Genomic DNA, 115,343 nt, shown 5'->3' on the forward strand with positions numbered 1-115,343 from the left:
GCATCTCCAGAAAATATCCATGCTTTAATGCAAGATGCAACTACTTTTATTGAAAAGGAGCAAGATACCTTTCAAAAGATAATTGAATTAATGCTTTAATTCATTTTCTCAAAAAGTCCTATTGCTTCAATATGGCTAGTATGTGGGAATTGGTCAACCAAACTGATTTTCTTGGTCTGGTAGCCATGTTCTTCCAAGGTTTTAATATCTCTAGCTTGTGTGGATGGATTACATGAAATATATACAATCCTTCGAGCTCCGAGTTCAATCACTTTTAATAAGGTTTTCGGAGCAATACCAGCTCTTGGTGGATCGAGTACGATAGTGTCTATTACTCCAACATATTCTGGGAAGTTTTTTAAGAATTTCCCTACATCAGCAGCAAAGAATTCAACATTATGTATATTATTCTTTAAGGCATTGGTCTTAGCATTTTCAATAGCTTCTTCAACGATATCAACGCCTATGACTTTTGTATTGGATGAACGTTGTGCTAAAAGTTGCCCAATAGTTCCTGTTCCACAAAATAAATCCATGACTACCTTGCCATTAAGTGAATGTTCTCCTTCAAACACATAGTCAAGAGCTTTGTTGTATAGCTGTTCTGCACTTTTAGGATTTGTTTGAAAGAAACTTTCCATGCTGATATCAAAAAAGAGATCATGTAATTTTTCAGTGATGAATTCTTTCCCGAAAATTAGGCGCACACTTCCGTTTTCGATTTTCGCTCTATCAGCTACGTTATCGTTGATGGTATGTTGAAAGCCGGCAATGCGATCACCTAGTTTTTCCTTTAAGAAATCTCCTACTTTCTTAGCATTGAATTTTTCTAGTCCTTCAGAGGAAGTAACCAGATTAATGAGTAATTGATCTTGGTAGAATGATTTCCGAACCACAATATGACGGAAAAATCCTTCCTTTTTAGGTGGGTGCCAAGCAGGTAACTCAAATTTTGATAAGAAAATGCGGAATTCTTTTAGGAAAGTTTCCCATTCTTCATCAAACATACCTGAGGGAGCGTTTAAATTTTCAACTTTCCACCAAGTACCTCTATGTTTAAAACCAAGAGCAAAGGCATCATCAATATCTTCATCTGTTTCCATATCATGCTCAATGCATGAAAAGGAATACTCCATTTTATTTCGGTAGAAATAGTGGTCAGGAGATGAAATAAAGGTGTCAAATAAATCATCAATATTTTGGAGTCCAGCTATTCTTTTATATACCTGAAGTGTGATTTTTTGCTTATATTCTTCTTGAATATTAACAGGCACGTGAATATATGGAGCACCGCTAATTTCCTGATATTGGTTGATGTTTTCTAAAGGAGAACGTTGTAAGATTTTTATTAAACTGCATTCAGCATGAGTTTTTCTTTTTTTTACAATCCTAGCTAAAACCTTTTGTCCGGGAAAAGTATTTTGCACAAAGAGAATGAAGTCTCCTTTATCTGTATGTATCTTAGCGATTCCCATACCACCAAAGGCTAGGTCGCTAATTTCTAATTCGATGGTTTCTCCTCTGTTAACCAATGATTCAGATTTAATAGAATTACATTAATCCACGAATAATTCCCTTATCGCTTTCTTTCACAAAATTAACTACCTGACGTGTGAGTTCTGTATCTGGTAAATCTGTTTCGATTTGTTTTAAAGCGGCAGAAATATTTGTGTTTTGCACAAAAAGAATGCGGTATATATCTTCGATATGTTTAATATCTTCATCTGAAAAATCTCTTCTTCTAAGCCCGACAGCATTAACACCTGCATAACTAATAGGCTCTCTTGCTGCACGTACAAAAGGAGGAACGTTCTTTCTAATCAGAGTAGCTCCAGCAATGAAAGAATGTGCACCAATTCGAATAAATTGTTGTGTACCAGCTTTTCCTTCAATAATTGCGTAATCTTCAATTGTAACATGTCCCGATAATCCAACATAATTAGCTAAGATTACATGATTTCCAATTTCGCAATCATGGGCAACATGTACATACCCCATAATTAAACAATGGTCACCGATAGTCGTTTTCATTCTATCTGTGGTTCCTTTATGTATGGTCACACATTCTCGAATAACAGTGTGGTTACCAATTTCTACAGTAGTTTTCTCTCCTTTATATTTTAAATCTTGCGGATCGGCACCAATAACTGAACCTGGATAGATTTCACAATTATTTCCAATTGTTGTTCCCGAATATATTGTAACGTTTGGGCCAATTTTACATCCATCACCAATTACGACATCATCATAAATGGTGGTGAACGATTCGATAACCACATTTTCTCCAATTTTTGCATGAGGAGATACTACTGCAAGATTACTTATCATTGTTCTACTTTATCTTTTATCACCTGAGCTAACATCTCAGCTTCTACTACTAAATTTCCATTCACATATCCTTTTCCTGCCATGTTTACCAAACCACGTCGAATTGGGGAGATGAGTGTCAATTCAAAAACAATGGTATCTCCTGGAATAACTTTTTGCTTAAACTTCACATTATCAATTTTCATGAAGTAAGTGGAATAAAGATGAGGTTCATCCACATTGTGCAAAGCAAAAATACCTCCACATTGAGCCATTGCTTCTACTTGCAATACTCCAGGGAAAATGGGATTATTTGGAAAATGCCCTGTGAATTGAGGCTCATTCATAGTGATGTTTTTGTATCCTACAATAGAGTCTTCTGTGATTTCAATGATTCTATCTACCAATAAGAAAGGGTAGCGGTGTGGCAACATATTTTCTATCTGATTGATATCGTAGATAGGCGTTTTCTCTAAGTCAAAATAGCGAGGTCCATTCTTTTGCTTCTTGATTTGCTCTTTTAAAACCTTTGCAAATCCAACGTTTCCTCTATGACCAGGTCGAGCAGCTAGAATATGTGCCTTAATAGGCTTGCCTACTAATGCTAAATCTCCAATGATATCAAGTAATTTGTGACGAGCAGGTTCATTCTGGAATTTCATTTGGTAATTATTTAGCGTACCAATTCCATTTAATTCCACTTTAAGTCCTTCTTTTCCAAGAATTTTAGCCAATTCGTCTAATTCTTCTTGTTTGATATCTTCTCTTTCCACCAAAATAATGGCATTGTCAATGTCGCCTCCTTTGATGAGTCCCATTTTAGCTAATTGCTCTAACTCTCTTAAGAACACAAAAGTTTTACACGTAGATATCTCTTCTTTAAATTCGTTAATCTGATAAATAGTAGCATGTTGCGTACCTAAAGCAGGGGAACGATAATCAACCATTACAGTTAATCGGTAACATGGATCTGGAACAGCTAGAAATTCTACACCGATTTCCGTATCTTCCCATTTAATGTTTTCAGTGAGTTCAAAATACTCTCTTTCAGCAGTTTGATCTTGGTATCCTACAGATTCAATAGCCTTAACAAACGGATACGAACTACCATCCATAATTGGAATCTCTTGTCCAGTTAGTTTAATTAATGCGTTATCTACCTGCATTCCATATAATGCTGCTAGTAGATGCTCAGTAGTATAAACGCGAGCGCCATTTTGCTCTAAAGTTGTTCCCCTATCAGTTGCTACAACTAAATTAGCATCTGCATCAATGATAGGTTGACCTTCAACATCAATTCGTTGGAATTTGTATCCATGATTTTCAGGTGCAGGGCAAATTTCTACTTCAACTTTTTCTCCTGTATGGAGTCCAACTCCAATTAATTTTACAGATTCTTTAAGTGTTCTTTGATATTCAATCATAATGATATAATCGATGTACTATTTATTATCTTTTAATTTATTTTCTATTTCTTGTAAACGCTGCATAATTTGTGGTAGCCTACGGAAACCAACGTAAGATTTCTTGAAATCATCAATAGGAATACCCGGAGAGCCCATTAATGTTTCACCAGAGCGTTTTACAGAGTTTGGAATTCCTGATTGAGCAACGACCATAGTGTTATCAGCAATCTTAATATGTCCACTGATACCTGCTTGACCTCCAACCAGTACGTGTTTTCCAACTTTTGCAGAACCAGCAACTCCAGCTTGTGCAGCGAAGGCTGAATTTTGACCTACTTCAACGTTATGTGCAATTTGTACGAGATTATCAATTTTAACTCCTCGTCTAAGAATGGTTGAACCTAGTGTAGCTCTGTCAATAGTTGCGTTCGCACCCACGTCAACATGGTCTTCCAAAACGACATTTCCAATTTGTGGTACTTTCTGGAATTCTCCTTTTTCATCGGGAGCAAAGCCAAAACCATCTGCACCAATTACGGCACCAGCATGAATTAAACAATGATTTCCAACCACACAACCATGATAAATAGATACATTCGGATGAATTGTGGTATGCTCTCCAATCGTTACATTTTCTCCAATAAAAGTATTCGGATAAATAACAGCATTGTCGCCTATCACGCAATTCTCACTGATATATGTATGCGCACCGATATACACATCTTTCCCTACTTTTGCGCTTTCTGCAATGTAGCAGTTGGGTTCGATTTTCGGTTGTTTCTTATGCATCTGATTGTAAAACTCCAATAATTTAGCAAAGCAGCTATATGGATCTTGGACCTTAATCAAGGTTAGTGTATCAGGTAATGCTTTTTCAGGTGTAAATTCGTTGGAGACAATAGCTATCGAAGCGTTCGTTGTATAAATATGAGGTTCATATTTCATATTTGCCAAGAAAGTAAGTGTTCTTGGTTGTCCTTCTTCGATTTTAGATAAACCAGAAACAGTTTCTTGGGCGTTCCCTACTATTTCTCCTCCTAAAATACCTGCTATTTGTTCTGCCGAAAATTCCATTTTTCAAAAATATAAAAAGACTGCGTTTAAATCGTGTTGTTTTGGTTTATTTTTCCACAATTCTTGTTTAATTAGTGTTTTTATGTGTTGGATAGCATAAATAATACTTCTTCACCGGCTCCGAGAGTGCATGAATATTCAGGTTGTCAGCAGCTTGACTCACATCTTTTATACTTCCATCTTTCATCAATAAATTGATATTTTCTTCCTCTTCATTGTATGCGTTGTTTCTCAAGGTGTCCGTATGCACAAAATAGCAAGCATCTTCTTTACTTATGCTTAAAGTTTTGCTAGCTTGTTCTTTTTCATAAGCAATGCGTTCGTCTGAAAAAGCTTGGGTATCAATCTCAATTTTTAAAAGCTTTCGTTGTATTAATGCCTTAGCCAGAGTGGCTAATACTTTGTCTTCATGCGATTGCCAAACTTTGATAGCACCTACAACATCCGTATCGTCTAACAAAGCAAATTGATTTAATAAATTGGAATCATTCTCAAAGTCCTCGATTCCAAAGTCATTTTCAAGAAATAATAAGAAGGAGGGACTTGCAAAAAGTTGAGCTCCAGCCTTACATAATTCTTTTGCTCTTTGTAAGATAGAAATAAGCAGAACTTCTGACGACACAACAGTTTTGTGCATATACACTTGCCAATACATTAGTCGTCTTGCTACTAAGAATTTCTCAATTGAGTAGATACCCTTTTGCTCAACTACAAGTTGATTACCTCGAACGTCCAGCATAGCAATGATACGATCACTGCCAATTATTCCTTCCGAAACACCTGTGTAGAAACTATCGCGATTGAGATAATCCATTCTATCCATGTCCAACTGACTTGAAACCAATTGATGCAAAAAGGGTTTAGGATACTTGTCTTCAAAAATTTGAATAGCCATATCAAGCTGACCTCCAAATTCTTTAGAAAGCCTTTTCATGAATAATAAAGAAATATCTTCATGGTTAATATTTTTGACAATATCATGCTCAAGCGTGTGACTAAAAGGTCCGTGACCAATATCATGTAGTAAAATAGCAATCAATACAGAAGTCTCTTCTTCATCTGTAATTTCAACACCTTTATATCGCAGAGTTTGAATAGCTTTCATCATCAGATGTGTGGCTCCAATAGCGTGATGAAAGCGTGTATGTAGAGCGCCAGGGTAAACAACATGAGACATCCCTAATTGCTTAATTCTTCGTAAACGTTGAAAATAAGGATGTTCAATTAAATCAAAAATAATATCTTTCGGCAGGGAAATAAAACCATAGACAGGATCGTTTATGATTTTCTTTTTGTTATTTATGTTGAGATTTGGTCGCAATTCGTTATCTTTATGAATTGTGTAAAAGTATAAAAAAATAGATTAATGCAAGCAAAAATTCTTTGGGCAGACGACGAAATTGACTTATTAAAACCACATATTCTTTTTTTGAATGAAAAAGGGTATGATGTGGAGATAGTTGTAAGCGGTAGTGAGGCAATTGAGAAATGTGAGGAAAACTCCTATGATGTGGTATTTTTAGACGAAAATATGCCTGGTATTTCGGGATTGGATGCCTTGGAAAAAATCAAAGAAATTTCTCCTTTAACTCCGATTGTGATGATTACAAAAAGTGAAGAAGAGAGTATCATGGAGGAAGCAATTGGTGGAAAAATTGCGGACTATTTAATAAAACCGGTAAATCCCAATCAAATTTTGTTGAGTTTAAAGAAAATTCTCGAGCAAAGTAAATTGATTTCGGATAAGGTCACTTCACGCTATCAGATGGAATTTTCTAAGATAGGGATGGAACTGAATGGACGCTTAGATGCTGAAGAATGGGCTTCTCTCTACAAACGATTGGTTAATTGGGACATTGAATTCTCTAAAGCGGAAGAGCAGGGGATGAGGGAGGTGTTCAATATGCAATTAAAAGATGCAAATAATTTATTTTCTCGCTTTATAACAGATAATTATAGCGATTGGTTAGATGGAGATGATAGCAGACCTCAAATGTTACACACTTTGTTTAAGGATAGGGTTTTCCCTCATTTAAAAGAGCAAGTATATTTATTGGTAATTGATAATTTACGTTTTGATCAATATCAAATGTTAAAACCCTTATTGGCTAAGTATTTTGTGACTGAACAAGAAGATGTGGTTTATTCCATTTTGCCTACTGCTACTCAATATGCTCGAAATGCTTTTTTCGCTGGACTGATGCCTAGTGAAATTCAAAAAAAATATCCCAATTTATGGGTTGGAGAGCTAGATGAAGAAGGAAAGAATAATTTTGAACCTGATTTATTAGAGCATCAATTAAAGCGTTTGGGTAAGAATATTAAAATGGCTTATCGCAAAATCACGAATTTAGAAGCAGGTAAGCGCTTGTTGGCTAATCTTAGTCAGCTGAAAAATAATGATTTGAATGTAATAGTATATAATTTTGTAGATATGCTATCGCATGCTCGTACAGATATGAAGATGATTCGTGAATTAGCAGATGATGAAGCGGCTTATCGTTCTTTGACTGTGAGTTGGTACGAACATTCGCCCTTACAAGATATTCTTAAAGAAATTGCACAATCTGGTGCTAAACTGATTATTACAACTGACCATGGAACGGTTAAGGTAAATAATACCGTTAAGATAGTTGGTCCCAAGGAAACAAATACTAATTTACGCTATAAAGTGGGTAAGAACCTGAATTATGATGCGAAAAGTGTCTTTGAGGTACGCAAGCCAGAAGATATATTCTTACCAAAGGATAGCGGTGCAGATTGTTTTGTATTCTGTAAAAACAACGATTTCTTTGTATATCCGAATAACCTAAACCATTATTCTAAATATTATATGGATACGTTCCAACACGGTGGAATTTCTCTGGAAGAGATGTTGATTCCTTATGTGGAGCTTAGAGGGAAGAAGTGATTTAATCATTTAACCGCAAAAGTCGCTAAGTATAGAGACTACATCCCTTTTCATTGCTTGATAATTTTATAATTATACAGTTGGTTGTTTAGAGTAAAAGAAATAAAATAAACACCAGGATTACAATTAATTAGATTAATTGAGTTTCCTTTTTGTTCAAATTCAATTTTGCTTCCTTTTATATCTCTAATTTGTATTTTAGAGGGGGAAATATCTTCTGGTAAATTAAAAGAATTTTGAAAAGGGTTGGGATAAATGACAATCTCTTTTAACTTTTTTTCATTTTCTGTTGATAATGTTAATGCCGTACTGTCTGCAAAATTAAACCACATTGTATAGATTGTATCGTTGTTATTCGTTATATAATAATCAACAAGCGTGTTATTTAGATTATAAACAAACAACTCATTATATAGAAGCATCTTGTTTTGTTTCCAAAAATAAATAGGTTGCATTCCTTCATCCCACCACCATAGTCCATATTGCCATGCTGTCATCCAAGTTCCAGCAAATTGTAGTGTGTCACCTAGCCCATGAAAAAGCGTTGAATCCCAACTTATTGTTACGGGCCAATTTTTTGCTTTTATATCAAAAGTAATGTAGTTATTTCCTACTTCCTCCTTATTAACAATCTGTTTTTTTGATTGCACGATTGCAGTGTCTGCAAAAGGGTATCCTTCCCAATATACGTTAGAGGCGCGCACTTCAAAAATACTGTCCCACGGTTTGTTGATAATATTAATTTCGCCAAAATCACTATCAATAAGATTTGTTGCAAGAGGAGAATGCCCAAGTGTCACAGTATCCTTATTCCCTGCCGCATCTTCAAAATACAGCTGAAATTCAAATTCAGGGATTTGAGAGAAACCATTTGCTCCTACCAACATAAACAATAAAAAATATACGTGTTTCATAACAGTCATTTTTAAGGTTATCTCTTGTAAATTTACTACAATATATCCAAATAAAGGAATATATTTCTGGGTCTTGGGTATAAATTGGCTAATATTTAACGGCATATAACACAAAACTATGCGACCTTTGCGTTAACCTTCGCGGCCTTTGCGGTTATTATATAAATTAACATCATTTATCTGATATTGAAAATAAGTATCAATTTTTTTCCTTATCTTTCCTTTCCGATTTAATTGGACTAAAAAAATCGTATGACATTTACAGCTTATTCAGAAAAAGATCTCAAAGCAATTAGTGTAGAGTTGTTAGAATATATTCAACCTCACAAGATTTTGGCATTTTATGGAGAAATGGGAGTTGGAAAGACTACTTTCATTTCATATCTTGCTAAAACAATGGGAGTGGAAGAACAAGTGAGCTCGCCAACTTATGGTTATGTAAATGAATATGTCAGTAAAGACTTTGGAAAAATCTATCATTTTGATTTGTATAGAATTAATAGTGAAGAAGAAGCCTATAATATAGGTATCGAAGAGTATATCTACGATGAGAATTACGTATTTTTAGAATGGGCGGAAAATATTGAAAACCTTTTACCTGAAGATTACGTAAGAGTTGAAATTAGTAAGAATCAAAATGGAGACAGAATTATAGAGGTAACACTATGAAAACAGACCCAGAAATTATAAAGAGCCTACTGAAAGAAGGAAAGTTAATTCCACAAGAGGAAATGTTGGAACTTTCTCGTAGAAAGAATAGCCTTAAAATTGGAATACCAAAGGAAACTTCATTTCAAGAACGAAGAGTAGCACTCGTTCCAGAAGCTGTTTCTATGCTAGTTGCTAATGGTCATGAAATTATTGTAGAAACGAAAGCAGGTGAGGATGCTAATTTCTCTGATAGAGAATATTCAGAAGCTGGAGCTCAGATTGTCTATAATAAAAAGGATGTCTTTCAATGCGACATTGTTTTTAAAGTCTCTCCTCCAGTTGAAGAGGAAGTGGAGATGATGGGAACGGGTCAAACATTAATTTCTGCGCTTCAGATTAATATGCAACCCAAAAAAGTTTTACAGCGACTTATGCAAAAGAAGGTTACTGCTATAGCTTGGGACTATATGCGGGACAGTGAAGGGCATTTTCCTGTTGTTCGCGCCATGGGTGAAATTGCAGGAAATACATCCATTCTGATTGCGGCCGAATTATTAAATTCCTTTAAAAATGGTAAAGGAGTTATGTTGGGAGGAATTGCTGGAGTACAACCTACCGAAGTAGTCATCTTAGGAGCAGGAACAGTTGCTGAATATGCTACTCGTTCCTCCATTGCTTTAGGCTGTTCGGTGAAAGTGTTTGATAACTCTCTAAGCAAGTTGCGTAGGCTACAAAATTCTGTAGGACAACGTGTGTACACTTCAATTATCCAGCCTAAAGTATTGAGTAAAGCTCTGATGCGAGCAGATGTTGTTATCGGAGCTATTCGTTCATCTTATGGTAGAACCCCCACAGTAGTTACTGAAGAAATGGTAAATAATATGAAAAAAGGAGCTATTGTTATTGATGTGAGCATAGATCAAGGAGGATGTTTTGAGACTTCCGAAACGACCAATCATAATAATCCAACATTTGAAAAATATGGGGTAATACATTATTGTGTACCTAATATAGCATCACGTGTTTCACATACAGCTTCTTTTGCTATTTCTAATGTATTTGCTCCTGTTCTTCGTAAAATGGGAGAACGAGGTGGAGATATTGCACTCATTAAAGGAGATTACGGGTTTAGAAGCGGAGTATATATGTATAAAGGAACACTTACAAGTGAGGTCTTAGGTAAAATATTTAAATTGGATTATAAAGAAATTGAATTACTCATTATGGGTATGTGATGTAGCCCTGTTGTGTTTACATCTTGAAAAGCCAGCTACTCATAAAGATAACATTAACAGTCATATTCATATATATACCGTTTTAGACAAAGTACAGAAAAGCGTTGGTTAACGCTGTGTCAGGGAAAAAAATTGATAGAACTTATGATAACTGGTTTACTCAGAATGTAGAAATAGATGCAAGCAAACATTATGAGTTTGGTACTGGTGTTCATTCTTTTGATTACGAACATCCAGAGTTGATAGACGAACAAACCAAGGGGGTATGAAAAAAAAGACAACGTAAATTTTCACAATAAAGCTTTAAAAAATAAAGGGCCTGTAGAGAGAACAGGAGGAGATCATGATAATTAAGAATATAATCCATTTATTAATTTGTACTGTCGTCTTTTTCGTATTTGTTTTTAAGGCAAACGCACAGGATAAAATTATTCTTACTGATGTCAAATCTAAACGTTGTTATATATATTTTTCTTTACAAAATATTGGCTGTAATAATTTTGAATTTGATCCAGTTTTTTCCTATATAAAAGATAAATTTTCCCCTCATTACTACTTTTATATAAAAGACACTTTAATAATTAATTTAGAGAATAGAAAAAACGAAATACAATCTGATAGTAATGTTAACGCTAAGATTATTATTGATGGAGAAAGGAGAAATACAAATTTCATTCTAAAGCCTTATGAAAAGCTATATTTTAAAGTACAGAAAAACAAAAACAATAAAATCAAATTTATTAAAATATTATTGTCCAATTCTGAGACTTTGTATTTCCTAATAGATCGTAAGGAGCACCGCTACTTCCGAGACCCAAGCGAATAAAATTTTATCACCATTCCCCAATCTCCCTCATGAAAAGCCAACCCAAAGCGCGTCGGCCAGACAAAAAAGCGGGAAGCAGCGCGCGTGAATGGCAAATGCCCGTAGGGTCGTACGGTAAATACCCGTAGATACGTACGGTCGTACGTATCTACGGGTATTTGCCAGAGCGGGGAGGCAGCATTTTTTTGTCTTGTCTTTTTGCCTACTTTTTTGACAAGAAAAAAGTAAGGTGATAAATTAAAATTTTTGTATCTTTCGATTATGAAACGCACACTTCAAAACCACATACTCGATACTTTTTCTCCGATAGGAAAGCCCTATCAAAAAGAGTTTTTGGTGCGAAATATCTATGGAAGTTCCAGAATTGGAGCAACGAAAGAGGCGGTAAATATGCAAAACCCTAGTTTATTACCAAGCTACGGTATTTTAGGTAATAGAAACTATGAACTTTCAGACCACAGAGGGAACGTGCAAACGGTGATTAATGACATAAAATATCCAATTGAAAGCAATGGAAGCATTACAAGCTACGAAGTTGGGATAAGTAGTATTTCTGATTATAGCCCATTTGGCGTGGAGCTAGACGGCAGAACGATAGAAAATATTTTCCATTATCCAAATAGTTCAGTTGATACGTTATTTGTTTCAGATACCTTGTTTATCATAAACAACGACTTTGAAAATCCTACAATAACCACTAACGGCGTATCTACCTTTATTGATGGCTGGAAAGACTTCTCACAATCTACGATTTCCATTGAAAACACAGGGGGGAACAACCAATTAAAAGTTGTTTCCACTAATGGCACACACGGTATTCATCAAACATTTGCCATAGAAAACGGTGAAACTTATACGTTTGAAGTAGATTTAACAAAGGTTTCCGTACCCTCTGGTGTGGTAAATGTTGTCATCTACCAAGGGCCTAGCCCGGGTGTTCCATACAGCGTGCATGTGCTATCTTCCAATGGCACAAACACTTTTTCCTATACCGCAAATAGCTCCGATATTTACGTGCAAATACGCCAAAAAGGAACGTATTTATTAGATAATATCAGGTTGTATAGAGAGTATGAAGATACCGTGATTGTTGGAGGTTATGCAGCGAGTGGAGGATACCGCTATTCTTTCCAAAATCAAGAAAAACACGATGAAATCCGTGGAAAAGGGAAATATATTAATTATAAGTACCGTGGATATGACCCGAGGGTGGGGAGATTGGATTGGATGGTGGATCCGTTGGCGGATAGTTATCCGTGGAATAGCCCGTATGCGTTCAGTGAGAATAGGGTATTGGATGGTGTTGAGTTGGAGGGATTGGAGTTTGTGCCTTCTAATGATATGAAAAGAATAGATGTTTATATTATAGTATCCAATCATACAGATATAGAAAATGACTTTGAAAATATTTTAAATGAAGTTCAAGGTGGAGCATCTAGTTTTTTTTCAGATGAAAACACGGCATACAATTTTAAATTTATTAGAATTGAAGAATTAGCTACAAGAGGGGCTGAACTTCCGCTTGAAGGGGCAATGATTATGATGGACTTAAAAAATGTAAAAACTACAGATGATAATTATAATGGAACAACAAGTTATAAGGGAGGAGAAGCGCCCGTTGGTCAAACTATAAATGCAAATTTTAATTTAACTGTTTCAACTAATGGGAATATGCTTGATATAAAAGATATTATTAATGCCTTTATTCATGAAATTGGTCATTTAGGAGGTTTAAGGCATCCATGGGAAGAAGAAAACGTGGATGATATTAAACAGCCTGATTTTGAGGATATTAGATACAATATGGAAGAAAAGAATAAATTTAGAAATAACTTTATGAATTCGGGTAAAAACTCTGAGAATAAACTAAAACCTAGTGGAAGTATGACGCCCAAAACCAAAACGGAAGGACAATCAGAAGAAATGAAAAAGACAATCAAGAAAAATTATGATGAATATAAAAATTCTAAATAAAGTTATTATTATTGTTTTATTAGGCTGTATAATTTCATGTAACAATATCAAGAGAGTTACTTATACTTCAGACTATGAATATGCTGAAGAAACTTATGAAGTCTATTATGGACATATAATTAATGAAGCAACACAGAAAGAAAAAGACGAAGCTCTAAAGCATATTGGAAAGAATAACGTTGCCTTCTTTATTATGAGTTATGTAGAAGATTCAATTACCATAACTATTAATGATAAAGAATATTTTTCTGACAATTTAATAGTATTAGATTCATCTACATTCGGATATCAAAGCTTTAAATATTCACTTAAAAAAGGGAAAAATCCTGTTGTAAAGATTTACTCTCGCAAAACTAAAACAAAAATAGAATTTGTTTTGGATACACGCTATCCATCCATTCTATGTATGAATACTAAATACGGTAATAATTGGAGCTTTAGTTATAATTATAAATGGATTTACTTATATTAAAAGAAATCCGCAGAACTTTTGATAGCGAAAAGAAAAACATTATATTTGAGTATGACGCATTTGGCAATCAAATTGCGAAACACGTTTATAATTCAAATACCTTAATGCTTGAACGCAGTACATATTATTTGTTAGATGCCCAAGGCAATCAGTTGTCAATTTATGAGCATAGCGTAGATACGGCGACAAATGCTACCTATTATTATCTTACCGAGCGAAATATCTATGGAAGTTCCAGACTTGGAGCAACGAAAGAGGCAGTAAATATGCAAAACCCTAGTTTATTACCAAGCTACGGTATTTTAGGTAATAGAAACTACGAACTTTCAGACCACAGAGGAAACGTGCAAACGGTGATTAATGACATCAAATATCCGCTTGAAAGCAATGGAAACATTACGAGTTACGAAGTTGGTATTTCTCAAATTACCGATTACAGCCCATTTGGTGCGCCACTCGATGGTAGAACCATTGAAAATATTTTCCATTATCCAAATAGTTCAGTAGATACGTTATTTGTTTCAGATACTTTATTTGTGATTAACAACGATTTTGAAAACCCAGTAATAACCACTAACGGCGTATCTACCTTTATTGATGGCTGGAAAGACTTCTCACAATCTACGATTTCTATTGAAAACACAGGGGGGAACAACCAATTAAAAGTTGTTTCCACTAATGGCACACACGGTATTCATCAAACATTCGCCATAGAAAACGGTGAAACTTATACGTTTGAAGTAGATTTAACAAAGGTTTCCGTACCCTTCTGGTGTGGTAAATGTTGTCATCTATCAAGGACCTAGCCCGGGTGTTCCATACAGCGTGCATGTGCTATCTTCCAATGGCACAAACACTTTTTCCTATACCGCAAATAGCTCCGATATTTACGTACAAATTCGCCAATCCGGAACGTATTTATTAGATAATATCAGGTTGTATAGAGAGTATGAAGATACCGTGATTGTTGGAGGTTATGTGGCGAGTGGAGGATATCACTATTCTTTCCAAAATCAAGAAAAACACGATGAAATCCGTGGAAAAGGGAAATATATTAACTATAAGTACCGTGGATATGACCCGAGGGTGGGGAGATTGGATTGGATGGTGGATCCGCTGGCGGCTAAATATCCATATTATTCTCCGTATGCTTTTTCAGGGAATAGAGTTATTGATATGGTCGAATTAGAAGGTTTAGAGCCTGCAAACAGAGGAAACGCAGGAGTTTACTTTGGGTTAAGGGCAGGAGGTTCAAACCATGAAGATGCGCAGAAAGTAATAGACAAAATGACTAATGCTGAACGAAATGCTGTTGCACCTCTTACTATAGGAGCGGCAGTTGGAGTAGCTGTTGTAGTGGATATATTCGTTACTAAAGGTTGGATGTCAAGAACTATGGCCTGGTACATGTTAGGCAACGAGATAAATGCTACCGACCGATACAATGAGGCAAAAGCGAATGGAAACAAAGAAAGCGAAGCCAAGTACAAGGAACAAATGGAAACATATGGACCAGGTGCTACTATGAGTGCGTTTACCGAAGTAGCACCAGTTGTAGCTTCATCGATTATGAAAGGTGCCCGAAAAAGTTTGGCTATGAAGTGGATGGGTTCAGAAAGTAAAACAAAATATATTAATTTTAATAAACAAGTATATACAAAAACCTATACTGAGGGTTCTGTATTATATCAATATAGAGTCCCAGGAAAAAGTGAAGGGAGTTTTTTTGTAACCTCTTTAAGTGTCACTCCAGAAGAAGTTGGTTTGCTTTCTAGCAAATATACAGAAGTTTATAAAGTTACAACAACTGCTAAAAAGGTCAATGCACTAGTATCTACACATATAAAAGATGCAAAATACTTTGCAGATGGAGTTACTCCTGTAAAAGGAGGCGGCAAACAAATATTTTCCAAAGAGATTAATTCAAGCACAGCAAAATTTGAAAAAATAAACCCATAGATTATGAAACAACAACTTATTGGCTTAACACAAAATCTGAGAAACAGAGTTGAAGAATATAAAAAAACAAATCAATTCACAGACTATATCTTAAATCGTCAAGATATTCGATGTATTGAAATCATGATAAATCTAACTGAACTTGCATTGGAAAATGATTTAAAAATAAAAGAATGTGATTACCATTGGTTTCAGGGATCATATATAATTGACTATAATTTCAATGGAGAATGGGAAGATATTTCTGATTTGTATTCACAGATAATAGATATTCTTGAAAAAGAAAAGATGATTGTTATTTAAGAAAATCTATTGCAAGAATCCATAAAATCCATCGAGTTATAAAAAAGAATACTTAAACGCCTTTACCTATGATGCGATGGGGAATATAGAAAAGCAGATTCGGCACAACCGAGCGGGTGATATATTTGACAACTTAGAGTACCATTACCAAAAAGAGAATGGTAAGCTTGTAAGAAACCGTCTGTATAGTGTAAGCGATTACGCTCCAGCAAACGTAATGGATGATGATATTAAAGATATGATTGCATTTAATAGCGACCCTATGTTTATTGAAACCGCTAACAACTACGCCTACGATGCCGAAGGTCGTTTAGTGCGCGATGATCAAGAAGAAATCGACACCATTATCTGGACAGCCACTGGAAAAGTAAAAGAAATCCGCAGAACTTTGGCGAGTTCAAAAAAGAATCTTATTTTTGATTATACTTGTCCTGAGCTCGTCGAAGGAATAGTTTTGGCCAAAGAATTGCTAAGCACGTGTACAACAACCAAACAGATATGCTCGAAAAAAGTACATATTACATTTTAGATGCCCAAGGCAATCAATTGAGTATGTATGATTATTTGGTAGATACAGCTGAAAACACCGCCAAATACTATTTATCCGAACGGAATATTTATGGAAGTTCTCGTTTAGGAACCTTAAAAGATCCTCTAGAGGTATTTTCAGGCGTTCCCCTTCCAAGTTACGGAACAGTCGGCAACAGAAACTATGAGCTCAATAATCATTTAGGGAATGTGCTTGCTGTAATTAATGACATCAAATATCCGCTTTCTTCGGATAACACGAGTATTGATGCATATGATGTTGGTATCTCCAATGTATTTGATTATTCCCCATTTGGTGCGCCACTCGATGGTAGAACGATAGAAAACATCTTCCATCAAGGAACAAATTCTGATGTGCAAACGCTCCCAGATACGGTAGAGATTTACAAAAACAACTTTGACAATCCACCTGCAACAGGAAGTCCGTATTACAGCACGGAGGTAACCCTCAACAACAATCTTTCGAATACTGTTTGGTCAAGTTCAACGGGAGAATTCACCAACTTTAATGGAAAAACAGGAAAGGCAATTGCGATAAGTTCGGCAAGTGCAGATACTTCCTATATTACGCTTTCTTTTGATGTGGCAAACGGTTATGCGCTTGACATTGCGAGTTACAGTTTTTACCACAGAAGCAGTAATACGGGTTATGCAAACTATATTTTAACTGTAAATAACATGGAGGCAGGCAGTGGCTCAATTTGGGTCACGAGTGGCTCATCTCTTCATTTTACAGGAGTTGTGGATGTTTCCAATCCGATATCTGGACAAACTGGAACTGTAAGCGTTGTTTTAAAACTCTATGGGGGAATGCACGGCTATGGCGGCACGTTCCGAATGGATGATTTTACGCTCAATGGCTTTGTGGTGGAAGAGAATAGTGGAGGCGGAGCTTCTAAGTTTATTGTGAGTGGAGGATATAGGTATGGGTTTAACGGTCAGGAGCGTACAGATGAAATAAGTGGGGCTGGAAACCACACCACAGCTGAGTTTTGGGAATACGATAGTAGATTAGGAAGAAGATGGAATATAGACCCAGTTGTAAAACCACACGAAAGCCCTTATGCTACGTTTGCAAACAACCCTATTTGGTTTATTGACCCGAATGGGGCGGATTCGGCTTTAGCAAATGGAAGTAATACATGGATGTGGAATACAGAAGAAGGGGATACTTATTCAAGTATAAGCAAACGTACAGGGGTTGGAATTGATAATTTACGGGAGTGGAACGGATTTGTAGACACAAAGATTCCAACAGGAACATTATTACATATTTCAGACCCAACTGCAAAGGAACCTAGCACCTCTGCTCCAATGCAAACCCCTTTAGGTTCAATTCAATTACATATACTTGAACCGAATAGCGGAGATCGGGGAGCTAGAATGTACGTTGGAATAACGTTTACACCTAATGAAGCCAATAAAGACGAACAATTTGTATGGTTTCAAACAGTAGGGAATAATGACCCAGCGGAAAACTCTAGGCAACCTAACGCAAACGAAAGAACCTTGTTAAATAGTACTTTTTACACGAATGATAAGGATGCAGGAATGAGGGATGCTAGGGAATACGCAGGGAAACAACTTATACCTAGAAGAACTGTATTCAATCCACCAGCAGGAAGTACTGCATTTTTTGACGGACCTAGTAGAGCTCACATTGATAATGGAACAATAAAATGGGGGGCACACTTGCAACTGTATAAAAAAGTCGATGATACATATATAAAAGTGGGAACAATTCGATACGGTTTTACTATGCAAAATAATGTAATAACTCCGACTTTATTCCGATTTAATCCTAATACAAATAATGATGCAGATACTCAATATCACAATCAACAGTTTAAAGAATGGGATACAACACACTAATATATAAGAAAACAGTCATTTTATTATTTTTTATATTCTATTTGACTTCAAAAGGATATGCCCAAACATATTTTTATGTTCAACAAGTAGGAAATTATATTTCAGAAAGTGCTGTTATGCCTATCTTTATTGTACAAGATAGTGATTCAAATACTGTCCATAAGGAAGAAACAGGGGTTGAACTTTCAATTAATTCAAAATGTTTTGATGAGTTGGATAGTTTAATAAATATTTGTGGAGAGAAATTAAAATTCATTACTGATACAGTTTTCAGTAACAACATTTTTACGTGTTGTGATAATACCTTTCCCACAGGAAGTTATCAAATATTAAAATATGTGAATGCTGTACCAATAAGTGGCAAGTTAATACAGGGTGCTGATAATATGAAACTCTTTTTATGTTATTTAGACAATGAAATTGATGTGAATAATAACTGCAAAGGGGTTGTTGCTCATATACGAGGAGATTTAGAACTCAGTTTATATAGAATGATAGAGTATAAGAAATGAAAGTAAGATTAAATAAAGGGTTGCGTGTCAGATTAGCAGATAAAAATTAAAAAAACCAAACAATTATGAACAAATCAGACCGCGAAGCAGCACCGCCGCTACTTCCGAGATAAAAGCGACTAAAAACCTTCGTTACAACGAAGTATGATATATAAAGGGTTGTTTATTAGTTATTTATAAAATAAGAGTTGTAATTATTTTAAAGTTTAATTTTGGAACTACAACGCAGACTGGTAAAAGATAAGCAAGAAGAAATCGACACCATTATCTGGACAGCCACAGGAAAAGTAAAAGAAATCCGCAGAACTTTGGCTAGTGAAAAGAAAAACCTTATTTTTGATTATAATAGTTTTGGACAAAGAATTGCAAAGCACGTGTACAACAACCAAACAGATATGCTCGAAAAAAGTACATATTACATTTTAGATGCTCAAGGCAATCAGTTGAGTATGTATGATTATTTGGTAGATACGGCAGAAAATACCGCCAAATACTATTTATCCGAACGGAATATTTATGGTTCGTCTAGGTTGGGTACAACCAAAGATGTAGTTAATATGTTTAATCCTACAACTTTACCAAGTTACGGAACAGTCGGCAACAGAAACTATGAGCTCACCAACCACTTAGGAAATGTGCTAACTGTAATAAACGACATCAAATACCCATTAGCGGACAATGGAACGATAACGGGTTATCAAACTGGTATTTCCCATGTATTTGATTACTCACCTTTTGGTGCGCCACTCGATGGAAGAACGATAGAACAAACCCTTTACCAAGAAGTAACCACTTCAACAACTACGTACACCACGGAGTATGCTTTAGAAGAGCACTTTGATTCCTCTCCGAATTGGACCCCTTTAACGGCATTAAGTCAGGTGAGTTATCCGAGTCAGGTAATGCGGGTAAAAAACACCCAAACCACCAAGAAAACAATTGGAGCAACAGAAAGCTTTACCACAGGAGATGGCGTGCATAGTTTAAGTTTTAAAAGCATAGTTATTCCAAAAGATTTATGTCAAGCTATAATTATTAAGAATTCTTTAGCTACTCCTCAATTTAATCAAAACTTATATTTACAGGTTATTATACGCAACCAAAATGGCGTTGTTGTAGCCACGGACAGCATAAATGTTACGGGTAATTACCCTGATTTTCTTAATTTTACAGCAACTTCAGGTTACACATATTCTGTAGAGTTCGTTATGCGAAGTGTTTGCCGCTCAAATGCAGTCAATAATTACTTTGAGGTGGATGATGTGTTGATTACCTATGAGGAAGCAACAACCGAGGAGCATACGGAGTTTGTAGCGAGTGGGGCTTATCTATGGGGATTTAATACACAACAACGTGTAGATGAAATTAGCGGAAAAGGCAACCATTACACCGCAGAGTTTTGGGAATACTCGCCAAGGCTTGGGAAGAGGTGGAATTTGGATCCAGTTGTGAAACATCATTTAAGTGGCTATTCTGTTCTGTCTAATAATCCAATAATTATGATTGACCCGAATGGGGATACAGACTACTATAATTTGAGAGGTAAAAAAGTGGGAAGCGATGGCAAAGATAATGGATTAATAGGTGTTGTACATAGCAATAAGATTTCAAGACAAATTAAAAGGGCTAAATTCAAATTAGTTGAAACACCTGCAAATGGTGATAAATTTACTGGTGGTTTTATTATTCATAAAGATATTTTTTCAAAGACTGTTGAAATGGCAGGTTTAGCTAAATCTGATAGAGAATTATCTACAACTTTAGATAAAAATTTGGACGGTGGATATTCTTCGAGTCCAATATTAGAAGGAGATATAGTAGATTTAAATAAACCAAATCAAAGTGCAAGTGTTCCAGTGGCTAAAGGTGAAATAAGCATACATACCCATCCATTAGGTAGCGGAGGAATTGGAGGCACTTCATTTGATAACGAACCATCATTATTTTCTAATAACAATAAATATAAAAATGATGAACAGATGTTCAAAGAACATGAGATGAATATAATTATTGGTAATAGTCAATTCGCTAAACAGGTTGACAAATATTCTCCTAAAATGTCACAAGGTAGTTTGCAAATAAAAATATTTGGAAATGATATTGACAAAAAAATAGGAGTTATTGATGTCAAAGCAGCTAAAAAAATCAATAAGAAAATCAAATAAATTATTCAATATGAAGACGATTGTACTTAGCCTTTTGATTTTAATATTTAATAATTTATTCACTTTTAGTCAAGATACATTATACCTTAAAAACGCTCCAAATAAAAGCGACTTAAATTTTAAGTATTTATGTGCTGATTCAATGTTTACGATTATGAATGGGAAGGTAATAAATTTAGAATATATCGAAGATTCTGTTTTATTAGACTTTAATAATGAAATTTACTCCAAAGTAAAAAAATTTTATTTCATTATAAATAAGAGTAAGATTATTGATAGCTGTTCATATTATTTTTGGATAAAGTACGAACGAGATTTTATACCCTTTTTTGTGTTAGGTTATCTTATCAACGAATCAATGAATGGTATAAAATTTAATTTATACACCTATAAAAGAAGATTTTTTTCTTTAAAAAAAGAAAGAATAGGATTTGTTGTTAGTTTAAATTATGGGTATTCTAGTTTAACAGGTAAAGTTAAAAATGTGGGTGATTACTCACCAGAATGTGTGCATGAATGGGGTAGGGATCCTTGTGAATTGGTCGGGGGTCTCGTATCAGATTAGCAGAAGAAACTGAGTCGTTACTCCCAAGACAACAATGAACAAAAACCCTCAATCCAATGAAATGAATAACATAACATGTATTTCTCTGCCAAAATATCATCCGAAGCGCAATCTCTGCCCCGGCGTAGGGTGATAGCTTGCGAACGTGGCTGGCGAGATGTTTGTGGCAATTGGGCGAGTAAATTTACCAGTTCAATGCCAACAAACACCGCCAGCCAAGGAGCAACTAAAGCCCGAAGACGGAATTGGCAGCCAAAGAGAAAAGAGATTTCCTCCAACCTCCACGCCCTTGAAATCACCCCCACCAATCGAATGTACATCGCAGGGGAAAATGGGGCGTTTTTATACTCTCCGCAAGGAACAGGGCAGGGAGCTTCACCGCTGGTGGTTCAAAACCATGGCACGCAAAATTATTACTCCATAACGGGCGGCTACTACTCGCTGGCCGATTTACAGTATTAGGCTTAAACACGAAGATAAGATTTTTCTTAGCATAGATGCTAAAACGAAGCAGTTATTTCGGCTTGCGAGTAATAGCATGTTATGCGTTCGTTATTATTTTTTATTCTGCTCAATTAATAATTTTAATTCTTCTTTTGTTGGTAAAACTGTTTTATATCTACTTGCAAAAATATTTTCATTGCTTTCTGGTAAAGTAAATTCTACTACAGCATCGCTTTTATTCTGACAAAGGACTATTCCAATTGTTTTGTTCTCTTCTTTCATTTTAATTTCTCTATCGTAGTAATTTACATACATCTGCATTTGTCCGAGGTCTTGATGTTTTAGCTCTCCAACTTTTAAATCTATTAGTACAAAACATTGGAGAATTCTATTGTAAAAAACAAGATCAATTCTGAAGTGCTTATCATCAAATGAAATTCGCTTTTGACGAGCAACAAAAGAAAAACCATTTCCAAGTTCTAAAAGGAAAGTACCTATTTTACTAATCAATTGCTCTTCTAATTGACTTTCAGAATATTCAGGTTTCTCGGGTAATCCTAAAAATTCCAAAATATAAGGATCTTTTACAGCGTCTTTTGGTTTGTTTAAGATTAAACCTTTTTCAGACAGTTCTTTTACTTTAGCTTTATCTTTACTCAAAACTAAGCGTGTATATAAGGCTGAGTTGTATTGTCTTTTTAATTCACGGATACTCCAATTATTTTTGCTAGCTTCAATTTCGTAGAATTTCCTTTCACTTGGATTATCCATTCTCATAAGTGTCAAATAATGTGACCAACTTAGGGAAAAATCAGGTTTACTTTCATTTTTTGATGATTTCGCAGACGGTGTTTGCGATTTGTTTTCTAATTCTGCAGACAGTGTTTGCGTTTTTGAATAAACCAAGAAAAACTGCCTCATTTGCTCTAAGTTTCGTGCTGAAAATCCCTTACCAAATTCTTTAGAAAGCACGAAAGATAAATTTTTAATTACCTCTTTTCCATATTCAGCTCTTTCTTTTCCATCTTGCTCATTAACAACAATTCTCCTTCCTATTTCATAATAGGTTTCGACCATTGTTTTATTAATAGTATGCAGTACTCTTTTTCTTGCTTTTTGTAGCAAGTCAATTATTTGCTGATAAAAATCATTATTTGACAATTCATTTTTCATACTCCAAATATATGAAATTAAGATATTAGATGAGATTTAATTTATCGAATTTGAAATGGAGGAGTGCTGTACGTCAATGACGCATAACTCCCACCTTGAACGCTGGAAAGGATGTGTTTATAGCAGGGTCAAAGGGTAGAATACAAACCCAAAACCAGACAATGAAGTTTGTGAATACGCAGATTTATCTTCCAAAAATTCGGGATGTGAACTGTAGAAGCAATGCAGAAATCTCGTTTGTGGCAGACCATTTTGTAGCGCGGGCAACCAGTAATGGAGGAGGGGATTGGACGATTATACGTCCTGCTGCGAACCAAAACTCTAATGAGATTTATCGTAAGGTTTGGCGACTAGATAATGGAAGGACTTTATTACTTCGCAGTGGAAATGGAAATGCACTTGTATCAAGCCCTGATGGAACTACACAAACTGCTTTTGCTACTTCTAACCTGACGGCGATAGCCCAAGGGAAAACAGCAAACGAACTTTATTTTGCTGATGGCGCCGACATAAAACGAGTGGGATACAACAACTTAAATACGGCGACACTTGTTAAAAATCTTAGTACCACCGACACCATTTTCGATTTGCATGTCTTTGACAATGGTGACTTTGTAGCGGTAGGGAAAAACGAGCTTTTTAAGCATTATAAAGCAGCAAACGGCAATTTCTACACCTCTCCCACTTTCTCGAGTAACGAGAATTTCAGGGCTATTACCTTTACTGACCGTGTATCTGGAGTATTAGTCGGGGATATAAACGGCATTGGATTTTATTATAAATTAAACGCGGAGAACATTTCTACGGAGGGCTATTCCACAGAGTTTTTAGCGGAAGACAAATTCATCTTCTCCGCAGACCCTGAAGGCGTAAGCCAAGCAGATATCCGCACCGTTTCGGCAGCCTCTTCCACAGATTTTGTGATTGGTGGAAAACTCGGACAGATGGGTACTATGTATCCGTACGTAAGGCGAGTGTATGATGCAGGAAATCGGTACAGCAAGCGTTTTTATTACGACCGTTTGGGAAGAATCGTTGTGAGTCAGAATGCCAGACAACAGGCGGAAAACAAATTTGCTTATACCCTTTATGATGCCTTAGGTAGAACGGTGGAAGCAGGGGAGAAAACGGAAAACCCTGTAAATCAAACACAATTTGACCAAATTTTTGGTGCGCAGGTCAGCGGATACCTGAACCCAAGTACTATTGATGATGAGAAGTTACTCGCTTGGATTGCAAGTAGCGGGGCGCGTACCGAAGTAATGCATTCCTATTACGACTCTACGCTCTTGGATGTAGGAACTTATGCCCCTGATTTTGCGGTGAATTCCTCTACCCAGCGCTTGCGCATCATCCACACTACCTACGAAGACGTGTATGATGGGGATTCAACGACTTACGACCATGCTACGCATTATTCTTATGACATACATGGAAACGTAAAAACGCTCCTCCAAGACAACAAGCGTATGGCGGAAGACTTTCCTTCCATTGCCTCACAACGCTTTAAACGCATGGATTATACCTACGATTTGATTTCAGGAAACGTGCAGCGGATGAGCGTTCAAAATGGAAAAGCCGACCAGTGGCACCACGGCTATGTCTATGATGCTGACAACCGAATTACGGATGTGTTTACCAATACAGCAAGTCCATTAACCGCAAGCCCTTTTACCAATGACCTTGCCAATGAGCTTGCTCATAACCTGGATTGGCAACACGATGCGAAGTATTACTACTACGACCACGGGCCGCTGGCAAGGGTAGAAATTGGAGAGAATGCCCTGCAAGGGGTGGATTACTATTACACGCTTCAAGGCTGGCTAAAAGGGGTGAACTCCTCGGTCTTAAAGAACGAGAATGATCCCGGAGAGGACGGAGTTTCTGGCTCTGTGAATGCCCTTTTTGGAAAGGATGTGTTCGGGTTTAGTTTGGATTATTTTAAAAATGATTACGCAGCCATTGGTGGGGGTACACCACTTGCAAGTGTGAATGCAGGTAGTCATCCAGATAACAACTCTCACGACCTGTATAATGGAAACATCCGTTATATGCAAACGGCTCTTACCAATCCACTGGATAAAACAAAAATGCCGATGCTGAATGCGTATAAATACGATCAATTGAATAGGCTCAAAGAAAGCAGAAGTTATGAAAATGGGCTATCGGGTAATGCATGGAATCCAGCAAACTACGGAGACGAATATTACAATGCTTTTACCTATGATGGAATGGGGAATATAGAAACTCAAAAGAGGCATTTGCGTAACGGAACACAAATCGAAGACTTGACTTATCGTTATAGATATGATACTAACAATAAACTTTTGCGTAATCGACTGTACCATATCAACGACAATATTGCTTCAAATGTTGATGACACGGATTTAGACGACCAAGGGCCTTTCAATAGCGACCCAATGTTTATTGAAACAGCCAACAATTATGTACGAGATAAGAGCGGTAGATTAATCAAAGACCGACAGGAGCACATTGATACTATCATTTGGACAGCAAATAATAAAGTAAAAAGTATCATCAAAACGCCTGCGGATACCTTAAAAAATGTTACCTTTGAGTATGACGCGTTTGGTAATCAAATTGCAAAACACGTTTATAATTCAAATACCTTAATGCTTGAACGCAGTACATATTATTTGTTAGATGCCCAAGGCAATCAGTTGTCAATTTATGAGCATAGCGTAGATACTGCGACAAATGCTACCTATTATTATCTTACCGAGCGAAATATCTATGGAAGTTCCAGACTTGGAGCAACGAAAGAGGCAGTAAATATGCAAAACCCTAGTTTATTACCAAGCTACGGTATTTTAGGTAATAGAAACTACGAACTTTCAGACCACAGAGGAAACGTGCAAACGGTGATTAATGACATCAAATATCCGCTTGAAAGCAATGGAAACATTACGAGTTACGAAGTTGGTATTTCTCAAATTACCGATTACAGCCCATTTGGTGCGCCACTCGATGGTAGAACCATTGAAAATATTTTCCATTATCCAAATAGTTCAGTAGATACGTTATTTGTTTCAGATACTTTATTTGTGATTAACAACGATTTTGAAAACCCAGTAATAACCACTAACGGCGTATCTACCTTTATTGATGGCTGGAAAGACTTCTCACAATCTACGATTTCTATTGAAAACACAGGGGGGAACAACCAATTAAAAGTTGTTTCCACTAATGGCACACACGGTATTCATCAAACATTCGCCATAGAAAACGGTGAAACTTATACGTTTGAAGTAGATTTAACAAAGGTTTCCGTACCCTCTGGTGTGGTAAATGTTGTTATCTACCAAGGGCCTAGCCCGGGTGTTCCATACAGCGTGCATGTGCTATCTTCCAATGGCACAAACACTTTTTCCTATACCGCAAATAGCTCCGATATTTACGTACAAATTCGCCAATCTGGAACTTATTTATTAGATAATATCAGGTTGTATAGAGAGTATGAAGATACTGTGATTGTTGGAGGTTATGCAGCGAGTGGAGGATACCGCTATTCTTTCCAAAATCAAGAAAAACACGATGAAATCCGTGGAAAAGGGAAATATATTAATTATAAATACAGAGGATATGACCCGAGGGTGGGGAGATTGGATTGGATGATGGATCCGCTGGCGGATAGTTATCCATGGAATAGCCCGTATGCGTTTAGTGAGAATCGGGTTATTGATGCTGTGGAATTGGAGGGATTAGAAAAGAAATCTGTTCATAGAAGAAAGAACCCTAAAACTGGTGGAAATTTTAGTGGTACTACTTGGTTAGGAAATTCATTGGGTATTGCAGCAAAAGGAAAGTACACAAGAAATATAGTTTGGAGAGGGTCTAATAATAGGACGATGGAATCAAGAGGAAAAGAACCTACTCCACCAGTTTGTGAATTAACAACCTATGTAGACGTTATTAGAAGAATTACTATAGATTCTTATACTAGAAGAGTCAAAGATTCGGGGCCTTTGGAGGTTAGAGAACGAACCTACGGAGGGGAGAACAGTGTTACGATAAACTTTGATTTTTTGTCAATTCCAGATTTTCTTCAAATAACAGATATTGAAACAGGTGAGGTTTTTCATAATAAAGAAGTAGAGGGAAGGTTTACTTTTAAAACACTTCCTGGTCAGAAGGTCAAAGTAAGAGTTGAAGCTAATACTGCTTTTGAAATGAAGGCAACAGAAGATGTAGAGATAAAAAAGGTAATAGAGGTAATACGAGAAGTAAAAGGGAACTTTAAGAAGCCTATATCAAGAAGTATAACTGAAACGACTCCAGAGCCGAATGAACCGACAGGAAGAAGGAAAGAGTCTGTTGAACCATGTGAGTGTTCCCAATCGGATGACACTGAATAGATAAGAAGTTAATTATGCGTAAATGGGGTTTCTTATTGATACTTTTTCTTTTACCTTTCTATTTGCTTGGACAAGACTATGAACGTATTGACTCTATTGCCAAATCTTTTCAAAGTAAAAAATATAACGATATAGAGTCTTTGGTTGGAGACCTAGTCAAAGAAGCTAGGACGGACGAAGAAAAATACAGAGCTTTCTACACCTATATGGTAAATACTTTTTCATATTCTTATTCAAATTATAGCAATAAAAGTTCATTCAAAATGAAAAAAGGGGCTTGTAGCACCCTTTCAAGTATTTATAAAGAAATGTGTGATCTAGCAGGCTTAGAATGTCATAATGTAGTAGGGTTTATAAAATCAGATTATTTACCTTTGTCTTTTTTTGATTTCATTTTTAATAGGGTCAACCACGAATGGAATATTATTAAGATTAATAATGAATATGCGTATGTTGATGTAACTTGGGGATTAAAAGATGTCTATTTCGTTAATAAAAAAAGAATGGAAAAGGAAGAAGAACCAATTTATTATTTTTTTGCTCCATCTCTACATAATTTTAATCTTTCTCATTTTACAAAAAAAAAGAAATGGGGATTAGAAAATAACTCTTTTTTTAGGTTTAATAAATATCCTGTGATTTTGGGCGACTTTTACCGTATTTGTGACTCAATTATAGAAATACCTGAAAAGTATAAACATAAGGGAAATGAATTTAAAATAGTTGTAGATACTCAGTTAGTATTAAAAAACTTCTTAATTATTGGAGGAAAAGGAAAAATAAGGATTTCACCTGATAAAATAATACTAGACGAAACTTTAGGATACGCAGAACTAATTTTTAATATTTCAAAACTTTCCAGAAATGAAAGTTTTGGGTTAAGTTATTTATTTGATGATGGCTCTAATTATGTTTTGAAATACATTAAGAAATGATTTTATTGGAGAGGCTATTTTCAAACGCCGCGACGCTACTTCCGAGACAAAAGCGAATAAAAACCTTCGTTACAACGAAGTGTGAGATATAAGGAGGTGTTTATTAGTTATTTATAAAATAAGGGTTATAATTTTATTAAAGTTCCCCAATCTCCTCCTGAAAAGCCAACCCAAAGTGTGTCGGCCAGACAAAAAAGCGGGAAGCAGCGCGCGTGAATGGCAAATGCCCGTAGAGACGTACGATCGTACGTCCTTACGAACATTTGCCAGAGCGGGGAGGCAGCATTTTTTTGTCTTGTCTTTTTGCCTACTTTTTTGACAAGAAAAAAGTAAGACATAAACTGTAGCCATTAAATGAATTAGTAGTACTTCTATAAAACAAAAAAGCCTTGATTAGTCAAGGCTTTTTGTACTCGGGGCGGGACTTGAACCCGCACGAACGCAATGCTCATTGGATTTTAAGTCCAACGTGTCTACCAATTCCACCACCCGAGCAGCATATTTTGAGTGGCTGAGCGAGAAACGGGATTCGAACCCGCGACCCCAACCTTGGCAAGGTTGTGCTCTACCAACTGAGCTATTCTCGCTTGTTTTCAATTACTCAAAGTATCGTTATACTTTAGCGGGGACAAATATAGTATATTTTTTATCTAATCAATGATGAAACCTAGAAATATTTAAAAAAAATATTTTTCTTTTATAGCAACTTTGTATTTTTGTTATACGTTATATGATATATACGTTAATATTCACATGGCTACTATGAGAAATATAAAATTTTTATTTTTAGTGATTATTTTATTTGCAAGTTCAAATATATCTACATCATATTCACAATCAACAAAAGGAAAGGATTTCTGGTTTGGATTTATGTATAATCTAATTGTAGTCCAGCCTCAAGTATATATATCCTCTGACGCTCCTGCAAGTGGAACTATTACAGTACCTGGTATAGGATTTACCCAAAATTTCAATTTACCTGGAGGGACAACACAAAAATTTACACTTCCTTTATCTGCTGTAACTCCTTATACTGAAGGAACTCATAACTTAGCAGTACATGTTCAGTCTTGTGAAGAAATAACCGTTTATGCTGTGAATCCTGGAAATGCTTCTGCGGATGCAACTATTGTAATACCAACTAGTGCTCTTGGTTCACAATATTATGCTTTAAACATGTCAGGTAGTCCTGGAGATTGGGGGGATGCGGCTCTTATAGTTGCAACAGAAAATAATACCAGTATCGAAATTATTCCAAGTGTAAATACTGATGGCGGAAAACCTGCAGGTGTTCCGTTTACTATTACTTTAAATCAAGGAGAGAGTTATCAACTGACACATCTTTCTGGTACAGCAGATTTAACAGGAACGTCAATAAAAGCATCTAATAATGGTGGTTCATGTAAACCATTTGCAGTCTTTTCCGGAAGTCAATGTATTAATATAGGAGGTTGTGTGGCATGTGACCATTTGTATGAACAGTTGCTACCTAATAATAGTTTAGGTAAAACCTATGCGGCAATTCCGCATGCACAAAGAAATAGAACTCATTATCGTGTTTTGGCTATTCAAAATAATACAAAAGTATATCTAAATGGTACATTGGTAACCACATTGAATGCTGGACAATTTTATCAATATGGTGATAATAACTTTACATTGATTACGGCTGACAATCCAGTTATGGTTATGCAGTATGCAGAAGGAACATCTTGTGGTGGACCTGGAGATCCATTTGAAGTGCTTCTATATCCGGTTGAGCAATCATTGGAAAATATTACTTTCAATGCCTTTCAAACGCCGTTGGTAACTAATTATTGGATTAATGTTCTCGTCAAAACAGTGAATGTCCCCACTGTAGTGTTGGATGGAGCGAATGTGTCGGGAAGTTTTAGTCCCTTTCCAGCAGACCCAACCTATAGCTATGCACGAATTAGTGTAACACAAGGCGATCACACTTTGTCTTCACCAGGAGGCGCGACAACTACCGTATATGGATGGGGAAATGCAGAATCTTTTGGATATTGTGCCGGTGCAGCCATAAAAGACCTGACAAATGACTTTGATATTGTTACTACTCCAAATTGTCCAAATAGTAATATTAATTTCTCGGCGACCACTTCTCCATTAGTAACTAGTTATACATGGGATTTTGGTGACGGCTCTGCTAATGTTGCTGATACGATAGCTACACATTCTTACCCTCAAGCAGGTTCATATAATGTAACTCTTACTATGACAAAGACCAATGCTTGTGCAGTTGTTGTTAAAAAACCTGTAGATATATTTGATTTGCCCATTCGAATTAATCAAAACGACACGGCTGTATGTTCTGGAATGACATTTAATCTATCTGTTAATTTAAGCGACTCCTTTCAAGTGGTACAAGTAACGGGATGTAATGATACGATCCTAAAAAATGTATATATGCAGTATGATAATGTATATTGGAGCACAGGGCAAACTGGAACAAGTATTCAGATAACACCTACATCAGATACTATGATATATGTGTATGGTGAACAAACTGGTTCAGATTGTACTGCGATAGATTCAGTCTTTATTCAGGTTCAAAATTTAGATGTTGATTTTGATTTAACGAATGTTTGTCAAGGAAATCAAGTCTGTCTCACAAACCAAAGCACAACGAATCAACCCATAGTCAATAGTAGGTATAATTTGGATGGCACGCTACTGACAAGTAATAATCTGGATTATTGCTTTACAGGAACAAATTCGGGCACTTTTAATGTTAAGCTTTATATTGAAACAAGTATTGGATGTAGAGATTCTATAACAAAACAACTAACTATTTTCCCCAAACCTACTGCAGACTTTACTTTCACTAATGTTTGTAAAGGAAACCAAATGAATTTGAATAATACTACATCTGTTACAGGAAATGGCACTATGACATATACTTGGGATGTTGATAATAATGGAACAACAGATTACACTACTCAAAATATACAGCATCAATATCCTAATAGCGGTGTTTATACTGTTAATTTGATAGCAACTACAGCTGATGGGTGTAAAGATACAGTAGATCATCAGGTTACCGTGTATGCACTTCCAATCGCAAACTTTACGGCAACTTCTGTTTGTGAAGATGATGTAACCAATCTCACAGATGGTTCTACGATTACTCCAGTTGATAATGATGTAATTTCTACTTACGCTTGGAATTTTGGAAATGGAAGTACCTCCAATCAGCAAAATCCTACTGTGTCCTATGGGCAGGAAAATGTATACAATGTATCCTTAGTAGTTACAACTAACTACGGATGTAAAGATACTGTTACACTTCCTGTAACTGTATATCCATTGCCTCATGTAAACTTCTCCCCAACAGATGTATGTTTGAACTTTGCTACACAATTTTCAGATAATTCAACCATTAGCAATGCACATACTTCCAATTCAAATGTACAATGGGCATGGGATTTTGCCGATGGAACAACTTCTACACAACAGAACCCTTCCCATACTTATGCATCAGATGGTAGTTATAATGCTACATTGACTGTAACTTCAAATCATAATTGTGTAAATGACACTACTATAAAAGTAACTGTATATCCATTGCCTGTGGCTAGTTTTGTTGGACAAAATTTAGAAGGTTGCGCTCCGCTGTGTCCTACAATAACATCTACTTCAACTGTAAATTCCCCATCTATATTGTCAAAATATGAGTGGACGCTTTCCAATGGGAAATCATACTCAGGTAATTCATTTACTGATTGTTTTGATAATATAACAGGAATGGATGTGAGCTATGATGTTAATCTAAAGGTTACCTCTGATAAAGGATGTGTTAGCCAAACAAGCACTCCTAATTATATTAAAGTATATCACAATCCTATTGCAGATTTTTACTTTACCCCTAGTAATCCTGATGTTATCAATCCGGATGTAGATTTCCATAATACTTCTTTATATGCAAATTCTTATTATTGGGTAATTGGTGATAATATTTCTTCGGAATTTGAACCAGATGTGGAATTCCCTTATGAACCAAAAATATATGATGTTTTGTTAATTGCCTCTACAGATAAAGGATGTACAGATACAGCTCGTAGTGTTGTAGATGTGAAAGATAAGGTGATTTTCTATATTCCAAATACATTCACTCCGGACCATGATGAATATAATGAAATGTTTAAACCTATTTTTGCAAGTGGCTATGATCCGCAAACATATACTTTATTGATCTTTGACCGTTGGGGAGAAATTATATTTGAATCTCATGATGTGAATGTAGGCTGGAAAGGTACTTATGGCGTAGATTCTAATACAATAGTTAAAGATGGAACCTACCTCTGGAAAATAGATTTTAAAGAAACAATGTCAGACAAACACCATACTTATACAGGACATGTTAATGTGTTAAAGTAGTTAGTTATTTTCTTCGAACCATTTCCATAAAGGTTCGTTAGGTACTTTAGCAGTAATTGAGATTATTTCCTTTTTAATTGGATGTTCAAAAACAACCTTACGCGCATGTAATGAGATCCCTCCGTCTTTATTGGCTCGTTTAGCACCGTACTTTAAATCACCCTTAATGTGACAACCTATGTGTGCTAATTGAGCTCTGATTTGATGATGTCTTCCAGTATGTAAGGCAATTTCTAGGAGATAATAATTATCGCTCTCGGCAATTAATCTATAATCAAGAATGGCTTCTTTGGCATCTTTTTTAGAAGCATCTGTAACGTAACTCTTATTTTGTTTCTCATTCTTTACAAGATAGTTGCGAAGAGTTCCACTTTTATTAGGTGGTTTTTCTTCTACAATTGCCCAATATGTTTTTTGAACGCCGTTGGTTTTAAATAGTGCATTCATACGAGAAAGAGCCTTACTTGTCTTAGAAAATATCACAATACCAGAGGTAGGTCTATCTAAACGATGAATAACTCCACAAAAGACATTTCCAGGTTTGTTATACTTTTCAGCAAGCCAACTCTTAATTTCTTCGGGTAGCGGAGTGTCTCCTGTTTTATCACCTTGAACGATATCACCAACCGCTTTATTGACAGCAATCAAGTGATTATCTTCATAGATGACATCTAGCATATTACTTAATATTGCTCGTTCTCATTTGGGAAATCAGTAGTGCGCACATCTTTAATATAATTTTGGAGTGCATCCGTCATGATTTCATATAAATTAGCATATTTACGTAAGAATCGAGGGCTAAATTCATTGTTAATTCCTAGCATGTCATGTACCACCAATACTTGTCCGTCTATGCCATTTCCAGCGCCAATACCAATAATAGGAATTCTTACTTCTTTGGCCACTCTCTCAGCTAATTTAGCAGGAATCTTCTCTAATACAATAGCAAAACAACCTACGGCTTCTAATGCTTTAGCATCTTCTAATAAACGCTCAGCTTCTTCATCTTCTTTTGCTCTAACAGCGTATGTTCCAAACTTATAAATAGATTGTGGTGTTAGTCCCAAGTGACCCATTACAGGAATACCAGCAGTTAGGATGCGTGAAATAGATTCTAGAATTTCTTGACCACCTTCCATCTTTACGGCATGCCCTCCAGATTCTTTCATGATTCTAATAGCAGAGTTTAACGCCTCTTTTGAGTTTCCTTGATAGGATCCAAATGGTAAGTCAACTACAACTAAAGCCCTATTTACAGCCCTTACAACAGATGCTGCATGATAAATCATTTGATCTAAAGTGATAGGAAGTGTAGTTTCATGTCCCGCCATCACATTTGAAGCAGAATCTCCCACTAGAATGACATCCATTCCCGCACCGTCAACAATTTTTGCCATAGAGAAATCATAGCTAGTTAGCATAGCAATTTTCTCATTGTTATCTTTCATTTCTTGTAGGACGTGAGTAGTGACTTTTTTTACTTCTTTATGTACGGACATGATTTTAAAATTTCCTGCAAAGTTATAAGAAGAAATGAATTAATAAAATGGAAAAAGGGAAATTAGAAACTTCCTATTGAAATGTTTTAACTATTTAACCTTTTTGTTCACGCTATGCCTATTGATTATAGTAAACAGGACGATACAGGGTATTTCAAAACTTTTGTGAATGTGTTTAATTATACTTTTAAACTAACGATAATTTATTACATCTTTATAAATTTCTTCACTGTTTTTTGATCTTGTGATTGAATCGAGAATAGATAAATTCCGTTAGTTAAATCCTCCACGTTAATAATCTCTCCATTCTGGTAGTTTGAGATAGATTTTATTAGAGTTCCATTAAGTCCATATATCTCTACACTTCCTGGAGTTGTTAATCCATTGATTTTTACAGTTTCCGTAGATGGGTTTGGATAAATAAAAATGTTTTCTTCGAATGGATATTCATCTATTGACAAGTCAGTATAGATATTATGTCCAAAATCAAAACCACAAGGTCCTTCATTCACTAGAAAGGCATTTCGAATTTTCCATCCTTTATCAAACAAAAGATTAACTGGATCCATAAAGGATTGAGTTTCTGTTGTGTCTCTTACAAATACATAAGCATAATCTAAAGAAATGATTTCATTCTGCGCCAATTCACCATAACCAAAACTGCTAATCATTCGCATATCCATAGGATGAGCAGAGGTTCCATTACCATCTGTATCCAGCTGTGTCCAAGGAGCAAATGGTGGTACTATTCCATAAAGCGCATAATTATAAGTGTCCTCATCACCAAAATAAGCATACCTTGTGGGGTAGATACCAGAAAAAGGGTAATCTGCACCAAAACGAAGTGTATCCCCATTTTTATTAAGTCCTTTTAAGTTGTTTAGTATATCACTCGGATACAGCGGTTCAGTATAAACTTCCGAAGTATCAAAATCCTGTCTATAAATAATCATGGATGATTCCAATCCTTTATGTTCATTATCAGTTATACCATCACCATAACCAAAACCATTAGGAGATTGATTCGTTCCACTTCCCAATACATTATCCATTCCATCAGCATCTTGTTTAAATCCTTTTAAAACCATCGTTCCAATAGCAGGAAGTTTATCACCAAATCCATAGCTTCCTGGGGGATCACCAGTGTCATAAGCCCCATTATAAAAATAAGTCATTCCTAAATCTACGTTAGTGCCGATATAATCATCTTCTGGAGAACCAATATCGCCATCATGATAAAATCCAAAATACAAGCTATCATAGGTTACGCCCCTAGAAATAATATTCACTTTTCGAAAAATCACGTCGTCGAATATGTCCGAAGTATCACAAGTAAATGTGTATGTATATGTTTGAAATTCTTCAAGTCGTGTTCCAGAATAATTATGAGTTACATTAAACAAACAATCATCGCCATAAATAGCAGGATAATCTCCTTCCATAGGTTCATAAATCCCATTGTTATTTACATCCACAAAAGGTGCTACTTGTTCTGTCTGTCCTTTGGAAACATCACCATTTCCCGGCCACTCACGAATGCCGTGTGGGGGGATATAACTTGCGGAACCGTATAATAAAGAATCAATATGGTCATAAATCATTTTTTGGGTAACATGATACGAACGGTTGTACTTAGACTCTATTATTTCATTGTAGAAAATAGACGGAGTCGAGGGGCCTGGTAAAACGTTCACTTGGGAATAGATAGAGTTTCCTTCCAAATTACTTCTTAGAGTCTCATTCATATCTTTACCTGCAAAAAACTCTTGTAAAGCATAGGAAACCCATGTACCATCATAAGTTGCACCAGCACCATTGTTATTATTCATTTTTATAAAATGAAGGCCAAGTCCTGCATTAAGTTCAAGAAGAGAGTTATTGGGAGAATAACGAGTCTGATATTCCTCCGCTTCTATCTTCGGGTTATCTGTGAACAATTCAACATAAGGAATTGAAGGGGCTACTATATCACCCTGCCAATCATCTATATCTACAGCTAAATTGGGCGCGACATTAAAATTATTGGCAACTCCTAAAAGATAAAGTTTATCCTCATTTTTTAAACATGAATTCAGGGATTTCAATCCTAACTCTATCTTGCGTTGTGAGATAAGATTAAAATTCTCGTCAAATGTAATAAGAGAAGAACCTAGGTTTTGTATAGAACCAATTAAATAATAGTGGTTCTTATTGTAAAAGACTGTTCTTACATCAGAACTCCCACCCGTAAATCCAATATTAAATGCTTCATCTTTTACCAAAGTGCCTTGAGTATTATAAATTTCAATTTTTGAAGTATTGGCAATAGCAAACTCATTTTCATTAATTTCAAATACATAACTAGATGTGCCTAAATTAACTGAATGAGGAAAGGAAGAGTAAGTTGAGAAAGATTCCCGAATAAAAACCTTGTCTTCTCCAACAATTGTAAACAATTCTTTATTGTTTAATAATGTGATAAATCCTCCTTTTTTTCCATTTTTAATAAAATTTGAATTTAATATAGATTCACTTGGATTTGTTGCAATTGAATTGGAAACAAACTCTATTGATGGATTGCCAAAATCATCTAAATTCATTGCCAAGCGATAAAGGTCTTTTTCCTCGTTTACTATATACGTTACAAAGTCATCTCCAATACGTTTACCTTCCACATAGTTGGATAAAAAAGGACCTTCCGAACGATATTCTGCTTGAAGATTACCTGAAGCGGCACTTGTTTTAAGCCAGATTAATTCATAATGTTTACTGTTAGGTATTAAAAAATTTTGTAAAAGATAGTATCTGCTACCGTCTAGGTCACATACTCCAGCAATAGACAATGGTCGAATCGGATCGTTTGAAACAGAAGTGGTTTCATAAGAAACTTTTCGAATAGAGAGTAGATCACCCAATTCATTCAACTCTTGGGTAATAATCAACAAGTTATCGTCTTTAACATTTAAACTAGAAAGTATCGTTTTTCCTTGTCCATCGGTATGAAGATAATGAGCGAAACTGTTATCTAAAGATGGAGTAAGATTCAAATATGAACGGTTAAACTGAGCAAATACTATGTTAGTTGCTAGTACGATAAGGAGTGTTGCAAATATTCTCATCACTTATATTTGTTAATAGTCATAAACAAATATAAGTGGTTTTGGTGACCTGTACAAATATTTAGTTGTTTTTAATGAGGCGGATTCCAGTGTCAAAAGGTATAGTGCTAAAAAGCAGAAAAACCACCACCAGAAGAAGATTTATGGACAAAAAGATAACTTAAAGCATTTTAGTTATTTGACTTTTCTGCTCATACAATGACCATTGATTATTGTAAAAGGGTAATATAGGGTGTTTTATGTCAAGTTTTTAAAAAAAACTGGATGAATGAGACCTTTTCTAATGAATCATGCAATGATGATTTCTTTTCCTAAAAATTTAGGTTGAGTTTTAAACCAAACATCCAAAATAGCTCGGATTCTGGCTAAGTATTCCCTAATCATTGTTTTAAAACCATAGCTTTTGGTAACATCTTTGGCATTAAATCCAATTGTTTTCATGTCGTTATGTTCAGCCAAGTATATGGCTCTTTCATTGTGAAATTTTTGAGAAATCACAGTTATTGAATGCTGCCCAAATACCTTGTAGGCACGAATCATAGAGTCGAGTGTTCGAAAACCAGCATAATCTAAAAATATTTTTTCTTTTGGAATACCTCGCTTAATCAACTCCTCCATGAATTGCTTTGGCTCGTTATATGACGGTGTGGAGTTGTCACCACTCACTAAAATAAAATCAATCTTTCCATGATTAAATAATTCTACAGCCGCATCAATTCGATATTTAAAATAGAGATTGATTCCTCCTGAGACTCTATATTTAGACGTTCCTAGAACCAACCCGACCTTATTATATGGAATGTCATCTACTTGATTAAAATTCTTTCCTTTAGAGAAATCAGAAACCTTATAATCAGCCCATAATCCCAAAACCCCAAGTAGAATGAGGATACTAAGGGGAACAAAAATCAGCAAACGAATAATTTTCATGAATTATATGGAAAAGCTATTTAGCCCACCAAATTACAATAAAGATTGAAAATATAGAGTATAAATTAAATAAAATTAGTTATTTAATCCGTTGTGTATTGATAAAAGACTAACAAATCCAATGATTACCCTTGTATTTTCAAATATACCCCGAGCACCAAGGTTCTCGAGGTGACAATTGTATCGAGGGCTGACACCATAATCTACATTTTATACTAAATGCACAACAAGTTATAGTTATAAATTATTTACAAAATCTAATTTTCAATGACTACCTTCTGATAAAGAACACCTTTGGATGTATTCACTCTCAGAATATATGTTCCTGGAGATATACCCATTACATTCATATTTGACTCTATAGATTCCATGACTTGTTTTCCATCTAAAGAATATAAGTTAGCTTGTATAAAATCTGCATATTTCAATGCAACATGCAAGGTTGTAGAAGTTGGATTCGGATATATGATTAATTCAGGTGATATGAAATCTTCTGCTATGGATAATGTAGGAGTTGTGCCATACGTAATGTTCAATACTGGAGCAAAATCTGGATCATCTACATTTGAAAATTCAACTTTAGCACTTGCAGTTATTCCAGATATGATTTTAAATTGAGTATTCTCATTATTGGTGATAAATGGCAATAATTCTATAGGTAAATCTAGTCTCACCCAGTTACCATCTGTATTTGACCCATGAAGGCAAGGGGTTCCACTTTGCGTTCCTGTTGCTGTATAATCAACAGGTTCCACAGCAAAGGAAGCTCCAAAAGCACCATTCTTAACTTCTATTTCAATGCTTTCTTCTACTGGATTCCCTCCTGTTTGTTGAATTCTATGCAAGAAAATACTCGCTTTTTCAACATTATAGGTTAATTGATTCATTGTTTCGAAAGTCAACAAAGTTTTATAATTTATACCTCCTTCCTCTCCCAATAGTAATTGCGAGCTAACCGTTCCATCAGAGCTGACAGAACCATTTGTTTGATTATCAGAAGCTATAATATAAGTATCATCCATTAATGCTTTGTGATAGAATTTCTGAGTAGTATAGCCTACTAAATCTTTGAATCCTTGCTGAGATAAATGAAAACAATCCTTTGTTATACCATAATTTCTCATCGAATTTTTAGGCGAAGGATAATTTACGTAACCATAAGGAAGTGGTGCTGTATATGCAGGATAAGTTCCAGAAGGCGGAACTCCCAATGCAGATGTTTGTCCATACGTATATTGTGTAATACCTGGTGCTTTTACATAAAACACACGAGGGTCATTGGCATACATAGCCTCTACATCATCAGAAAATCGATTTAACAATTCATTGATTTCTTGAAAGCTAGGTTTTTCCATTTTATCCCATGTACTGTAAAATGGATGTTGAGAAGGTATTAAGAAGCTTTTGATTACTTCTTCAAAATTTGGATAAGCATATCCACTCCATACAATAGTAATATCTGGTCTAACACTTTTAATAAAATCTATTACTTGATTTAAACTATCTTCTGTGGCAAGAATCATTTCATCCACTTGTTGTTCTGTAAAACTTTGGGATTTCCAGCTTCCAAGAACATCATTCCCTCCAATACTTAGATGAACAAACTTGATACTTGGTTTAGAGAGCAACTTACTGCTAATTTCATTTTGTTTGCTAGGTTTAAAAAAATCCACCGTTTCTGCTCCATTTTCAGCCAATGTAAGATTTGTATAGAATTTATATTCAGGAAAACCCCAGTCTTCAAAAACATTATTAATAGTGCCATCTACTCCCATAAAGAAAGCCCAACTATCTCCTACTAATAATACTTTGTCTTCTGAATTTTCAGGGCATTGAGCTAATACTTGAATAGAAGGTAAACAAATCGTTAAAACGATAAATAGAAACTGTTTCATAAATTGTAATGTATAATATAACGTCACTAAAATACGATAAATCATAGACTTCCCTAAATAAAGGACTGATTAAATCTACTGAAAACACATAAGTAATTGAATAAGAGTAATAAAACTTTTACTTTATTTTAAAATTCTAATACCAATGAGAAGGAATTTATGCAATGATTCAAGTTTACAATAAAATCTATATATTTGTTTATCTAAAAAAAAGATATGGCAAGAGTAAGCATCATCATGGGAAGTAAATCAGATTTACCTGTAATGCAGGAAGCAGCTGATGTACTAAAAGAATTAGGAGTTGATTATGAAATTGATATTGTATCAGCACATCGAACTCCAGAGAAAATGTTTGATTATGCCAAAAATGCTCACAAAAGAGGATTAAAAGTAATCATTGCTGGAGCAGGAGGTGCGGCTCATTTACCGGGTATGACAGCTTCTATTACTCCTATTCCAGTAATTGGCGTTCCAATTAAATCAAGTAATTCTATTGACGGATGGGACTCTATTCTTTCGATTTTACAAATGCCCGGTGGAATTCCGGTGGCAACAGTTGCTTTAAATGGCGCTAAAAATGCTGGTATCTTAGCAGCTAAGATAGTCGCTGTTAATGATGAACAATTACTTTATAGAATCTTAGACTACATGAATAGCCTTAAAAACAACGTCTTAAAAACAGCAGAAGAACTTAAAAAAAATCACTAATTTACCGCTGCACTTAAACTGTAAAACGTGGGAATTGTCCAACGACAAAGTATAAAAAACTCCATAGTTAACTACGTAGGAATCCTATTAGGTGGATTAAGTACTCTATTTATTTACCCTTTAGATTGGGAATTATATGGAAGTATTCAATTTAGCTTATCTACTGCTTTACTATTAAATGCACTATTTTCTTTGGGAAGTTTTTCCTTGGTCAACAAGTATTTTCCATACTTTAAGAAACGTAGTATTAAAGGTTTCCTATCCCTGGTATTTACCTATAGTATTATAAATATTTTTGCTGTTGCCATTATATTGTACATTTTTAAAACTCCTTTTGAATGGCTTTTAATTAAAGGGGGATTTGATATCAAGGAAATATATCGTAATCTCTTTATCATTCTTCCCATTGCACTGATGTATGTGTTTATCAATATATTACGCTCACAAAGTTTTAACTTTGGAAGAATTGTTTATCCGGATTTAATTTCTAATTTTAGTTTAAAACTCATTGTCCCTCTTATTATTCTACTCAGTTATTTTCTTTCTATTGACTATATTATTTCAGGGTGGATTCTAATTTTATATCATTTGATTATTATACTGCTCTTAGCATGGTATATCCATACATTAGGAGGTATAGATTTTTCTATGTCTATTTTTTCTAAAATTTCTCGTAAGAAACATTTGGAGATGACACAATATATGCTCTATAATGCTCTAAATCACGTGGGAAACATTCTCGTTTACAAAATAGATCTTGTAATGATTGGGTTACTTCTAAGTACTACCAAAGTTGGATACTACAGTATCTTCTTATTTCTTTCTGTAGTAATTGAAATACCTACTAAAGCTGTTTTCCAAATTACAGCTCCTATGGTGTCTCAAGCTTTGGAGCATAAAGAATATTCCAAAATTGAAAAAATGTATAAAGACGCTTCTGCCAATTTATATATTATAGGTGTATTTCTATTCTTTATTATTTGGTTTAATATGGATATTATCTTTCAGATAATGACTAAAGGAGAAGATTTAGTAATGTTCAAAGTTGTATTTCTTATGCTTGGACTTACTAAAATAATTGATATGGCAACTAGTATAAATTTCCATATTATTTCTTACTCAAAATACTATAAAGTAAATACGCTATTCATTTTTATCTTAGCTATTTCTAATATTATTTTAAACTATATACTTATAGGTAAATTTGATATTAATGGGGCAGCAATTTCAACCTTTATTTCCATGCTTGCTTTTAACTTCTTAAAAACAATATTTGTGTATTTAAAATTCAATATGCAGCCTTTTGGGGGGAAATTATTACTTATTACAGTTATTTTACTATTATCCATTGCATTACCTTATATAGCACCTACAATCTTCCAATCATACTATGGTTCTATCCTATTTACATTATTTTTTACAATTTTGTTTATAAGTATAGTATATAAACTGAAAATTACAGCTGAAATAAATGCTATCTTGGACAAATATTTAGTTCACTATTTTAAATAATATGAAAATTCAGAAGATTGTCATCGTAGGAAATTCTGTTGCTATACGCAATAGACCACATGATAATGCTACTAGCAAAAATTACGGACAAATAATTGAAGAGAAACTAAATACAAATTCTGAGCAACTAACTTTAGTTAGAAACTTAGGATTTACACGCGCTACGATGTATGATTTGCATAAGGTTTATCCTGAAATAATCAATAATTTTGGCGATATATACATTCTGAACATAGGAAGTTCTGATGCTGCTACACGCGAAATTCCAAGATGGTATGCAGACTATCTTTTTTCAAATAAACGTAGTTTTACAGTTCGTATTTTAAAAGGATTTCACGAATTAGTCATTAAGCCCATACGTAGATATCTAGTTATTTTAAGAGGAAAAAGAGCATGGACGAGTGCAAGAGTTTTTCGAGAAGAATATATTAAATTGATTAATACCATTCAGAAAAACACCCATGGAAAAATTATTTGTTTATCCATTAATATTCCCAATGAAAGAATTGAAAGAGAGGTGCCTGGTAGCACAAAAAACTATAAGAAATTCAATCAAATCATCAAAGATATCAGCTTAGAAAGAAATTGTATGTTTTTATCTATGGATGATTTAGAAGTAGACACACATTACCCAGATGGCACTCATTTTTCGGAGAGAGGGAATGAAGAAGTTGCGAATAGATTATTAGATATAATCCAACAAATAAAATAAAATGGCTCTTTCTTTTAAGGAAATATTACGTTATTATTTTTTTTGGATAATCAATATCACTTTAAACTTATTACGATTTAAGAAGAGAGATAAAAATCTTTGGATTTTTGGTGCATGGGGAGGCAATAAATTTAATGATAATACAAAATACCTTTTTAAATATGTGCATGAAAATGAACCTAAAATACAAGCTGTATGGATTACAAGCAAAAACACTATAAAAGATGAAATTATAAAGATGGGCTATACCTGTTATTTGTATAACGAAAAAGAAGGGAGAAAAGCGAGATTAAATGCTGGATATATCTTTTATACAAATGGAATTAGTGATGTTGGAAAGATAAATCTTTGCCATGGTGCTAAAATAGTTGCCTTATGGCATGGGATGCCCTTAAAGAGATTATGGTTTGCTACAAACTATTTTAAACATAAGAAATTGCGTACCATCCTTAGGTATTATACACTCAAAATATATTATGATAAACAAAGAGATTATACGATTGCCACTTCTGAAACAACAAAAACATTTCTGCAAGAATGTTTTGAGGTAAATCCTGATAGTATATTAATAACTGGACAACCTAGAAATGATATTTTATTTGATTCAGAGGTGAGTACATTAATAAAGAGTAAATTAAACCATTTAGAAAATGAAAAATTTATTCTTTACATGCCTACGTGGAGAGATATGGATTTAAAAGGAGATTCTTTTTTAGATAATGTACTCAAGGAATTATATGAAGACAGCCAGTTTTTAGAATTGTTAGTTCAGAAAAACATTAAACTATATGTTAAACCTCATCCTAATTTGAAGTTACAAGCTAAGAGTCAAGGAAATGTGGTTGTAATTGATGAAAGTTTAGATATTGATAGTCAAGAATTATTGGTTGTAGCTGATGCTTTCATAACAGATTATTCAAGTGCTTTTATTGATTATGCCTTGTTAAAAAGACCAATTTATTTTTTCACTCCTGATATAGAAGAGTATGAGAAAGGAAGTTTAGGAACCTTTTTGTCATTTAATGAGTTTGCACAACACTGGGAATCAACAATATCAGGATTTAAAGAATTAATTTTAAATGGAAATGAAGAAATAGGTTGTGCTAATACACAATTGATAAATTCAATTTACAATGATCCTACTTTAAAGGAAGGACAATACTCAAGAAATATAGTAGAAGCACTACGAAAGTGAACAAACTACTGCATGAACAGACAGTTCTATGTTAAAAATAGAATTTTTAGTTAAATTATATTTCCTTTCTTAAATATGAGTTAATTTCATTCACCTGCTTTTGTATATTTTTTACAGACTTTACTAAATCATTTTCGGGGATACTCACCTCAGGTAGTTCAGGAGAAATATAATTCACAAATTTCCATATTTCTAAAATGTCATTCACATTAATAAAATATGGTTCATAAAATGGATTGGTAGAAGATAATTGCAGAACATTTTCTTTTCCTTTTACCTTATTTGCGATTTTGAAAACAATTCCCTCTTCTTTTGTCACAACGATATAAGGATGATTATCTTTAATACTCTCCCAATTTTGGATATATTCAGCTACCACATGAGAACCAGGTGATACAGGTGGCATACTATCTCCTTTAATTGGAAAAGAACGATATTTTCTATCTCTACTCAGAAAAGGCAGCTGAAATGTAGGTAATACCTTAATATAATCAGGGTCCGCATATCCCATCGTGTAACCTGCACTTGCCTTTTCTGGAATCATTTCAATAACATCTTCATTTTGTTCATCCACCATAGCTGTTAGAACACGCAATTTTTTTCCTTTTATATCTGTATAAACACCTTTTGCAATAGATTCCCAATCACTTTCGGATAAATCTTCTAAATTTTTAGTGACTAAATCATCTAAGGGAATCTGATAAAACTTACTCAAGCGAACTATATTTTCTATACTTGGTTCGGCTACACCATTTTCGTATCCTGAATAAGAGGATCGAGTCATATCAAGCTTATTAGCAACATCTTCTTGAGACATTTGACGGTACTTCCTAAGTGTTTTTAAATTAGATGACAAATACAATTTCATAACTTTGCTTATATTTTAATCAAAAATAATCAAATTTTTTAAACAAAAAAATAAAAGTTAATTATATCATTGTTATATAGCTCAAATAGTGTCAGACTGAGTGATTCTTTAAAGAAAAATGTTTGTCTCAAATTTAAAGAAGGATGACGAATATAAATATGAGCCTCACAGCACCCTTTTGTCATGAAAAAAAACCGTTATTCAGTTTAAAGTTATATTCTATCTTTTTTTTATCAAAAAGTAGATTGTTTTATTTTTTTGTGTATATTTGGAAAAATTATAAAACTTTAAAAATTATGAGAAAAATTTACTTTTTAGCTGCTAGCCTTGTATTATCAATGGGTTTAACAGCACAAACAAATTTAGGTTTAAATACTACTGAAACCGTTATGTGGAATGGTGTTCCTATTGTTGAAATGACAGGATGGGATTCTTATAATCTATTGAATACTGCTGCTCCTGCAATGGGAGGAACTTCTTCTATACCTGCTAGTACAGTTCTGGGAACAACCAATCCTGCAGAAGGAACAGGTTATGCAAAAATGACTTCATTTGATTTAACAGGATTAAGTGGCTATAATATTCCTGATGGAATTTACCCAGGTTATCTAGACCAAGCATTTCCTTTTACCGATAAAATTCAATCTGTAACTTTTTCTTACAGATCAAATTTAACAACTGGAGACCAAGCAATTGCATTTGTTACTTCAAGTGGTCCTGGTCATGATTTTGGAATGAATGCTATTGGACAAGCTATTGTTGATATCACTACTAATGAATCAAGCTGGAAAACTGCTACTGCTACAATGAACTGGGTTTCACCTGATCCAATCGATTCAATCGAGATTGTTTTCGGTACTTCTGCTGGTGCAGTAATGAATGGTGGATATCCAGCACCTACTGTAAGTGGTTCAGTTTTAGAAGTTGATAATGTATTCTTGACTCTTAGTGATGGAACAACTGCTGGTATTGAAACTATCAAAAATCCAATCGTAGATGTTACTGTTTATCCAAATCCTACAAGTGAAGTGGTAAACTTTGCTTTTAACGAAGGAGAAAATGTTACTGAAATTCGTATCTTCTCTGCTACAGGTCAATTAATGGATGTTGTTAAAGCTGAAACTTTAACTACAGTTAACGTTAAGAACTATGCTGCTGGAACTTACTTCTTTAGAGTGTTAAACAATAATGAAGTTGTTAGATTCGACAAATTTATTGTAAAATAATATAAGTAATTAATTATAAAAGAAGCCGTGTCACTGACACGGCTTCTTTTATTTTATAGATAACTTATAGACGAAATAAGTGAAAGGCACCGTTCCTACCATTACATAAACCATTACCATTAAGGCATTTGTTGCATAGATGGATACTAACATACTCGCTAAAAAAACAAATCCCTACCTGTATAAAATGCTGCATAGCAGCTGCTTTACCAGTTGAATAGAAAATAAACAAACCTAGTTAAGATAAACTAGATATTAAATGCAAAAAGCCGCCATTTCTGACAGCTTTTCAATTCTGGGTGGAAGATCGGGTTCGAACCGACGACCTCCGGAACCACAATCCGGCGCTCTAACCAGCTGAGCTACAACCACCATGTAAATCTAAACTTTGACAATACTCTCAAAGCGAGTGCAAATATAAACATTTTTTACTGATTCAGTTTCTTAGAGTAATATTTTTTTTACACTATGTTTTGTTTTCGGGTTTACATTTATAGATTTTATTAAAGTGAAAGAATCCATACATCTTAAAACAACACTATATTTGCAAAAAATAAAATCTCATGTTAATGACACGCGACGAAATAAGAGAAAGTTATAGAAATAAAAGAAGTGAATTATCTACCGAACAATGCCTATATTTTTCACAAGTAATCACCAATAACTTCCTTAAAAATTGGGATTTTGAAGGAAAAACAATTGATTGTTTTCTTACCATACATCGCATGAAAGAAGTAGATACATCAGCTCTTATAAATCGCCTACAAAAGAAGAATCAGATTTGCGTTCCAGTTTCTAATTTCAATAACAACAGCATGCGTCACGTATTATTAAATGACCACACTGTTTTTCAAGAAACAACCACAGGAATACCCGAACCCGTTGTGGGAGAAGATGTAAATATCAAAGATATTGATGTGGTAATCGTACCGTTATTAGCTGTCGATCAAAATGGAAATCGTTTGGGCTATGGAAAGGGGTTTTATGATCGTTTCCTAGCAGAATGTAAACCCAGTGCTATTTTTATAGGACTTACTATGTTTGATATTCACGATGATTTTACAGATATTGATCCTTATGATATACCTTTACATTATGTGGTTACTCCCAAAGGAATTTTAAAAACAGGAGTTGAATATGAGGGGGAAACTGATAAATAATTAACTTCTTCGGAAATCATCAAAAAAAGAAGGATAAGATTTTGAAACAGCACTTGCGTCTTCAATCACAATGTTATTGGTAGTAAAGAGAGAAAATAAACTCATTGCCATTGCTATTCGGTGATCCTGATGAGATGAAAACCGAACCTCTTCCTTGATGTGCAATGATTTATTCCCTGAAACTTTCATTATATCCCCATCAATAGTGATAAGAACTCCTATTTTAGCACATTCCTGCTGCAAGGCTATAGCTCTATTACTTTCCTTAGAATATAAACGAGTAACTCCTTTAATAACAGATACACCTTCAGAAACAGAAGCTAACACTACTAAAGCTGGAAATAGATCAGGGCAATTTGTTGCATCAAATTCAAACGATTTTAATCTATCTTTCTGAACTGTTAGATTCCCTTCATCCCAAGTAAGATTAGCTCCTACGTTTTCTAAAACAGCTAAAAGAGATTTATCCGCTTGATTTGAATTCATAGATAAACCTTTAAGAGTTACCTTCCCTCCTATTGCACCAGCCACAAGAAAATAAGAGGCTGAGCTCCAATCACCTTCAATTATATATTTTGGGATAGGATGAGCCGTTTGATTTCCTTTAATAATAAACTCTTCCCATCCATTCTGAGAATATGTCAAACCAAATTCACTTAACAGCTGAAGAGTTAATTGTATATAAGGTATGCTTTTTAATTCTCTCACTCGGATTGTTGTCGTAAAAGGTAAAAAAGGGCTAACTAGTAATAGTCCCGTCAAAAATTGCGAGCTAACATTACCATCTATACAGACAGATGAATTATCAATCTTTCCTGAAATTTTCAGAGGTAATTTGTCGACATTACTTTCAACTCGTTTTCCAAATTGTTCCAAGCCCTCCACTACCATTTTCATAGAACGATTTAAGATTGAGCCCTTTCCCGTTACTACAAATTTCTCTTCATTCAATAATGAAAAACAACTAAATAATCGGGTGCTTAATCCAGATTCATTACAATCAATTAATGTAGGGAAAGGATAGTTCTTACCAATTCCCTTTAAATGATAAACATTTTTGTTCTGAGAAATAGTTAACCCAAATTCTTTACATATTTGAATAGCGGCTTTTGTGTCCCTATCATTCCCCAAATTCAACACATCCAATTCGATTCCTGCTAATGTCACTAAAGCCAAAACACGTTGTGACATACTTTTAGATGGAGGAATATTTACTATCCCCTCCACCTTTTCAATAGGATAAAGTGTATGGCTATTCATAGAAGCGAAGATACAGAAGAAAAATGAAACACTTTCTATAATAGAAAAAACAACATAAAAAAATGCGACAACTTTTGTTATCGCATTTTGTAGCGTGGGGGAGAGTTGAACTCCCGACCTCAGGGTTATGAATCCTGCGCTCTAACCAACTGAGCTACCACGCCAGACTCCTTTCGTTGCGGGTGCAAATATAAACAGTTTTTTTAAATATCAAATAGTGTTTTGAAATATTAACCCGAGTTGTATTGAAAAAATGAATAATTCAAAAATATATAAGTTAATTCCCATTCTAATCTTTTATTCTTATTAAATTTATAGCCAGTTTTTAAACAAAGAAGCAATGGAATTACCTTGGGCAGAACCCTTTAAGATTAAAACAGTAGAAGAAATTTATACCTCCACAAGAGAGGAAAGAGAAAGATGGATTGAAGAAGCACAATATAACCTCTTTAATCTATCAAGTCATGATGTATATATTGATTTACTCACAGATAGTGGAACTGGCTCTATGTCTGATAAACAATGGGCTGAAATGCTAAAAGGAGATGAGAGCTATGCTGGCTCAGAATCCTATATGAAATTAAAAGAAGTTGTAAATAACGTATTAGGTATCCCTTATTTCCTACCAACTCACCAAGGGCGTGCTGCAGAAAATGTATTGTTTAGTGTGATAGTTAAAGAAGGTATGGTTGTACCTGGCAACTCTCATTTTGACACTACAAAAGGACACATTGAATTTAGAAGAGCACATGCCGTAGATTGTACTATTGATGCTGCTTTTGATATTAACAACATGGATCCTTTTAAAGGGAACATTGATTTGAATAAATTAGAAGAGGTGTACAAAACTAACCCGAAAGAAAATATACCTCTTTGTATTGTAACCATTACTTGTAACTCTTCAGGTGGACAACCTGTTTCCATGCAAAACATCAAAGCAGTAAAAGCACTTTCTGATAAATACGGTATCCCTGTATTTTTTGATGCTGCACGTTTTGCTGAAAATGCTTATTTCATTAAGGTAAGAGAAGAAGGTTATCAAGATAAATCCATTAAAGAGATTGTAAAAGAGATGTTTACTTATTGTGATGGTTTTACAATGTCTGCTAAGAAAGATGGATTGGTGAATATTGGAGGCTTGTTAGGGATGAGAGATCAGAATCTTTTCCGTGCTTGTGGAAATATGGGAATTATTTATGAAGGATACATTACTTATGGTGGACTAGCTGGTCGTGATTTGGCTGCACTCGCTCAAGGTCTAATGGAATCTACTGAGTTTTCATACCTTAAAGCTAGAATTGATCAAATTGAATATTTAGGAAATAAATTGATAGACTTTGGAATTCCTATTCAAAAACCTATTGGTGGACATGCTATCTTTATAGATGCTCTATCATTCTTACCAAACGTTCCCAGAGAGGAATACCCTGCTCAAACATTAGGTATTGAATTATATAAAGAAGCTGGAGTAAGAGGTGTTGAAATCGGTACGTTACTCGCTGACAGAGATCCTGAGACAAAGTTAAATAGATATCCAAAATTAGAACTATTGCGATTAGCTATACCACGTAGAACTTATTCATATAAACACATGGATTACGTAGCAGTTGCCTTAAAGAATATTTATGACAGACGTAATAGCATCACTTCTGGATTAGAAATAGTTTGGGAATCAGAAATATTGAGACACTTTACTGTTTTATTAAAGAAAAAATAAGAGTATAAAAAAATAGAAAACCTCTGAATAAACAGAGGTTTTCTAAACCTAACCTAAACTAACCTAACCATTATGAAGATTCTTACTTAATCAAAGTGACATTCCCTTTCTTTTCACCTGAATTGCCATCGATTAAAGTATATTTCAAACTATAAACAAACACTCCTTGGTTCAATGGCTTACCATCAAAAGTACCATCCCAACCATCTTCTATATTTGTAGTCATAAAGACTAATTGACCATATCTATTAAAGATTTTAAAATCAATAGATGTTATCCCTATTCCCAATACATGCAATTTATTATTAATAGCACCATTAGGTGTAAAAGCATTTGGAACTGCTACAACATCTCTAAATTTAACATAAACCGTAACAGAGTCCCTTGCAACACAACCATCACTTGTTGTAATTGTTGGATAATATGTAGTTGTTAATAACGGACTAGCAATAACATCTAAACAAGATGGACAATCAATATCATCCGAAGGATTCCAAAAAATAGAGCCTACATCCAAAGTTTCTGCCCAAATATTGGCACTACCACCTAAATCTATGAGAGTGTCACCAAATGCCACAATAGAAGGTGATGCGCTAACAGTAACTGGAATAGTAAATTGATCACTCGTAAAACTACTCGAAACTTTTAATGTTACATTGTATACACCTGCAGAATCATAACAGATTCCAACAGGATGCTGATCAAAGGAAGATGGTGTTTGAGCTCCATCAAAAGTCCATTCCCATGAAATAATTCCTGTTCCTGATGATAAATCAGTAAAATCGATACAACTACCTTCACAAATTTCAAAACTTGATGCTGTAAAATCAGCTACAGGACAATCATGAACAATAATTTGTTTTGTAATAAAATTAGTTCCGTAATTATCAGTAACACTTAATAGAACATTATAAGTCCCAGGATTTGAATATACGATTCCACTCGGATTTTGATCTGTTGAAGAAGAAGGTGTAGCACCTGTAAAGGTCCAATTCCATGAAATAATATTTGTACCCGTTGATTGGTCTGTAAAATTAAGAGTAGTTCCCGCACAAACTTCAAAAGTTGTATTAAAATCTGCATTTGGTAAGCACTCCCCTACTACAATCTGCTTTGTAATTGAGCTTGTACCATAATCATCTGTTACTTGTAGAATAATATCATAAGTACCTGGATTAGCATAGCAAATATTCGTTGGATTCTGCATGGTTGATGTTGGCGTACTACTACCGGGTAAACTCCAAATCCACGTTGAGATATTCGTTCCAGTAGATAAATCTGTTAAATTGATACAATCACCTTTACAAATATTTAAGCTAGATGCAGAAAAATCGGGTGTCGGATCTGGGCAATTTATGACAGTTACTTGTAAGGTTTTCGTGTCAGAACCATTGTTATTAGTGACTGTTAGAGTAACATCATAAACACCCGCAGTTGAATAACAAACATTCGAAGGATTTTGTGAGGAAGAAGAATTCATACTAGCTCCTGTAAACGCCCAATTCCAAGAAGTAATACCATTCCCAACTGACAAATCATTAAAATTAATACAGGAGCCTTCACAAATAGTAAAGTTTGTTGTGGAGAAATTAGCTGTTGGCAAGGAACAATCAGTTACCGTTACCTGCATAGTAGTATCGTGCGAACCATATGGATTCACGACACTCAATTTAACGTTATAAGTACCTGCATTTGGATAACAAATATTGGAAGGGTTTTGAGTTGTTGAAGTTGGAACACTTGCTCCTGAAAAAGTCCAATTCCATGAAGTGATATTTCCTCCTGTAGTCAAGTCCGTAAAACTGATACAATCATTTTCACAAATAGCAAAACTGGTTGTAGAAAAATTTGCTTGAGGCGGTACACAATCTCCTACAGTAATTTGCATGGTTGTATCTTTAGAACCATTATCATCTGTTACTGTTAATTTCACATTATACGTTCCTGAAGTTGGATAACAGATGTTTGTAGGATTTTGACTTGTGGAAGAACTAGGATTAGCACCTGTAAAAGCCCAATTCCAAGAAGAAACATTGGACCCTGTAGATAAATCTGTAAAATCAATGCAATCATTCTTACAAATATTAAAACTCGGAGTTGAGAAGTTTGCAACTAAAGCAGTTGTACATACAGTTCCACTAACTAATTGACTCCTAGAGCTTGTCAAAATACCATGCATTAAATTAATTTGTCCTTGTGTAAACATACAAGTACAATTACTATAGTCCATATAGTTCTCGTATTGAGTTTGAGTACCAGTACACGTTGATTGATTACCAGAACAAGATCCTGGATAATTAAATGAAGGGCCTGCTGTTGCGGGAGTGTCTGCGATACCATCATTCCCATTACCACATCCAGCTCCATCTGTATTTCCCCAAGTATGAGGTAATCCAAGATAATGCCCCACCTCATGTGTTAATACACGATTACCCAATTGTAATCCCATATCATAATCCATCACTACTCCATCCAAATTAGCTGGAGGAATCATTCCTGTTGTCGGAAGATAGGCCCATCCAGCCGTTCCATATCCTAGACCATTAGATATGTTACATATCCATACATTTAAATACTTGGTATGATCCCATGAATCCGTACCTCCATTAGCAGTACTTTTCATGTATTCAGAATTACTACCATTCGGATTAAAATAAGTAACAGATGTAGATACTCTATGAACCCCAGGTTCAGATAGTGGAACCCCATTAGGATCCTTCTCTGCTAAACAGAAATCTATGTTTGCGTTCATGGGGTTAAATCCATAAGAAGTACGAGCGTTAGCAGCATCCGCATTTAACAATTGGAAATCTTCATTCAATTCATTGAAAATATTCATAATAGCAGCATAAGATACATTTTGTGTTGCATTGCTATAAACTACATGAAAAATAATGGGTATAGTATATTGTGCCTTATCGGATATTCCAGAATAATCAATGTTTTGAGTCATCTGTTGATACTCCTGATTATATTGTTGTGTCAGATTATACTCTTCTAAATAAACTTGCATTTTCAAATCAGAAACACATCGTTCAGTAGTTTCATTTAATGCAGGTGTTTGGATTGGTACAATAACTTGTAAATATGCGATTTGTGTAAAAAACAAGACATATCCAACCAAGCTTCCTTGGAAGACCCTTTTCATAGCAGTAAAATTCATAAACCTTTTTTTAGTAAGGCTAACCTAAGAAATAAAATTGAAAAGAAAAAAAATTTAACATTTAATAATTAAAGATATTGTTGGAACCCTAATCAAAAAAAAGGGTCTTGATTATCTCAAGACCCTTTATAACAATAGATTACTAGTCTATTCTATAACTAATTTCTTAACATCAGTTCTTCCGTCTTCCGTTTGGATACGAACTGTATAAATACCAGATTTAAAATCATTTACATCTATAGTATAAGTACTTTCATACGCATTCAAAGTCTGTGTATGAACAACTCTACCTGTCATATCTATAAATTGAACTGTTGAATTCCAAATATTACCAGGAATATCAATTGTTACATTAGATGTTGCCGGATTCGGATAAACAGAAAAAGTAATTTTGTTTGGATTAGACATTAAACTCAGATTTTGAACACACACATTATCATATACAAATGCCATCATAATATCAAAGAAATCTGGACCAAAGTCGCAGTGTCCTCCTGTTTCATAATTTTTATAAGCAGCATAAACTCCTTGGTTTAATGCGCGTTTGTAAATTAAAGAGTCACCATATAAATCAACCTGAACTGTCATTCCTGCTGGTTTTGGCTGACCAAATAAATAGGGTACTGTTTGATCTGGAGCAGTATGAACACCAAAGAAAGGTTGTTGGCCTGCTACTACGATAGTTGTATCCATTAAAGCACCACACATACTTAATGCCATTTGAGGTTCACTACTGTAACCAGGATTTCCTGAATTACCTTCCAATCCACCTTGTGTATTGATATAAGCTATCAAATCAGTTTCATTTGGGATTTTACTCAAATCATTTAGGTAAGTCACGTGGTCAGCTAAAATAGCACCTGCTGATGAACCTCCTGCAATGATAATATTTGAGTTAATTCCGTAAGGATTTCCGTTAGCAGCAGATTTTCGTAAGAAACGAATAGCTGCTTTCATATCGTGCATAGATCTAGCAACCTCCTTTTTAAATTCAAGTGCTAAAGTAGCTGGCTGTGTGAGCCATAAAGGATTGATATTTAATAAGCGATACTGTATAGATACCGCAACATACCCCATTTTAGCCATTTGCTCACAAATTGTTTGCATGTCAGATTTATTTCCTCCAATAAAAGAACCTCCGTGTGCTAATAAAATGACTGGTCTATCGTCATCAGTGTCACCATCTGGAGTATAAATATCCAAGGATAAGTCAACAAGTTGATCTCCTGCTTGGTTATAGTTTGATCCATATTTTACATCAGCTGTTTTAGTTACATTTGTAAAAACAGCTTGTTTGTAACGTGTTCCTGAAGAACAATCTTGTGCATTTACATTACTATTGACAAGTGTAGTAGCAATAATAAGTGTAGAGTAAAGTATTTTTCTCATAAATTAGATTTTTAATTATACCGATAAAGGTAATAGATTTTTTGATTACAATAATTAAAAATAAATAAAAAAATAGATTAAATACCCATTATTATTTATAATTAGTTAGCACTAATGACTAGTGGTTTAAAAGTGAAATCTTCGATAAGCACAGAATAAAAAGTAGAATACAAAAATTATCGGTAAGGAAAATGAATAGTGAGAGATTAAATCTATAAATCTACTCCTTCAGTTCTAAAAGCATTGAAAACAAAAGGGACATTCACTACGCAAGAAAAATCAAAACCAGCTTCTTTCATTTCATCATCGTCTTCAGCATATCTCCATTCAATAGAAACATCATAGCCATTTTCCACCATCTCATTCATTTTATGTAAAAGAAAAAGAATTTGTTTGGAAGAAGCATTATTAAAATATTCCATGTGAAAAATAATGCGCGTCTTTCTAACGGGGGCACAAGAATATGCATAGAACCATTTTACAATTGGCGACCAAAATTCTTCTATATTTTCGGGAATAGCTCTTCCTTTGATCAACATGCGACCTATATTAGGGTTAAAATTCACATAAGGAGTGTTGGGCGTAGCTATTTTTTCTAAAATCTCCATTAACTTTTAAAATGAAAGGACCAATATGTCCATTATTATCGATTTTTAAAAGTTTAAGTTTCAAAAAGACCTATCAATTTCGACAAACAAAATGGTTTTATCGATGAATACCATTTATCTCAAAAAATTCATATACAGCCTGAGCAGCTTCACATTTAATTGAACCAAGTCTATACCCATGATGAGTTAAAGCATTAGATAATTGATTTTCAAAATAATAAGCAACATTTCCAATAAAATGAATTTCTTGAATGGATGTTTTTAATGGTTTTAAAGCAGTTTGACAAAAATCAGAAAACCCCTGTGAGATTAATTCACTCACTTCTGACTCATGTAGAAATTCATGAATAATCTTTGTAAGTCCAGCTACAAATTTTCTTCCATCAGGTTCATAAACCCTATGAATAATGGAATGACCTTGAAAATATTCTTCTATCTTTTTTCTAACTGTTAGTGACAATTCACCTCTTAAATAATACTGAATCAATCTTTTACCTAAATCAAAACCACTACCTTCATCTCCAAGTATGTACCCCCAGCCAGAAGTGATTTGCTTTACATTCTTTCCATCGAAATATGCTACAACAGCTCCTGTTCCAATAATTCCAACTACTCCTTCTCTATTTCCTAGATGAGCTATGCATGCTGCATAAATATCTGTTTCCACTAGTCGTACATTTAGTTGAAAGAGATTTAAAAATTGTATGATTTTAGTTTTTGCTTCTTTACTCTCACATCCTGCTCCAAAGAAATATACTTCTTCTTGCTGAAAATTATTTTCTTGGATAAATTGCAGAAAAATAGTTTTTTTTTGGTCAGTCAATTCCTGTGGATGCAAGCCTACTGTCGCTTTCTGTGTCAATTGACCCGAAGCATCTCTATAAACCCAAGTAGATTTGGTTCCTCCGCTTTCGACTACTATCATAGATTAATACCAATCAAATCGGTAAGCTAGATTCATATTGAAAGATATGGGTGAAATATCATTTCCTAAGATTGCATAGGGATCCATTAACCTAGAAACAATCTCTGCTCCTACATCAAAGGTAATTGCTCCTCTCATAGCAGGCACTTGAAATTTAACTCCTAAACCACCTCCAAAAGAAAATAAAATTGAATACATAGGCTTTAAGGATGTAAGAGGTTGAGGGGGATAATCATTCGTTTCGTAATCATCTACTTTTAAAGAGCCTGGCATACGATATTTTGAACTATATGAACTCAAAATACCTTTCAAATATCCTCCTGCATACATGGCTATTCCTATATCATAATCATTAATGAAATAATATCTTGTACCACCATCTATGGCAAAATAGGTTGTTTTGGCTGTTTCGATAGCTTGAACTTTAGAAGGGACTATTCCATCTTTCCCTGAGACTTCCGTAGTTCTTTCATACTTCTTTGGAAACATATATGCAGCTCGTAATGTAAAGGTATTATTAGGAGTACGCGGAAATTCTCCAAACATATTGAATCCAATACGATGTATAGGAAGATTTAATCCATGAAAAGTGCTTACCCCTCCTCCTAAAGAAAATTGAGCCATACCGCTGTTTGAAAAGACAAACAACATACTACTCATCAAAACAATTATTTTATATCTGCCCATTTTGGTTTCTTTTTTAAAATATCCTTATAAATTTTGCAATCTTTTGTGTGTGCTCCATCCAAATATCCAGTGCTCATTAAAAATTCTTCAACAATTTTTATGCCTGTAAATTTAAAATTATTTTTAAATAACTTAGTCCATTCTTCTAATGATAAACCTAAATTCTTGTCTAACCAATAACTAAATGTACCATTATTTTTTTGAATTTCTAAAATTTTATTTGCATTATAAATTACAGCTTCAATTTTTTTCCTATTCCGAATAATACCAGCATCATTCATTAATTCTATTATCTTCTTTTCCTTAAAGGCAGCCACGACAGAAATGTCATAATTTTCAAACGCTTTCCTAAAGGCTGGCTCTCTTTTAATAATTTGTGACCAACTCAAACCGGCTTGATTAATTTCTAAGATTAATCTACCAAACAACTCATCATCGTCCTTTAGTGGAAAACCATAATTTTCATCATGATATTTCTTATCTGGGTGATTTTGGTCTAAATTCTTTGTAAATTCGCAATAACTCATCTTGGGTTAATTAACGTACAAATAAGGCAAAAAGTTGTAATAGATATAAAATTATGGCAAATATTTTCGAATTTAATGGGTTTAAACCTGTTATACATCCTTCTAGTTTTGTTCACCCCAATGCAACAGTAACTGGGAATGTTATTATTGGAAAAGATGTATATATAGGTCCAGGAGCAGCCATACGTGGTGACTGGGGTAAAATTATTCTAAAAGATGGCTGTAATGTTCAGGAGAATTGTACAATACACATGTTTCCAGGCACAACCGTTATTTTAGAAGAAGCGGCTCATATTGGCCATGGAGCTATTGTTCATGGTGGGCATATAGGCAGGAACTGTATGATTGGTATGAATGCTGTAATTATGGATGATGCTGAAATAGGAGAAGAATCTATTATTGGTGCATTGTGTTTTGTTCCTGCGAAAATGAATATTCCACGTCGAAGTTTGGTCGTTGGGAGCCCTGCTAAAATCATTAAAGAAGTAAGTGACGAAATGATACAATGGAAAACAATGGGAACCACCTTATACCAAAGACTCCCTCAAGAATGTAAGGACACCCTAAAACCTTGTGAGCCTCTTATGGAAGAAGAATCGAATAGACCCTCTCAAGAAAATATGTATAAAACTTGGGAAGAAATTAAAAATCAAAACTAATAATGAAAGTAAGTATATCTCTCATAGCATTAACTCTTCTACTTGGTTCTTGTGCATTTAACAATATGTTTTTACAACCAACAACGTATAATCAAGAGCAAACGCAAACAAAATTAATTATCCAAAACGACACTGTTACAGTTGCCTTTCAAGATGAAAATCATCAACCTTACTACATCAAAAAGGGAAATGACACAGTCTCCTTTAATTATACAATAGAAAGTGTCTTATTTGATAGTGAAAGCGGGAATCAACTAAATGGTTGGTGGTTAATCCCAAAAGATGTAGAGCCAAAAATTACACTCATCCATTTTCATGGAAATGCTGGATCTCTACCTATGCAACATTTTGCAACAACAAAAATGTTAGAATATGGTTTTCAGACATTTGCAATTGATTATAGCGGTTTTGGGTTCTCTACAGGGAAAGCAAAACGTAAATCTGTTATTAAAGATGGAAATTCTGCGATTGATTATGTTTTAAAAGATCCACGCGTAAAAGGAACCAAAGTAGTCATTTATGGGCAGTCATTAGGTGGGAACTTAGCTGGCTCTTTATCATCATTAAGAAACAATGATATTGATGCCGTAGTGATTGAAGGCGGGTTTTCGTCACACAAAGATATTGCGGCGAATGTTGCAGGATTTATTGGTCGGTGGTTTGTCAAAGAACAATATAGTTCTAAATCATCAGTATCCAATTTCCATAAACCAATTCTAGTCATTCATAGTCATGAGGATGATGTAGTTCCTATTTCTCATGGAAAATTAGTTTTTGAACATGCTAATTCCCCTAAAGAGTTTTACGAAATAGATGGTTGTCATATTTGTGGTTCACGCCTGTATGCAAAAGAGATATCTGAGAAAATATTCAATATGCTAGAAAACAAATAAACTTGTTGTGCATTTAGTATAAAATGTAGATTATGGTGTCAGCCCTCGATACAATTGTCACCTCGAGAACCTTGGTGCTCGGGGTATATTTTTAATAAATTCTAATTCTTACATCTTTACAAATCCATTACAATCTATAATATAGTAGAAATTATTGATCTTATTTATCTTTTGTAAATGTACAACGGGTTAACTATAATAAAAAAGAGGCTGTCTTGATCCAAGACAGCCTCTTTTTTATTATAAGTTTATTACTTTGCTTTCTTATCGATAAATTTAACAAAGGCAGCACCACCTTGAGCAAATGCTTCAGCAATACGATTGTTTGTTACTGGAATACCAACAGGGTAAATATCACCTACAGCACCAATACAAGAAATAGTTGTTACAACATTACTTGGATTTGCTGTTTCAACAAATACGAAATTACAGTTTAATTTAGAAGGTTCTTTCATAACCCCACCAAACCAACCTGGATAAATCCATTGTGGTTTAACAATTAAAGTGTATTTTGAATCAGCATCTGCGCTATATTTACGGATTTTGCTATGTTTTCCAGCAGCAGCAAAAAATTTATCTGGGCATCTAACATCTTTAGTCTTTTGCCATTCTTCTTTAATAGTGTTTATATCTTCTGCATCTTTCTTCTCAATTCTACGTTGGATGTATTTCTCCTCAGACATATTTTCTTTGTAATATTTTACTTCAGAAAAATCGAATTCAACTTTGAAATTCTTTTCACTAACAAGTGGTGTCAAGCTTCCTGAGATAACTTTAAATTTTTGTCCAAAGACAAATAAAGGTGCTATAAAAAGCAATGATAATAAGATTTTTTTCATAAAGGTTAAATTTTTAGAATTTATAATAATTGTAAATTTATAATTTTTTTTGAAAGAAGAACGTCTTTCATAAAAAATACGACAGATGACGTATGAAAGAATGATGCCAAAATGTACCGGTAGGAACAAACGAGCAAACTACCTTCTATTTTACAACAATCACAAGATATCTAGAGATTTTCCAAAACTTAGAAGGATCTAAAATGATTAACTTGTTTCCATCCCATTGATAGCTTGATGTTGGATGATCTGTAATGATTTCTGGTTTTTTACCAATAATTGTGAGTTGTTTTACTTTTGTTTTATCTAATTTTTGAAAATATCCTTCATTAAATTCTTCAGCTACGTTTGTTTTTTTACCTATCCCAATGAATCCTTTTTCTCTTACGATGACATTATTCTCAACTAATTCATTCATTGTTCCATATGCATAGAAAACTTCATTCATCTCCTTCATCACATCTAAGGCTAATTCCACTTGTTCTTGATATTCATCAAATAATGCAGCATACTCCATGTTTAAGTCAGCTAATTCAATTTTAAGGTTATTAATTTCCTTATTCTTCTCCTGAATATCTACAGTTAATCTATCAACCATACTCTGTAATTCCTTGATTTTAATGTTTTGAGAAGCTAATTGATTTTTTAATGCTTTAATACTTTTAGCATTTTCATTTCGTAAAAAGTTAATGTTTTGAATTTCCTGTAATATCCAATCTTGATCCTCTTTAGATAACTCAGGGTTAGAGCTTTTTACTCGAATTTCTTCTTCTTTTAGGTTAATGCGAAGGAGGTTTTCTTGAATCTCATTAAAAAAAGAAATAGCTTCATTAATAACTGAATCTTTGTGTTTATTTTCTAATTCTAATTGTGCTACTTTATTCTGTAACTCAATAAATTCTTTGTCGGATGTATTATCCCCCCCGTTATGGTTTTCTGTTTTACAAGCAAAAAGCAAAGTGAATAATGTCAGAGCATATAGATATTTCATAGAATAAATATTGTTATTAATAGATACAAATTTACTATTTTCTTTTTCTTAATTGTATCTTTGGTAAAATTCTATAATAAAAATATGAAATTTCTGGGACTACTATTAACTCTTTGTATTAGCATTTCAATTTATGGACAACAAATTTTTCACGAAATTTCTATGCCCAATCCAGAAACGCATTATTTCCATATTCAAACGACACTAAATAACTTTAAAGAGAAGAAAATCACTTTAGTGATGCCTGTATGGTCCCCAGGATCTTATTTAATTCGTGAATACCCAAAAAATGTAAATCTTGTTCGTGCATTTGATGAAAATAATCATTCTTTGAATGTAAAGAAGGTTTCAAAAAATAAATGGGAAATTGAAAAAGGGAATGCCAAGAAAGTTATTGTAAAATATGAATCTTATGCATTTAATTTAGGCGTACGAACTGCTTTTCTAGATAAAACACATGGTTTTTTTAATGGAACAAATGTATTTACATTCCCTGAAGGGTATAAACATCTTGGAGGTCAAGTAAAGGTCATTCCTCATGCCGATTTTGCAACTATTTCAGCTCCTCTAAAAATAGCAGGCGATGGCGTGTCAACCGATAGTGGTGCAAAAACGTTTTTGTTTTCTGATTTTGATGAATTAGCTGATTCACCTTTTGAAGTTGGAAATCAAGTAGTTTTTCATTTTGATGCTGCTGGTGTAAAACATACGGTTGCCATGTACGGTGAAGGGAATTATGACATCGAAATATTGAAAAAGGATATGGCAAGAGTTGTAGAGGCTGCGACAACTATTTTTGGTCAGAATCCAAATAAAGAATATTTGTTTATTGTACATAATACGGATGATGGTGATGGTGGACTTGAACATATGAATTCTACTACGTTAAACGTTAGTAAATGGATATATAGCAAAGAAAAATATCGTGGTTTTTTATCTTTAGTTGCACATGAATATTTCCATGTTTGGAATGTTAAACGACTACGACCTTGTGCCTTGGTTGACATTGATTATAGCAATGAAAATTATACCGATTTATTATGGGTAATGGAGGGATTTACTTCATATTATAGTGAAATTATCTTGTTGAGAGCAGGTTACCATACACAAGAAAGTTATCTAACTAAACTACAAGGTACTTTAAATTATGTGGAAGGCACTCCAGGAAATAAGGTTCAACCAGTAAGTCATTCTTCATATGATGCGTGGATTAAGTCGTATAGACCTAATGAAAATAGTAGAAATACAGAAGTCTCTTATTACTCAAAAGGTGGCTTGATTGGAGCGGTATTAGATGCTATGATTATTGAAAAATATAATGGAAAAAAGGATTTGTCCGATTTCATGCAACTTCTTTATCAGAAATACTATGCAACAAAGAATGTTGGATTCACACAAACTCAATTTAAGGAGGAATTGAGTAAGTTTTTAGGGAAAAATATGGATGATTTCTTTATAAAATATATAGATGGGGTGGAAACAATACCTTATGAAGATTTCATGAGACCTCTTGGGTTATTCATTGAAAGAATTGATGAGGTTAATCAAAGTATTGGGATAGGATATTCTATAAGAAGTGGAAGAGTAGTGATAACTAGCGTACTAGCAGGAAGTGAAGCAGAAAAAGCAGGATTATCTGTGGATGACGAAATTATTGCTTTCAATGGATACCGTGTGAATGATAGTAACTTATCAGGTTTTCTAGCTGATTTGTCAGTAGGTCAACCTTTTAAATTATGGATAGCTAGGGGAGAGAGAATGATGGAAATAACGAATATAAAAATGGGTACAACTACTAGGTCTCGTTATCACTTTACTTATGAAGGAAATAAATTAGGAGCATTTTGGCTCAGAGAAATGGGGAAGTAGTATCTTACTTATTTTTCTTCGTAAATTTCTTTTAATACACCGATTGCATAATCAATTTCTTCTGTAGTATTGTATCTAGAGAAAGAGAAACGTACATTAGGTTTTGTCATATCGGCTTTGATTCCGGCTAATACATGTGATCCTATATTGCTACCCGATGCACAAGCAGATCCTCCTGAAGCGGCTACTCCTTTCAAATCTAGGGTGAATAACAGCATGGATGCTTTTGATGTTTCAGGTAAACATACATTTAAAACGGTATATAAGCTATTTGCTGGCGTAATATCACCGTGAAAGCCAACTCCTTTGATGTGTAGTTTTAATTGTTCAATCATGTAGGATTTGAGTCCTTGAATATAATTCGCATGTTTTTCTAAGTCTTGATAAGCTAACTCCATAGCTTTTGCTAAGCCGACAATTCCATATAAATTTTCTGTACCAGCACGTAAACCACGCTCTTGAGAACCACCTAAAATTAAAGGAGAGCCTTTTACATGACTGTTTATATACAGAAAACCAACTCCTTTTGGACCATGAAATTTATGAGCTGCACATGTAATAAAGTCAATATACGTTTTTTGTAAATCAAACCGATAATGCGCCATAGATTGCACAGTATCAGAATGAAAATAAGCATGATGTTGCTGACAAAGAAGGCTTACATTTTCTAGAGGGAGCAAATTGCCTATTTCATTATTTCCATGCATTAATGAAACAAGTGTTTTTTTACGCTCATCTTGAAGCAATTCTTCCAAATGAGATAAATCTACATGTCCATTTGGGGTGAGACGAACAAAAACTAATTCTACATGACTTGTATGATGCACATGTTCTGCGGAATGGGTTACCGCGTGGTGTTCAATAGATGAAGTGATAATTCTTTCAACGCCTAATTGATTTACAGCAATATTGAATACCATGTTATCAGCTTCTGATCCACCTGAAGTGAAGATGATTTCAGAAGGCTTGGCTTGTAAGAATCCTGCTACCTTTCTTCGCGCAGTTTCAAGGATTCCTTTTGCTTGTCGACCAAAAGCATGCGTAGAGGATGGATTACCAAATTCATTTTGCAAACAAGGAATCATTTCCTCTAATACTTCAGGGGCAAGGGGAGTAGTTGCAGCATTATCTAAATAAACACTTTTCATAGTCAACTCTTCTATGATTCACATGACTCATGCATTAATTTCTTGATTTCACAGATGATATTTTCAGCTAGAGTATTAGCTTTTACTTCATCTTTACTTTCTGCATAAATTCTAATGATAGGTTCTGTATTACTTTTCCTTAGGTGAACCCATTCTTTTTCAAAATATATTTTTACACCATCTGCTGTATCAATTTCATTTTTCGCATATTTCTTCTGTATATCAGAAAGAATTTTATCTACGTCTGTTTCTGGTGTTAATTCAATCTTATTCTTAGAAATCACATATTTTGGATAAGAATCTCTTAACTGGCTAACTTTCTTACCTGATTTTGCTAAATGGGTTAAAAACAAAGCGATTCCCACCAAAGCATCTCTTCCGTAATGTAATTCAGGGAGAATAACGCCTCCATTTCCTTCCCCGCCAATTACAGCGTTGATTTCTTTCATTTTGGTTACTACATTTACTTCACCAACAGCTGATGCAGCATATTGGTATCCATGTCCTTCTGTGATATCTCGCAAAGCTCTGGTAGAGGAAAGGTTGGAAACAGTTGCCCCACCTTTTTGACTTAAAATATAATCAGCTACAGCAACTAAGGTATATTCTTCCCCAAACATAGAACCATCCTCACACACTAAAGCCAACCGATCTACGTCGGGATCGACAGAAATTCCAAGATTTGCTTTGTTTTCAACGACAGAAGAGGATAATTCAACTAGGTGGTTGGGAAGTGGTTCAGGATTATGCGCAAAGATACCAGTAGGCTCACAATTTAGTCCTATTACTTTCGATAGTCCTAATGCATTTAACAATAAAGGAACGGCAATTCCCCCTGTTGAATTTACAGCGTCCACTACAATGCTGAAATCGGCTTTTTCAATAGCTTCTTTGTCCACATAAGGCAAACTTAAAATAGTTTCAATATGTTTGTGGATATAATCGTGATCTTGTGTGATTTTACCGAGTTTGTCAACATCTATAAAATCAAATTCTTCTTTTTCAGCAATTTCAAGTACGCGTTTTCCGTCTGTATCTGAAATAAATTCACCCAGATTATTTAATAATTTTAGCGCATTCCATTCTTTTGGATTATGACTTGCAGTAATAATAATCCCTCCATGTGTCTTTTCAGTGATTACAGCCATTTCAACTGTAGGAGTGGTAGAAAGACCCAAGTCAAGTACGCTAATTCCTAAGCTTCTTAGGGTTGAGATTACTAAGTTACTTACAATTGACCCAGATAAACGAGCATCTCTTCCGATAACTACTTTTAATTGACGTGCATTATTAATTTCTTGTAGCCATGTTCCGTAGGCAGCGGCAAATTTAACCACGTCCACAGGGGAAAGTCCTTCACCTACCTTCCCACCAATGGTTCCTCGGATACCAGATATAGATTTGATTAGGGTCATTTCTTAAATTTTTATATTGTTTTTTTTAAATGAATCATTTTGATACAAGCCACAGCAGCTTCAGTTCCTTTGTTACCATATTTCCCACCTGATCTGTCGATAGCTTGCTGTAAAGTATTATCAGTTAGGACACAGAAAATAGCAGGTTTATTGAATTTTAGGGCGACATCTTTAATTCCTAAGGCAGTTCCCTGACAAACAAAATCGAAATGTTTGGTTTCACCTTGAATAACAGAACCTATGGCTATTACTCCATCAATTTCTATCTTTTCTAGTAACCATTGAGAGGCTAGAGGTAGTTCATACGCTCCTGGAACGTATTTTACAGTGATATTTTTCGCTTTTACTCCGTTCTCTAAAAGTGTTTCTTGCGCTCCTTTTAGAAGATTAAAAGTAATATTATCGTTCCATTCTGAAACAACAATGCCGACTTTGAAATCGGCACCGTTTGGAATAGTATTTTTATCGTATTGAGATAGATTCTTATTTGCTGTTGCCATTATTCTACGATTGAGTTTTCGGCTCTTGTGATATATTTTTCAATTTGTTTTTGATTCGCAAAAGTCAAATACTTGTTCTTAATAATACGGTAATATTCTGCCGCTTTTTGGTAATCACCTGCTTCTTCGGCATTTAGTCCAGCTTTAAAGTAAAATACAGGAGTAGTTGCATCATTTTCAACTCTTTCAGCTGCTTCAATATACTTTTTAACAGCATTTTTGTAATCTCCTAATTCTGAGTAGCAATCTCCTTGTGTACCAATCGCTAAAGTCATTAAATACGTATCGTCAATTTTAACTTTCTTCAACTCGTTTAATGCTTCTTCATATTTCCCTTGCTCAAAATAAAGGTTTCCCAATGCATAGCTAGAAATTTTTCCACCTGCATAGCCTTTGTATTCTTTTGCAAGATATTCAAACTCATCAATAGCAGCTTGGGTAGAATCTTTTTCCATATACATGATTCCGTCTGCTATTTCAGCTTTAGACGCTTCGTTCTTAGGACCAGAAATAAACTTCTGGTAGGCAAGTACTACTAGCACGATAAGAACAGCTGCTCCTACAGCATAGGTTGAGATTTTTAAAATCTTATTTCCTTTAAATTGTTCTAATAATTCTTCTTTTGTAATGTAATCACTCATAATTAGCAAATTTCAAGTTGCAAAAATAAGTTTTTTTTTAATCTAAAACTAAGATTTTATAAAAAGTAAATTGTTAAGAAGTATTTTTCTTATTTCTTTCTTACATTTTCGTATCTTTACAACGTGGACAAGCATCAATATTTATCAAAATTAAGCTTAGTAAATTTTAAAAATTACAAGCAATTGGATATCATATTATCACCCGATATCAATTGTTTTATTGGTGCTAATGGTGTAGGAAAAACCAATATTTTGGATGCCTTATATTATTTGAGTATGTGTCGTTCTTATCTAAATCCAATTGACTCTCAGAACATTCAATTTGATGAAGGCTTTTTCATGATCCAAGGAACTTGGCAAAATGAAGAGCGTACTGATACTATTTATTGTGGTGTAAAACGAGGCCAGAAAAAAGTTTTTAGCAAGAATAAAGTAGCCTATGAAAAACTGTCAGATCATATTGGTAGTTATCCTTGCGTAATGATTTCTCCGTATGATCGTGATTTAATTACAGAAGGAAGTGAGGAACGTAGAAAATGGCTTGATAGTATTATTTCTCAATTCGATCGTGATTTCTTGAATGATTTAATTAAATATAACAAGGTATTAGAACAACGGAATGCCTTACTTAAAAACATGTTTAATAGAGGCTTTTTTGAACTTGAAGATATAAGTGTTTGGGATGAGCAATTGGTAACAATAGGTTGCCGAATCTATCAGAAACGTGCGCAAATGATGGTTGATTTTATTCCTATCTTTCAAAAATACTATCAATGGCTTTCGAATGATAGAGAAGTGGTAGACTTGAATTATCGTTCTCAATTGTCGGAAGGAGATTTTTCCGATTTGTTAGCTCAAGCTCAGTTTTTAGATCGACAAAGAGGAAATACTTCGGTGGGACCGCATAAAGATGATTTTATTTTCACAATCAACGGTCAGCATATTAAAAAGTTTGGCTCTCAAGGACAGCAGAAATCGTATTTAATTTCTTTACGCTTAGCTCAATATGAGTGGCTCTTAGAAAACCTCAAGAAAAAACCTGTCTTACTATTAGATGATATTTTTGATAAATTAGATAATAGTAGGGTAGAGCGTTTGATGCAAATGGTGCATAATCAACGTTTTGGTCAGGTTCTAATTACAGATACTGATAAAGATAGAATTGCTTCAATCTTTGAGAATAATGGAATACCATATAAAGCTTTTTATGTCAATCAAAACACTATTGTGGAAGAAAATGAAATCGCAGTATGAATGAGAAAGAACGATTCCAAGAGGATACTAATTTAGAAAAAATTATTTCCAAAATGTTTAAAGCATGGGGCTTGGCTCCTAAGATGAAAGAATTGGATGTCGTTGCTGCGTGGCCTGAACTCATGGGGAAAGGAGTGGCACATCGAACTCAGGAAATTTATATTCGAAATAAAATACTTCACCTCAAAATGAATTCATCTGTAATGCGTGATGAATTGGTATATGGAAGAAGTGTGATTATTCAACGGATTAATGAATATGCTGGAGAAGAAGTAATTGTAGATGTCTGGTTTGAGTAGATTATACCACTTCGAGTGGCTGATATTTCCATCTTCTATGTGACCAAAGCCAATATTGAGGTTCTTTTCGAATGACTTCTTCTAAATATTGAGAATGTTTATTTGTTATAAAACCTTCAACTTCGTTTTCAGGATGTTCAGTAATTAGGGAGAATTCTACTTCATAGAAACCTCTCTTTTTCTTATAAATAGTTCCAAAAACAACCGCTTGTTGGTGCTTAGTGGCTAATTTCTCACCTCCAGGCATCCATCCAGTTTGTTGATTGAGAAAAGTATTCCAATGAGCATGCTGCACATCACGTGGTGACTGGTCGTTGATAACTACGCTTAATGTGGGTGGCATAGACTCTTTTTCATTTAGAAAACGAGGAAATTCTCGTATGCTAAGCATTTTTAATCCAAAACGTTGACGAGAGTTTAAAATTTTCTTGTCATAAAAGTCATTTTTTAAAGGTTGATATACAGCTACGGTTTTGTGTTTCATCTGTTGTGCTAATCCTACAGCATAATATTCCCAGTTGTTGTAATGCCCGCATAAAATCATAACATCTCTTCCTTCATCATAATATTTGTTGACCAATTCAGGATTAATGATATTACATCTTTTTCTAATTTCTTTATCGGAAATAGTCAATGACTTTGCACTCTCTACTAAAAAATCTGCAAAGTGCTTATAAAAACCTTCTTCAATCTTTTTTAATCTCTCTTCAGGGAATTCAGGAAAAGAATTTTTTAGGTTTTCACGAACAACTTTTTTTCTGTAACCAACTATGTAATAGGTAAGTATGTAAACAATGTCAGAGATGATATAGAGTGCCCAAAAGGGTAAAAGCGATATTGGCATCGCGATACAGTAATATACAAAGGCACTTAAAAATCTAGTCATCTTTTGAAATAATGTCCAAAAATAGTTTTTAAAATGTAATAATTACGGAATTATCACATTTGTTTTATAGTAATTTTATCACTCTAGTTCATTTTTCTTTTTGTAATAAATCTATAAATATTTAATTGTTAGTTTTCTACCAAGATTAACGCTTGTTTTTTTTAAAACGTATAAAATGTTAAATAAATTATACGTAAGAAGATTTTCTTATTGAAAGTGTTGAGAAAGATTCGAGTTTATTAAGTAAGGTAGGGCTTATCGTTATAGGAGATTCGATAAGTAAGGTGCAGTCTCCTTCAAAATTTTGTTGAAGAATAGCGATATCTGATTCCTTAATTACACTCATGATAAATGGCATTTCTTCATAAGAGAAACTGAGTTCAAATATATCTTTTACTATAGAAGTTATGATTTCTCCTTGTTCGAGTGCCTCTCTAGCAGCTGTACGGTAAGCATTGATAAGTCCACCAACACCTAATTTCACTCCGCCATAATAACGGACAACCCCAATAAGCACGTTGGTTAGCTCAAATGACTGAATCTGACCTAAGATAGGCGGTCCAGCACTATTAGAGGGTTCGCCATCGTCATTGGCACGATAAATCTCCATATTAGCTCCAAATCGATATGCATAGCAAAGATGTCTAGCTTGAAAATGTTCTTTGCGCCATTTTTCTAAAAATTCTTTTGCTTGGATTTCGGTGGAGCATGGAACGGCAATACCTATAAACTTAGAACCTTTTTCTTTATAGATTCCTCCGGATTGTGCTTTTAAAGTTTTGTATGTTGTTGGTAAATTCAGTACTTTTGGTTTTTTACAAATATACGAAAACATTAATTTGAGTTGGATGAAAACTAAAATCCTATTATATGCTTTAATCTCTATAGGTTTACTTTCTTGCAAAAAAGAACAATCTTGTAATGATGGGATTTTTGATTCAAAAAAGGAGGAGAAAACGGATTGTGGAGGTGTGTGTCCGCCTTGTAATTATAAACCAACCGTGATTGAAAATTACGTAAGCGTAAAAATAAAAGGTAAATTGGTTTCTTTTTCTGATATTCAACTGATTAAATCTCCTGAATGGAAATTGCGCTTTAAGAATGATACAATTGATATTCGTTTAAATCTTGGTGCAGGAGATTCTTTAGGAGGAAGACCTATAGATACGCTTGATACGTATGGAGTGGTTAAAAATGCCTCTTATGCAAAATATGTTTCGGGTCTTGTTTTATTTACTGAAATAGATCATACTAAAAATACAATTTCGGGATATTTTCAAGCAACCATGGCTACTACGTATAATACGTGGGATACTTTGTATTTAACTGGAGGAGAGTTTAAAAAAGTAAAGTGGTAACATGGAATTAGATATTAAGCAACTTAAAAAACCCTTTCTGATTGCTGGACCTTGTAGTGTGGAAAGTGAGGAGCAAGTATTTACAATTGCCCAAGAGTTAAAAAGGGAATGTGCACCGGCTTTATTACGAGGTGGTATTTGGAAGCCTAGAACACGTCCTAATTCATTTGAAGGTGTGGGAGCAATAGGTTTACCTTGGTTAGTGAATGCGGGGAAATCGGTTAATATTCCTGTTGCCACGGAAGTAGCAAATGCAAAGCATGTTGAAGAAGCCTTAAAGGCTGGAGTTAATGTTTTATGGATTGGAGCGCGAACCACGGCTAACCCTTTTGCTGTACAAGATATAGCTGATGCGCTAAAAGGAGTGAAGATGACTATTATGGTGAAAAACCCTATTAATCCGGATTTAATGTTGTGGTTAGGGGCTTTCGAACGACTTGAAAATGCAGGAATAACTAGCCTTATAGCTATACACCGTGGTTTTTCTGTATATAATCATCCTCAGTACAGAAACGTCCCAAACTGGGCAATTCCGATTGCTTTAAAGGAAGAGAGATCGGATATTCCTATTATTGGAGACCCAAGTCATATTTCAGGAAAACGCGAAGGCCTATTTTCATTAGCGCAAAAAGCACTTGATTTGAATTATGCTGGTTTAATGCTTGAAGTACACAATACTCCTGAAAAAGCTTGGTCAGATGCTCAACAACAAATTACTCCTGCAGCATATAAAGAACTAATTCAAAACTTGATTCTTCGAAGTGAATTTATTCAACAAAAAGAAGAGAGTAGTATCCAGAATGCACGTAAACGTATTGCAGCAATTGATGACCAATTATTTTCTTTATTAAAGGATAGGATGAAGATTGCAGAAGAAATAGGTGCCTATAAAAAAGATCATCAAATTACAATTTTGCAGACGGAACAGTGGAAAAATATATTGGAAACACGATTGAGTAATGCAAAATCATTAGGTTTGTCCGAAGAGTTTATGAAAGAGATTCTAGATGCTATTCACGAAGAATCTATTCGTCATCAAACGGAAGTGATGAATAGAAAAGAGAGTTGATTTACAAATAAATCTCTATCCCACAATTTAAACCTACAGCCCAAGATTTACGAATATAAGGTCCTTGCTTTACATAGTTATTATTTAATTGTCGGCTGGCCTCTCCCATGATAAATACTCCCGCATTTTTCCCTATTTTAAATTGAACTCCTAGGTCAACTACGGCATCTATTAAGATAAAATTGAATTTATCACGGATAATGAATTTTTCCGTTTGCTCATTCTTATATTTATCAAAAGTGGTTAATTCTCTTTTCATGGATAAGAAAGCCCTTGGTATAATTCCTGCACCCGCATAGAGTTTGATATTTTCCCCATAGGTGTATGCAATTTTTAAAGGAACAGCAATGTGGCGGTATGAGTTTGTGTATTTATAGAGTGAATCACTACTAGCATAAGAAAAACGTTCTTTATTGGATGAATATCCAATGCCGATATCTAATTTAAAGGATTTAGAGAGAGGATTGCGAACGCCTAAAAAATATCCTGTTGTCCAAACTCCTTTTTCATCGGATTTCATGCCAAGAGGTTCTCCAAATAAACCTTCATTTACTTTAAGTGTTCGGTATGTATAAGAAGGGGTAAAGCCGACATATAATTCAATACCAGATTTCTCTCGTTTCACTTTTTCTTTCTTTACTTTAACAGATTTTTCACTTTTTGACGTTTCTTCTTGTACGGGAGATGAATTACCTTCTGTAATGATCTGAGAAAAAGACGAAAATGAAATTAAAAATAGGGTAATTATAGAAATATATTTCATAAAAAATTGAACTCTTTAATGTTTGAATTGTAAAATCAATTAATTTAGCTAAATAACGTATTATTTATTATAAAATTTCAAATCACAAATTTATGACTTCACAGGGAGAAAAAAAGAAAAAATCAATTATTGGTCGAATTTTAAAGTACACTGGTATTTTCTTGGTTGTGTTAATCGGGATTATTATTGCTATTCCATTCTTTTTTAAAGATAAATTAAAGGATTTGGCATTAGCAGAAGCGAATAAAATGCTAAAGGCAGAAGTAGCCGTAGGTGATTTTGATTTAACTATCTTTTCTACTTTCCCAAAATTGAAATTACAATTCGATAATGTCTCCATTATAGGTAAAGATGATTTTGAAGGTATTAAATTAGTAGATTTAAAATCATTAGAAGCTAAATTAGATTTTTGGAGTGTTGTTAAAATGGATGACATTAGTGTACGTTCTATTCGCCTAATTGAACCAAATATAAACGTACAGATTTTACCTTCAGGTGTTGCTAACTACGATATAGTAAAGTCAGATGAAGAATTAAAAGAAGAAGAAGCGACCGAATCTTCTCCATTTAAATTTTCTTTAGAATATTATGAAATCAAAGATGGTAATATCATTTTTAATGATAGAGCTTCTAACTTATACGCTGAGATTAAGAATTTAAATCATTCCGGAAAAGGAGATTTGACAGCAGATGTGATTGACTTTAAAACACTAACATCTATTGATGAACTTACTTTCAAAATGGATAACATGAGTTACTTAAACAAAGTGAAAACGAACCTGGATATGAATCTGTTAATGGAGTTTAAAGATGAAAGTAGTAAATTTACATTGAAAGAAAATACATTGTCTTTAAATGCTTTAAATCTGTCTTTTGATGGATTTTATGAAATGTTAGAAGATTATGACAATATAGATTTAAAATTAAATGCTGATAAAACAAGTTTTAAAGAATTATTGTCTCTAATTCCAACCTTTTATCTAACAGGATATGAAAGTATGGTAGCTAAAGGTAATTTGAGTTTGGATGCCTTTGTTAAAGGGAAAATGGATGAAGATAATTTGCCAGCTTGGGATGTGAATTTGAAAGTAACAGATGCGTCTATAAAATATCCTGATATGCCAGCAAATATCAATAATGTTCAAATTGTAGCTGGGTCAAAATTTCCTGGAGGTACTGATTTAGATAAAATGACTATTGATGTGGATCAGCTAAAAGCAAGTTTTGTAGGTAATACGATAGATGCAAATTTCTATATGAAAAACCCTTTAACAGACCCATTTATGAAGTCTAAAATTGATGCGAAAATTGATTTGACCACCATTAAACAAGTGTATCCTATGGAGGAAACTCAACAGTTAAATGGAAAACTCACATCTAACTTGGCTTTAGAAGGAAGAATGTCTGCTATTGAAAAAGAACAATACGATAAATTTAAGGCAGAAGGAACACTTCAATTAAAAGAATTTAGATATACATCTGCTGATTTACCAGCTCCTGTAGATATTGCAGACATGCTATTTGAGTTCTCACCTCAACAATTAAAACTAGCCAATTTAGATGCTACCATGGGAAAAAGTGATTTTAAGATGAGTGGGAACGTAGAGAATTATATGGCTTACATTTTTAAAGGAGAGGAATTGAAAGGTTTGTTTAATTATCATTCTAATGTACTGGATTTAGATGAAATTCTACCTGCTTCTGAAGAAACTGAAACTACTGAGGAATCGGTAGCCCAAACTACCGGAAGTGATGAGCCAATCAGTATTCCTGATAAAATTGATTTTACGTTGCTAACTACAGTGGATAAAGCTAAATACAACGGGATTGATGTGGATAATGTCAAAGGTAAGGTGATGTTGAAGAATCAAGAAGCAAATCTGGAAAACCTTTCCATGAATGCAATGGGAGGAAGTATTGGTTTGAGTGGTAAATTCAACACGCAAGATGCCCAAAATCCAAATATGGAGTTTAGTTACAGTCTAAAAGAATTAGATATTCAGCAATTAGCTAATAATTTCTTGACTATTGATAAGTTGGCTCCTATTGCTAAATACGTGAAAGGTTCGATCTCTTCTGACTTTACCATGAATACGAAATTGACTCCATCTCTTGATTTAGTGTATAATTCACTCAATGGAAATGGTTCTTTTTTCTCTAGTAAAATTCAAGTTTCTGATTTTAAACCGTTGGATAAATTGGCAGATGCTCTTCAAATGAATAAGTTAAAAAGTCAAACTTTGGAGAATATTAAAGCAACATTTGAATTTACAGATGGAAAAGTATTTGTGAAACCATTTAATGTTAAAATGGGTAAAATTAATACAGTAATAGGAGGTAACACTTCTTTAAATCAAGATATTGATTATGAGATAAAGATGGAAATCCCCAAAAGCGAAATTCCAGGTTCTGTAATGAAGGTGGCCGAACAAGCAATTGCTCAAGCGAAGAAAATTCCATTCTTTGAAATAAAGGAATTACCTGAAAAAATCCCCGTAACAGCGCTGGTAACAAACACCATTACCGACCCAAAGATAAAGACGAATATGAAAGAGAAGTTGATGGAGATGGGTGGAGATATTAAAGATAATATCAAAAACTTAGTAGATGATAAGGTGAAAGAGGTGAAGGACACAGTGAAAGCGATTGTGGATGACAAAATCAATCAAGCGAAGGAAGAACTAGAAAAGCAGAAGCAGAAAATTATGGATGAGGCTCAAAAACAAGCCGATAATGTAAAAGCAGAAGCAAAAAAATTAGCAAATAAAACAAGGGATGAGGCAAACAAAAATGCACAGAAATTGATAACAGAGGCTGGTGCTAATCCTATCAAAAAGGCTGCTGCAGAAGTAACAGCCAAACAACTTAGAGATGAAGGAGAAAAATCAGCCAAAAAGATTGAAAATGAAGCTCAGAAACAAGCTGATGATATTATGAAGAAAGCACAAGAAGAGGCAGATAAACTAAAATAACTTTCTGATTACTCCGTATATTTATGTATCTTATCTAGAGTTTAAGATGGTTTATCTAATTATTTGATATATGGATAAATTGACTTATTATTTACTCATAATAATTTTACATCTTTGAATCGCAAATGCTAAAATGAATGAAACACATAAAAGAAGTTAAATTAAATTTTTCCGAATACCAGGAACTCGCAAAGTTCAATTTTGTGATGCGAATTCTAATTATGTGTTCTGCTATTATTTTCATTCTCTCCATTTTTTCATATATTATTGATTCTCAGTTTTTCGAATTTTATCTCGGAGGATTTTTTGTTCTTTTAATGGCTATGATACTGTTGAGGATATATGGAAGACGAAGAAGAGCTATGTATAAGTATATTCTAGGAGCTTTGTTTATAGCCATAATGGTTCTTTTAACTTTTTCTATTTTTACCGTGAAAGGTACTACGCATTTTATGGAGTCCTTTTGGATGTTGATTATTATTATTGCTTCTTTCTTTATTTTGGGCAATTTCTGGGGCTTCCTTTATGCTATTTCTAGTTTAATTGTATATTCAATATATTACTTATTCTTCTTTAAAGATAATTTAGATATTAACTTGCTTTTGAATATTGATACTATAATTCGAAATGCAATAGAATATTCTACCGCTTTATTAATTGTGGCGTATGTGATGTTCGAGTATGGCAGATTAAATAAATATGCATTAATCTATGCAGAGAAGGCATTAGAAGAATTAAAATCAGAAAAAATTACAGTAGAAAATCAGAATATTGAAAAGACATTTCTGTTACAAGAGATTCACCATCGTGTGAAAAATAACCTCCAGATTATTGTGAGTCTGCTTAGATTGCAGTCAAATGATTTGGAGACAGAAGAAGCTAGAAATAGTTACCAAGACACCATTAATCGCATCATGTCAATGTCGTTGATACATCAAAAACTATATGAAAAAGAATCATTTATTCAGATAGACTTGGTTGATTATATCAATAGCTTAATTGAAACTTTAATTTCAACTTATTCAACAGACAAGAAAGTAACATTTCAAGTAGAATCAGAATTACATAGTGTTCAGTTAAATAGAATACCATCTCTAGGACTCATTATAAATGAGTTGGTGACAAATTCCTTAAAGCATGCATTCACTACTGATGGGCATATATTTATAAAAATTAATAAAGGTAAGGAGCAGGTATTCTATCTAAACTATTCAGATAATGGGACTTGGAAGGAAGCTCCTAGAAACAATTCATTTGGCATAAAATTGATAGATATCTTTACCGAACAGTTAGATGGCGAATATAAAAGAGAATCTAACGAGAATGGTACAATCTATTCGTTTGTTCTGAAGAACTAATTCACGTCATTTCCAAAAGTATATTAACTTTGTCCATTCAAAATATTGATATGGGAAAAATAATTTGTGGTATTCAACAAATGGGAATAGGTGTTCCTAACGTACAAGAAATATGGAAATGGTATCGTAAGTTTTTCGGAGTTGATGTACGAATTTTTGAGGAGGCAGCAGAAGCGCCACTTATGACGAGATATACAGGAGGAGTTGTTCATTCGCGTACCGCTACACTTGCGCTTTCTATGGAAGGTGGAGGCGGTTTTGAAATTTGGCAATTTACAAGTCGCCCTACTAATAAAGCAGATTTTCAAATTCAATTAGGTGATTATGGTTTATATATTTGCCGAATCAAATCAAGAGATGTGAAAGCGTCTTTTGAGTATATGAAGCAAAATGGAGCTAAATTACTAGGAGATTTGAAAACTACTCCACATGGAGAACCTCACTTTTTTGTAGAAGATCCCAATGGCAATATTTTTAATGTTGTTCAAGAATTCACAGTATTTCAGAAAACTAAATTCCCAGGCATGACAGGCGGTGTTGCTGGTGCCATGATAGGAGTGAGTGATATTGAGAAATCGATAAAATTATATGCAGATGTTTTGGGTTATTCTAAAATTGAATACGATGTAACAGATACATTTGATTGCTTTTCAGGATTACCTATGGGTGATAAGAAAGTGAGACGTGTTTTATTGGCACATCCAGAAACACGTAAGGGACCATTTGCACCTTTGTTGGGACCTACAAAAATTGAATTGATTCAAGCTATTGAGCGTACGGATTGTAAGAAAATATTCCAAGATCGTTTCTGGGGAGATTGGGGATTCATTCACCTTTGTTTTGATGTCCGAAATATGGATGCTCTTCAAAAAGAATGTGAAGCAGCTGGTTTTCCATTCACTGTGGATTCAGGTGCCACTTTTGACATGGGAGAAGCTGGAGGTAGATTCTCTTATATTGAAGACCCAGATGGAGCATGGATAGAGTTTGTAGAAACTCATAAAGTTCCTGTCATGAAAAAGCTAGGTTGGTATATTAATCTAAAGAACAGAAAACCCGAGAAGTCTTTACCAATATGGATGCTAAAAGCTATGGGAATGAATAGAGTAAAATAGGTTATTTTATCTCTTTTACTTTAGCAAGCAAGTCTTTTCCTTTATAATATCCTAAGATGGTAGTATTTAAAGTGCCATCACTATTAACAAATAGTAAGCAGGGGTGTGCCCTTACATTAAATCGTCGTGCGATATCTGGTCCATTGGCATCTTTTTCTACTTCCACCTGCATATTGATAAAATGGCTGTTGAAATATTTTGCAACCTCAGCATCTTTATAGGTTGTGCTCTGCATCATTTTACATGGTTGACACCAGTCTGTGTATGCATATAAGAAGATCTTTTTATTTTCTTTCTTAGCTAGTTTAATGGCTTCATCTAAGCTTATCTTGCGAAAGATAATTTCTTGTGTGTTGTCGTTTAATACTTCGTTTTGTGTTGGTTTTAATAAGGTAAATGAGCATAGAATAAAGGTTATTGCTATGAATCCTAAAAAATATTTTTTCATCTTAAAACAATTTGAATTTATTAATAACATGCAAATTAGTTTGTTTGATACAATTTTCAAAGATTCTTTGAAAGAATGTCTGTCATTTTATGACAAACTCAAAATATGTAAAAAAAATAGAATCCATCGTGCATTTAGAATTAAATACAGAGTGTGGTGTCAGTCTTCGATACCCTTCGGCATGCTCAGGACATGCAATTTTCTCCTATCGTCGAAAACCACTCAGTCTGACAATTCATCCGGTTGTCAGTCCGAGTGGTTTTTCGCAGAAAAAATGTATCGAGGGGTGACAATGAATAGATGGGAAAGGCGGTCGGCTTTGCCGACCGAAAGTGGCCCCCTTACAATTGTCACCCCGAGAACCAAAGTTCTCGAGGTCTATTCTTTTAATAAATCCTATTGCTTATATTTTTACAAATTCAATACAATCCATATATAGTTGAAATTATTTATTTTTTATAAATACACAATAGTTAAATAGAAGAAGAACAATCACAATCAAGCGACTAGAATAAAATGGACTCATATTTGCATAATAGGATATGTTATAAAGATGCTAACCATGAAAAAAATAAAAGTATTTATAGCCTGCGTATTCTTGATACATTCATTATGCTTGTTTTCCCAGTCAACAGGTAAAGCACTTGAGGTATATAGTCTAATCAATGAAGCGAGAAGCAATCCCCAAGCCTTTTTGGCTAAATATAAGGAAGAGATCAATACCTACAAACCCCAACTCATTCCTCTTTTGGAAAAATCAAAATCGGTTAAGTTGGTGATATGGGATAAAGACCTAGCTTTAAACTGTAAGCAAACAATTGATGGATCATTAAACCCTATTTATGCAGGAAAAAACAAGATGTGTGGTTTTTCTTCGGGTAATGGAAGTGGATATTATAATTCAACAGCTTTATATTTTGTGTGTGATTCCTACACTCATTTATTGGATGAGGATGATGCCTATTTTGGCTTTTATATTAATTCTAAGGGGTATGCTTTCATATGGGGAAAGTCATGTGAAACAAAAAAATACGAATTTGAATGGAATGTGACGATAGATAGTTCTTTGGTTGATTTTAAATTAATAAATACCGCAGCAAATGAACCCGGACTTAATGCTATGGATAAGGAAATGATTAAGGAATTAAACTTTGTGAGACAATATCCTCAAGTTTATGCTGGCATTGTTGCTCGCTATTTAGTTGATGAATCCAATCGAAATGGTTTATCAAAAGCAACTTATGATGCAGGAAATGAATTAATTGAAGAATTAAAAGTAATGCAACCTGCTTCATTACTTCTACCTAATAGATGTTTGTATGATGCTGCCAAAAAACATGGTGAAGACTGTAAAAGAAGAGGGTTTTCTGATCATACTGGATCTGATGGTAGCAGCCCTTTTACTCGAATTTCTAAATTTTGTGATGGTTTATCAGGAAATGAAAATATTGTAGGAGGAAGAAAAAATGCTAGGGCTTTAGTAATTCAATTATTGATTGATAGCGGAATTAGTAGTAGGGGACATCGTTATAACATGCTTAATCCTGAATGGAGTTATGTAGGTTGTTATGGCTATGAAGGTGGAGGTATGTATAATTATATTCAGAATTTTGCAAGTTCCGGTAAAAAATAATGAATTCCCAAGCGTATCCAAATGTTATTTGTCTTTTTGACATATCATAAAAATGTTAAAAAAGGCCTTAAATAGGATAAAAACAATATTATTTAGTTAGTTTTACGTCTTTAAAGAAAATATATGTTGAAAAAGATATGCTTACTGATTCTTGGAATTGTATGTTTAGTTGGATGTAAAACTAAATTTAGTGTTAATGGTGAATATGTTGAGAAAGCTGTTGTACACTTCTTATTAGATCAAGGAGAAGAATATCATTTTTTAAAGTTAAACCGAACTTTCTTGAAAGAAGGGAATGCAATGGAATTCGCTAAGGAACCTGAATTATCTTACTTTGATAATGTGGTAGCTGTTGTGAAAGAGATTAAAAACGGAGTGGTTTCACGAACATGGACATTGAAAGATACTACAATTACTAATAAGGAAAGTGGAGCCTTCTATGCACCTGAACAAAAACTATATTATTTTAAATCTAATAATCTAGATGATAATGCTATTTATCGTTTAGAGATAGATGTTGATAATGGAAATCATAAAATTACAGGACAAACTAAATTAGTGAAGGGGATTTCTATTAAATATCCACAGCCTAATCAATCATTTAACTTTGCAGATAACAATGTAGAACAAAACGGATATAAAGGAACACCGATTAGCTTCAATAAATCTGCAGATGGAGCTCTGTATAAGATGCAGCTAAAAATTTATTATAAAGAATATAATTTGAGTGGGGATGAGGATAAAACACTTTTATGGGATTTAGGAACTGTAAAAAATGAAGATTTATCGGGTGCAAATCCTACTATCGTAGCAGAAGGGAAAGGTTTTTACGAGTATTTAAGTAAAAAAATACCAAATGATCCTAACGTTTATAGACGTACATTAACAGCCATGGAAATTATTCTAACTGCGGGGGCTCCTGACTTATATACATATATGTTAACAAATGAACCAACTTCTTCTTTGGCTCAAACTAAACCAACTTTCTCTAATGTTGATGGAGCATTAGGTATTTTCTCTTCACGTGTAACTATAAAACAATTCAAGCCTGTGTATATTGCACCACAGACAAGATGTTTAAATATGAACTCTACGAAGGAATTGTGTCAAGGAAGTTATACTCAGAATCTGAATTTCTGTAGTGATATTCCTTTAGACAATTCGTATTCTTTCTTCTGTAACTAAAATTCTTTAGTATATTTTATATTTTCTGGTATAGTCTAAATCTTTATTTAGCCGACTAATATTTGCTATTAGTCTAAAAAAATAGTTTTTTCAAAATAAAAAAAATATACTTACGTTCAAACTATAAATCATAAACCAACATTGTTTTAACGGCACAATTCATGTTAAACCCTTTGTGTGCATGTTAAATCAATAATAAACTCTAAAACCATGAAGGCTATAAACCCTGTGTATCACCATACTGTTCAGATGCTAGATAAAGAGCAAGAGTGGGTGAGATTGGCTAAAGAAAGCCCTAGTAATTTTGCTCCGTTGTATGTAAAGTACTATGCTCAAATTCATCGGTATGTGTTGCAGCAAACGAATAATTCTCAGTTAGCTGGAGATATTACATCTCAAATCTTTATTAAGGCAATTAAAAATATTAGTCGTTACGAATTCAGAGGCTTGCCTTTGGCATCTTGGTTATATCGTATTGCAAAAAGCGAGGTTAATCAAATGTATCGTGAGATTAAGCCAATAAAAATTATTAGCATTGACGATGTACAGGTGTATACTGTTATGCAAGTATTTGAAGAAGAGACCAGTGTGTTGAATAAGAATAAGTTATTTCAGTCTTTAGCTAAATTAAAGGAAAATGATTTAGAGTTAATTAAGTTGAGATTCTTTGAGAACTATTCTTTTAAAGAAATAGGAGAAATATTGAAAATCACAGAGAATAATGCTAAGGTGAAAACATTTCGGGCACTCCATAAATTGAAAGAATTATTTTATGTAGGCTAGCTATCTAGTAGGGATAATCCATTTCATTTTTCCACGGATTGATTGTGAAATTAAATAGTTGAATGGGAGAGAATCATGTTGAAACACGGCCTTTTCCCATGACTTTCTATCAACAATATTGTTGCTTTCTAAAAAATAAATAGATTGGTTGCTTTGAGCTAGTAAAAAGGAATTTTTACTTCCATTTACTCTTTCCAATATGCGTATAGAGCGACAATCAGTATTGAAGCAATCCAACCAGTTAAAGAATGCATTCATGGATTTTGCGCTATCAGTATAATCCCATTGGAGAAAATGAAAAGCAATTGTGTCCAGAGTAAAGTAATATTCTTTCTTATTTGTATATCCCAACCGATTGGGAAGAAAAATAGCTTTATCATCTGTGAGAATATTTCTGTTGTTAAATTGAATATGGGGAAATGTAGTAGTTAATGTTTTTTGAAATTCATCTAAAGAATGGACTTCTTTATGTGTAGTATCTTCTTCATATACGTAATTACTTTGAGATTGAGGGAGTAAACTAGATGAATCAACTACAACGGATTCATTTTTTCCGCAAGAAAATAAGATTAAAAGAAAAAATAATATCAAGAATGTATGTTTCATGTCTTACAAATGCTTGAATTGTTCTAAAGTATAATCTACGGCAACAGGTGATATGTCCAAATGGGTTACTAATCTGATTCTTTGTGCACCAAACTCAGAAATAAGTACTCCTCTTTCTTTTAATGTATGCACTAGTTTTTTTGTTTCAACTGATTTAGTAATGTAGGCTACCACAATATTCGTATCCACGGAAAGTACTTTTTCTACCCAAGGTAAACTGCTTAATCCTTCTCCAAGAATACGCGCATGTTGGTGGTCTTCCTTAAGTCGCGCTATATTATTGTGTAGTGCATAGAGACCTCCAGCAGCAATAATTCCGGCTTGTCTCATTCCTCCTCCCATGACTTTACGTACACGTCTGGCTTTTTGAATAAATTCTGTAGAGCCAAGTAGGAGAGAGCCAACTGGAGCACCCAAGCCTTTAGAAAGACATACAGAGATAGTATCAAATTGACTAGCGTAGGTTGATGGCTCAATTCCGTTTTCAGTGAGTGCATTGAAAATACGTGCGCCATCTAAATGAAGGGGGATATGATGTTTTAAACAAACTTCCCTTATCCTTTTAATTTCTTCAAAATCATATTTAGCCCCGCCTCCACGATTCATGGTGTCTTCAATAGATACTAAAGCTGTCAAGGGGTAATGTGGATTACTACTATCTTTTATGTTTTTTTCTACGTTTGTTGCTGTGATTCTTCCTCTATCTCCTGGTAAAAGACAAACAGATGCGCCAGAGTTTTTAGCTATACCTCCTCCTTCATATAAAAAGATATGTGCTTCTTCCGAACATATCACCTCATCACCTGGCTTGCAATGGACATTGATTGCAATTTGATTTGTTTGTGTGCCTGAGGTGCAATAAAGGGCGGCTTCTTTGCCAAAATAATTTGCACTATATCTTTCTAATTCATTAACTGTAGGGTCTTCTTGAAAAACATCATCACCTACTTCGGCAGCTAACATAAAGGCTCTCATTTCTAGAGAAGGCTTTGTAACAGTATCTGATCGTAAATCTACTAACATGGCTACTTCTTTCGTATTATCATCAATCCATCTCTGATAGGTAGAAGAATATTTTCTACACGCTCATCTTGTTGGACAATTTTATTAAATTCTTTTAATATTTTAGTGTCTGAATCATTTGATTTCACTTCCTCCACAACTTTTCCTGACCATAGTATATTGTCAGCTATAATCACTCCACCAGAAGGTATGATATCAATTGCCAAATTATAATAATGAATATAATTTGCTTTGTCGGCATCGATAAAAACCAAATCAAATTGTTGTGAAAGTGTTGGGATAATCTCTAGGGCATTTCCAATTATAAGTTGAATTTTATCTGTCATCCCTGCTTTCTCAATATATTCTTGTATAAAATCTTCTAATTCGTAATTAACATCAAGGGTTATGAGTTGACCATCTTTCTGTAAACCTTCAGCCAAACAAAGTGCAGAATATCCTGTGTAAGTCCCAATTTCGAGGATGTTTTTTGGATGTATGAATTTACTAATCATACTTAACAAACGACCTTGATAATGTCCAGAAAGCATACGAGGGTTAGCAAGTCTCAGATGGGTTTTTCGATTTAATTCATATAAAACATCTGATTCTTTGGAAATATGTTCTTCGGTGTATTCTTCTATTTTTTCATCTATAAAACTCATGGCATAAAGATAAAATAAAAAAGGCAAACCATAAGCCGGGTTCTGTGTACTATTTTCATAGCAGTTTGTCATTTATCTAGTCCTGATGTCACCATCAGGATCAATCAACCTACCCTCCGAGTTGGACGAGCAGTCCTCAAGCCTCGGTTTACATGGTCTTTCAGCTCGTAAGGTTTACCGTGCCCCCGAATGTCGCCACCGGAGCGGTGAGCTCTTACCTCACCTTTTCACTATGACCTCAACATATACATGACGAGGCTACCTGTTTTCTGTGGCACTATCTGTTCCCGCAAATGCGAGACCTTCCCGTTAGGAAGTACGATGCTCTATGCTGCCCGGACTTTCCTCTCTTCCGTTTACACGGAACAGCGACAAACGGACTTGCCTTTTTGCAAAGATATAATTTATTCTATAACTATACGATGGTGAACAGTTCCCTTTTTTGTAATCACTTGCAATGTATATATTCCAGAGACAAGTTGACTCACATCCAAGGTGATTTCTTTTCCGGAACAGATTTTATCATATACAAACTCTCCTAGAGTATTTACGATAGAAACTTTCTCTAGCTCAGTAGCTGATGAAAGATTGATTATGTCATGAGTGGGATTTGGATATAAGCGAATATCCATGGTTTCATTGTTAACATGTAAATAGTTATTATTTAGATGTGATACTTTACGAGGAATTTCACTTCCAAAAACACCTTCTGTTTCAACTTTTAGGATAGGTCTTTTATAATCTTTACCCCACCATTCATATTCATTGATAACACGGTCGATGGGGAACCACATATCAGTAGAGCTATCTAATTTCAGGTTAACAGAATCTGTTTCAGTAATAGTGTGTTTAATGCGTACTACCTCAAAATTCCCATAGGGGGTAGCAAGAGTTCCGTATCCATCTACAACACTTATTTTTTGTCTATATTGAAGAATTTTAACTTGATCAATTATAGGAGCAAAAGAAAATTTAGTGTAAGCTCTTGACTCCATGGTGTCTCCATAAGTAAATGGCAGGTTGTATCCTAATTCTATTGTATCACTTTTGATACCAACACCTTGTCCAGCAACTTCGAGGCTATAACCAGGATATGTAATCTTGTCATTGGCGACTTTTATAATTCTATTAAATCCTTTTATTTCAAGTCCACCAGGCATGAAATTAGCTAATATCGTTCCAATTTGTTCTATAGGAAGACCGTTGTCATACGGTAAGAAATAACTAGATTTATATTTGGCTGGAGCTAAATTTCCAAAATATAAATTAACTAACACACCTCCTGTAGATATTTTTTTAGGAATTTCTTCTTCATAGCTTTCTTCTGTTAGATCCGTAAAGTCCCATGTCATATTTTCACCTGTAGCATGATAATCTAATGAGGGGAAAATAGAAATAAATACCCCCGCAGAATCTCCAAGAGCTATGAAGTCATCTTTATCGATACTGATTTGAGAATAAGATATATTACCTATAAAGATTATAGAGAGTAAAAGGAGTGTTGTTTTCATTTTTTGCATGTTTAGTGTCGGAAAAGTACAAAAAAAACAACAACTAATGTATTATTAATAAAAAAAATACATAAATGATTCTATAAGAAATGTAAACGGTAAGTTCTTTATTTATGAGCGTGCAAATTGACTAATAAATTGATTCTTAGGTAATGTAATTTGTTCTCCACTAATCATATTTTTATATGTGACCGTATTTTCTTTTAACTCATTCTCACCGATGATAATTGTATATTTTGTATTTCTATCATCGGCATATTTGAATTGCTTTTTTAATTTTGCTTCATCTGGGTATATTTCTACAATTCTTCCTGATTTCCGTAGCTCACGAGCGATGGTTAACGCATAATCTACTTCCTTCTCTCCAAAATTCACAAATAGAAATTCCAATGATGATGAAATATTCTCGGGAAACAAATTCAATTCGGTGAGTACATCGTATATTCTATCTGCTCCAAATGAAATACCGACTCCTGATAAACCTTCTTTTCCAAATAAACCAGTTAAGTTGTCATATCTACCTCCACCACAAATGGAACCTATCTGTACGCCATTTACTTTTACTTCAAAAATGGCTCCTGTATAGTAATTTAATCCGCGGGCAAGTGTTACATCAAAGGATAATTTAGCAGTTTGTAAACCCAGTTCTTTCGTTTTGTTTAATACGAATTCGAGTTCACGTATTCCTTCTAAACCTACTTTGCTATCCTTAAGGAAATCTTTCATGAATGCAATTGTCTGGTCGTTGTCATTTTTTAAACGAAATAAAGGTGCTATTCTCTGAATGGCAATTGCACTCACTCCTTTTTCTTCTAATTCTTTGATAACTCCTTCTTCTCCAATTTTATCTAATTTATCGATAGCAACAGTAATATCAATAATTTTTTCAGCCTCGTTGGTTATTTCAGCAATTCCACTGAGTATTTTTCGGTTATTGATGAGTATAGTGAAGTCGGGGATCTTTAATTTAGAAAGTACCTCATCAAAAATCTGCACAAAATCGACTTCAAATAATAAAGAATCACTCCCGACAACATCTGCATCACACTGATAAAATTCTTGGTATCTTCCTTTTTGTGGACGATCAGCTCTCCATACAGGTTGAATTTGATATCTCTTAAAGGGAAAATTAATTTCATTTTGATGTTGAACAACAAATCTGGCAAAAGGAACAGTTAAATCGTATCGCAATGCTTTTTCTGATATTGAGTTTGCGAATCGAGGTAAATTATCATCCTGAATTGCTTGAAAATCAGCTTTCTTAAGTTTGTCGCCCGAATTTAAAATTCGAAATATAAGTCTATCGCCCTCTTCACCGTATTTTCCTAATAAAGTACTAGAAAGTTCGTATGAAGGTGTTTCAATAGGAGCAAAGCCATATATTTTAAAGATGTTTTTGATAGTATCAAAGATATAATCTCTACGATATACTTGATAAGGAAGAAAATCTCTTGTTCCTTTTGGTATGCTGGGGGATTGTGACATTATGTGTTCTATTTTTCAAAAAAAAACCATACCGAATGTTGGTATGGTTTAAATACAATATTTTGTTGTTTTGTGTGGTGACTTAAACCATCTATCGGAATTACTTTTCTTCCATTACATGATGAGGAACTAAGATCCTTCCACAGTTTTCACAAGCGATAATCTTTTTCTCTTGCTCAATATCGATTTGTTTCTGAGGTGGAATTCTATTGAAACATCCACCGCAAGAATCTCTATCTACTGGAACAACAGCTAAACCATTTTTAGCATTTTTTCTTAGTCTATCATAAGCAATCTGAAGGTGATCATCTAATTTCTTTCTTGCTTTATCAGATTTAACTCTCAATTTTTCTTCTTCAGCTTCTGTTTCAGCAATAATGTTATCTAATTCTGCTTTTTTACTAGCTAAATCAGATTTTCTTCCTTCAATTGCAGCAGCAACTTCAGCGATTTCTTGATTCTTATATTCAATTTGAGCTTTTGCTTCTTTAATTTTCTTATCGTGAACTTGAATTTCTAATTCTTGATATTCAATTTCTTTACTTAAAGATTCAAACTCTCTATTATTTCTAACGTTGTCTTGTTTCTCCTTGTATGCAATAATAGCAGTTTGAGCATCTTTCTGCTCATTCTTTCTATTACTGATTTCAGTTTCAGTTTCTTTCAGTTCTTCGTTTAAACGATTTAGTTTCTTTTCTAAACCTTCTATACTTGCTTCAAGATCTTCGACTTCTAGAGGTAATTCACCTCTTATTGTGATAATTCTATCAATTTCAGAATCTACTCTTTGTAGATTTGCTAATGCTTCAACACGCTCTGAAATGCTAGCTGTTTTTTTTGTTTTTAACTCAGTGGGTTTTACTTCTTTTTCAGCTGCTTTCACCTCCTTTTCAGTTGTCTCACTTGCTTTAGCCTTTGTTTTTGTTGCCATATAATGCTAAAAATAATTAATTGGGTTTGTATTTACCTTACTTAAATAGAACGCAAAGTTAATAAAATTTTTTCTCATTATACTCAAAATTAAATTTGAAGTAAATTGTTCACTTTCATAATGACCGATATCTGCGATAATTATTTGATCTTCTGCATCAAAAAATTCATGATATTTAAAGTCTGAAGTGATGTATATATCAGCGTTCTGTTGTTTTGCGTCTGCTAATAAAAAACTTCCTGAGCCTCCACAAAAAGCTACTTTTTTTATTTTCTTTTTTGTCAATTTTGTATGACGAATACATCCACAGTTGAAATTTTTTTTCAAATTTCCTAGAAAAATTTCCGTTTTCACTTCTTTTTCTAGCTCTCCAATCATTCCAGCTCCCTCATCTTGATTGAAATTTGTTATAGGGTAGAGATCATAGGCAACTTCTTCATAGGGATGTGCTTTTAACATCGCTTGAATTATGGCATTTTCTTTATGGGAAGAGATCAAAATCTCCACACGTTTTTCTGCTACTTTTTCTCTTTTTCCATTTTTTCCAATGCTTGGGTTTGCAGATTCATTCGGTAAAAAATATCCCTCTCCGCTTGTTTCAAAAGAACATTCTGAATAATTACCAATATTACCACCTCCCGCATTAAAAATGGCCTTTGATACTTTCTCAACGTCCTTTACAGGGCAATAAAATACTAGTTTTTTAAGCGTATTTTGTGTTGGTGCTAGGATGCTTGGGTTTTTAATTCCTAAGTGATTAGCTATCTCATAATTCACTCCTAAATGATAATTATCTAGGTTGGTGTGAGCTGCATAAATAGCAATATCATTTTTGATAGCTTTGATAACAGTACGTTCTACATAGTTTTTACCATTTAGTTTTTTTAATCCTTTAAAAACAATAGGGTGGTGGGCTATGATTAAATTGGCTCCTAACTGGATCGCTTCATCAACCACTTCTTCTGTGCAGTCTAAGGTTAATAATGCAGACTTTACTTCTGCTTGTGGATCTCCTACAATAAGTCCTGAGTTGTCGTAGCCTTCCTGACTGCTTAATGGGGCTATTTCTTCGAGAGTTTTAGCTATATCTCTAATATAGACTGTCATAAAATAAATTTTAATTCCCTCCAAAGATAGTTTAAATCTGCTAAAAAAATAAGAGATACTCAAGTACCTCTTATTTATAAAATATTTCGGATGTTGGAAAATTAATGAGCTCCATAAGAATAATGACTTCCAGAAACTTCAAATTTTAAATCTACTTCTACCTCAAGATCATCTTGAAATTCTTTCAAATGTCCTTGAACAGTTCCTTTCATTCCCGTTGTTGTGATGTTTTTGAGTTTAATAGTATTGTTTGTACCAGGTTCATTGTTGGTAACTATATAGGTTCTCAGATTTCCAAAATTTAAATTATCGTATGTCTCTATGGTTGTTTCACCTATTTTATCATTTGTGGCATCCCAAGGAGTTAAATATGTACCAACCAAATCAGGATTAGGTTTATTTAAGGAAGTCATAGAAAATGTAATATTATAATATTTTCCATCAATAAAATTTGTTCCTGAGTTTACATTGATGACATATATTGTGTCCCATCCATTATTCCCATTTTGAATAATATCCATATATGATTCAGAATATACGCTAGTGTCACTAATATTAACTACAATTCCATTGCTGAAATTTAGAGTTCCAACTAAAATATTTCCGATGCTGTCCAACTCGACATCATCATTTGGTGGCACGTAGCCTTTTTCGCAACTAGTTGTTAGTGATATAAGGGCGACAAGTAGTATAAAGATAAATTTTTTCATATTTCTAATTTTTTAATCCATTACAAATATAGAATGAGTATTTTTGATACACAATCCCCAGAATATGGGATGTAAGTTATCTGAGATTTGATTTAAATGGGTTTTTCCAGATTATGTCTATAGCAAAATGATGAATAGAACTTGGTTTATAGTATCCGACTAAATGATGCATATACCCGATGTCTAATTGAATGGATTGTTTGGTAAAAGTATGTGAATAATAGATTGAAAAACGACTATCTTTATATAGAAAAGGAGACCATTTAGTAGAAATAAATTGTTTTGTGCTTGAAAAAAGTTGTTCTGAAATTAGGATAACAGCGTGTTTTTTATCTTTTGTAAGATTAAATTTTAATTTAACTCTTGCTCTTGTTCTTGCACGAAATTGTTCAGTATAGTAGCTGAAATCAGGGTTAAAGTATTGACCAAACTCTTGTTTTAATGAAGGAGTTATTGTTAAAAAATGAATGGGAATATCATAAGCGATTCCACTGGAAGTCTTTATTTCGTGTTTGAAAGGTACAGCTTTTTGATGATATGGATAGGTGGATTCATAGTTATATTTTGTATAATAATTAACCCCTATTGAAATATTTAACTGTGAACCTATACTATATTTGAAATCTTGCCTAATAGTAAATATGGAAGGTCGTTTAAATGAGTTTGTTTTATTTGGGTAACTCATTCTCCCTAAGGCTATAACAGACTCTGAAGTCCATTTGGTTTCTTGCTCTTTTTTATATATCTTTTGATGAATCCCTATTGCGATCCATGCTGCTGATTGAGTGACTCCAACACCAGAAGGTGTGATTTGAGCATATGTATATATTGGAAAAATTAAAATAAGTAATATTAACTGTTTCATTTTTTTATTTCTCCTAGATAACTATAAAGCTGTACTCAAAAAGGTTATATCAAGTGAATAGACGTACAATACAAAGTGAAATGGCAGCGATAATGGCGCTAACGGGAATGGTTAAAATCCATGCCCACAAGAGTTGTAATGACATTCCCCAGCGAACAGCAGAAACTCTCTTAGTAAGTCCTACACCAATAATAGAACCTGTAATAGTATGTGTGGTAGAAACAGGAATTCCAAAATGGTCAGTGATGAAAAGAGTGATGGCTCCAGATGTTTCTGCGCTTACACCTTCTAGAGAATTTATTTTAGTGATTTTTGTTCCCATTGTTTTGATGATTTTCCAGCCACCTGACATGGTTCCTAAAGCAATGAAAAGGAATGAAGCTAAAGGCACCCACATATAATGTTCTGTAAAAAATTGAAAACGCTCTTCTTCTGCAAGATTAATATATAAGGGATCTTGTATAGCAACATGGTGATAGATAACCGCAGCACCAATGATTCCCATTACTTTTTGAGCATCATTTAGCCCATGTCCTAAACTAAAAAGTCCAGAAGAAACTAATTGCAAATGCTTGAATGTTTTTTCTGCTTTTTGAGGTTTTGTATTTTTAAATAAGTTGATGATGATGATATTTATAATAATTGCAATAAGCATCCCAATCAAAGGAGCTAGAAAAATAAATAAGAATATAGGGATAACTTTATCGAATTTTATTATACTCTGTGAAAGAAGTTGTTGAAAAGCACTTGTTGCGTTTTGAAGCCAGTTTTGTTCAGGATGTGCCATGCTAATTTCATTAAAATCTATAAAATAAGCATTCATCAAAGCAGCTCCTAATAAACCACCTATCAGTGTATGGGAAGAAGAAGATGGAATTCCAAACCACCATGTAAGTAAATTCCAAAAAATGGCAGCAATCAGTCCAGCAAATATAACTTCTAAAGTAATAAAATCAGGATATACAGTTTTAGCTATCGTATTCCCAATTTTAAATTCTCCAATAACATAGATGGCCACAAAGAATGCAGCAAAATTCCAAAATGCAGCCCATAAAACGGCTTTAAATGGTGTCAAAACACGTGTGGAAACAATGGTGGCTATGGAATTAGCAGAATCATGAAAACCATTGATAAAATCAAATAGTAATGCGGCAACTATAATTACAATTAATAAGAATGGAAGTTCCATAGATGTTGATTAAGTATATTTAATTAAAATTCCTTGAATAACGTTGGCTACTTCTTCTGCTTTGTCCGTAACCTCTTCCAAATATTGGATGATAGATGATATTTTGATTACGTTGATAGCTTCATGATTTTCAAACAATGCAACCATAGCCTCTGATAAAGCATCATCTGCTTGATTTTCTATAGCGTTAATCTTTATACAAGAATGCTTAATTTTATCGGTTGATTCCAAAGATTTTAATTCATTGATAGCAACCTTTAATTCTGAACAAGATTCTACAATTAAGTGAGTCAATGTTTTATATCCTTCAACATAAGGTGATTTGTAGAGTACAATATGTTTTGTTGCGGCAAACATATAATCTGCAATGTCATCTAATCGAGAGGCAAGTAAATGGATATCTTCTCTATCAAAGGGAGTAATAAAATTTTTGTTTAACTCCACATAAATCTCGTGAGTTAAATCATCGTTAATATGCTCAAACTCTTGCATCTCATCTAAAAATGAATTATCCATTTTTTCAAAGTTCCGTATGCCTTCTGCAAAACGGTTTGACATTTTATTTAAGTTTTCAGTTACTTGATCAAAAAGTGCATAAAAAACTTTACTCTTAGGTTGAAAAGAATGAAAAAATTTGTTTAGTCCCATAATGGCGTATTTTTTAAATTTAAATTAAATAAGGAAGAATAATTTATATAATACTCTGCCTTGTGAAATATGATTGTTAGTTGCTTGCGATTTCTTAACTTGTGATATAATCCAATCTTTCGACATAAACTTTAATCAACTAAATTATTTTTATTTATACTAGAGAATATCAAATCCTCTAAGAATTTTTGTACTTCATCTTCTTTATTTCTTTTACTAAAATCAGTCAAAGAGGATAAATTATGCATAAAGAAATTCTGAAAATGTGCCACTTCAACTATGGTGGACGCTAAAGACTTTGGAAACGGGTAGTTAGCATTACATTCTAAGATGACATTCCCGATTAAATTACATAAATCTTTATAGGGTTGAAAAAAATGTTGTTTATTGTTTTCAGAAACTTGTTTAGTTAAATATGCTTTTGATCCTTCAGCGACTATAAGAGGATGTAATAAACTTTCATCAATATAACTTGTCTTTTCATCGTCTTCGATAGGATTAGTTAGGATAGAAATTACCTTTTTTAACTTAATTTTTGGGTCATTGATATTATTGGTTACAAATTGAATATGAAATTCTAACCAACTAAAATACCAAGCAGTTAGATAAATCAGTAGCTTATGCTTATTTTCAAAATAACGATAAATCCCTGCCTCAGTTGAATTGATCTCCTCAGCCAATTTTTTAAAAGTAAATTCTTCAAATCCTAACTTGTGTATGAGTTGAACACTGCTTCTTAAAATTCTTCTTCCTAAGTCAGTATCTTCTGGATTTCGAAGATACAAAGCTTCATTCATTTTTATTTTAAACGCTATACTCATATTGTTTGAGATATATTTTTATTTGCCTACAAAGATATAAATAGTTTTACAACTTTTTATGATAGTAATACTATTATTCAAAATAGTTTATATATCTTTGCGATTGATGTTAAAATAATATCAAATGGAAGTGCTATTAGAATTATTTCAGAATCTATTAGATCCTAATTGGATAATGAAAAATGGGGGGCTGTATTTAGTGCTGTTAATTTTATTTATAGAAACAGGGGTAATCATTGGGTTTTTCTTGCCTGGCGACCCTTTGTTGTTTATTTCAGGGATGGTAATTGCTTCTGCTAATGAAGTTCATTATCCCTTCGGAAATGAATTCTTCAATTTGACTTTTTGGATACTCTTATTTACTTCTTCTACTATCTTAGGAAACTTCGTGGGTTATTGGTTTGGTAATAAATTCAAGTACATTATAAACAGAAAAGAGGATGCTTGGTTTTTGAAACGTAAACACATCCAAACTGCTCACGAATTCTATGAAGAGAGAGGTGGATTTGCCATTGCCATTGCTCGATTTCTACCGATAGTAAGAACATTTGCTCCTATCATTGCTGGGACAGTAGAAATGAATTTTAAAAAATTTGCATTCTATAATATACTGGGAGCAATTCTCTGGGTAGTTAGTATCACTACCTTAGGTTATGTATTAGGGGAAAACCCTTGGGTGCAAAAGAACTTAGAGTTTATATTGATAGGATTGATTTTACTTGTAACAGCTCCTGTTATTATTAAGCTATTCACGAAGAAGAAATAGAAAAATGAATATGGTTTGAAATCAAAAAAAATAAATATTTAAGAAATCTTATATGACAGTTTGGATAGCTTTTATAGCAGTAGTAGTGTTCGCTTTGGTGTTGGATTTAGGCGTTTTTAATAAAAACCCACACGAAATCAAAACCAAAGAAGCTGCAATATGGACAGCGGTTTGGGTAACTTGTGCTGTCCTCTTTTCAGGAATAATCTATCTCTCTTTCAAGAATGAATGGATAGCCAATCCTACTAATTCAACACCTATCAATGCTGTTTTAAAATATATTACGGGCTACTTGATAGAGCTATCATTAAGTGTTGATAATATTTTCATTATTGCACTTATCTTTTCGTCATTTGCTATACCTAAGAAGTATCAACACGAAGTACTTTTTTATGGCGTATTAGGAGCAATCGTATTTAGGGCATTAATGATTATTTTTGGCGTGGCATTAATTACCAAATTCAATTGGATGATCTATGTTTTCGGTGTGTTCTTAATATTAACTGCGCTAAAAATGCTTTTCAGTCATGGTAAACAGCAAGACCCTCATGAGTTTAAGATTTACAAGTGGCTTTCCAAAATTTATCCGGTTACGACAAAGGTTGAGAATGGCAATTTCTTTGTCAAAATTAATGGGATTAAATATATCACCCCTCTTTTTGTTACCTTAATAATTATTGAACTTACAGATGTGTTTTTTGCCATAGATAGTATTCCTGCTATTTTAGCCATTACTGCTGATCCTTTTATTGTTTTTAGCTCTAATATTCTAGCAATTATGGGCTTGAGGTCTATGTTCTTTCTAATTGTGGGAATGTTAGATAAATTCAGATATATCAGCTATAGTTTAGTAGTTATTTTGGCTTTTGTAGGTGTAAAAATGATCATTTCTCATCAAGTTGAAATACCGGAATGGCTATCGCTTGGAGTTATTATTTTATCGCTAGTAAGTGGTATGCTTGCCTCTAAGTTTATAAGTGAGAAGAGAGAAGTTTAATATTGAAATTAATATTTAAAAAATGAAAATGAAATCAAAAATTATAATTCTCGGAATGGCTTTTTGCCTTTTAAGTTGTGATAAAGAAACTGTTCTTTCATCAACAGAAATACCAACTGAAATTTCAGAATATGTAACATTACATTTTCCGAATAACAAAATTTTGCAAGTTATTAAAGATGTTGATGGATTTAAGAAGTCTTATGATATTACACTTGACGGAGGTATTACTTTAGAGTTTAATAGAAAAAAAGAAATTAGAGAGATTGATGGAACAACTGAACTTCCTGAAAGTGTAATTCCAAGTAAGTTAAAATTATATGTTGATTCAAATTTCCCCAATAATTTCATAACTGATTGGGAATTAGAAGGTAAAAATCAACAAATCGGACTTGATAATGGTTTAGACTTGGAATTCAAGATGAATGGTGACTTCATTAGAATTGATAGCTAACTTATTCAGAAACGTCAATAGATAAAAAAAATACCATTGGGCTGGTAAATTATTTCTATTGAATTTTTTAGAGAAAAAAAGTAGTGATTTTACCCAATATTTGTGGTAAAAGTCATTATCATATATAATTTTATCATTAAGAACGTATTACCTTTACTTTATAATCATTTCCTACCTTAATAATGGAAGAAGGAGTGCTCATATCTTCGTTTAAACGCTCATTTAATATAAAATCGACTTGCTCTTTGATGATGGAATTAATTTCTGAATAATTTCGCGCAGTAGGTTCTTTTGAAATATTTGCACTCGTTGATACGATTGGCTTTCTGAGTTGCTGTATCATTCTTTTACATAAATTATCGTCTGTGACACGTATGGCTATACTTCCATCTTCTGCTAATAAAGATGTTGGTAAACCATTGGGTGTGTCATAAATAATGGTAGTGGGTTTAGTAGCCAAATCAATTAAATCGTAACATACATCAGGAATGTTGTCGACATATCGTTCAAGCATGGCAACACTATCAACCAAGAGTATAAAAGACTTATGAGCGTCTCTTTTTTTGATTTCAATAATGCGTTGGATAGCCTCCTCATTGGTACAATCGCAACCTATTCCCCAAACTGTATCCGTAGGATAAAGTAATGTCTTCCCATCTTTTAAACCTTGAACAGCTTCCTTGATATCAACTAATTGCGACATTATTTTTCTTTTAAAGTTTTTAGATTTAATGTTAGATAATAAAACTCTTTTGTGCTATTTTGTTTCAGCCATTCAAAACCCTCTTTCTCTCCCGAAATAGCTAGTGCTATATTATGAAGAAGTAGAAAATTATTCTTTTGCAACCATTCAGATGCTTCCTCGTTTCCTTCACTTGCGTTAACTAATGCTAATAAATGTGGAAATCCATTTTGCATCAACCAATCAATAGCCTCTGGTTTATGATAATAGGCGTGAATAGTCATGGTTAATTCCTTATATCCGTTGTTAAACAAATAATCCAATAATTCAGAATGACCTTCAGCACCTTTTGCCCATGCTAGGATGATTTTAGGAGGGTACTCCCTCAAGATGATTTTGGGTTTTGCCCCATCCTGATATTTCAAATTGCCTCTTAATCGCTTAAATAAACCTGCCATCTTTTAAAATTAAAGCTTTTCCAAAGTTACTTCTTTTATTAGAATGCATTAACTTTGTTGAAAAAATACTGCAATGATAGATCATAAAGTTCTACAATTATATAAAGCTTCTAATAGATACGGAGATTATTTAGAAATGGACTTGGAAATTCTAGAAGAAGGGAAATGTAAATATGTTATCGAAATCAAGGAAAAACATTTGGCAACTCCTATTGCGGCACATGGGGGAGTTGTAGCCGGAGTGATTGATGGAACCATGGGAGTCGCTGCTTTAACTGTTGCTGGTAGAAGTGGAAATGTAGTTAGTACAGTAGATTTACATATCAATTATTTAAAGCCAGTCAAGTTAGGAGATGTCCTTACAGCTCACGGAGAAGTTGTCTCAGCAGGTAAACGTTTAATTTATGCAGAGGCTTCAGTTGTGAATCAAAATAATGTATTAGTAGCCAAAGCAGGAGGCACATTTAATGCTTATCCTGCTGAAAAGGCTTTTCATAAATTCTAAGTATTGAAAGAAAAAGAAACTTAATATTTTTTTTATTGATATAATTACTATAATTTAGCCTAACCGTTGGTTTAATTATTTTAAGATGAAAAGAGTAACTACTGCTATTATAATACTCTTATTATATTTCGTGTCTTATTCTCAGGAAATATGTAATAATGGTATTGATGATGATGGGGATGGTTTAATTGATTTAAATGATCCCGATTGTGATTGTAACGGATTTGGAAATTCAACAAATATCCCGTCATTAATTCCAAACCCTTCGTTTGAAGATAGAAATTGTTGTCCCACCTCATTTTCTCAATTGAATTGTGCACAAACTTGGATGCAGGCAACTTCTGCTACATCAGATTATTTTGCTTGTGGGTATTCCTTTGGAGCGGCAAACCAAGCAGGAATATCTGCAGCAGATGGTAGTGCTTATATTGGAGCTATCTTTCAAAATGGTTGGAGAGAATATGTAGGTTCCTGCTTATTAAGTCCCCTACTTGCAGGTGAGACCTATGTTTTAGACTTTAATATTGCTTCGTTTCCTATAACTGGTATGGGAGGAGTGTGTAATAATGGTACAATTAACTATGGAGATGTTGACATCTCAATCTTTGGAACAACAGATTGCAGCTATTTACCTGTGAGCACTACAGATTGCCCTTCAAATGCATCTCCTAATTGGAACTTAATAGGGAGTCAAACGTATTCGCCTAGCAATTCTTGGAGTGTCTTAACTATTACATTTACACCAACAGTAGATATTTATGCAATTATGATAGGCGCCCCTTGTAGCTTACCTGCTGCTTATAATGGTTCACCTTGTTATGCATATTTTGTATTTGATAATTTGATACTTCAAGCAGAAGATTATTTTAATTCTTTGTCTATTACTGAAACTGGGAATTATTGCACCAATGATTTAACTTTACATGCAACAGCAGATAGTTTAGGAGGAACATGGCAATGGTATTTTGAAGGTGTTGCAATTGTAGGTCAAACTGGCCCAGATCTTAATTTGGCTATTAATGGAATGGGAGATGGTGTGTATAATGCACTATATACACTTGGTTCTAACTGTGGAGTTGCAAACTATACCGTTAATTCAGTAGTTCAATTACATCCAGACTTCACCTCAACGATTGAGTGTCAGGGTGTTGCCACTTCTTTTGCAAATACATCGACATCTTCTGGTGATCCTATCAGTATGTGGTCTTGGGATTTTGATAATAATGGTGTTATAGATGATAATGGACAGAATGTTTCCTATGTATTTCCGACTAGTGGAACCCATAATGTTAGTCTTCAGATAACTAGCAGTACAGGATGTCAACATGATACTGTAATTCAAGTAGTAGTGAATCCAAATCCCGTGGTTGATTTTACATGGGGTGATGTGTGTATTGGAAATTCAGTTGTTTTTAATAATGGAACCACTATTTCTTCGGGTTCTATAGCTAGTTGGTCCTGGGATTTTGGTGATGGTTCAACCGGTACCTCCCAAAATGAAAGTCATTTATACAGTTCATCAGGTTCTTTTAATGTCACTTTACAAGCAACATCAAATCAAAATTGTGTAGATCAAATTACTAAGACGGTAAATGTTTATCCACAACCTAGTGCAGATTTTAATTTTGTAAATGCTTGTACTAATGAGCCTATTTCTTTGACTAGCACCTCAACTTCAAGCGCGGGTGGATTTAGTCATTATTATTGGGATGTTAATAATGATGGAATAGATGAATTCACTACTCAGAATACTCAATATTCCTATAATCAAGCTGGGCAATATCCGGTTAGACTTATTGTAGAAGATTTTAATGGTTGCAGAGATACTATTATTCAACAAGTGACATCCTATGCTTTGCCACATGCCGATTATACAGCCACCTTTGTTTGTGAAGATGATATCACATCTTTTACGAATACTTCCATGATTAATCCCGTAGATAATGACATGATTTCAACCTATGCTTGGAGTTTCGGAGACGGAAACACATCTAATCAAGAAAATCCAACGCATGGATACGGGGTAGAGAATGTTTATACAGCACAATTAGTTATTACAACAAACTATGGTTGTAAGGATTCTATTTCTAAACCTGTAGAAGTCTATCCATTACCTCATGTTAATTTTTCACCAACAGATGTTTGTTTAAATTTTACAACAAATTTTACAGATCAATCAATCATTAGTAATACACATACTTCCAATTCAAATGTTCAATGGTCTTGGGATTTCGCTGATGGAACAACATCTACTCTACAAAATCCAACTCATGTTTATGGTACTGATGGGACGTATAATGCTACTCTAACAGTGACCTCAAATCATGGTTGTGAGAATAATACAACTTTAGTGGTAACAGTCCATTCTTTACCTATAGTTAGCTTTTCTGGTCAAAATCTAGAAGGTTGTGCACCATTATGTCCGGTAATAACTTCAACTTCAACAATTAACGCTCCATCCACATTAAACCAATTTATTTGGACACTTTCTGATGGTAGAACGTATACAGGAAACTCTTTTTCCGACTGTTATGAAAATACTTCTGGATTTGATATCTCTTACGGTGTAAATTTGGAAGTGATTTCAAATTTTGGTTGCACTCAAAATACTACTGTTAATGATTACATTCAAGTTTATCATAATCCTATAGCAGGTTTTTATTATTTACCAGAAAATCCTGATATTTTAAATTCTGAAGTAGAGTTTCACAATACATCTCTTTATGCAAATTCCTATATATGGACAATTGATAATATTGGAAATATGAATGAATTTGAACCCAAAATAGATTTCCCTTATGAGCCTGTAAAATATGGAGTTATGTTAGTAGCATATACGGATAAAGGGTGTGTTGATACAGCACGAAGCGTTGTTAATATACGAGATAAGGTTATATTCTATGTACCTAATACTTTTACTCCAGATAACGATCATTTTAATGAAACATTTCAACCTGTTTTTTCGAGTGGCTTTGACCCGCAGACTTATACTTTGTTAATTTTTAATCGCTGGGGGGAAATTATATTTGAATCTCATGATGTGAATGTGGGATGGAGAGGTACCTATGGTATAGATTCTAATATCCCCGTAAAAGATGGAACTTATGTATGGAAAATAATGTTTAAAGAGACCATGACGGATAAGCATCATACCTATACGGGGCATGTTAATATATTAAGGTAAACCTTTTCATTTATTATTGAATGTGCTTTAAAAATTTTTCTTGCATTTTATCATTTTCAAAATCCCCGAGATAACATTCTGTAACTGTTTTGCTATTTGTATCGTGTATCCCTCTTGAGGCAACACAAAGATGGTCTGCTTCTATAATAACGGCCACACTTTTAACTTGTAACACTTCTTTTAATCCTTCTGCGATCTGCATGGTTAATCTTTCTTGAACTTGTGGTCGTTTGGCATAATATTGAACCAAACGATTGATTTTGGAAAGACCTATTACTTTTTTGTCAGGAATATAAGCTACATGAACCTTCCCTATAATTGGTACAAAATGATGTTCACAACTTGAATAAAGTGTAATGTCTTTTTCGACTAGCATTTGGTGATAATTATATTTATTTTCAAATACGCTAATGGAAGGTTTGTTTTTAGGATCTAATCCACTAAAATGTTCTTTTACATACATTTTAGCAACTCTTTCAGGAGTGTCTTTTAAGCTATCATCTGTCATGTCGAGACCTAATGTCTCCATGATTTTTTCAAAGTGAAATTTAATTTCTTCAATTTTTTGATCATCACTTAGCATGGAATGAAAGTGTTCATCTTGCTTAATTACTTTTAAACTAGCAGCGGCAGAATTTCTCATAATTTTTCTATTTTATTCATTACGTTATCAACTATTCTATTACAGTATTTTAAATGGAAATCATATATTTCATGTGCGTTTTTGACTTCTCCTACTTTATTCTTAAGTATGGTTTTTGCTCGACAGAGTCTATATCGGACTTTCCATTTACTTATCCCCAATGTTTCTGAGGTTTCGCTTATTGTAAAACCGTTTATCTCAATGAGTGAAAAAACAAGTCTGTATGATTCAGACAGCCCTGATATGGCTTGTTCTATAGTTATGGATTGTATGTTTTTTATGTTTTTCACCTTTTGTATTTATTTGTTGAAACTATTTGTCATTCTTGTTTGTACTTACTTCATTTTTGTTCTTTTAAAATCGATTTCAAATAAATAGAGTAGTTAACAGAAAAAAAGGTTACAAAGAGCAAATAAATTATCTATTTTTGTAGCTCACATTTGTAGTATAAATAGCAATATGAAAATTTCTTATAATTGGTTAAAAAATTACGTTAAGACAAATCACACTCCTGAAAAATTATGTGAAATCCTTACAGACACAGGGTTGGAGGTAGAAGGGATGGAAGAGTTTGAAATGGTAAAAGGAGGCTTAAAAGGGGTTGTTGTAGGACAAGTTATAAGTTGTGTTCAACATGAAAATGCTGATCGATTAAAAGTAACTCGTGTGAACATAGGAAGTGAAGAATTACAAATTGTGTGTGGTGCTCCTAATGTAGCCGAAGGGCAAAAAGTATTGGTTGCTACAGTGGGAACTACTTTATTTCCTAATCCAGAAGAATCATTTAAAATAAAAGAATCAAAAATTCGTGGTGTTGATTCGTATGGAATGATTTGCGCTGAAGATGAGCTAGGATTAGGTGCTAGTCATGACGGCATTATGGTGTTGAAGGATACAGCAAAAATTGGTCAGCCAGCTGCTGAATATTTGAAATTGGCAAGCGATTATCGTATTGAAATTGGTCTAACACCTAATCGAAGTGATGCTATGGGACACTTGGGTGTGGCGCGAGATATTGTGGCTTATAACAAATTAAATAATATTGATAAATCTATTTTACAATTACCAGATATCAGTAAATATAATGTAATTGAAAATGGAGAAAAAATTAAAATTAAGGTAGAAGCACCACAAGATGCTCCTCAATATAGAGGATGTTTAATTGCTGGAATTACAGTTGGGCCTTCTCCAGAATGGTTAAAAAACTATTTGTTTACAATTGGGTTAACCTCTATTAATAATGTAGTGGATGTTACTAATTTTGTGCTGCATGAATTAGGAACTCCTTTACACGCTTTCGATTTATCCAAAGTTGGGAATGAAATTGTAGTTCGTTTAGCCAAAGAAGGAGAGAAATTGGTTACGCTGGATGGAGTGGAAAGAAAATTAAATCCTCAAGATTTAATGATAACCAATGGAAAAACAAATTTGTGTATTGCTGGAGTATTTGGAGGAAAAGAATCAGGAGTAAATGAAAACACTACATCTATTTTCTTAGAAGCTGCTTATTTTAATCCGGTTAGCATTCGTAAAACAGCCAAAAGACATGCATTGAATACGGATGCTTCGTTTCGTTTTGAGCGCGGTGTAGATCCAAATATGGTAGAATTTGCTATGAAAAGGGCAGCAGCATTAATCACAGAAGTTGCTGGAGGTAAAATAGTGTATGAAGCAGATCCTTTCATAGGAAAAAAAATACTACCTGCTGAGGTGATTTTTGATTTTGATAGATGCAACCAATTGATTGGAAAAGAAATTGAGAGAGAGAAAATCATGACAATCTTATTAGCACTTGATTTTAAGATTGTACATAGAAATGACAATATCCTCAAGCTGGAAGTGCCAACTTATCGTGTAGATGTTACCAGAGAAGCTGACGTAATTGAAGAAGTGTTGAGAATATACGGATTTAATAATATTCCCCTCCCACAAAAATGGAATGTAAACCTTTCCAATCAAGATTTGAGAAGTGAAGAAAAACGTCAAAATGCAATTGCCGACCTATTGGCTTCAAAAGGTTACTATGAAATGATGAATAATTCCTTGACTTCTAGTGAATATATAACTCAATTTGGAGGAGAGGCATTTTCTATAGAGAATGCAGTAACTATGCTAAACCCATTGAGTCAGGACTTAGATGTATTAAGGCAATCTTTGATTTTTCAAGGAATAGCATCTTTGGTACACAATATCAATCGCCAAAATTTGAATGTTGGTCTATTTGAATTTGGTAAAATCTATAAACGATTTGGAGAACAGTTTATAGAAAATAAACGCCTTTCTATTTTTATTACAGGAGAAAAAGAGCCGGAGCAGTGGAATGCTCAATCAAAGGATACATCATTTTATACCTTAAAAGGTGTTGTAGAGGCTATTTTGGAACGCTTAGGCTTAGGGAAATTTGTGAGTACCAAAGCTCTAAAAAAATCGATTCTAGAAGATGGAATTCAGTTGTATGTTCAAAAGACAAAAATCGGAGAAATAGGATGGATGCATACCAAATCAGCTAAGAACTTAGGGTTAAAACAAAAAGCATATATTGCAGATTTAGACTGGGATGCTTTATTGAATTTGGGAAACATGAATACTGTAGAATATCACCCACTTCCAAAAGCATTTGCAGTGAGAAGAGACTTTTCATTATTGTTGAATAAGCAGGTATCTTATAGTCAAATAGAAGAAGTAGCAAAAGCGACTTGTGGTAAGATATTAAATGAAGTTAATTTATTTGATGTGTACGAAGGTGATAAGTTACCTGAAGGGAAGAAGTCATACGCCGTAAGTTTCTATTTCCAGGATAGCGAGAAAACCCTGAACGATCAAGTGGTAGATAATTTTATGAGTAAAATCAAAGGACAATTAGAAAATCAATTACAAGCAGAATTAAGACAGTAGCGGAGATAAATTACTTTTAATCTCTTTATTTTATCCAAATAGACAAATTAAAAAATAATAAAATGATGGAATATAAACATACAGTAGCAGAAAGATTTATGAGATATGTTCAGGTATATACTACATCTGACCCAAATGCAACCTCCTTTCCTTCTTCAGAACGTCAAAAAGATTTAGGAAGAATCTTGTTACAAGAATTGAAAGATTTAGGTGTACAGGATGCGGAAATGGATCAGTGGGGATATGTATTTGGTACAGTAAAAGGAAATACAACAAATCAAGTTCCTGTAATTTGTTTCTGTGCTCACATGGATACTGCGCCCGATGTTTCTGGAGAAAACGTAAAACCTATTTTACATAGAAAATATGACGGTAAACCAATTACCTTACCGGATGATACAACACAAGTTATTACAGTTGACCAACACCCTTATTTAAAGGAAAAGATTGGAGACGATTTAATAACTGCGAGTGGTTTGACTCTTTTAGGAGCCGACGATAAAGCAGGTGTTGCCATTATCATGGATTTTGTTCAATACCTGATGGGAAACCCTGGAATTAAACATGGAGATATCCGTATTCTTTTTACTCCAGATGAAGAAGTGGGTAGAGGAGTGGAGCAATTGGATATGAAAAAACTGAATGCAGATTATGGTTATACCATGGATGGGGGTGTATTAGGATCTATTGAAGATGAGAGTTTTTCAGCTGATGCTGTTAAAATTACTGTGCATGGGGTGAGTGCTCATCCAGGCTATGCAAAAGGAATTTTAGTTAATGCATTAAAAGTAGGAGGAGAAATTTTGGCTTCTTTGCCAAAAGATAGTTGGTCACCTGAAACTACAGAAGATAGACAAGGTTTTGTACATCCTACTTCATTTAATGGTATTCAAGAAAAGGCTACAATTAGCTTTATTATTCGAGATCATATTACAGCTAAATTAACTGAATATGAGAATCGTTTGAAAGGAATAGCTGAAGAAATAATTGCTAAGCATCCAGGAGCTAAAATGGATTTTGAAATAATTGAGCAATACAGAAATATGAAAGAAGTAATTAGTACCGTTCCATTCGTTACTGATTATGCTATCCAAGCAATGAAGAATGCAGGGATTGAGCCAAGACCTGTAATTATTCGTGGAGGAACAGATGGATCTCGTTTATCGTTTATGGGACTTCCTTGCCCAAATTTATTTACAGGTGAAATGGGTATTCACTCTCGCCATGAATATGTAAGTGTTCAAGATATGGAAAAAGCTGTTGCAACCATGAATGAATTAGTTCAAATATGGGAGCAACATAAGTAATTAATTCAATTAACAATTGAGGAAGGCGTAGTTTCAGCTACGCCTTTTTTATGCTATAAATTATTATGCATGAATAATTATTTTTCAAAAAACACAACCTTCGAAATTGAGCATACGTTGTATAAATAGAAACGAAATTTAAAAACTTTGCAAAGTAATTATAGTTTCTAAACCATAAGCTCCCAGCATTAGTTATAAATTTTATAACTATAAATACACCCCAAATAGTACTAGTTAGGTATCGATACCGAAAAGAATGAAGTGTTGAATTGTTAAATGTTACTGTTATGAAACGCACTACCTTATTTTTTTCGATGATTTGCTTTACAATAGGTATTTCCTATAGCCAATCAACACAGGGTTCGACAACGGGAGATGTTGAAACTGTTTATGTAAATTCTTATTCTGTAGATCAATTAGAAGATTTTATAATCGAATACTATGATTATAATAAAATTTTAACTGATTTAGGTGTTACGACGAGATATCAAAACAAAAAAGAAATTGCTTTTAGACGTTTTGTATATTTTCAAATTTATGATTTTTATGCTCGTATTTATTCTCATACAGCAGGAGCTAATTCAGATGAAATAGCGAATACTTATGCAGGATTTATAATGGATACAAAGCAATTACTACAAACAACAGTTTTTGATGTAGATAATGAAAATGAAGTATCTTTTTCACTAAGAGCCGGAGCCTCATGTCAAAATATGGATTTTGAAGATGGTAATTTAAATGGCTGGACACTTCGAGATGGAAAGGTGGATGGTTCTGTAGATTATAGTTTTGTGGATAATGGACCAGGAAGTGCCGGACCTAATTTCTTAATTGTAAATGGAGGAACAGATCCAGTAACTGGAATTTCTAGATTAAATCCGAATGGAGGCGCTTATTCTTGCCGTTTAGGTGATGGTACTGGTACCGGAAGTAACGCAGCTAGAATGTATCAAACTTTTAATGTGGATGCTACAAATACAATCTTTAAGTTTAGTTATGCAGTAGTTTTCCAAGACCCAAATCATACGAGTAATCAACAACCTTATTTTACTTTTAGAGTGTATGATGAAGATGGAAATGGTGTTGATTGCGCAGAATACTCTGTAATTGCCGCAGGTACTATCACTGGGTTCCAAACGGCACCAGGAAATGTTCGCTATAAAGATTGGACTACAGTTTTGGTTGATTTGTCTGCCTATATTGGTCAAAATATGACTGTAGAATTTACCTCTGGAGATTGTTCTCAGAGTGGTCACTATGGCTATGCTTATATTGATGCGGGATGTACTTCTCCAGAAATTATTGCTTCAGATGATGATGCTCTGATTTGCCCAGGGGAATATGTAACCCTCTCTGCACTTGGTGGCGAAGATTCTGATATGGAATTTTTATGGAATACGGGAGATACAACCGAATCTATTCATGTTTCAGAATCAGGTACGTATACTGTAACTCTGATACCACCAATTGGCGATCCTGTAAATTGTGCTATTGTTTTGACAAAAGATATTGAAGTGAATCTGATTCAGACTACTCCTTCCTTCCAAGCAGATACGGTTTGTTTAGGAGAAGTGACCCATTTTGCGGATAATTCTTCTGTTTCTCCTTCTGGCGAAGATAATATTATTGCATGGGCGTGGGATTTTGGCGATGGAGCAACGTCAACATTAGTTGATCCTAGTCATACTTATGCAAATGATGGAACGTACAATGTAACTCTGACTGTTACTACATCTCGTGGATGTTCGAATGATACGAGTTTTCAGGTAGTTGTAAATCCACTTCCTACAGCCAATTTTAATTTTACAAATGTGTGTTTACATGATGAAATGATGTTGACCGACAACTCTAGCTCTGCTGCTGGTATTAATAGTTATAATTGGGACATTAATGGAGATGGAGTAGTAGATTATATTTCAGATACAGTTTATCATACATTTTCTCAAGCAAATTCATACAATGTAAGTTTGCAAGTAGAAGACACAAATGGTTGTGTAAATTCTATATCTCATCAGGTGATTGTATATGATTTACCAATAGCTGATTTTAGCGCCACCCAAGTGTGTGAAGATGCTACTAGTGTATTTACAAATGGTTCAACTTTGAGCTCTTCACATGGTGACTTTATTCAATCATCTAATTGGGATTTTGGAAATAGCACCACTTCTTCTCAAATTAATCCAACAGTGAATTATGGCAATGAAGGAATATATACAGTTAAATTACTGGTGACTTCAAGTTTTGGCTGTAAGGATTCTATTACTAAGCAAGTAGAGGTATATCCTTTGCCTCAAGTAAATTTTTCCCCAACTGAAGTATGTTTGCATGATCCAACTAATTTCCAAGACTTATCTACAATAAGCAATGCACATACTCCAAACAACAATGTTCAATGGAATTGGGATTTTGCAGATACCCACACTTCAAACATTCAAAATCCAATACATACTTTTGATGAGGATGGAACGTATAACGTAGCGTTAACTGTAACTAGCAATCATGGATGTGTGAATGACACTATACTCTCAGTGATTGTTTATCCCTTACCTACTGTTAGTTTTGAAGGTGTGAATCTAGAAGGATGTGCTCCTGTTTGTGTAGAGATTAGTTCAACTTCAACAATTAATTCAACCTCATCTTTAGATAAATTTGAATGGTTACTATCAGATGGAAGAACTTATTCAGGTGATTCATTTACGGATTGTTTTGAAAATCTTACTGGAAATGATATCAATTATGGATTAATGCTGAGAGTGACTTCTGATAAGGGATGTGTAAACGACGCGAGTGTAGATAATTATATCTCAGTATATCATAATCCAATTGCTAATTTTTCCTACAGACCAAGTAAAATTAGTGTAGTTGATCCTGTGGTGACTTTCCAAAATACTTCTCAATATGCAGATTATTATAATTGGGATACAGGTTATCAATCTGGAATTACAGATATAAACCCAGTTGTGAAATATCCATTTTCTGCTAAAGAATATATTGCAATACTAGTGGCTTATACAAATCAAGGATGTACAGATACCGCTCGTGCTGTAATCAAAATTAATGATGATTTAATTTTCTATGTTCCGAATACATTTACTCCGGATAATGATGGAAATAATGAGGTTTTTACACCTATTTTTTCAAGCGGAGTCGATCCAGACACATATACATTACATATCTTTAATAGATGGGGAGAAGTATTATTTGAATCCCATGATGTAGAAATAGGATGGAAGGGAACTTATAGTATGGATTCTAACAACGTAGTGCGTGATGGAACGTATATCTGGAAAATAGAATTTAAAGAAACTATGTCAGACCGACACCATTCATACATTGGTCATGTGAATGTGTTGAGGTAAGAAAAACTTAGAAATGAAAAAGCCACGGATGAAAATTCGTGGTTTTTTTAGTTCAATTCCTCAAAGGTAAAAGTAGGTGTACCTTTCTCTCCTGTTTTTGAGTAAAAATCAAGAAATTTGAGTTTGAAATAATTTCCGTGCTGATCTTGTATTACATAAGCTTTATTTGGAAATACCGTATAGTTGGCTGTTCCTCCTTCCATAACTTGTGTTAATCCTACATCTTTCCAATCATAACCAATGGCATTCATATCGTTGGCTAGGGATAATGTTTGAGCATACATAAGGTCAATATCTTCATATTTTATATTTGTAACTAAAATGGCCTTAGTTTGATATCTATTTAGCAGGCAACCAGTTAACAAATAGTCCATAATCGCAGGCTCTGTCAAATGTTGAATATATTGTGTAAATACTAAATCCCAAGTTGCTTTTTTAGGTTCTACATCAACTTTTCCTTTATCTATCATGCTGTAAAACATAAAGTTATATGCATCATCCTTTAGAATTGAATCTTGAGTTACATTGGTTTCTTGTAATTTCGCATATTCGAAATAATAGGCTGTTGGCGTAACGCTTATGATTTTTAGTTTATACCAACCTAATGCTTGCCCTTCAGCAGTATATCCCATGTCTATTAATCGTACAAAACCATCCGTCCAATCACCTATACCAGTAGAATCCATATCTCCTGAGGGTTTGTCATATTGTGGATTAGAGGTATATCCATATTTACTAGTTAAATCAGATAAATTTGTTTTGTCTGTATAATATACAAACATATTTTTAGCGACATTTGATATCACATGCCATCCTGTATTTCCAGTTTCAAAGCCAATATCCCAAATTTCTTTGTTATTACTAGCTATGATTTTGTTTTCTACAAGATTGAAAAAAACTTGCTTCTTATAATTATTGCCTAAAGTAATAGCTACTTCATTTCCTGTATTGTGTTCTTTTTTTGGAATTGGAAATTCTTTTTTAAGACATGAGTTTAAAAATAGGAATGATAGTATAAAGAGTATATATTTTCTCATTTGGAATAGAGTTTAAGTATGATACCAAGATTGTAAGTTCTTCCCATGCCAATAGTTGTTTGTCCACTACCTCCTGAAGAGTGGGCGCTGATAGCACTTCCTTCACTACCTGATACATTTATTACATTGAATATATTTTTAACTCCCACGCTGATAGTCAATCGTTTATTCCAAATGTATTTAGAAATCTTGAAATCAGCAAGGTGATAGTCCTTAATAATCGACAAGGTGTAATTGCCATTCTCATCTCCAAAAATCTGTGGTAATTCACCAATATATCGATAAAATAAAGCAAATTGGAGTCCGATCTTTTCCCAATTATATTGTATTTGACTATTTATGCTTGGTGAGAATAAGAATTGATTGTTTAGAAAAGTTTTATCAGAAACAATTTTATGGTATCTACCTATATAACCGAACCCTAATCCAGCGGATAAACCTTTGTATAAAATAGAGCTTTCAAATTGGAAGCCAGTGGTAGTAAAACGATTGATATTGAAATAGGAATATTCGTTAACAGATTTTTGCGCTAGTGCAATTTGATTGTATATTATGTTGTAGAAAACTGATAGTTTATTTTTTATGACAACATCTGCTATACGTTGATTTTCGTGGAAAGAGAGATTGAAATTATCGGATGATTCTGCTTTTAGATCTTTGTTACCAATAATATTGTGATTTGCATCAACAAAGGTGTAGAATAATTCTTTGATGGAAGGAGCCCTAAAACCTCTTGCGTAGGAGAATCGCAAAGCTAAATCGTGTTTATCTTTGTTAAAGAATGTCCATTTAATATTCATAGAAGGAGTGAGAGGAGCTTTGTATTGAGTGTTATAGCTATATCTTATTCCAGGTCGAAATGTTAAAGAAGGGAGAGGGGAGTATTCTGCCGAAGTATAGAGTGCATAATCACCAATATTTTTATGTTTATGTAGTATTTTTTTACCGAAGGCATATTCTTGAAGTATTTCAAAACCTACTTCATAGTTGAATTTTTTATCATCTTTGGCTTGGATATATCTTCCGCGTAGCATTATACTGTGGTAAGTTGATGTGTCTTGATCGTCGGGATTGCTCGTAATTACATCATCAATAGTAGTTAAATCACGAATTTTTGTATTTTTCTTACGGAAATAGCCACTATAACCAGCGGTTAAAGACAATGTATGATTATGCTTAAAATAATATTGATAATCTAAACTTTGATTGATACGCTGCGTTTGGTAATAATCATCAAATGCTGTTTCGAAGTAAGGAGGACGTGGATATCCACGATTAATAATTTTTTCATCCAGATATTGTCCATTAAATACTAAAGAAGCATGAGTTCCTCTAAATTGATAATTTAAACCTCCAAATAGTTGTGTTTTTGGTTTCCATAGTAAAACTCGTGAACTATCAGCAATAGGGTTTCTATAATCAAATATTTTATGAGAAGGATCCCAACCATCAAAAAAATGTCGCCCACCATTTAGTATAATTTGATGATTTTTAAATTTTCCACCAATTGAAAGTGAGTTATTAAGTTTACCACTGCTTTCTGAGTAGTTATTGCTAGTAATTTCCCATGTGTTTTTTTGATTCTGTTTGGTGATAATATTAATGGTTCCAGCTAGAGCATCTGTTCCATAGTTTACAGAAAGAGGGCCTTCTACGATTTCAATACGTTCAATATTTTCAATTGGAATTTGAGCAAGGTCTATGTTGCCATTTTGCCTCCCAGTGACAGGGATACCGTCTATGAGAATTTTTACATTTTCACCTCCGATTCCTTGTAGTTGTATATTGGCACCAAGTATATTGTCTTCACTTATATGTATATTTAGTTGGTTGTTTATTGCTTCTATAACATTTTGTGCAGCCATTGATTCAATCTGTTTTCGATCTATTACAGCAATATTATGTACTGCATTTTCGATAAGTTGTGCTTTATATTGAGCAGTTACAACAACCTCTTCATATTCGTTTATAGTAGGAGAGAGAGTAAATGTAGTATCTTTTGTAATGCGAATATTTGGGATTGTTATCGTGTTGAAATCTGGGTAACTGATAGTGAGTTTACAATAAAGATTTTGGTAAGCCGAGCCTATCTCAATATTTCCTTGAATGTCACTCAAAAAATTATATACTTTATTTTGGATGGCTATTTCAATTCGTGCATGAGGTAGGGGATGTTTATCGTTAGAAGAAATAACGGTAATAGTTTGACCTAACAGTACAGAATGACTAATTAAAAAAAATAAAGCAATTATGTATGCGTACTTTTTCACGAATTATTACCCTTTTAAAACAACAATCGCTCGGTTGTGCGTTCCGAACGATTGTTTGTACATTATGAAAAACCTGGAGATTAAGGTTACTGAATAATTAATTTCTTAGTAATTCCTTGATCCTTTGTGCGTATGTGAATAAAATATGTACCTGATTTAAAATTCTCAGTAGAAATTGTTTTTAGATTAAGATCTCCTGTGTTTGGAGTATTTTCCTGATAAACAACTTCTCCAAGAATATTGGTAATTGATAAAGACATATCCGTATTTCCAAAATTATTAAGAAGTACAGATACTTGTGAAGTAGCTGGATTTGGATATATCACTGCATTGGCTTGTGGTAGATTGTTTTTGTCCAAAGAAGCTTCTGACATTAATTCTTTCCAAAATATTATGTTTCCATTAGATGCGCCACCATAATTAAAGAAAACAAGTTTCCATACATTACCTGAGTTTGCTTTTACAAAATAAACGCGATCTGTTACATATTCGTACGCAGGAGGCATTGCATTCATATTAAAGTTCTTCCAATCATGTCCAATTGTGTTCATATCAAAAGAATAGTTTGCACCAAACCAATCCATATAGTTTTCTGGATCTACACCATCGACTTGTGCTATTTCTAATCCTGGACTTGCTAAAACTCCTCCAGCTTTAGCCATTTCTAATACTTGTGTAAAAGGATTAGGTGCTAAATCAATGTAATTGGTGAAAAGTAAATCCCATTCATTTACTTTTTTAGGCTCACGGTTATCAATAACAGCGTCTCCACTTACTGAGTAATATATAAAATTATATCCTGTATAATCATTCTTGTTTACTTGTGAGGAAATCTCGTTAGAACCATCTAAATTGGCATAAGTAAATTTATATAATCCAGTATAACCATTTAAAGAATCAATTTTTATCTTTCTATAATCGTTATTACTTAGTTTTAAGATATAAAGAGATTTCCCAATGAGTCCATGGTATGCAGGAACATAATCTCCCCAACCATAATCAAATTGTTCATTGATATCTTTAATAGAATTGAAAGCTCCCGTTTTCCAATCTTTTGGATTGTTGAATAATTCATCCCAATTCATTCCCGTTGTGTCAACCGTTGCCCAATCTTCTATATCTCCTGGATATACAAATAGTTTTCGTCCATTTGCACTATTAACCATAACAGATCCATCAGCTAATCCACCAATTTGAAAGGCTATGTCCCAGTTTGTTGCAGAAGCTGAATTTGTTTCATCTGAATCTATGTTGTACCAAACATCATTGATTCCACCAGCTCCCATACTTACTGTTATTGTATCTTGAGCATTTGCTATAATCGCTCCCATTCCGAATAGCGTAAAAAGTAAATATCTTTTCATATAATTAATTTTGAGTTTTGTAATTGGATGCAAAGATACTTATGAAATTTAAATTTCAAATCTTTTTAAGTGAAAAATAAATACATAACTTACTGTTAATCAGTATTATGTCATAATAATGTCATGTGATTGTCATGTAATTGTCATGTGGTTAAAATGGAAAGAAATTGTAGTTTGAAAATCAAGGATATACTAAAACTTAATTTAATTATTTAGAATCATTCTAAATTAATAGAAATAAACCATTATAACAAAATTCATAAAGTCAATTTCCTTTGTATATTATGAAAAGACACTCGATCTGGCAAGTAAGAAGTACACAATTTAGAATAAGCGAACAATACGTTATAAGAGAGGAATTGATTAAGTCTATATACCCATAGGTATTTTTGTTCCTTTTATTGCATTCATTCCTCCTTCAATTTCAGTGAAATTTCTGATACCTCTTGCTTGAAGAATGCTAGCTGCAATCATGCTACGGTAGCCACCTGCACAGTGAATGAAAAAATGCTTATCATCTTGTAAATCATTCATCCAATTGTTAATATCTGCAAGTGGTTTACAATTAGCATTCTCCACGTGTACATTGCTGTATTCAGTGTTATTACGAATATCTATAACAGTATCAGTTTGACAGTCTACACATGCGGCAAATTCTTCAGGAGAAATGCGATGTACAGTATCCATTTCTTTTCCAGCATTTTTCCAAGCATCTATTCCTCCGTCTAAATAACCAATTACATTATCAAATCCAACTCTACTTAAACGAGTAACTACTTCTTCTTCACGACCAGTATCAGCAACGATTATAAGAGCTTGAGTAACGTCTTTAATTAGAGTGCCCGCCCAAGGTGCAAAACCTCCATCTATTCCTATATTGATAGAACCAGGAATAAATCCTTTGTGAAATTCTGTATTCTTTCGTGTGTCTAGTATCAAGGCATTAATTCCCTCAACTGCTTGGGTTACTTCTTCTGGGGTAAAAGGCTCTAATCCTTCTTCTAATACAGTATTCAAATTTTTATATCCATTCTTATTGAGTTGAACAGCTGCACTGAAATAAGCGGGAGGCGCACTTAATCCATCTAAAACGGCACTCACAAAGGCTTCTTTTGAAGGTTGATTTAATGCATAATTCATTTCCTTTTGGTGACCAAGTGAATCCATTGTTTCCTTCATCATGTTCTTCCCACAAGCAGAACCGGCTCCATGTGCTGGATAAATGATGATGTCATTTGGTAATGGCATCACTTTATTCATTAAAGAATCATACAGCATTCCTGCTAAATCCTCTTGCGTGTATTCTCCAACCTTTTGAGCTAAATCTGGTCTTCCTACATCACCTAAGAATAGTGTGTCTCCGGAGAATAAAGCTTTTTCTTTCCCATTCTCATCAATAAGAAGTATGCAAATACTTTCTAAAGTATGTCCAGGGGTATGTAATATCTTCAACTGTACGTTCCCCAAAGGTAAGATTTGTCCATCTACAGTTGCCATACTCTTGTATGCAGTTGATGCGCCAGGTCCAAATAAAATAGGAGCTCCAGTCGCTACGGATAAATCAATATGTCCGGATACAAAATCAGCATGAAAATGTGTTTCAATAATATATTTTAATTTGACCCCATCACGTTGTAAACGTTCCTGATACTCTTGAGTATCACGCAAAGGATCAATGATAGCAGCTTCACCATTGCTAGTTAT

95 protein-coding genes, 4 tRNA genes and 1 other RNA gene (2 of these 100 cut by a window edge) are annotated in these 115,343 nt (G+C 33.9%); 46 read left to right on the forward strand and 54 right to left on the reverse strand.

The features are described from left to right. On the forward strand, positions 1 to 99 hold the end of the coding sequence (locus M9897_05615; protein ID MCO5268355.1) for a patatin-like phospholipase family protein. The gene continues 771 nt to the left of window position 1, outside the view; 99 of the gene's 870 nt are visible here — the last part of the coding sequence; its start codon lies off the left edge, out of view; it ends in the stop codon at positions 97 to 99. Here M9897_05615 and rlmD read toward each other — a convergent pair. The 5 genes from rlmD to M9897_05640 all read right to left on the reverse strand — a co-directional run bounded on the left by rlmD (position 96) and on the right by M9897_05640 (position 6,108). Continuing rightward, positions 96 to 1,532 carry a 23S rRNA (uracil(1939)-C(5))-methyltransferase RlmD gene (gene rlmD, locus M9897_05620; protein MCO5268356.1) on the reverse strand — a complete coding sequence of 479 codons (1,437 nt, stop codon included), beginning with the start codon at positions 1,530 to 1,532 and terminating at the stop codon, positions 96 to 98. The genes M9897_05615 and rlmD overlap by 4 nt on opposite strands. 19 nt (positions 1,533 to 1,551) lie before the next feature. Further along, positions 1,552 to 2,328, reverse strand: coding sequence for an acyl-ACP--UDP-N-acetylglucosamine O-acyltransferase (gene lpxA / locus M9897_05625; protein MCO5268357.1), 777 nt, complete (start codon positions 2,326 to 2,328; stop codon positions 1,552 to 1,554). Continuing rightward, a complete protein-coding gene (locus M9897_05630) occupies positions 2,325 to 3,731 on the reverse strand; it encodes a bifunctional UDP-3-O-[3-hydroxymyristoyl] N-acetylglucosamine deacetylase/3-hydroxyacyl-ACP dehydratase (protein MCO5268358.1) in 1,407 nt (468 codons plus the stop codon). Before M9897_05630 ends, lpxA begins: the two co-directional genes overlap by 4 nt. Positions 3,732 to 3,749: 18 nt before the next feature. Continuing rightward, complete coding sequence (gene lpxD, locus M9897_05635) at positions 3,750 to 4,787, reverse strand: UDP-3-O-(3-hydroxymyristoyl)glucosamine N-acyltransferase (protein MCO5268359.1); 1,038 nt, start codon at positions 4,785 to 4,787, stop codon at positions 3,750 to 3,752. 67 nt (positions 4,788 to 4,854) lie between these two features. Beyond that, the gene (locus tag M9897_05640; GenBank protein ID MCO5268360.1) at positions 4,855 to 6,108 is read right to left on the reverse strand and encodes an HD domain-containing protein; all 1,254 of its coding nucleotides are present in this window, start codon (positions 6,106 to 6,108) and stop codon (positions 4,855 to 4,857) included. A gap of 45 nt (positions 6,109 to 6,153) precedes the next feature. Here M9897_05640 and M9897_05645 point away from each other — a divergent pair, with 45 nt between their 5' ends. Further along, positions 6,154 to 7,698, forward strand: a complete 1,545-nt coding sequence (locus tag M9897_05645; GenBank protein MCO5268361.1) for a PglZ domain-containing protein — start codon at positions 6,154 to 6,156, stop codon at positions 7,696 to 7,698. Between the two features lie 50 nt (positions 7,699 to 7,748). Here M9897_05645 and M9897_05650 read toward each other — a convergent pair whose 3' ends face one another. Further along, entirely contained in the window at positions 7,749 to 8,612 is an 864-nt protein-coding gene (locus M9897_05650) for a T9SS type A sorting domain-containing protein (GenBank protein MCO5268362.1), read from the reverse strand. 252 nt (positions 8,613 to 8,864) lie between these two features. On the opposite strand from M9897_05650, the gene tsaE reads away from it, so the two are divergent. The 13 genes from tsaE (at position 8,865) to M9897_05715 (ending at position 21,695) form a co-directional block, all read left to right on the forward strand. Continuing rightward, positions 8,865 to 9,281, forward strand: a complete 417-nt coding sequence (tsaE, locus tag M9897_05655; protein ID MCO5268363.1) for a tRNA (adenosine(37)-N6)-threonylcarbamoyltransferase complex ATPase subunit type 1 TsaE — start codon at positions 8,865 to 8,867, stop codon at positions 9,279 to 9,281. After that, complete coding sequence (locus M9897_05660; GenBank protein ID MCO5268364.1) at positions 9,278 to 10,498, forward strand: alanine dehydrogenase; 1,221 nt, start codon at positions 9,278 to 9,280, stop codon at positions 10,496 to 10,498. The genes tsaE and M9897_05660 overlap by 4 nt, the downstream gene beginning before the upstream one ends. Before the next feature lie 116 nt (positions 10,499 to 10,614). Beyond that, positions 10,615 to 10,767: a hypothetical protein gene (locus M9897_05665; GenBank protein ID MCO5268365.1), complete on the forward strand. Its 153-nt coding sequence runs from the start codon at positions 10,615 to 10,617 to the stop codon at positions 10,765 to 10,767. 818 nt (positions 10,768 to 11,585) lie between these two features. Then, the gene (locus M9897_05670) at positions 11,586 to 13,298 is read left to right on the forward strand and encodes a hypothetical protein (GenBank protein MCO5268366.1); all 1,713 of its coding nucleotides are present in this window, start codon (positions 11,586 to 11,588) and stop codon (positions 13,296 to 13,298) included. Further along, complete coding sequence (locus M9897_05675) at positions 13,273 to 13,770, forward strand: hypothetical protein (GenBank protein MCO5268367.1); 498 nt, start codon at positions 13,273 to 13,275, stop codon at positions 13,768 to 13,770. Before M9897_05670 ends, M9897_05675 begins: the two co-directional genes overlap by 26 nt. Beyond that, a complete protein-coding gene (locus tag M9897_05680) occupies positions 13,752 to 14,576 on the forward strand; it encodes a hypothetical protein (GenBank protein ID MCO5268368.1) in 825 nt (274 codons plus the stop codon). The genes M9897_05675 and M9897_05680 overlap by 19 nt, the downstream gene beginning before the upstream one ends. Next, on the forward strand, positions 14,545 to 15,729 hold the full coding sequence (locus tag M9897_05685) for a polymorphic toxin type 46 domain-containing protein (GenBank protein MCO5268369.1): 1,185 nt from the start codon (positions 14,545 to 14,547) through the stop codon (positions 15,727 to 15,729). The genes M9897_05680 and M9897_05685 overlap by 32 nt, the downstream gene beginning before the upstream one ends. A gap of 3 nt (positions 15,730 to 15,732) precedes the next feature. Beyond that, positions 15,733 to 16,032 carry a hypothetical protein gene (locus M9897_05690; GenBank protein ID MCO5268370.1) on the forward strand — a complete coding sequence of 100 codons (300 nt, stop codon included), beginning with the start codon at positions 15,733 to 15,735 and terminating at the stop codon, positions 16,030 to 16,032. 76 nt (positions 16,033 to 16,108) lie between these two features. Further along, entirely contained in the window at positions 16,109 to 16,561 is a 453-nt protein-coding gene (locus tag M9897_05695) for a hypothetical protein (protein MCO5268371.1), read from the forward strand. Beyond that, positions 16,531 to 18,453: a LysM peptidoglycan-binding domain-containing protein gene (locus tag M9897_05700; GenBank protein MCO5268372.1), complete on the forward strand. Its 1,923-nt coding sequence runs from the start codon at positions 16,531 to 16,533 to the stop codon at positions 18,451 to 18,453. Before M9897_05695 ends, M9897_05700 begins: the two co-directional genes overlap by 31 nt. Continuing rightward, positions 18,435 to 18,965, forward strand: a complete 531-nt coding sequence (locus M9897_05705; protein ID MCO5268373.1) for a hypothetical protein — start codon at positions 18,435 to 18,437, stop codon at positions 18,963 to 18,965. The genes M9897_05700 and M9897_05705 overlap by 19 nt, the downstream gene beginning before the upstream one ends. A 212-nt stretch (positions 18,966 to 19,177) precedes the next feature. Then, the gene (locus tag M9897_05710; protein ID MCO5268374.1) at positions 19,178 to 21,130 is read left to right on the forward strand and encodes a hypothetical protein; all 1,953 of its coding nucleotides are present in this window, start codon (positions 19,178 to 19,180) and stop codon (positions 21,128 to 21,130) included. 10 nt (positions 21,131 to 21,140) lie between these two features. Further along, positions 21,141 to 21,695, forward strand: a complete 555-nt coding sequence (locus M9897_05715; protein ID MCO5268375.1) for a hypothetical protein — start codon at positions 21,141 to 21,143, stop codon at positions 21,693 to 21,695. Positions 21,696 to 22,250: 555 nt separating this feature from the next. Here M9897_05715 and M9897_05720 read toward each other — a convergent pair. Next, positions 22,251 to 23,312: a PDDEXK nuclease domain-containing protein gene (locus M9897_05720; GenBank protein MCO5268376.1), complete on the reverse strand. Its 1,062-nt coding sequence runs from the start codon at positions 23,310 to 23,312 to the stop codon at positions 22,251 to 22,253. Positions 23,313 to 23,473: 161 nt separating this feature from the next. Here M9897_05720 and M9897_05725 point away from each other — a divergent pair, with 161 nt between their 5' ends. Both M9897_05725 and M9897_05730 read left to right on the forward strand, forming a co-directional pair. Next, positions 23,474 to 27,688, forward strand: coding sequence for a hypothetical protein (locus M9897_05725; GenBank protein MCO5268377.1), 4,215 nt, complete (start codon positions 23,474 to 23,476; stop codon positions 27,686 to 27,688). Positions 27,689 to 27,702: 14 nt separating this feature from the next. Then, positions 27,703 to 28,623, forward strand: coding sequence for a hypothetical protein (locus tag M9897_05730; GenBank protein MCO5268378.1), 921 nt, complete (start codon positions 27,703 to 27,705; stop codon positions 28,621 to 28,623). A 410-nt stretch (positions 28,624 to 29,033) separates the two neighbouring features. Here M9897_05730 and M9897_05735 read toward each other — a convergent pair. After that, a tRNA-Leu gene (locus M9897_05735) sits at positions 29,034 to 29,118 on the reverse strand. Between the two features lie 19 nt (positions 29,119 to 29,137). Then, positions 29,138 to 29,210: transfer RNA gene (locus tag M9897_05740), tRNA-Gly, on the reverse strand. Between the two features lie 175 nt (positions 29,211 to 29,385). Between M9897_05740 and M9897_05745 the strand changes: the two genes are divergently transcribed. Beyond that, a complete protein-coding gene (locus tag M9897_05745) occupies positions 29,386 to 33,021 on the forward strand; it encodes a PKD domain-containing protein (protein MCO5268379.1) in 3,636 nt (1,211 codons plus the stop codon). Here the strand turns inward: M9897_05745 and M9897_05750 are convergent, their stop codons facing one another. From M9897_05750 to M9897_05770, 5 genes are all read right to left on the reverse strand, one after another. Next, the gene (locus M9897_05750; GenBank protein ID MCO5268380.1) at positions 33,022 to 33,699 is read right to left on the reverse strand and encodes an RluA family pseudouridine synthase; all 678 of its coding nucleotides are present in this window, start codon (positions 33,697 to 33,699) and stop codon (positions 33,022 to 33,024) included. It lies immediately after the preceding gene. A gap of 5 nt (positions 33,700 to 33,704) precedes the next feature. Continuing rightward, positions 33,705 to 34,520 carry a 3-methyl-2-oxobutanoate hydroxymethyltransferase gene (gene panB, locus M9897_05755; protein ID MCO5268381.1) on the reverse strand — a complete coding sequence of 272 codons (816 nt, stop codon included), beginning with the start codon at positions 34,518 to 34,520 and terminating at the stop codon, positions 33,705 to 33,707. Between the two features lie 206 nt (positions 34,521 to 34,726). Next, positions 34,727 to 37,618 carry a T9SS type A sorting domain-containing protein gene (locus M9897_05760; GenBank protein ID MCO5268382.1) on the reverse strand — a complete coding sequence of 964 codons (2,892 nt, stop codon included), beginning with the start codon at positions 37,616 to 37,618 and terminating at the stop codon, positions 34,727 to 34,729. 288 nt (positions 37,619 to 37,906) lie between these two features. Further along, positions 37,907 to 38,548 carry a YdcF family protein gene (locus M9897_05765; GenBank protein MCO5268383.1) on the reverse strand — a complete coding sequence of 214 codons (642 nt, stop codon included), beginning with the start codon at positions 38,546 to 38,548 and terminating at the stop codon, positions 37,907 to 37,909. A 257-nt stretch (positions 38,549 to 38,805) separates the two neighbouring features. Continuing rightward, positions 38,806 to 40,443 carry an SGNH/GDSL hydrolase family protein gene (locus M9897_05770; GenBank protein ID MCO5268384.1) on the reverse strand — a complete coding sequence of 546 codons (1,638 nt, stop codon included), beginning with the start codon at positions 40,441 to 40,443 and terminating at the stop codon, positions 38,806 to 38,808. 216 nt (positions 40,444 to 40,659) lie between these two features. On the opposite strand from M9897_05770, the gene purE reads away from it, so the two are divergent. From purE to M9897_05790, 4 genes are read left to right on the forward strand one after another with little or no spacing between them, the layout of a single operon-like run. Beyond that, positions 40,660 to 41,151 carry a 5-(carboxyamino)imidazole ribonucleotide mutase gene (gene purE / locus M9897_05775; protein MCO5268385.1) on the forward strand — a complete coding sequence of 164 codons (492 nt, stop codon included), beginning with the start codon at positions 40,660 to 40,662 and terminating at the stop codon, positions 41,149 to 41,151. Between the two features lie 27 nt (positions 41,152 to 41,178). Further along, positions 41,179 to 42,663: a polysaccharide biosynthesis C-terminal domain-containing protein gene (locus M9897_05780; protein MCO5268386.1), complete on the forward strand. Its 1,485-nt coding sequence runs from the start codon at positions 41,179 to 41,181 to the stop codon at positions 42,661 to 42,663. Between the two features lies 1 nt (position 42,664). Then, the gene (locus M9897_05785) at positions 42,665 to 43,375 is read left to right on the forward strand and encodes an SGNH/GDSL hydrolase family protein (protein MCO5268387.1); all 711 of its coding nucleotides are present in this window, start codon (positions 42,665 to 42,667) and stop codon (positions 43,373 to 43,375) included. Between the two features lies 1 nt (position 43,376). Further along, positions 43,377 to 44,570 carry a CDP-glycerol glycerophosphotransferase family protein gene (locus M9897_05790; GenBank protein MCO5268388.1) on the forward strand — a complete coding sequence of 398 codons (1,194 nt, stop codon included), beginning with the start codon at positions 43,377 to 43,379 and terminating at the stop codon, positions 44,568 to 44,570. A 55-nt stretch (positions 44,571 to 44,625) separates the two neighbouring features. Here M9897_05790 and M9897_05795 read toward each other — a convergent pair whose 3' ends face one another. Continuing rightward, the gene (locus tag M9897_05795) at positions 44,626 to 45,438 is read right to left on the reverse strand and encodes a helix-turn-helix domain-containing protein (GenBank protein MCO5268389.1); all 813 of its coding nucleotides are present in this window, start codon (positions 45,436 to 45,438) and stop codon (positions 44,626 to 44,628) included. Positions 45,439 to 45,734: 296 nt separating this feature from the next. Here M9897_05795 and M9897_05800 point away from each other — a divergent pair, with 296 nt between their 5' ends. Further along, entirely contained in the window at positions 45,735 to 46,664 is a 930-nt protein-coding gene (locus M9897_05800) for a T9SS type A sorting domain-containing protein (protein ID MCO5268390.1), read from the forward strand. Positions 46,665 to 46,961: 297 nt separating this feature from the next. On the opposite strand, the gene M9897_05805 is transcribed toward M9897_05800, so the two are convergent. After that, positions 46,962 to 47,037, reverse strand: a tRNA-His gene (locus tag M9897_05805). Positions 47,038 to 47,233: 196 nt separating this feature from the next. Here M9897_05805 and M9897_05810 point away from each other — a divergent pair. Then, a complete protein-coding gene (locus tag M9897_05810; GenBank protein MCO5268391.1) occupies positions 47,234 to 47,824 on the forward strand; it encodes a 5-formyltetrahydrofolate cyclo-ligase in 591 nt (196 codons plus the stop codon). On the opposite strand, the gene aroA is transcribed toward M9897_05810, so the two are convergent. Then, a complete protein-coding gene (aroA, locus tag M9897_05815) occupies positions 47,825 to 49,084 on the reverse strand; it encodes a 3-phosphoshikimate 1-carboxyvinyltransferase (GenBank protein MCO5268392.1) in 1,260 nt (419 codons plus the stop codon). It lies immediately after the preceding gene. Positions 49,085 to 49,174: 90 nt separating this feature from the next. After that, positions 49,175 to 49,248, reverse strand: a tRNA-Met gene (locus M9897_05820). Positions 49,249 to 49,424: 176 nt separating this feature from the next. Here M9897_05820 and M9897_05825 point away from each other — a divergent pair. Continuing rightward, positions 49,425 to 50,801, forward strand: a complete 1,377-nt coding sequence (locus M9897_05825; protein ID MCO5268393.1) for a tryptophanase — start codon at positions 49,425 to 49,427, stop codon at positions 50,799 to 50,801. An 82-nt stretch (positions 50,802 to 50,883) separates the two neighbouring features. Here M9897_05825 and M9897_05830 read toward each other — a convergent pair whose 3' ends face one another. The 6 genes from M9897_05830 to M9897_05855 form a co-directional block, all read right to left on the reverse strand. Next, positions 50,884 to 53,949, reverse strand: a complete 3,066-nt coding sequence (locus M9897_05830; GenBank protein MCO5268394.1) for a PKD domain-containing protein — start codon at positions 53,947 to 53,949, stop codon at positions 50,884 to 50,886. 162 nt (positions 53,950 to 54,111) lie between these two features. After that, the gene (locus M9897_05835) at positions 54,112 to 55,353 is read right to left on the reverse strand and encodes a T9SS type A sorting domain-containing protein (protein MCO5268395.1); all 1,242 of its coding nucleotides are present in this window, start codon (positions 55,351 to 55,353) and stop codon (positions 54,112 to 54,114) included. Positions 55,354 to 55,565: 212 nt separating this feature from the next. Further along, positions 55,566 to 55,961, reverse strand: coding sequence for a DUF1987 domain-containing protein (locus M9897_05840; GenBank protein ID MCO5268396.1), 396 nt, complete (start codon positions 55,959 to 55,961; stop codon positions 55,566 to 55,568). A gap of 97 nt (positions 55,962 to 56,058) precedes the next feature. Continuing rightward, positions 56,059 to 56,886, reverse strand: a complete 828-nt coding sequence (locus M9897_05845) for a hypothetical protein (protein MCO5268397.1) — start codon at positions 56,884 to 56,886, stop codon at positions 56,059 to 56,061. A gap of 3 nt (positions 56,887 to 56,889) precedes the next feature. After that, positions 56,890 to 57,573 (reverse strand): hypothetical protein, encoded by a 684-nt coding sequence (locus tag M9897_05850; protein MCO5268398.1) that lies wholly within the window; start codon positions 57,571 to 57,573, stop codon positions 56,890 to 56,892. Next, positions 57,555 to 58,100 carry a DNA-3-methyladenine glycosylase I gene (locus tag M9897_05855; protein MCO5268399.1) on the reverse strand — a complete coding sequence of 182 codons (546 nt, stop codon included), beginning with the start codon at positions 58,098 to 58,100 and terminating at the stop codon, positions 57,555 to 57,557. Before M9897_05855 ends, M9897_05850 begins: the two co-directional genes overlap by 19 nt. A 53-nt stretch (positions 58,101 to 58,153) precedes the next feature. Here M9897_05855 and M9897_05860 point away from each other — a divergent pair, with 53 nt between their 5' ends. Continuing rightward, on the forward strand, positions 58,154 to 58,759 hold the full coding sequence (locus M9897_05860) for a transferase hexapeptide repeat family protein (protein ID MCO5268400.1): 606 nt from the start codon (positions 58,154 to 58,156) through the stop codon (positions 58,757 to 58,759). A gap of 2 nt (positions 58,760 to 58,761) precedes the next feature. Continuing rightward, complete coding sequence (locus M9897_05865; GenBank protein MCO5268401.1) at positions 58,762 to 59,652, forward strand: alpha/beta hydrolase; 891 nt, start codon at positions 58,762 to 58,764, stop codon at positions 59,650 to 59,652. Positions 59,653 to 59,903: 251 nt separating this feature from the next. Here the strand turns inward: M9897_05865 and M9897_05870 are convergent, their stop codons facing one another. Together M9897_05870 and M9897_05875 are read right to left on the reverse strand one after the other, a co-directional pair. Next, positions 59,904 to 60,491: a hypothetical protein gene (locus M9897_05870; GenBank protein ID MCO5268402.1), complete on the reverse strand. Its 588-nt coding sequence runs from the start codon at positions 60,489 to 60,491 to the stop codon at positions 59,904 to 59,906. A gap of 145 nt (positions 60,492 to 60,636) precedes the next feature. Next, positions 60,637 to 61,482 (reverse strand): hypothetical protein, encoded by an 846-nt coding sequence (locus tag M9897_05875; protein ID MCO5268403.1) that lies wholly within the window; start codon positions 61,480 to 61,482, stop codon positions 60,637 to 60,639. Between the two features lie 84 nt (positions 61,483 to 61,566). Between M9897_05875 and M9897_05880 the strand changes: the two genes are divergently transcribed. Next, positions 61,567 to 63,351: a PDZ domain-containing protein gene (locus tag M9897_05880; GenBank protein ID MCO5268404.1), complete on the forward strand. Its 1,785-nt coding sequence runs from the start codon at positions 61,567 to 61,569 to the stop codon at positions 63,349 to 63,351. An 8-nt stretch (positions 63,352 to 63,359) separates the two neighbouring features. Here M9897_05880 and M9897_05885 read toward each other — a convergent pair whose 3' ends face one another. Genes M9897_05885 through M9897_05900 form a run of 4 tightly spaced genes read right to left on the reverse strand, consistent with a single transcriptional unit; the run spans position 63,360 to position 67,055 of the window. Continuing rightward, a complete protein-coding gene (locus tag M9897_05885) occupies positions 63,360 to 64,499 on the reverse strand; it encodes a cysteine desulfurase (protein MCO5268405.1) in 1,140 nt (379 codons plus the stop codon). Positions 64,500 to 64,510: 11 nt separating this feature from the next. Then, entirely contained in the window at positions 64,511 to 65,914 is a 1,404-nt protein-coding gene (glmM, locus tag M9897_05890; GenBank protein ID MCO5268406.1) for a phosphoglucosamine mutase, read from the reverse strand. Between the two features lie 11 nt (positions 65,915 to 65,925). Continuing rightward, positions 65,926 to 66,414: a 6,7-dimethyl-8-ribityllumazine synthase gene (ribH, locus tag M9897_05895; protein ID MCO5268407.1), complete on the reverse strand. Its 489-nt coding sequence runs from the start codon at positions 66,412 to 66,414 to the stop codon at positions 65,926 to 65,928. Further along, on the reverse strand, positions 66,414 to 67,055 hold the full coding sequence (locus M9897_05900; GenBank protein ID MCO5268408.1) for a tetratricopeptide repeat protein: 642 nt from the start codon (positions 67,053 to 67,055) through the stop codon (positions 66,414 to 66,416). Before M9897_05900 ends, ribH begins: the two co-directional genes overlap by 1 nt. A gap of 183 nt (positions 67,056 to 67,238) precedes the next feature. Between M9897_05900 and recF the strand changes: the two genes are divergently transcribed. Together recF and M9897_05910 are read left to right on the forward strand one after the other, a co-directional pair. Continuing rightward, positions 67,239 to 68,309, forward strand: coding sequence for a DNA replication and repair protein RecF (gene recF / locus M9897_05905; GenBank protein MCO5268409.1), 1,071 nt, complete (start codon positions 67,239 to 67,241; stop codon positions 68,307 to 68,309). After that, positions 68,306 to 68,608, forward strand: coding sequence for a DUF721 domain-containing protein (locus M9897_05910; GenBank protein ID MCO5268410.1), 303 nt, complete (start codon positions 68,306 to 68,308; stop codon positions 68,606 to 68,608). The genes recF and M9897_05910 overlap by 4 nt, the downstream gene beginning before the upstream one ends. Position 68,609: 1 nt before the next feature. Here the strand turns inward: M9897_05910 and M9897_05915 are convergent, their stop codons facing one another. Then, a complete protein-coding gene (locus tag M9897_05915) occupies positions 68,610 to 69,494 on the reverse strand; it encodes a hypothetical protein (GenBank protein MCO5268411.1) in 885 nt (294 codons plus the stop codon). A gap of 187 nt (positions 69,495 to 69,681) precedes the next feature. Beyond that, positions 69,682 to 70,329 (reverse strand): YigZ family protein, encoded by a 648-nt coding sequence (locus M9897_05920; protein ID MCO5268412.1) that lies wholly within the window; start codon positions 70,327 to 70,329, stop codon positions 69,682 to 69,684. Between the two features lie 13 nt (positions 70,330 to 70,342). Here M9897_05920 and M9897_05925 point away from each other — a divergent pair, with 13 nt between their 5' ends. Together M9897_05925 and M9897_05930 are read left to right on the forward strand one after the other, a co-directional pair. Next, complete coding sequence (locus M9897_05925) at positions 70,343 to 70,852, forward strand: hypothetical protein (protein ID MCO5268413.1); 510 nt, start codon at positions 70,343 to 70,345, stop codon at positions 70,850 to 70,852. Position 70,853: 1 nt separating this feature from the next. Continuing rightward, complete coding sequence (locus M9897_05930; protein ID MCO5268414.1) at positions 70,854 to 71,921, forward strand: bifunctional 3-deoxy-7-phosphoheptulonate synthase/chorismate mutase type II; 1,068 nt, start codon at positions 70,854 to 70,856, stop codon at positions 71,919 to 71,921. A gap of 1 nt (position 71,922) precedes the next feature. Here the strand turns inward: M9897_05930 and M9897_05935 are convergent, their stop codons facing one another. Beyond that, a complete protein-coding gene (locus M9897_05935; GenBank protein ID MCO5268415.1) occupies positions 71,923 to 72,684 on the reverse strand; it encodes a hypothetical protein in 762 nt (253 codons plus the stop codon). A 92-nt stretch (positions 72,685 to 72,776) separates the two neighbouring features. Here M9897_05935 and M9897_05940 point away from each other — a divergent pair, with 92 nt between their 5' ends. From M9897_05940 to M9897_05950, 3 genes are all read left to right on the forward strand, one after another. After that, positions 72,777 to 75,656 carry a hypothetical protein gene (locus tag M9897_05940; GenBank protein ID MCO5268416.1) on the forward strand — a complete coding sequence of 960 codons (2,880 nt, stop codon included), beginning with the start codon at positions 72,777 to 72,779 and terminating at the stop codon, positions 75,654 to 75,656. Between the two features lie 137 nt (positions 75,657 to 75,793). Then, on the forward strand, positions 75,794 to 77,014 hold the full coding sequence (locus M9897_05945; GenBank protein MCO5268417.1) for a sensor histidine kinase: 1,221 nt from the start codon (positions 75,794 to 75,796) through the stop codon (positions 77,012 to 77,014). Positions 77,015 to 77,064: 50 nt separating this feature from the next. Then, positions 77,065 to 78,129: a VOC family protein gene (locus tag M9897_05950; GenBank protein MCO5268418.1), complete on the forward strand. Its 1,065-nt coding sequence runs from the start codon at positions 77,065 to 77,067 to the stop codon at positions 78,127 to 78,129. Position 78,130: 1 nt separating this feature from the next. Here the strand turns inward: M9897_05950 and M9897_05955 are convergent, their stop codons facing one another. Next, a complete protein-coding gene (locus tag M9897_05955; GenBank protein ID MCO5268419.1) occupies positions 78,131 to 78,577 on the reverse strand; it encodes a DUF255 domain-containing protein in 447 nt (148 codons plus the stop codon). A gap of 562 nt (positions 78,578 to 79,139) precedes the next feature. On the opposite strand from M9897_05955, the gene M9897_05960 reads away from it, so the two are divergent. The 3 genes from M9897_05960 (at position 79,140) to M9897_05970 (ending at position 82,178) form a co-directional block, all read left to right on the forward strand. Beyond that, positions 79,140 to 80,210: a CAP domain-containing protein gene (locus M9897_05960; protein ID MCO5268420.1), complete on the forward strand. Its 1,071-nt coding sequence runs from the start codon at positions 79,140 to 79,142 to the stop codon at positions 80,208 to 80,210. Between the two features lie 123 nt (positions 80,211 to 80,333). Further along, the gene (locus M9897_05965) at positions 80,334 to 81,395 is read left to right on the forward strand and encodes a DUF4249 domain-containing protein (GenBank protein ID MCO5268421.1); all 1,062 of its coding nucleotides are present in this window, start codon (positions 80,334 to 80,336) and stop codon (positions 81,393 to 81,395) included. Between the two features lie 210 nt (positions 81,396 to 81,605). After that, on the forward strand, positions 81,606 to 82,178 hold the full coding sequence (locus M9897_05970) for a sigma-70 family RNA polymerase sigma factor (GenBank protein MCO5268422.1): 573 nt from the start codon (positions 81,606 to 81,608) through the stop codon (positions 82,176 to 82,178). Here the strand turns inward: M9897_05970 and M9897_05975 are convergent, their stop codons facing one another. The 13 genes from M9897_05975 to M9897_06035 form a co-directional block, all read right to left on the reverse strand. Continuing rightward, positions 82,179 to 82,784 (reverse strand): hypothetical protein, encoded by a 606-nt coding sequence (locus M9897_05975; GenBank protein ID MCO5268423.1) that lies wholly within the window; start codon positions 82,782 to 82,784, stop codon positions 82,179 to 82,181. It abuts the gene before it with no gap. A gap of 3 nt (positions 82,785 to 82,787) precedes the next feature. Continuing rightward, positions 82,788 to 83,807, reverse strand: a complete 1,020-nt coding sequence (locus M9897_05980) for an aminotransferase class I/II-fold pyridoxal phosphate-dependent enzyme (protein MCO5268424.1) — start codon at positions 83,805 to 83,807, stop codon at positions 82,788 to 82,790. A 2-nt stretch (positions 83,808 to 83,809) separates the two neighbouring features. Further along, on the reverse strand, positions 83,810 to 84,451 hold the full coding sequence (locus M9897_05985; GenBank protein MCO5268425.1) for a class I SAM-dependent methyltransferase: 642 nt from the start codon (positions 84,449 to 84,451) through the stop codon (positions 83,810 to 83,812). 16 nt (positions 84,452 to 84,467) lie between these two features. Beyond that, positions 84,468 to 84,839, reverse strand: an RNA gene (rnpB, locus tag M9897_05990) — RNase P RNA component class A. A gap of 16 nt (positions 84,840 to 84,855) precedes the next feature. Then, on the reverse strand, positions 84,856 to 85,962 hold the full coding sequence (locus tag M9897_05995) for a T9SS type A sorting domain-containing protein (GenBank protein ID MCO5268426.1): 1,107 nt from the start codon (positions 85,960 to 85,962) through the stop codon (positions 84,856 to 84,858). Positions 85,963 to 86,073: 111 nt separating this feature from the next. Beyond that, complete coding sequence (gene hisS, locus M9897_06000; GenBank protein ID MCO5268427.1) at positions 86,074 to 87,447, reverse strand: histidine--tRNA ligase; 1,374 nt, start codon at positions 87,445 to 87,447, stop codon at positions 86,074 to 86,076. 100 nt (positions 87,448 to 87,547) lie between these two features. After that, positions 87,548 to 88,378, reverse strand: a complete 831-nt coding sequence (locus tag M9897_06005) for a C4-type zinc ribbon domain-containing protein (GenBank protein ID MCO5268428.1) — start codon at positions 88,376 to 88,378, stop codon at positions 87,548 to 87,550. A 6-nt stretch (positions 88,379 to 88,384) separates the two neighbouring features. Beyond that, a complete protein-coding gene (locus M9897_06010) occupies positions 88,385 to 89,485 on the reverse strand; it encodes a Nif3-like dinuclear metal center hexameric protein (GenBank protein MCO5268429.1) in 1,101 nt (366 codons plus the stop codon). A gap of 101 nt (positions 89,486 to 89,586) precedes the next feature. Next, positions 89,587 to 90,195, reverse strand: a complete 609-nt coding sequence (locus M9897_06015) for a hypothetical protein (GenBank protein MCO5268430.1) — start codon at positions 90,193 to 90,195, stop codon at positions 89,587 to 89,589. Between the two features lie 76 nt (positions 90,196 to 90,271). Next, positions 90,272 to 91,060: a DUF2490 domain-containing protein gene (locus M9897_06020; GenBank protein MCO5268431.1), complete on the reverse strand. Its 789-nt coding sequence runs from the start codon at positions 91,058 to 91,060 to the stop codon at positions 90,272 to 90,274. A gap of 49 nt (positions 91,061 to 91,109) precedes the next feature. Beyond that, positions 91,110 to 92,249, reverse strand: coding sequence for an inorganic phosphate transporter (locus tag M9897_06025; protein MCO5268432.1), 1,140 nt, complete (start codon positions 92,247 to 92,249; stop codon positions 91,110 to 91,112). A 9-nt stretch (positions 92,250 to 92,258) separates the two neighbouring features. After that, complete coding sequence (locus M9897_06030) at positions 92,259 to 92,897, reverse strand: DUF47 family protein (GenBank protein ID MCO5268433.1); 639 nt, start codon at positions 92,895 to 92,897, stop codon at positions 92,259 to 92,261. A gap of 131 nt (positions 92,898 to 93,028) precedes the next feature. Beyond that, positions 93,029 to 93,718, reverse strand: coding sequence for a TetR/AcrR family transcriptional regulator (locus M9897_06035; GenBank protein MCO5268434.1), 690 nt, complete (start codon positions 93,716 to 93,718; stop codon positions 93,029 to 93,031). Positions 93,719 to 93,842: 124 nt separating this feature from the next. On the opposite strand from M9897_06035, the gene M9897_06040 reads away from it, so the two are divergent. The 3 genes from M9897_06040 to M9897_06050 are packed head-to-tail and all read left to right on the forward strand — an operon-like array spanning position 93,843 to position 95,935. Next, positions 93,843 to 94,484 (forward strand): VTT domain-containing protein, encoded by a 642-nt coding sequence (locus M9897_06040; protein MCO5268435.1) that lies wholly within the window; start codon positions 93,843 to 93,845, stop codon positions 94,482 to 94,484. 52 nt (positions 94,485 to 94,536) lie between these two features. Further along, the gene (locus M9897_06045; GenBank protein MCO5268436.1) at positions 94,537 to 95,481 is read left to right on the forward strand and encodes a TerC family protein; all 945 of its coding nucleotides are present in this window, start codon (positions 94,537 to 94,539) and stop codon (positions 95,479 to 95,481) included. A gap of 55 nt (positions 95,482 to 95,536) precedes the next feature. Next, positions 95,537 to 95,935 carry a PepSY-like domain-containing protein gene (locus M9897_06050; protein MCO5268437.1) on the forward strand — a complete coding sequence of 133 codons (399 nt, stop codon included), beginning with the start codon at positions 95,537 to 95,539 and terminating at the stop codon, positions 95,933 to 95,935. A 136-nt stretch (positions 95,936 to 96,071) separates the two neighbouring features. Here M9897_06050 and M9897_06055 read toward each other — a convergent pair whose 3' ends face one another. Together M9897_06055 and M9897_06060 are read right to left on the reverse strand one after the other, a co-directional pair. Continuing rightward, entirely contained in the window at positions 96,072 to 96,638 is a 567-nt protein-coding gene (locus M9897_06055; protein MCO5268438.1) for an L-threonylcarbamoyladenylate synthase, read from the reverse strand. Next, positions 96,638 to 97,075 carry a hypothetical protein gene (locus tag M9897_06060; GenBank protein ID MCO5268439.1) on the reverse strand — a complete coding sequence of 146 codons (438 nt, stop codon included), beginning with the start codon at positions 97,073 to 97,075 and terminating at the stop codon, positions 96,638 to 96,640. Before M9897_06060 ends, M9897_06055 begins: the two co-directional genes overlap by 1 nt. Before the next feature lie 73 nt (positions 97,076 to 97,148). Here M9897_06060 and M9897_06065 point away from each other — a divergent pair, with 73 nt between their 5' ends. After that, complete coding sequence (locus M9897_06065; GenBank protein ID MCO5268440.1) at positions 97,149 to 97,580, forward strand: PaaI family thioesterase; 432 nt, start codon at positions 97,149 to 97,151, stop codon at positions 97,578 to 97,580. Between the two features lie 85 nt (positions 97,581 to 97,665). After that, complete coding sequence (locus tag M9897_06070; GenBank protein MCO5268441.1) at positions 97,666 to 100,764, forward strand: PKD domain-containing protein; 3,099 nt, start codon at positions 97,666 to 97,668, stop codon at positions 100,762 to 100,764. Positions 100,765 to 100,777: 13 nt separating this feature from the next. On the opposite strand, the gene folE is transcribed toward M9897_06070, so the two are convergent. Then, positions 100,778 to 101,347 (reverse strand): GTP cyclohydrolase I FolE, encoded by a 570-nt coding sequence (gene folE / locus M9897_06075; protein MCO5268442.1) that lies wholly within the window; start codon positions 101,345 to 101,347, stop codon positions 100,778 to 100,780. 519 nt (positions 101,348 to 101,866) lie between these two features. Here folE and pheT point away from each other — a divergent pair. The 3 genes from pheT to M9897_06090 all read left to right on the forward strand — a co-directional run bounded on the left by pheT (position 101,867) and on the right by M9897_06090 (position 108,968). Then, positions 101,867 to 104,302: a phenylalanine--tRNA ligase subunit beta gene (gene pheT, locus M9897_06080; GenBank protein MCO5268443.1), complete on the forward strand. Its 2,436-nt coding sequence runs from the start codon at positions 101,867 to 101,869 to the stop codon at positions 104,300 to 104,302. Positions 104,303 to 104,364: 62 nt separating this feature from the next. After that, positions 104,365 to 105,609 carry a peptidase T gene (gene pepT / locus M9897_06085; protein MCO5268444.1) on the forward strand — a complete coding sequence of 415 codons (1,245 nt, stop codon included), beginning with the start codon at positions 104,365 to 104,367 and terminating at the stop codon, positions 105,607 to 105,609. Between the two features lie 287 nt (positions 105,610 to 105,896). Then, entirely contained in the window at positions 105,897 to 108,968 is a 3,072-nt protein-coding gene (locus M9897_06090) for a PKD domain-containing protein (GenBank protein MCO5268445.1), read from the forward strand. 47 nt (positions 108,969 to 109,015) lie between these two features. Here M9897_06090 and M9897_06095 read toward each other — a convergent pair whose 3' ends face one another. The 4 genes from M9897_06095 to M9897_06110 all read right to left on the reverse strand — a co-directional run. Beyond that, a complete protein-coding gene (locus tag M9897_06095; protein MCO5268446.1) occupies positions 109,016 to 110,005 on the reverse strand; it encodes an HmuY family protein in 990 nt (329 codons plus the stop codon). Beyond that, positions 110,002 to 112,275, reverse strand: coding sequence for a TonB-dependent receptor (locus tag M9897_06100; GenBank protein MCO5268447.1), 2,274 nt, complete (start codon positions 112,273 to 112,275; stop codon positions 110,002 to 110,004). The genes M9897_06095 and M9897_06100 overlap by 4 nt, the downstream gene beginning before the upstream one ends. Before the next feature lie 86 nt (positions 112,276 to 112,361). Further along, a complete protein-coding gene (locus M9897_06105) occupies positions 112,362 to 113,639 on the reverse strand; it encodes a T9SS type A sorting domain-containing protein (GenBank protein MCO5268448.1) in 1,278 nt (425 codons plus the stop codon). Between the two features lie 369 nt (positions 113,640 to 114,008). After that, positions 114,009 to 115,343: the 3' portion of an MBL fold metallo-hydrolase gene (locus M9897_06110; GenBank protein ID MCO5268449.1), read on the reverse strand. The gene runs 51 nt beyond the window's last position; the window shows 1,335 of its 1,386 coding nt (coding positions 52–1,386); its start codon lies off the right edge, out of view; its stop codon occupies positions 114,009 to 114,011.

Origin of the sequence: Brumimicrobium sp., from assembly GCA_023957385.1 — a bacterium.
GTDB lineage: Bacteria > Bacteroidota > Bacteroidia > Flavobacteriales_D > Crocinitomicaceae > Brumimicrobium.

What these genes read in the sequence shown, in the direction of transcription:
- M9897_05835 (MCO5268395.1), bottom strand. Translation starts at nt 55,353, where the DNA reads ATGAGAAAAATACTTTACTCTACACTTATTATTGCTACTACACTTGTC.
- M9897_05930 (MCO5268414.1), top strand. Translation starts at nt 70,854, where the DNA reads ATGGAATTAGATATTAAGCAACTTAAAAAACCCTTTCTGATTGCTGGA.
- M9897_05875 (MCO5268403.1), bottom strand. Translation starts at nt 61,482, where the DNA reads ATGAAATATCTATATGCTCTGACATTATTCACTTTGCTTTTTGCTTGT.
- M9897_05840 (MCO5268396.1), bottom strand. Translation starts at nt 55,961, where the DNA reads ATGGAGATTTTAGAAAAAATAGCTACGCCCAACACTCCTTATGTGAAT.
- M9897_06060 (MCO5268439.1), bottom strand. Translation starts at nt 97,075, where the DNA reads ATGGCAGGTTTATTTAAGCGATTAAGAGGCAATTTGAAATATCAGGAT.
- M9897_06095 (MCO5268446.1), bottom strand. Translation starts at nt 110,005, where the DNA reads ATGAGAAAATATATACTCTTTATACTATCATTCCTATTTTTAAACTCA.
- M9897_05975 (MCO5268423.1), bottom strand. Translation starts at nt 82,784, where the DNA reads ATGAAACATACATTCTTGATATTATTTTTTCTTTTAATCTTATTTTCT.
- M9897_06025 (MCO5268432.1), bottom strand. Translation starts at nt 92,249, where the DNA reads ATGGAACTTCCATTCTTATTAATTGTAATTATAGTTGCCGCATTACTA.
- M9897_05855 (MCO5268399.1), bottom strand. Translation starts at nt 58,100, where the DNA reads ATGAGTTATTGCGAATTTACAAAGAATTTAGACCAAAATCACCCAGAT.
- M9897_05730 (MCO5268378.1), top strand. Translation starts at nt 27,703, where the DNA reads ATGCGTAAATGGGGTTTCTTATTGATACTTTTTCTTTTACCTTTCTAT.
- M9897_05670 (MCO5268366.1), top strand. Translation starts at nt 11,586, where the DNA reads ATGAAACGCACACTTCAAAACCACATACTCGATACTTTTTCTCCGATA.
- M9897_05705 (MCO5268373.1), top strand. Translation starts at nt 18,435, where the DNA reads ATGGGATACAACACACTAATATATAAGAAAACAGTCATTTTATTATTT.
- folE (MCO5268442.1), bottom strand. Translation starts at nt 101,347, where the DNA reads ATGCTAAGTGATGATCAAAAAATTGAAGAAATTAAATTTCACTTTGAA.
- M9897_05830 (MCO5268394.1), bottom strand. Translation starts at nt 53,949, where the DNA reads ATGAAAAGGGTCTTCCAAGGAAGCTTGGTTGGATATGTCTTGTTTTTT.
- M9897_06005 (MCO5268428.1), bottom strand. Translation starts at nt 88,378, where the DNA reads ATGGCAACAAAAACAAAGGCTAAAGCAAGTGAGACAACTGAAAAGGAG.
- M9897_05915 (MCO5268411.1), bottom strand. Translation starts at nt 69,494, where the DNA reads ATGACTAGATTTTTAAGTGCCTTTGTATATTACTGTATCGCGATGCCA.
- M9897_06105 (MCO5268448.1), bottom strand. Translation starts at nt 113,639, where the DNA reads ATGAAAAGATATTTACTTTTTACGCTATTCGGAATGGGAGCGATTATA.
- M9897_05845 (MCO5268397.1), bottom strand. Translation starts at nt 56,886, where the DNA reads ATGATAGTAGTCGAAAGCGGAGGAACCAAATCTACTTGGGTTTATAGA.
- M9897_05910 (MCO5268410.1), top strand. Translation starts at nt 68,306, where the DNA reads ATGAATGAGAAAGAACGATTCCAAGAGGATACTAATTTAGAAAAAATT.
- pheT (MCO5268443.1), top strand. Translation starts at nt 101,867, where the DNA reads ATGAAAATTTCTTATAATTGGTTAAAAAATTACGTTAAGACAAATCAC.
- M9897_06040 (MCO5268435.1), top strand. Translation starts at nt 93,843, where the DNA reads ATGGAAGTGCTATTAGAATTATTTCAGAATCTATTAGATCCTAATTGG.
- M9897_05760 (MCO5268382.1), bottom strand. Translation starts at nt 37,618, where the DNA reads ATGAGAATATTTGCAACACTCCTTATCGTACTAGCAACTAACATAGTA.
- M9897_05725 (MCO5268377.1), top strand. Translation starts at nt 23,474, where the DNA reads ATGAAGTTTGTGAATACGCAGATTTATCTTCCAAAAATTCGGGATGTG.
- M9897_05960 (MCO5268420.1), top strand. Translation starts at nt 79,140, where the DNA reads ATGAAAAAAATAAAAGTATTTATAGCCTGCGTATTCTTGATACATTCA.
- M9897_05770 (MCO5268384.1), bottom strand. Translation starts at nt 40,443, where the DNA reads ATGAAACAGTTTCTATTTATCGTTTTAACGATTTGTTTACCTTCTATT.
- M9897_05675 (MCO5268367.1), top strand. Translation starts at nt 13,273, where the DNA reads ATGATGAATATAAAAATTCTAAATAAAGTTATTATTATTGTTTTATTA.
- pepT (MCO5268444.1), top strand. Translation starts at nt 104,365, where the DNA reads ATGATGGAATATAAACATACAGTAGCAGAAAGATTTATGAGATATGTT.
- M9897_06065 (MCO5268440.1), top strand. Translation starts at nt 97,149, where the DNA reads ATGATAGATCATAAAGTTCTACAATTATATAAAGCTTCTAATAGATAC.
- M9897_05690 (MCO5268370.1), top strand. Translation starts at nt 15,733, where the DNA reads ATGAAACAACAACTTATTGGCTTAACACAAAATCTGAGAAACAGAGTT.
- purE (MCO5268385.1), top strand. Translation starts at nt 40,660, where the DNA reads ATGGCAAGAGTAAGCATCATCATGGGAAGTAAATCAGATTTACCTGTA.
- M9897_05790 (MCO5268388.1), top strand. Translation starts at nt 43,377, where the DNA reads ATGGCTCTTTCTTTTAAGGAAATATTACGTTATTATTTTTTTTGGATA.
- M9897_06045 (MCO5268436.1), top strand. Translation starts at nt 94,537, where the DNA reads ATGACAGTTTGGATAGCTTTTATAGCAGTAGTAGTGTTCGCTTTGGTG.
- M9897_05795 (MCO5268389.1), bottom strand. Translation starts at nt 45,438, where the DNA reads ATGAAATTGTATTTGTCATCTAATTTAAAAACACTTAGGAAGTACCGT.
- M9897_06035 (MCO5268434.1), bottom strand. Translation starts at nt 93,718, where the DNA reads ATGAGTATAGCGTTTAAAATAAAAATGAATGAAGCTTTGTATCTTCGA.
- tsaE (MCO5268363.1), top strand. Translation starts at nt 8,865, where the DNA reads ATGACATTTACAGCTTATTCAGAAAAAGATCTCAAAGCAATTAGTGTA.
- M9897_05880 (MCO5268404.1), top strand. Translation starts at nt 61,567, where the DNA reads ATGAAATTTCTGGGACTACTATTAACTCTTTGTATTAGCATTTCAATT.
- M9897_05885 (MCO5268405.1), bottom strand. Translation starts at nt 64,499, where the DNA reads ATGAAAAGTGTTTATTTAGATAATGCTGCAACTACTCCCCTTGCCCCT.
- M9897_05940 (MCO5268416.1), top strand. Translation starts at nt 72,777, where the DNA reads ATGACTTCACAGGGAGAAAAAAAGAAAAAATCAATTATTGGTCGAATT.
- aroA (MCO5268392.1), bottom strand. Translation starts at nt 49,084, where the DNA reads ATGAATAGCCATACACTTTATCCTATTGAAAAGGTGGAGGGGATAGTA.
- M9897_05900 (MCO5268408.1), bottom strand. Translation starts at nt 67,055, where the DNA reads ATGAGTGATTACATTACAAAAGAAGAATTATTAGAACAATTTAAAGGA.
- M9897_05765 (MCO5268383.1), bottom strand. Translation starts at nt 38,548, where the DNA reads ATGAAAATTATTCGTTTGCTGATTTTTGTTCCCCTTAGTATCCTCATT.
- M9897_05630 (MCO5268358.1), bottom strand. Translation starts at nt 3,731, where the DNA reads ATGATTGAATATCAAAGAACACTTAAAGAATCTGTAAAATTAATTGGA.
- M9897_05785 (MCO5268387.1), top strand. Translation starts at nt 42,665, where the DNA reads ATGAAAATTCAGAAGATTGTCATCGTAGGAAATTCTGTTGCTATACGC.
- M9897_05800 (MCO5268390.1), top strand. Translation starts at nt 45,735, where the DNA reads ATGAGAAAAATTTACTTTTTAGCTGCTAGCCTTGTATTATCAATGGGT.
- M9897_05750 (MCO5268380.1), bottom strand. Translation starts at nt 33,699, where the DNA reads ATGCTAGATGTCATCTATGAAGATAATCACTTGATTGCTGTCAATAAA.
- M9897_05965 (MCO5268421.1), top strand. Translation starts at nt 80,334, where the DNA reads ATGTTGAAAAAGATATGCTTACTGATTCTTGGAATTGTATGTTTAGTT.
- M9897_05935 (MCO5268415.1), bottom strand. Translation starts at nt 72,684, where the DNA reads ATGAAATATATTTCTATAATTACCCTATTTTTAATTTCATTTTCGTCT.
- lpxD (MCO5268359.1), bottom strand. Translation starts at nt 4,787, where the DNA reads ATGGAATTTTCGGCAGAACAAATAGCAGGTATTTTAGGAGGAGAAATA.
- M9897_05660 (MCO5268364.1), top strand. Translation starts at nt 9,278, where the DNA reads ATGAAAACAGACCCAGAAATTATAAAGAGCCTACTGAAAGAAGGAAAG.
- ribH (MCO5268407.1), bottom strand. Translation starts at nt 66,414, where the DNA reads ATGGCAACAGCAAATAAGAATCTATCTCAATACGATAAAAATACTATT.
- M9897_05980 (MCO5268424.1), bottom strand. Translation starts at nt 83,807, where the DNA reads ATGTTAGTAGATTTACGATCAGATACTGTTACAAAGCCTTCTCTAGAA.
- hisS (MCO5268427.1), bottom strand. Translation starts at nt 87,447, where the DNA reads ATGTCACAATCCCCCAGCATACCAAAAGGAACAAGAGATTTTCTTCCT.
- M9897_05945 (MCO5268417.1), top strand. Translation starts at nt 75,794, where the DNA reads ATGAAACACATAAAAGAAGTTAAATTAAATTTTTCCGAATACCAGGAA.
- M9897_05680 (MCO5268368.1), top strand. Translation starts at nt 13,752, where the DNA reads ATGGATTTACTTATATTAAAAGAAATCCGCAGAACTTTTGATAGCGAA.
- M9897_05695 (MCO5268371.1), top strand. Translation starts at nt 16,109, where the DNA reads ATGGGGAATATAGAAAAGCAGATTCGGCACAACCGAGCGGGTGATATA.
- M9897_05860 (MCO5268400.1), top strand. Translation starts at nt 58,154, where the DNA reads ATGGCAAATATTTTCGAATTTAATGGGTTTAAACCTGTTATACATCCT.
- M9897_06010 (MCO5268429.1), bottom strand. Translation starts at nt 89,485, where the DNA reads ATGACAGTCTATATTAGAGATATAGCTAAAACTCTCGAAGAAATAGCC.
- M9897_05920 (MCO5268412.1), bottom strand. Translation starts at nt 70,329, where the DNA reads ATGTTTTCGTATATTTGTAAAAAACCAAAAGTACTGAATTTACCAACA.
- M9897_05715 (MCO5268375.1), top strand. Translation starts at nt 21,141, where the DNA reads ATGAAGACGATTGTACTTAGCCTTTTGATTTTAATATTTAATAATTTA.
- M9897_05645 (MCO5268361.1), top strand. Translation starts at nt 6,154, where the DNA reads ATGCAAGCAAAAATTCTTTGGGCAGACGACGAAATTGACTTATTAAAA.
- M9897_05745 (MCO5268379.1), top strand. Translation starts at nt 29,386, where the DNA reads ATGAGAAATATAAAATTTTTATTTTTAGTGATTATTTTATTTGCAAGT.
- M9897_05850 (MCO5268398.1), bottom strand. Translation starts at nt 57,573, where the DNA reads ATGGGCAGATATAAAATAATTGTTTTGATGAGTAGTATGTTGTTTGTC.
- M9897_05950 (MCO5268418.1), top strand. Translation starts at nt 77,065, where the DNA reads ATGGGAAAAATAATTTGTGGTATTCAACAAATGGGAATAGGTGTTCCT.
- M9897_06015 (MCO5268430.1), bottom strand. Translation starts at nt 90,195, where the DNA reads ATGAAAAAATTTATCTTTATACTACTTGTCGCCCTTATATCACTAACA.
- glmM (MCO5268406.1), bottom strand. Translation starts at nt 65,914, where the DNA reads ATGACCCTAATCAAATCTATATCTGGTATCCGAGGAACCATTGGTGGG.
- M9897_06020 (MCO5268431.1), bottom strand. Translation starts at nt 91,060, where the DNA reads ATGAAACAGTTAATATTACTTATTTTAATTTTTCCAATATATACATAT.
- M9897_05995 (MCO5268426.1), bottom strand. Translation starts at nt 85,962, where the DNA reads ATGAAAACAACACTCCTTTTACTCTCTATAATCTTTATAGGTAATATA.
- M9897_06090 (MCO5268445.1), top strand. Translation starts at nt 105,897, where the DNA reads ATGAAACGCACTACCTTATTTTTTTCGATGATTTGCTTTACAATAGGT.
- M9897_06050 (MCO5268437.1), top strand. Translation starts at nt 95,537, where the DNA reads ATGGCTTTTTGCCTTTTAAGTTGTGATAAAGAAACTGTTCTTTCATCA.
- M9897_05810 (MCO5268391.1), top strand. Translation starts at nt 47,234, where the DNA reads ATGACACGCGACGAAATAAGAGAAAGTTATAGAAATAAAAGAAGTGAA.
- M9897_05925 (MCO5268413.1), top strand. Translation starts at nt 70,343, where the DNA reads ATGAAAACTAAAATCCTATTATATGCTTTAATCTCTATAGGTTTACTT.
- M9897_05870 (MCO5268402.1), bottom strand. Translation starts at nt 60,491, where the DNA reads ATGAAAAAAATCTTATTATCATTGCTTTTTATAGCACCTTTATTTGTC.
- M9897_06030 (MCO5268433.1), bottom strand. Translation starts at nt 92,897, where the DNA reads ATGGGACTAAACAAATTTTTTCATTCTTTTCAACCTAAGAGTAAAGTT.
- M9897_05955 (MCO5268419.1), bottom strand. Translation starts at nt 78,577, where the DNA reads ATGAAAAAATATTTTTTAGGATTCATAGCAATAACCTTTATTCTATGC.
- M9897_05825 (MCO5268393.1), top strand. Translation starts at nt 49,425, where the DNA reads ATGGAATTACCTTGGGCAGAACCCTTTAAGATTAAAACAGTAGAAGAA.
- lpxA (MCO5268357.1), bottom strand. Translation starts at nt 2,328, where the DNA reads ATGATAAGTAATCTTGCAGTAGTATCTCCTCATGCAAAAATTGGAGAA.
- panB (MCO5268381.1), bottom strand. Translation starts at nt 34,520, where the DNA reads ATGTCCGTACATAAAGAAGTAAAAAAAGTCACTACTCACGTCCTACAA.
- M9897_05700 (MCO5268372.1), top strand. Translation starts at nt 16,531, where the DNA reads ATGCTCGAAAAAAGTACATATTACATTTTAGATGCCCAAGGCAATCAA.
- M9897_05985 (MCO5268425.1), bottom strand. Translation starts at nt 84,451, where the DNA reads ATGAGTTTTATAGATGAAAAAATAGAAGAATACACCGAAGAACATATT.
- M9897_06070 (MCO5268441.1), top strand. Translation starts at nt 97,666, where the DNA reads ATGAAAAGAGTAACTACTGCTATTATAATACTCTTATTATATTTCGTG.
- M9897_05865 (MCO5268401.1), top strand. Translation starts at nt 58,762, where the DNA reads ATGAAAGTAAGTATATCTCTCATAGCATTAACTCTTCTACTTGGTTCT.
- M9897_05720 (MCO5268376.1), bottom strand. Translation starts at nt 23,312, where the DNA reads ATGAAAAATGAATTGTCAAATAATGATTTTTATCAGCAAATAATTGAC.
- M9897_05970 (MCO5268422.1), top strand. Translation starts at nt 81,606, where the DNA reads ATGAAGGCTATAAACCCTGTGTATCACCATACTGTTCAGATGCTAGAT.
- M9897_05650 (MCO5268362.1), bottom strand. Translation starts at nt 8,612, where the DNA reads ATGAAACACGTATATTTTTTATTGTTTATGTTGGTAGGAGCAAATGGT.
- M9897_06055 (MCO5268438.1), bottom strand. Translation starts at nt 96,638, where the DNA reads ATGTCGCAATTAGTTGATATCAAGGAAGCTGTTCAAGGTTTAAAAGAT.